Genomic DNA, 115,343 nt, shown 5'->3' on the forward strand with positions numbered 1-115,343 from the left:
CCGCAAATTGCAGCGGCTGAATATCGAGCATCCCGACAAATCGCTGTTCCATTGACAGGTTCAAGCATGGACGCCGCGACCCACGCACGCTATACAAGCACTGCGATCGCGCTGCACTGGGTCATTGCGCTACTGCTGCTGGGCCAGTTCGCCTTCGGCCTGCTGCTGGACGATATCCCGCGCGGCACGCCGGCGCGCGGCTATTACGTCAACCTGCACAAGAGCACCGGCATCCTGATCGGCCTGCTGATCCTGCTGCGCCTCGGCTGGCGTTGGACGCATACCCCACCACCCCTGCCGGACACAATGCCGCCCTGGCAGCGCCGGGCGGCCAGGCTCAGCCACGTGTTGCTGTACGGGTGCATGCTGGCCCTGCCGCTGTCGGGCTACCTGGCATCGAACTTCAGCAAGCACGGCATCAAGTTTTTCAACCTGGTGCGCTGGGCGCCCTGGGGACCGGACGACAAAACCCTGTATGCCGTGTTCAACGGCGCCCACCACCTTGCCGCGCTGCTGCTGGCGCTGCTCGTTGCCGTGCACGTGCTCGCGGTTGCGAAGCACATGCTGGTCGATCGCGACGGCTTGCTGCTGCGGATGTGGCCGCAGCGCGGCCCGCCGGTCGAGACGGCGCCTTCCACCCTTTCAATGGAGAATCGATGACAGTATTACCCTTGCGGCGCCTGGGCGCCATGGCCACCCTTGCCCTCTCCGCGGCGCTCCCGTCGAGCCTGCTTGCCGCCCCGATGGCCTATGTCCCGAACGAGGGATCGGGCACGATTTCGGTGATCGACACGGCCACCGACCAGGTGGTGGCCGAGCTGCCCGGGGGCAGCAAGCCACGCGGCCTGGCCGTCGGTAGCGACAGCCGCTGGCTATATGTCAGCGACCAGCCGAAAAACAGCCTGCAGCTGGTCGAACTCGGTGCCCGCAAGCTGGGCCCGGTGGTGGCGCTGGGCGAATCGCCCGAAGGCGTGTCGATTTCGCCGGATGGCCGCTGGGTGATCGCCGCGGTCGAAGGCAAGAACGAGATCGCGGTCACGGACACCCGCACGAATGCGCTGGCGTTTTCCATCCCGGTGCACGGCAAGAATCCGGAACACGCCGTGTTCAGCCCGAATGGACGCCTGGTCTTCGTCAGCGCCGAGGAGGGCGATGCCGTCGACATCCTCGATTTTACGACCCGCAAGCAGGTGGCCCAGGTCTCCGTGGGCGCGCGTCCGCGCGGCATCGGCTTCTTGCCGGACAGTAGCCGCGCCTACGTCGCCACCGAAAACGCGAACGAGGTATTCGTCATCGACACCACCAGTTTTGCGATTGTCGCGCGCATCAAGGCGGGCTTGCGCGCCAACGGGATCGCGGTGCACCCGAGCGGCAAATACGTGTATGTGTCGAACGGCGGCGACGCCAATGTGTCGGTGGTCGACACCGCCAGCAACCAGATCGTGGCGACGGTGCCGGTCGGCCAGCGCCCCTGGAACATGGCGATTACGCCGGACGGCAAGAAGCTGTATGTGGCGAATGGCCGCTCCAACAGCGTGAGCGTCATCGACACGGCCAGCCGCACCAAACTGCGCGACATCCCGGTCGGCAAACTGCCGTGGGGCGTGGTGGTCCGGTAGCGCGCTATCCTGAAAGCGCTGCGGGACTTCCCGCCGCCAGATTCTCGTGCGGCGCCTCGTTCAGGCAGGGGCGTCGCCGGGAAAGCTGCCGACATCGACACTGACCGTGCGGTGTCGCGTCGGCGGCGCCGGCATCGCCGCCGGGCCCTTTAATAAATCGATGACCAGGCCGGCGGGATTGCAGCCGATCGAGGCGTGCAGCCCGGCATAGGCTGCGGTCAGGCGCGGATTGACGTCGAGCACCACCGCGCCGCGCTCGCTCAGGATGATGTCCACGCCGACATAGCCCCACAAGGTGGGCAAGGCGGCCGCCACCTGCTGCGCCAGGCGCTCGAGCGCGCCGTCCGCATCCGTCAGGCCGTTCACGGTACTGCCGAGGAAGTGAAACCGGTTGTCGCGCACCGCCACCCGCTCCTGGTTGCGCGCCAGCAGCCGCGCCGTGCCGTCGCAGCAGATCAGGGAGAGGCTGCCCAGCTTGCCCGCGACAAAGGGCTGCAGGACATAACCCTGTGCCGCGCTGGTGCGGATCCAGGCCAGCGCCGCCGCGCGATCGCTGAACAGGCGGGTGTCGAGACAGCCCGCGCCATCCTCCGGCTTGACTACCCATGCGCCCTCGCCCTCCGGCAAAGAAGCGTGCGGGCGATAGGTAGGGACGGTCGCGACGCCGCCCTCGGCCAGCGCCCGTGCCACCTTCAGCTTGCTTCCCGCGACCCGCACCGCACCGGGCGCGCTCCCCAGCAGGATGCGCTTGCCGCGCAAGATGTCACGCGACAGGTGTTCCAGCAGGCCTTCCGATTCCGGCGCCAGCGGCCACACCGCGTCCGCCGCCTGCACACAGGCGGCAAAGCGCTCGCCGAAGCTGCGCGCCGCCGGCGGCTTGCCCGGTGCATCCAGCGTCGCCATCGTGCACACTTCGACACCCGGCACGGCGCCGAGGTCGGCCAGCAGGGCATCGAACAGCATCGCGCCCTGCTGCGTGAACGCATGCGGCAGGGGGCGTGCCGTTGGTCCGCCTTCCGTCACATAATCGAAAGCAAACACTTTCAAGGGCGCCATCCTGTGCCTCCGGCTGGTTCCATGTCAGGCAGCGTCCATCCGCCGAGCTCAGCGCTGGGAGGCGACCACCTTGACCAGGGTGAGCGTTTCGTCGATGACGGGCAATGCTGCACCGGGTGCCGGTTTGCCGGCCCGGGGCGCGCCCTGGGGTGCCGGAGAGGGCGGCGCCGCGCCGCGCGCTTCCATCGGCGCCCCGCTGCCAGGTAGCGCTGTGCCGGTTGCCGCTGCGCCCGGCGCTGTTCCCCCGGCGGCGGCCGTGCGCGCCACCACCGTACCCGGCGGCGGCCGGTTTCCCTCCGTATTCGTCAGCGAGGTACTGACCTGGTAAATGCCCCCCGGTACCCCGTCACTGAGGATGAACGTATACGTCTTGCGCACGTAGTGTTCGAAGCGCGCATGCAGCGGATCGTCCAGGTAGGGCTGGATGCGGACCGCCTTGCCGTCCAGCGTCTTGCCCTGGTAGGTGATGCGTTGCGGTGTCACCTGGGCGCTGTTGGCCAGCGCCATCCGGATGCGCTTGCGGAAATAGGTGACCGATCCGCCCGTCAGGCGCTTCATCTCGGCAATGTCATGCTCGAGAAAGCCGAGCAGGACCGGGTTGCCGTGTGCGTCATCCATCTCGGGCAGTACGTGCCTGCGTTCGCCGGTGAGGAAGCGCAGCGCGGCATGCACCTGTCCCGCCTTGCGCGAGACATCGAGCAGGACGCTGTCGGTGAACGCGGGCTCGACGTTGCTGAGCTTGCGGAATTCATAGACCAGGGTTGCCGGCGCCTTCATCTGCGCCAGGTGGTCGGTCTCGAAGAGCAGGATTTCGGCCGGCGAGACTTCCTGCTGTGCGAGGGCGTTGCCGATCGGGAGCGCAACGAGAATCGCGAAGCCCAGGCAGGCTGCGCGCACCCGGGGCGCCGCGCGCGCAGCCGGGCAATGTAGCGGGCGCGCGCTCATGGTGCTTTCGCCACAGGGGGAGCCGATGCCGCCTGCCCCTGCTGCTCGATCAGGGGCACGCCGTATTGTTCGAGAATCGCGTGGATCTTCGCTTCGTTGGCGACGATCAGCTGGTCGATACGCTGGCGAAAATCCTTGTCGCCCTGACGCACCGCCATCGCGATCTCGAAATCGAATTTCAGGCCCGGCTTCGACACCAGCGGAATGGCGACGATCGGCGCCGTACGGGCATTCCTGGCGAAATAGCCGGCAATCGGTCCCCAGGCAAAAGCCAGGTCGATCTTACCGCTGGCCAGGTCTTTCTCGACGATTTCGCCTGGATACTGCTCGGCGTCGCCGGTCTGGCTCTGGTACCAGTTCACTTGCTCCATCAGTTGGTTCTGCAGCAACCAGTCGGTGACGGGCGAGCCGGCAAAGGCACCGATGCGCAGTTTCCTGCGCTGTGCAGGATCGAGCGCCAATAAATCGTCGAGGCTGCGCACCCCGTCCAGTCCCTTGCCCCTGACATAGGCCATGGCATAGGCGGAGTGGTAGTAGGGCCGCGTGGTTGCGGCGAGATCAAACCCTTTCGCCACGCCCGTGACCAGGTCGCATTTGTAGCGATCGGAATTTTCTTCCTTGGCGCGCAGGGTATTGCGTATAAACCCCATCCGCTGCGGGAACCAGGTGTGCTCCAGCTTCCAGCCCAATTGCTGGGCAAACAGGGCTGCGATCTTGTTCTCGAAACCGTCCAGCGCACGGTTCGACAGCGGCAAATTGTTCGGGTCCTGGCAGACCCGCAAGACCTTGTCCTCGCCAGGTTGCGGCCCCGGCTGCGCGCCTGCCGGGCCGGGTAGCCAGGCCAGCACGCAGGCCGCGCCCGCCAGGAGCGGGAGCCATGTCGGCCGCCACCTCATTTGCCGATCTCCTGCAGGCGGCCCGGTTCGATGGCGCCGTCCGAGCGCCCCTTCAGGTAGGCGTACAGGTTGTCGATGTTTTCGCTCACCATCTTGCTGTTCTCGAAATTCGGCATGCCCTTCTCGATCCGTCCCTTGAGCACGGTCGCCTTGAATTCCTCCTTGCTCAGCACTTTTAAACTGTTCACCAGCGAGGGACCGACCATGCCTTCCTGGGCGGCGCCGTGGCAGCGCTCGCAGGCCATGGCGCGCCAGGTTTTCCAGCCGCTCAGGGTCTGCGCGTCGACCTTGTTCCCAGCGGCCACCTTGTACGGTGCGTTGTCCGCCGCCAGGGCCGGGGCCGACAGTAATCCGGGCAGCGCCGCCAGGGTCCAGCAAGCGGCGGCGATGACTGCTTTGTTCGTGAGTCTGTTCATATTCATTCCTGGATAGCGAGGGTCGCTTGCCGGCCTCCCCGGCCGGCAAGTGCCCTCAATTCAGTTCACTTCACTCTGCACGGCAGCGATGAGGATGATCGCTTCAGCGGTCCGGCAGTGCGAACACCGTCAGGACGCCACCGAGCTCGGTGTACTTGGCCAGGTCCTTGTAGCCGCCCACCGCGCCCAGGCCTTCGGTGCCCTTGGTCAGGCCAGCCGCGAGACCGATGCCGGCCCAGCCGCCGATCCCCGACAGCACGCCGATGTATTGCTTGCCCTTGTATTCCCAGGTGTGGACGTTGCCGATGATGCCCGATGGGGTCTTGAACTTCCACAGCTCCTTGCCGTTGAGGTCGACCGCCTTCAGGTAGCCTTCCAGGGTGCCGTAGAAAACCACGTCGCCGGCGGTCGAGAGCGCACCGCTCCAGACCGAGAATTTTTCCGGCTTGGACCAGACGATCTTGCCGGTGCCGGCATCCCAGGCGATGAAGTTACCCAGGCCGCCGTGGCTGTTCGGCGCGGCGTACATCGAGAGGGTCGAGCCGACATAGGGCTGGCCGGCCGTGTACTCGATCTGGAAGGGCTCGTAGTCCATGCACACGTGGTTCGTCGGCACGTAGAACAGGCCCGTCTTGCGATTGAAACTGGCCGGCTGCTGGTCCTTGCTGCCGAGGGCCGAGGGGCAGATGCCCTTCGAGTTCACGTCGGGACCGTTCTTGTCGGTGCTGTACTTGGCGACGACCTGCGGCCGGCCAGTCTTCATGTCGACGTGGGTCGCCCAGTTCACCTTCGGATCGTATTTTTCGGCCACCAGCAATTCGCCGCTCACACGGTCGAGGGTATAGCCGAAGCCGTTGCGGTCGAAGTGCACCAGGGCCTTGCGCGGCTGGCCTTTTACTTTGATATCGGCCAGGATCATTTCGTTGACGCCGTCATAGTCCCACTCGTCGTGCGGCGTCATCTGGTACACCCATTTCGCCATGCCGGTGTCGAGGTCGCGTGCGAAGATGGTCATCGACCATTTGTTGTCGCCCGGACGCTGGCGCGGATTCCAGGTGCTCGGGTTGCCGGTGCCGTAGTACACCAGGTTTGTCGCCGGGTCGTAGCTGTACCAGCCCCAGGTCGTACCGCCGCCCAGCTTCCATTGATCTCCCTGCCAGGTTTTTAGGGAGGAGTTGGGGCCGATCGGCGCCATCTTGCCGTCGGTCCAGGTCATGGTCCTGCCCGGATCGACCATCAGTTCGTTGTCGGGGCCGGTGCTGTAGGCCTTCCACAGGATCTTGCCGGTGTTGATGTCGTGCGCCGTGACGCGTCCGCGCACCCCGAACTCGCCACCGCTGATACCGGTCAGCACTTTGTCCTTGAACACGTGCGGCGTATTCGTCGTGGTCTCGCCGATCTTCGGATCGCCTACCTTGATCTTCCAGAGTTCGGCGCCGGTCTTGGCGTCGAGCGCGACGAGGGTGGTGTCGGCCTGCTGCAGGAAGATCTTGCCGTTGGCATAGGCCACGCCACGGTTGACGGTGTCGCAGCACATCACCGGGATCACGGTCGGGTCCTGCTTCGGTTCGTACTTCCAGCGGATGCTCTGGTCTTCCAGCGAGAGTGCGAACACCTTGTTCGGGAAGGGGCTGTGGATGTACATCGTATCGCCGACGACCAGCGGTCCGCCTTCGTGGCCGCGCAGCACGCCGGTGGAGAAGGTCCAGGCCACTTGCAGGTTTTTCGCGTTCTGGGCGGTGATCTGTTTGAGTTCGCTGTAGCGGTGGTTCGCCAGGTTACCCGACTGCATGGCCCAGTTTTTCGGGTCCTTGGTCAGCTGTTCGACATCGGAGTCGGCGGCGAAGGCCGGGGCGGCAGCCAGCGCCAGGCACGGCCACCAGCGGATGAGTCTTGAAGTAAATGACATGGTTAAGTCTCCTGTGGTTTTTATAAGCAGTGCGACCTGGTCAAGCGTCAGACAAACTTCCCAACTTCAGCAGGCGGGTGGGCCTGCCATCAACACAGCACTAACCGTGCCAATGCGGTGCCAGTGCCGGGCCGCACGGGGCCGGGTCGCGCCGCCCTCCTGCCTGCCCGCGGTGCGTGACACTGCTGTGCAAAATTCGAGACAGTCGCGCCACGACCTGTGCCGTCCACGGCGCAGCGGCAGGCTGAACACCCGGCTCAGCGTTCCGGCACATGGCAGGCCTTGTTGGCGCTGGCCTGCAGCGCTTTGTATTTGGTCGCCATTTCCTTCACCGGCGGCGGATCACGAAACAGCGCACCGCGTTCGCCCGCGAGGGTCTGGTTGCGCAGGGCGGTCGACATCGTCACGTAGTCGTCGTAGCTCATGTCTTTGGCGATGTGATCGATGGCGCAGGAGCATTTATAAAGGTACTCGTACTTGCCCTCGTGTTTTTGCATGCACTCGAGCACGTACTCGACGCGGCTGCTGGTCGGGAAATCATGGGCCTGGACAGCGAAGGGGGCGAGGCAGGCCGCCAGCAGCAGGTAAATTCGATTCATCTTGTCTCCATATGGGCTTGCCGGCACTGGCCCGGCATGTGGGCCGGCGCCGGCAGGGGCCGGTTGTGCGTCAGGCGTTCTTGAGCACGCCACGCGACTTCGCGACATGGGTCGAGATCGCATCCATCAGGGCCGGCGACAGGGCGTCGTAGGGCGGCAGGCCGATCTCGTTCAGCCGTGCCCGGATCGCGCCCATCTCCTGCGGCGGCGCGCCCGCTTCGATGATCGAGGAGACGAAGGCGGCAAACTCCGGCGGGGCCCAGCCGCGCTCTTTCGAGAGCTCGGTGTGCACGAAGTCGAGCCCATAGAAAGCGTGGCCCGTGTTCTCGATGCGGCCGTACATGTGGACGCCGCAGTCGCGGCAGGCGTGGCGCTGGATGGTGGCGCTGTCGTCGACGATTTGCAGCTTGTCTTCGTTGGCGGTCACCTTGACATTGTCGCGTCCCACCACTGCCACCTGTGAAAACAGTGCACCGGCCGGCTTCCAGCATTTGGTGCAGCCGCAGACGTGGTTGTGCGCCACTTGTCCCTTGATCTCGACGGTGACGGGATTCGTCGCGCACTGGCAGGTCAGGGTCCCGCCCGCAAAACCGGGCGCTGCCCGCTTGATACCATCGACCGCCGGATGAATGTTCACTTCGCTGCTCATGATCGCGTCTCCTGTTGGTTGGTTTGGACTACTCAGTACAACACCACCGAGCGGATCGACTGCCCGCTCTTCATCAGTTCGAAGCCCTCGTTGATGCGCTCGAGCGGCAAGGTGTGGGTGATCAGGTCGTCGATGTTGATCTTGCCGTCCATGTACCAGTCGACGATCTTCGGCACGTCGGTGCGGCCGCGCGCGCCGCCGAAGGCCGAGCCTTTCCACTGGCGTCCGGTCACCAGCTGGAACGGGCGCGTGCTGATTTCCTGGCCGGCGGCGGCGACGCCGATGATGAAGGACTGGCCCCAGCCTTTATGGGTACACTCGAGCGCCTGGCGCATCAGCTGGACGCTGCCGACGCATTCGAAGGAAAAATCGGCGCCGCCATCTGTCAGCTGCACGATGTGGTCGACGATGTTGCCGACCTCATTCGGGTTGACGAAATGCGTCATGCCGAATTTTTTGGCGATCTCGACCCGGCCCGGGTTGATGTCGATGCCGATGATCTTGTCGGCGCCGACCATCTTCGCGCCCTGGATCACGTTCAGGCCGATGCCGCCCAGGCCGAACACGACGACGTTCGTCCCCGCCTCGACCTTGGCCGAGAACACGACGGCGCCGACACCGGTGGTCACGCCGCAGCCGATATAGCAGGCTTTATCGAAGGGCGCATCCTCGCGGATTTTCGCCAGCGCGATTTCGGGGACGACGATGTAATTGGAAAAGGTCGAGGTGCCCATGTAGTGGAACAGGGGCTTGCCGTCCAGCGAGAAGCGGGAAGTCCCGTCGGGCATCAGGCCGCGCCCCTGGGTCGAGCGGATCGACTGGCACAGGTTCGTCTTGCGCGACAGGCAGAATTTGCATTGCCGGCATTCCGGCGTGTACAGGGGAATCACGTGATCGTCCGGCTTGACCGAGGTAACGCCGGGCCCCGTTTCCAGCACGATACCGGCGCCCTCATGGCCGAGGATGGCGGGAAAAATGCCTTCCGGGTCGGCGCCGGACAGGGTGTAGTAATCGGTATGGCATATGCCGGTCGCCTTGATCTCGACCAGTACCTCGCCGGCACGCGGCCCCTCCAGGTCGACCTCGGCGATGGACAGGGGCTCTCCGGCCTTCCACGCAATGGCAGCTCTCGTTTTCATGGCATCTTTCTTGTCGATGAGGTCCACCGTTCTGGCGGACGGGTTGGAAAACAGTGTGTCTGGGCTCCCCTGTCGCTCCAAAACTGCAACAGGGCCGCGCGCGCTGTTCAATCCGGGGACAGGTGTTCCGTCTTTGTCGCTTGGGTTCCGGTCGAGATGGCGCCTGGCGCTCCCTGGAAGCCAGAGGATGCAAGGGCCGTGCCACGCCGCCCTCGGACGGCAGGCGCAGGATGTGCAGCTGAGTTCTGTGAACGGGCGGCCGTGGAGGGCAGCGGCATGCAGCATCCGCCGCCATGGCCCGGCAGTGAGAGCGCCGATGTTTCAGCGCCGCCATCCGCCGTGGCCCCAGCCGTGCCGGCCGTGGCCGCCGTAATACCCGTGGCCGTGATGGTGATGATGGTGGTGGCGGTAGTAACCGAAGCCGAAGCCGAGCGTGACGGGTGGCCCGACATAGGCCGGATAGCTGTAGGCGGGGTAGGCGGGGTAGTAGGGATCGTAGGCGGCATATGGCGGCGCGTACACGCAGCCTCCGAGCCCTGTAGCCAGCAGCAGTGCGACGACGCTCCGCCGTGCTGCGCGTTTGTTTCGCAGGTCCATGTCAGGACCCTCCTCGACCGATGGACTGGTTTCATTCTAGCCAGGGGCGACAGGTTTTCAACGTCAACGCTGTAAGGGGGTGTAACGCGCAGCCCGGGCGGCTCTCACAGGCGCGAGGATTTTGATAGATTGAGGCTATTGAATTATTAAAATCAATTCATTTCCATGCGAGGATGAGAATCACTATCATTTGAGTTCGATTCTCGACGCCAGGAACAGTAATGATTACCGCAGCGAAAAGACTTAGCCAGGTCGCCACTCATATGGGAATCGCGTATGCGCTCGCTTACGCGGTGACCGGCTCGGCCGTCTTCAGTGGCCTCGCGCTACTGGCTGAGCCGGTGATCAATGTCCTGCTCTTGCCTGTTCATGAAGCGGCCTGGGCAAGGTGGCGCCGCAGTGGGGCCGCAGGTATGCCGTCTCAATTGGGCTTGGCGGCCGAGAAACTCAGCCAGACTGCCTTGCATGCGGGTGTGGCCTTCGGGACGATGTACGTCGTCACCGGGTCGGCTGCAATGGGCGGCGTCGCCATGTTGCTCGAGCCGGTGTGCAATGTGCTGGTGCTTCCGCTTCATGACCGCCTGTGGGATCGCCTGGAGCGTAGTGAAAACAGGAGGCTGGTCATGAGCAACGCCTGAGATTGCCCGAGCTTTCGTTAGACGAAAAAAAACCCGCTCAGATCACTGAGCGGGTTTTTTCTTTATAACTAGCCTGACGATAACCTACTTTCACACTGGTTGCAGCACTATCATCGGCGCAAAGTCGTTTCACGGTCCTGTTCGGGATGGGAAGGGGTGGGACCGACTTGCTATGGTCATCAGGCATGACTTGTACGAGACGCAGTTCTCATGAACTGCGACTCAGAATCTGGAGGAAGTAAAGTTGGGTAGTGTGTATCAACAAACAGCACACTGTATTCAATTGAACTATACCTGCTAAGGTTATAGGGACAAGCCGTACGGGCAATTAGTACTGGTTAGCTTAATGCATTACTGCACTTCCACACCCAGCCTATCAACGTCCTGGTCTCGAACGACCCTTCAAGGAGCTCAAGGCTCCGGGAAATCTCATCTCAAGGCAAGTTTCCCGCTTAGATGCTTTCAGCGGTTATCTCTTCCGAACTTAGCTACCCGGCAATGCCACTGGCGTGACAACCGGTACACCAGAGGTTCGTCCACTCCGGTCCTCTCGTACTAGGAGCAGCCCCCTTCAAATTTCCAACGCCCACGGCAGATAGGGACCAAACTGTCTCACGACGTTTTAAACCCAGCTCACGTACCACTTTAAATGGCGAACAGCCATACCCTTGGGACCGGCTACAGCCCCAGGATGTGATGAGCCGACATCGAGGTGCCAAACTCCCCCGTCGATATGAACTCTTGGGAGGAATCAGCCTGTTATCCCCAGAGTACCTTTTATCCGTTGAGCGATGGCCCTTCCATACAGAACCACCGGATCACTATGTCCTACTTTCGTACCTGCTCGACTTGTCGGTCTCGCAGTTAAGCACGCTTATGCCATTGCACTATTAGCACGATGTCCGACCGTACCTAGCGTACCTTCGAACTCCTCCGTTACACTTTAGGAGGAGACCGCCCCAGTCAAACTGCCTACCATGCACTGTCCCCGATCCGGATAACGGACCAAGGTTAGAACCTCAAACAAACCAGGGTGGTATTTCAAGGATGGCTCCACGAGAACTGGCGTCCCCGCTTCAAAGCCTCCCACCTATCCTACACAGATTGGTTCAAAGTCCAATGCAAAGCTACAGTAAAGGTTCATGGGGTCTTTCCGTCTAGCCGCGGGTAGATTGCATCATCACAAACATTTCAACTTCGCTGAGTCTCGGGAGGAGACAGTGTGGCCATCGTTACGCCATTCGTGCAGGTCGGAACTTACCCGACAAGGAATTTCGCTACCTTAGGACCGTTATAGTTACGGCCGCCGTTTACTGGGACTTCAATCAAGAGCTTGCACCCCATCATTTAATCTTCCAGCACCGGGCAGGCGTCACACCCTATACGTCCACTTTCGTGTTTGCAGAGTGCTGTGTTTTTATTAAACAGTCGCAGCCACCAGTTTATTGCAACCCTTTCGCCCTTCCACAGTAAAGTGGTCAAGCTACCGGGGCGTACCTTTTCCCGAAGTTACGGTACCAATTTGCCGAGTTCCTTCTCCCGAGTTCTCTCAAGCGCCTTAGAATACTCATCTCGCCCACCTGTGTCGGTTTGCGGTACGGTCTCGTATGACTGAAGCTTAGAGGCTTTTCTTGGAACCACTTCCGATTGCTTCGCAGCATAAAGCCGCTCGTCCCACCCCCTTGAATTCCGCGCCCGGATTTGCCTAAGCGCCTTCTATGAGGCAGAAACTGACTATTCCAACAGTCAGACAACCTTCCGCGATCCGTCCCCCCATCGCATCATACGACGGTGCAGGAATATTAACCTGCTTCCCATCAGCTACGCATCTCTGCCTCGCCTTAGGGGCCGACTCACCCTGCTCCGATGAACGTTGAACAGGAAACCTTGGGCTTACGGCGTGGAGGCTTTTCACCCCCATTATCGCTACTCATGTCAGCATTCGCACTTCTGATACCTCCAGCATCCTTTACAAGACACCTTCGCAGGCTTACAGAACGCTCTCCTACCATATCGATCAAAGTATAAATACTTCGAAAAATATCCGCAGCTTCGGTGACTGGCTTAGCCCCGTTACATCTTCCGCGCAGGACGACTCGATCAGTGAGCTATTACGCTTTCTTTAAATGATGGCTGCTTCTAAGCCAACATCCTGACTGTTTTAGCCTTCCCACTTCGTTTTCCACTTAGCCAATCTTTGGGACCTTAGCTGGCGGTCTGGGTTGTTTCCCTCTTGACGCCGGACGTTAGCACCCGACGTCTGTCTCCCAAGCTCGCACTCATCGGTATTCGGAGTTTGCAATGGTTTGGTAAGTCGCAATGACCCCCTAGCCATAACAGTGCTCTACCCCCGATGGTGATACTTGAGGCACTACCTAAATAGTTTTCGGAGAGAACCAGCTATTTCCAAGTTTGTTTAGCCTTTCACCCCTACCCACAGCTCATCCCCTAATTTTTCAACATTAGTGGGTTCGGACCTCCAGGGCGTGTTACCGCACCTTCATCCTGGCCATGGGTAGATCACTTGGTTTCGGGTCTACACCCAGCGACTGTCGCCCTGTTCGGACTCGATTTCTCTACGGCTCCCCTATCCGGTTAACCTCGCCACTGAATGTAAGTCGCTGACCCATTATACAAAAGGTACGCCGTCACGGAACAAGTCCGCTCCGACTGTTTGTATGCACACGGTTTCAGGATCTATTTCACTCCCCTCCCGGGGTTCTTTTCGCCTTTCCCTCACGGTACTGGTTCACTATCGGTCGATTACGAGTATTTAGCCTTGGAGGATGGTCCCCCCATGTTCAGACAGGATTTCTCGTGTCCCGCCCTACTTGTCGTACGCTTAGTACCACCGTCTGAATTTCGTGTAAGGGGCTATCACCCTCTATGGCCGGAGTTTCCAATCCGTTCCACTATCCAGTCGACTATCACGTACAGGCTCTTCCCATTTCGCTCGCCACTACTTTGGGAATCTCGGTTGATTTCTTTTCCTGCAGCTACTTAGATGTTTCAGTTCGCCGCGTTCGCTTTGCATGCCTATGTATTCAGCATGCAATGACCTGTAAAGGCCGGGTTTCCCCATTCGGAAATCTGCGGATCAAAGTGTGTTTGCTCACTCCCCGCAGCTTATCGCAAGCTACTACGTCCTTCATCGCCTGTAATCGCCAAGGCATCCACCATGTGCACTTATTCGCTTGTCCCTATAACGTTAGCCCCTGGTTACTCACCAGGGAGCGCTATAGTTCAAGGAGTACAGCTTGTTGCATGTTTGTTGATTCTTACTACTACCCTAAGTGTGCACTTTTACATGCACGCTTAAAAAAACTTTACTTCTTCCAGATTGTTAAAGAACAGAACAACAGTGATCTCGAAAAGATCAAACCTAAATCGCACCAGGACCTGGCTGACTTACATTTGAACTTTATGGTGGAGGATGACGGGATCGAACCGACGACCCCCTGCTTGCAAAGCAGGTGCTCTCCCAGCTGAGCTAATCCCCCTTATTGGGTTTGCCAATAACCTGGTAGGGCTGGTTGGACTCGAACCAACGACCCCCGCGTTATCAACACGGTGCTCTAACCAGCTGAGCTACAGCCCCGAAACTGTGTTCTTTGTTCAACAGTCGATAAGTGTGAGCGTTTGGTGACTGGGTTCAAGACCCGGTGCTACTCTAGAAAGGAGGTGATCCAGCCGCACCTTCCGATACGGCTACCTTGTTACGACTTCACCCCAGTCACGAATCCTACCGTGGTAAGCGCCCTCCTTGCGGTTAAGCTACCTACTTCTGGTAAAACCCGCTCCCATGGTGTGACGGGCGGTGTGTACAAGACCCGGGAACGTATTCACCGCGACATGCTGATCCGCGATTACTAGCGATTCCAACTTCACGCAGTCGAGTTGCAGACTGCGATCCGGACTACGATACACTTTCTGGGATTAGCTCCCCCTCGCGGGTTGGCGGCCCTCTGTATGTACCATTGTATGACGTGTGAAGCCCTACCCATAAGGGCCATGAGGACTTGACGTCATCCCCACCTTCCTCCGGTTTGTCACCGGCAGTCTCATTAGAGTGCTCAACTGAATGTAGCAACTAATGACAAGGGTTGCGCTCGTTGCGGGACTTAACCCAACATCTCACGACACGAGCTGACGACAGCCATGCAGCACCTGTGTTCAGGTTCCCTTTCGGGCACGCTCAGATCTCTCCAAGCTTCCTGACATGTCAAGGGTAGGTAAGGTTTTTCGCGTTGCATCGAATTAATCCACATCATCCACCGCTTGTGCGGGTCCCCGTCAATTCCTTTGAGTTTTAATCTTGCGACCGTACTCCCCAGGCGGTCTACTTCACGCGTTAGCTGCGTTACCAAGTTAATTAAAACCCGACAACTAGTAGACATCGTTTAGGGCGTGGACTACCAGGGTATCTAATCCTGTTTGCTCCCCACGCTTTCGTGCATGAGCGTCAATCTTGACCCAGGGGGCTGCCTTCGCCATCGGTGTTCCTCCACATCTCTACGCATTTCACTGCTACACGTGGAATTCTACCCCCCTCTGCCAGATTCAAGCCTTGCAGTCTCCATCGCAATTCCCAGGTTGAGCCCGGGGCTTTCACGACAGACTTACAAAACCGCCTGCGCACGCTTTACGCCCAGTAATTCCGATTAACGCTTGCACCCTACGTATTACCGCGGCTGCTGGCACGTAGTTAGCCGGTGCTTATTCTTCAGGTACCGTCATTAGCAAAGGATATTAGCCCCTACCGTTTCTTCCCTGACAAAAGAGCTTTACAACCCGAAGGCCTTCTTCACTCACGCGGCATTGCTGGATCAGGCTTGCGCCCATTGTCCAAAATTCCCCACTGCTGCCTCCCGTAGGAGTCTGGACCGTGTCTCAGTTCCAGTGTGGCTGGTCGTCCTCTCAGACCAGCTACTGATCGTGGCCTTGGTGAGCCTTTACCTCACCAACTAGCTAATCAGATATCGGCCGCTCCAGGAGCATGAGGTCTTGCGATCCCCCACTTTCATCCTTAGATCGTATGCGGTATTAGCGTAACTTTCGCTACGTTATCCCCCACTCTTGGGTACGTTCCGATATATTACTCACCCGTTCGCCACTCGCCACCAGGGTTGCCCCCGTGCTGCCGTTCGACTTGCATGTGTAAAGCATGCCGCCAGCGTTCAATCTGAGCCAGGATCAAACTCTTCAGTTCAATCTCTGTTTGTTGGCATTTCTGCCACCGCTATTGCTAGCGGGTCGCTCACTCAAAATACTGACCGTCATCTCATTGCTGAGACAACGTATTTCTTTTTTGTGAACATTTGATAATTTAAGTAATCAGCTGAACTAGTCAGCCGGCACCTTCATCAAACGCCCACACTTATCGACTGTTAATTGTTAAAGAACTTATTCGGTGTTGCCTTGCTGTGTTCTGCGAATCGTTTTGTTCGTCAGCAGCAGAGAGATGAGATTATGCAGTGTTTCGCGTTTTTCGTCAACCTCTTTTTTTACTGCACCGCGTTTTCCGCGGTTCCCGTTGCGAGTTCAACTACTTGATTTCGTTGTCGTTTTCGCGAGGAGGCGAACTATAACAAAGCCACAGGAGCTCTGCAAGAGGCTTCGCGAAAATAGTTCCTGCACGGCGCCTGACGATGAGGCCAGGCGCCGCCAGTTCAGGCCTGCCTGACCTTCAGTACATCGGGACCGAACTCGATCACTTCGATCACGCGCGAATCTCCCAGGCGGAAGCGATTCATCCCGAGTGCCGTGATGCCTGCGGCGGCATGCGTTTGCCGGTCGTCAGGACCCGGCATCCCTGTGACCACCTGGCCGGCTTGCTGGAAGTCGAGGGTTTCGCGTCCGCGGCGGCTGGGGGGAAACGGGAATGATCCGCCTGGACGGTAGACCTGCACATCGCCCTCGTCCTCCTCGAAGGAATGGGCCCAGGTACCAGTCAGTGAGCTTGTCTGTGAGGTCGTCATGATAAGGTCGCCCCCAGCTGCTGCGTAATGCCCTGTGCCGGAAGCGGCATGGTGACGGCCGGAGCGCGCGGCTCGTCCTTGCGGAACGCCGAGATGACGCCGCCCATGTTTTCGTAGCCGGTGAGCGATGGCCCCCATGCCGATCCGTTCCACCACTTGTGGTAGAGCGCGCTGTCGGTACCGGTGACAAACACGTCGAGGCGGTTCGGCCCCCAGGCGACGGCCCGTGGCTGGGAGGTGCAGACGCCGCCCATGCTTTCGTAGCCTGTCACCGATGGGCCCCACGACTGGCCATTCCACCACTTGTGGTAAAGGGCGCTGTCGGTGCCGATGACGAAGACGTCGAGACGGTCCGGTCCCCAGGCCACGACCTCGGGCTGGCCGATGCATACGCCGCCCAGGCGTTCGAAACCGTCGACCGACGGCCCCCACGACTGGCCGTTCCACCACTTGTGGTAGAGCGCGCCATCCGTGCCGGTGACGAACACATCGAGCCGGTTCGGTCCCCATGCGACGACGCGCGGCGCCGAGGTGCAGACGCCGCCGAGGCGCTCGTAACCAGTGACCGACGGCCCCCAGGACGTGCCGTTCCACCACTTGTGGTACAGCGCGCGGTCGGTGCCGATCACGAACACGTCGAGGCGGTCGGCTCCCCACGAAACGGCTTCGGGCTGGCCGACGCAGGTACCGCCGAGGCTTTCGTAACTGGTAAGCGACGGCCCCCAGGACGAGCCGTTCCACCATTTGTGAAACAACGCACGGTTCGTGCCGAGCACGAATACGTCGAGCCGGTTCGGGCCCCATGAAACGATACGCGGATCGTCCAGGCAGACGCCACCCATGTTCTCGTAACCGGTGACCGATGGCCCCCAGGCGGAGCCGTTCCACCACTTGTGGTAAAGGGCGCTGTCGGTGCCGGTAACGAATACATCGAGGCGGTTCGCTCCCCATGCGACGGCCTGCGGGACGCTGGTGCAGACGCCGCCCATGTGCTCGTACCCTGTGACGGAGGGGCCCCATGCACTGCCGTTCCACCACTTGTGATAGAGCGCCCGATCGGTTCCGAGGACAAATGTGTCGAGGCGGTTTGGGCCCCACGCAAGCACCGGCGACGAACTCGGGCGGATCGCGCCGGCGCTGCTGCCGATTGCACTGCGCACGCCGTCGAGGCAGGCCTGCATGCGTGCCACCTGGCCGGTGGAAAACATCACCATCGCCCTGTCGTCGACGTAATCCATGTAATTCATGAACATGTCGCCGTTCGGCCCGTTGCTGCACGACACATGCGGGAAGGTCGGCACGCCGGTGTTGCTGCCTGCCTGGTTCGGGGTGTCCGCAACATTGTCGGTGCCGCTGCAGCCGGTGCCGTCGTCGCCCCAGATGTGGTTGAGGTTCAGCCAATGGCCGATTTCGTGGGTCGCGGTGCGTCCGAGATTGAACGGCGCGGCTGCAGTGCCGGTGGTGCCGAAGGCCGAGTGCAGGATGACGACCCCGTCGGTAGCATCGGGGCCGCCGGGGAACTGCGCATAGCCGAGCAAGCCGCCACCGAGTTGGCAGACCCAGATATTGAGGTAGTTCGCGGCCGGCCAGGCATCCATGCCCCCGGTGGCGGCCGATTTCACCGCATCGTTGTCGGAAAACGAAGTGACCGAGGTCTGGCGCCGTTCGATGCCGTTCGTCGGCGCGCCCAAGGGATTGGTCGTGGCCAGGGAAAACTCAACGCGGACATCCGCCGCAAGCGGCAGGAAAGGCGCGGGCGTGGTACTCACGTCAGGGTTGGTGCGGCGGAAGTCGCGGTTCAGGACATCGATCTGGCTCGTGATCTGTGCGTCGGAAATATTTTGCGCGGCTGTGTTCCACACCACGTGCACGACCACGGGAATACGGGTGATGCCGGTGCGTTGCGCGCTCAGGCCGGAAAGCTCGAAGCGCGCGGTCTGGTCTTCGATCTCGTCGCGAACGCGCGCGTACTGGGGGTCGGTCGACAGGAGGCGCCGGTGCACGTCCATGGTGCCGCATTTGCGCACCTGCGGCGTGTCCGCGCTGCCGTTGCCTCCGCCTCCGCCCCCACCGCCGAAGGTGCCGCCGCCGCCGCTGCCTGGGCCGCCGCCGTCAGGACGCCCGCTGCTGCCGTCGCCCATTCCCCCGTCGGGCATGTCGTATTCACGACTTTGCAGGCGGGGCTCCATACCGCCTGAAGGCATGGAGCCGGTCGGGTCGCGCGCGCTCAGGCCTGGCATGCCGCGTTCGTCGGGAGCCGCGCCGATATCGCCAACGTTCGGCATCATGGTAGAAAAGGCGCTGCCCACTCCGTTCTGCGATCCAGCCTTGGAGTCGTCCGAATTGTCTCCGTCAGGCATCGATGTCGCACCCTTCGATGTTTTCGCTTTCATGTGATTCCCCTAGTCTCTTCCAGCGTACAAATGCACCCGCAAGGCGAGTGCGCCGTTTCCAATCGATATCAAATTGGAATCGCTTTTCAACTAGTAAGACAATTTGGGAGAGCGAAGTTCCGATCGCTGGGCTGGAATCGGAAGTTTGGCAGGAGGCAAGGGAAGACCAAGCCCTGTGTCCGCGCGGTCGCACGGCCAACTGCAGAGATCAAAACCGACAGACGAAAAAAAACCCGCTCAGATTACTGAGCGGGTTTTCTTTTTATAACTAGCCTGACGATAACCTACTTTCACACTGGTTGCAGCACTATCATCGGCGCAAAGTCGTTTCACGGTCCTGTTCGGGATGGGAAGGGGTGGGACCGACTTGCTATGGTCATCAGGCATGACTTGTACGAGGCGCAGTTCTCATGAACTGCGACCCGGAATCTGGAGGAAGTAAAGTTGGGTAGTGTGTATCAACAAACAGCACACTGTATTCAATTGAACTATACCTGCTAAGGTTATAGGGACAAGCCGTACGGGCAATTAGTACTGGTTAGCTTAATGCATTACTGCACTTCCACACCCAGCCTATCAACGTCCTGGTCTCGAACGACCCTTCAAGGAGCTCAAGGCTCCGGGAAATCTCATCTCAAGGCAAGTTTCCCGCTTAGATGCTTTCAGCGGTTATCTCTTCCGAACTTAGCTACCCGGCAATGCCACTGGCGTGACAACCGGTACACCAGAGGTTCGTCCACTCCGGTCCTCTCGTACTAGGAGCAGCCCCCTTCAAATTTCCAACGCCCACGGCAGATAGGGACCAAACTGTCTCACGACGTTTTAAACCCAGCTCACGTACCACTTTAAATGGCGAACAGCCATACCCTTGGGACCGGCTACAGCCCCAGGATGTGATGAGCCGACATCGAGGTGCCAAACTCCCCCGTCGATATGAACTCTTGGGAGGAATCAGCCTGTTATCCCCAGAGTACCTTTTATCCGTTGAGCGATGGCCCTTCCATACAGAACCACCGGATCACTATGTCCTACTTTCGTACCTGCTCGACTTGTCGGTCTCGCAGTTAAGCACGCTTATGCCATTGCACTATTAGCACGATGTCCGACCGTACCTAGCGTACCTTCGAACTCCTCCGTTACACTTTAGGAGGAGACCGCCCCAGTCAAACTGCCTACCATGCACTGTCCCCGATCCGGATAACGGACCAAGGTTAGAACCTCAAACAAACCAGGGTGGTATTTCAAGGATGGCTCCACGAGAACTGGCGTCCCCGCTTCAAAGCCTCCCACCTATCCTACACAGATTGGTTCAAAGTCCAATGCAAAGCTACAGTAAAGGTTCATGGGGTCTTTCCGTCTAGCCGCGGGTAGATTGCATCATCACAAACATTTCAACTTCGCTGAGTCTCGGGAGGAGACAGTGTGGCCATCGTTACGCCATTCGTGCAGGTCGGAACTTACCCGACAAGGAATTTCGCTACCTTAGGACCGTTATAGTTACGGCCGCCGTTTACTGGGACTTCAATCAAGAGCTTGCACCCCATCATTTAATCTTCCAGCACCGGGCAGGCGTCACACCCTATACGTCCACTTTCGTGTTTGCAGAGTGCTGTGTTTTTATTAAACAGTCGCAGCCACCAGTTTATTGCAACCCTTTCGCCCTTCCACAGTAAAGTGGTCAAGCTACCGGGGCGTACCTTTTCCCGAAGTTACGGTACCAATTTGCCGAGTTCCTTCTCCCGAGTTCTCTCAAGCGCCTTAGAATACTCATCTCGCCCACCTGTGTCGGTTTGCGGTACGGTCTCGTATGACTGAAGCTTAGAGGCTTTTCTTGGAACCACTTCCGATTGCTTCGCAGCATAAAGCCGCTCGTCCCACCCCCTTGAATTCCGCGCCCGGATTTGCCTAAGCGCCTTCTATGAGGCAGAAACTGACTATTCCAACAGTCAGACAACCTTCCGCGATCCGTCCCCCCATCGCATCATACGACGGTGCAGGAATATTAACCTGCTTCCCATCAGCTACGCATCTCTGCCTCGCCTTAGGGGCCGACTCACCCTGCTCCGATGAACGTTGAACAGGAAACCTTGGGCTTACGGCGTGGAGGCTTTTCACCCCCATTATCGCTACTCATGTCAGCATTCGCACTTCTGATACCTCCAGCATCCTTTACAAGACACCTTCGCAGGCTTACAGAACGCTCTCCTACCATATCGATCAAAGTATAAATACTTCGAAAAATATCCGCAGCTTCGGTGACTGGCTTAGCCCCGTTACATCTTCCGCGCAGGACGACTCGATCAGTGAGCTATTACGCTTTCTTTAAATGATGGCTGCTTCTAAGCCAACATCCTGACTGTTTTAGCCTTCCCACTTCGTTTTCCACTTAGCCAATCTTTGGGACCTTAGCTGGCGGTCTGGGTTGTTTCCCTCTTGACGCCGGACGTTAGCACCCGACGTCTGTCTCCCAAGCTCGCACTCATCGGTATTCGGAGTTTGCAATGGTTTGGTAAGTCGCAATGACCCCCTAGCCATAACAGTGCTCTACCCCCGATGGTGATACTTGAGGCACTACCTAAATAGTTTTCGGAGAGAACCAGCTATTTCCAAGTTTGTTTAGCCTTTCACCCCTACCCACAGCTCATCCCCTAATTTTTCAACATTAGTGGGTTCGGACCTCCAGGGCGTGTTACCGCACCTTCATCCTGGCCATGGGTAGATCACTTGGTTTCGGGTCTACACCCAGCGACTGTCGCCCTGTTCGGACTCGATTTCTCTACGGCTCCCCTATCCGGTTAACCTCGCCACTGAATGTAAGTCGCTGACCCATTATACAAAAGGTACGCCGTCACGGAACAAGTCCGCTCCGACTGTTTGTATGCACACGGTTTCAGGATCTATTTCACTCCCCTCCCGGGGTTCTTTTCGCCTTTCCCTCACGGTACTGGTTCACTATCGGTCGATTACGAGTATTTAGCCTTGGAGGATGGTCCCCCCATGTTCAGACAGGATTTCTCGTGTCCCGCCCTACTTGTCGTACGCTTAGTACCACCGGTCTGATTTCGTGTACGGGGCTATCACCCGCTATGGCGCCTATTTCCAGAAGCTTCCACTATCAGTCCGACTATCACGTACAGGCTCTTCCCATTTCGCTCGCCACTACTTTGGGAATCTCGGTTGATTTCTTTTCCTGCAGCTACTTAGATGTTTCAGTTCGCCGCGTTCGCTTTGCATGCCTATGTATTCAGCATGCAATGACCTGTAAAGGCCGGGTTTCCCCATTCGGAAATCTGCGGATCAAAGTGTGTTTGCTCACTCCCCGCAGCTTATCGCAAGCTACTACGTCCTTCATCGCCTGTAATCGCCAAGGCATCCACCATGTGCACTTATTCGCTTGTCCCTATAACGTTAGCCCCTGGTTACTCACCAGGGAGCGTTACAGTTCAAGGAGTACAGCTTGTTGCATGTTTGTTGATTCTTACTACTACCCTAAGTGTTCGCTACATCATTGCTGACGCATCGAACGCTTAAAAAAACTTTACTTCTTCCAGATTGTTAAAGAACAGAACAACAGTGATCTCGAAAAGATCAAACCTAAAACTTGGCGTCTTACGTTTGAGCTTTTGGTGGAGGATGACGGGATCGAACCGACGACCCCCTGCTTGCAAAGCAGGTGCTCTCCCAGCTGAGCTAATCCCCCTTATTGGGTTTGCCAATAACCTGGTAGGGCTGGTTGGACTCGAACCAACGACCCCCGCGTTATCAACACGGTGCTCTAACCAGCTGAGCTACAGCCCCGAAACTGTGTTCTTTGTTCAACAGTCGATAAGTGTGAGCGTTTGGTGACTGGGCTCTAAGACCCGGTGCTACTCTAGAAAGGAGGTGATCCAGCCGCACCTTCCGATACGGCTACCTTGTTACGACTTCACCCCAGTCACGAATCCTACCGTGGTAAGCGCCCTCCTTGCGGTTAAGCTACCTACTTCTGGTAAAACCCGCTCCCATGGTGTGACGGGCGGTGTGTACAAGACCCGGGAACGTATTCACCGCGACATGCTGATCCGCGATTACTAGCGATTCCAACTTCACGCAGTCGAGTTGCAGACTACGATCCGGACTACGATACACTTTCTGGGATTAGCTCCCCCTCGCGGGTTGGCGGCCCTCTGTATGTACCATTGTATGACGTGTGAAGCCCTACCCATAAGGGCCATGAGGACTTGACGTCATCCCCACCTTCCTCCGGTTTGTCACCGGCAGTCTCATTAGAGTGCTCAACTAAATGTAGCAACTAATGACAAGGGTTGCGCTCGTTGCGGGACTTAACCCAACATCTCACGACACGAGCTGACGACAGCCATGCAGCACCTGTGTTCAGGTTCCCTTTCGGGCACTCCTAGATCTCTCCAGGATTCCTGACATGTCAAGGGTAGGTAAGGTTTTTCGCGTTGCATCGAATTAATCCACATCATCCACCGCTTGTGCGGGTCCCCGTCAATTCCTTTGAGTTTTAATCTTGCGACCGTACTCCCCAGGCGGTCTACTTCACGCGTTAGCTGCGTTACCAAGTTAATTAAAACCCGACAACTAGTAGACATCGTTTAGGGCGTGGACTACCAGGGTATCTAATCCTGTTTGCTCCCCACGCTTTCGTGCATGAGCGTCAATCTTGACCCAGGGGGCTGCCTTCGCCATCGGTGTTCCTCCACATCTCTACGCATTTCACTGCTACACGTGGAATTCTACCCCCCTCTGCCAGATTCAAGCCTTGCAGTCTCCATCGCAATTCCCAGGTTGAGCCCGGGGCTTTCACGACAGACTTACAAAACCGCCTGCGCACGCTTTACGCCCAGTAATTCCGATTAACGCTTGCACCCTACGTATTACCGCGGCTGCTGGCACGTAGTTAGCCGGTGCTTATTCTTCAGGTACCGTCATTAGCAGAGGATATTAGCCCCTACCGTTTCTTCCCTGACAAAAGAGCTTTACAACCCGAAGGCCTTCTTCACTCACGCGGCATTGCTGGATCAGGCTTGCGCCCATTGTCCAAAATTCCCCACTGCTGCCTCCCGTAGGAGTCTGGACCGTGTCTCAGTTCCAGTGTGGCTGGTCGTCCTCTCAGACCAGCTACTGATCGTGGCCTTGGTGAGCCTTTACCTCACCAACTAGCTAATCAGATATCGGCCGCTCCAGGAGCATGAGGTCTTGCGATCCCCCACTTTCATCCTTAGATCGTATGCGGTATTAGCGTAACTTTCGCTACGTTATCCCCCACTCTTGGGTACGTTCCGATATATTACTCACCCGTTCGCCACTCGCCACCAGGGTTGCCCCCGTGCTGCCGTTCGACTTGCATGTGTAAAGCATGCCGCCAGCGTTCAATCTGAGCCAGGATCAAACTCTTCAGTTCAATCTCTGTTTGTTGGCATTTCTGCCACCGCTATTGCTAGCGGGTCGCTCACTCAAAATACTGACCGTCATCTCATTGCTGAGACAACGTATTTCTTTTTTGTGAACATTTGATAATTTAAGTAATCAAGAACCGAAGCTCTTGGCACCTTCATCAAACGCCCACACTTATCGACTGTTAATTGTTAAAGAACTTGTTCGGTGTTGCCTTGCTGTGTTCTGCGAATCGTTTTGTTCGTCAGCAGCAGAGGAAGAAGAGTATGAAGCAATTTCTGTTTCTCGTCAACTTCTTTTTTGCTACACCGCAGTACTTCGCGGCACCTGTTGTCAACACAACTACTTGATTTCGTTGTCGTTTTCAGCAGGAGGCGGATTATAGCGAACCCCGACCGCAGTCCGCAAGTGCTTTCTTGCGGCCGGGGGTTTTGCCAACACTACTCCGTCAGCGTCAGCGTCTGGTAGCCCGGATCGGCCTTGATCTTCTCTTCGCTGAACGGCAGCAGCGGCCATTCCTTGCGCGAGTACACACCGGTCTGGTCGACGTAATACGGCGACTTCGGATTGGTCGACTGGCCATAGGTCAGCATCGCCTGGGCAACTGGGCCCTGGTCGTCGAAGCTCACCGTCTGGATATAACTCTCGCCCCAGTACACGCCGTTATAGCCCGTCTCCGTCAGGGCGCCCCGCATGGTCAGTGAGTTGTACGAGCCGTCGATGTTGCCGATACCGCCGTGCAGGGGGATGCGGACGCCGTTGCGGGTCTCGGTCTGGTAATCGCCCAGCTTGCCGTCGAGGGGAATCCCGAGCGACTGCAGTTTCAGCGCGGCAGTTTTCAGGCAGGCGAGCATCGCCGGCACCGCCGCCGGCGCCACGCCGCTCGGCGTGTTCACCGGATCGGCCGGGTTGAAGGCCACCGCCCACTTGTTCGGGACCGTCACGGCGCTGTTCCAGAACTCGCGGAACAGCACGGCGCCGCGGCTGTCGACATTCACCCGGCGGTCCCAGCCGGCCAGTGCGGTGCACGCTTGCACCAGTACCGGATCGGTGTTGCCCGTACAGGCGGTGAGCAGTTCCGGCAGCACCAGCTCGGCCGCATAAAGGCGATTCCCGAAGGCCAGCGCCTGCAGGTCGACCAGTCCGATCTTTTTCGTCTGCGCCAATTCGTCGAACTGGCGGAAGCCGATGCGGGTGCGCAGGCTCTGCTCGACGCCGACGCGGCCATACAAGGGTGAGTAGCCGAACGGTGCCGGCCCGGTGAGCAGGGCCTTCGGATTGTTCAGCCAATAGCTGTCGTTCGAATTGCCGACGTAATCGGTGCGAATCGTCCACGGTCCGTTGACGGGAGAATAGATACCGGCCGGGGCGTTGGCGTCCGTACCCCAGGCGCAACTGCTGCGCGAACCGTCGAACAGCAGCGCCGCCTGCAGCAGCAAACACCCGTTGCCGAATTTTTGGGCACCCATGTGCGGCACGACGCTGGCGTCGGCGAACAGGACGCTGCCGTCGCGGTCAGCCGCCAGCGTATTCACCCAGGGCAGCCCGACCGTCTTGTCGAGCGAGCTCTTGATTGCCTGCACGTTGCTGGCCCGGCCAATCCCTAACCATTGCTCGAGCATGCGGGTATTGTTGCGGTTCGGGTCGGCCAGCACATAGGCGTTGCTGGCCGTCCAGGTCATGCCCGCCTCCGGTTTGACGATCACGGCGCCCTGCTGGCTGAACCAGAAGGTCTTGCTGCGCTTCGACAGGGTCCCGTCCGCCTGCAGCAGGTCGACCGACACCGTCTTCGCGCGCATTTTTACGGGCGCGCCGTCATATAGATAAGTGGTGCCGCTGGCGTCCGCCGGATCGAGCGCCAGGCGGAAGGTGGTGAAGTGAAGCGCAGTGGTGACCGTGTGGCTCCAGGCGATGTCGCGGTTAAAACCGATCACGATCGCCGGTATGCCGCCGATGATGACGCCCATTGCATCATAATCTCCGGGCACGGTGAGGTGGGCCTGGTAGAAACGGTCGGCCGTCGTCCACGGATAATGCGGGTTGCCGAGCAACAGGCCGCGGCCATTGGCGGACAGGTCCTTGCCGACGGCCAGGGCATTGCTGCCGAATCCCTGCCGGTTGAGTTTATCCAGGCGCGCCAGCAGGAAGGCCGGATCGAACTTGCGCGCTTTCGTGGAAGCGGCCAGGGTCACGCCTGGCGCACGTCCGGCGGCGACAAATTCCTTGGCAAACACCTGGCCAGTCGCGTGCAAGGCTTTTTCGGCCATGACGAGGTACATGTCGTCGACCGTGATAGGGCGCACCCACCTGGCGTTGTTGCAGGCCGCCGGATACTGGCCGGCGAAGCTTTTCACATAGCGGTTGTATCCCTCGACATAGCCTTCGACGAGCTCGCGCGGCTCGGCGGAGCCGGCGGCATAATTGGCGCGCAATTGCTCGATGTCGAGGTAGCCCTTGAAGAAGAAATCGCTGTCTTCGTTCTTGAGGTCCATGAAGCCGCTGGCGGCGCCGTATTCGTCGCCGGTCTCCGAGCGCCGCGGCGCGCGCGCTTCTCCGCCGAAGAACTGGGAACGCTCGCCGCGCACCGTCACCACCGAGTCGGCGAACATGCACAGGTTGTCCTGGGCATAGGCATAGGCCAGGCCATAGCCCAGGCTGCGGAAGTCCCTGGCTTTTACATGCGGCACCCCGTAGGTGGTACGGACGACATCGACATTGATGCGGGAGGCGGTAGCCACCGGCGGCGGCGTCGTCGACTGCGGGGTATCGGAATCGTTGCTGCTGCAGCCAGCCAGCGCCAGGGCGAGCACTGCGGCGACGCCGGCATCACGGAAAGAAGAGAGGGGCTGCGATTGCACTTGCTGACGTTTCATGTGGACGCTTTCTGCGGACATCTCCGCGTGGCGAAATGAAAGACAAATGGATGTCCCTGCTTGGCATAGGCCTGTTGACAGGGAGAACCAGTTTAGCGACAGCAATTGCTTTGTACCCTAGCGAAGTTGATGGGGTCAAAAATGCGACACAAAAGAAAAAGCCCACCGGCTTGCGCGGGTGGGCTTCTCTATATAACTAGCCTGACGATAACCTACTTTCACACTGGTTGCAGCACTATCATCGGCGCAAAGTCGTTTCACGGTCCTGTTCGGGATGGGAAGGGGTGGGACCGACTTGCTATGGTCATCAGGCATAACTTGCTGGGAGGCTGTTCCACAACTGGGCAACAGATCCCTGAATTCCGAGGCGTATTCTAACAGGCAACTTCAAGCAGCGCCAGCACGGATTGCGGCGCCAGCGCGTAAAATGGCCCCTTTGCCCGAAACGCTTGCCGCCATGACCATCCTGTTGTCGACCCTGAACGCCCGCTACGCCCACGCTTCGCTGGGCCTGCGCTACCTGCTGGCGAACATGGGCGCGCTCGGCCCGGACACGCGGATCCAGGAATTCGTCATCGGCGCCAAGACAACCGAAGTGGTCGAGCGCCTGCTGGCCCAGCACCCGCGCATCATCGGCTTTGGCGTCTATATCTGGAACGTCGAAGAGACGACGCGCGTCGTGGCGATGCTGAAACGCGTGGCGCCCGAGGTGACGATCGTGCTGGGCGGTCCGGAAGTGTCGTACGAGACGAACGAGCAGCAGATCGTGAAACTGGCCGACTATGTCGTCACCGGCTGGGGAGACGTCACCTTCCCCCAGTTGTGCGCCCAGATCCTGCACGGCCCGCAGCCCCTGATGAAAGTGCACGCGGGCGTGCAGCCGCCCATGGCGGAGATCGCCCTGCCCTACTCTCTATATAGTGACGAGGACATCGCGCACCGTACTTTATATGTGGAAGCCTCGCGCGGCTGCCCTTTCAAATGCGAGTTCTGCCTGTCGTCGCTGGATAAAACGGCCTGGCCTTTCCCTTTGGAGTCCTTCCTGGCGCAGATGGAGGATTTATATAGCCGCGGCGCCCGCCTCTTCAAATTCGTCGACCGCACGTTCAATTTGAACGTCAAGACCAGCATGAAGATCATGCAGTTCTTCCTCGACAAGATCGACGCCAGCCCGGACGACCCGGTCTACGCCCACTTCGAGCTGGTGCCCGACCACCTGCCGGAAGCGCTGAAGGAGATGATCGCGCGCTTCCCGGCGGGCGCCCTGCAATTCGAGATCGGCATCCAGAGCTTCAATCCCGAAGTGCAAGCCCTGGTCAGCCGGCGCCAGGACAATATCAAGGCGGCGGAGAATATCCGCTGGCTGTGCGCGCACTCGCAGGCCCACCTGCACGTCGACCTGATCGCCGGCCTGCCGGGCGAAGACATCGCCAGCTTCGCGCGCGGCTTCGATCAACTGGTGAGCCTGGGCGCGCACGAGATCCAGTTCGGCATTTTAAAAAGGCTGCGCGGGACGCCGATCATCCGGCATACGGAAGCTTTTAACATGGTGTATGACCCGTATCCGCCCTATACGGTGCTGGCCACCAGCCTGATCGATTTCCCGACCATGCAACGCCTGGTGCGCTTCGCGCGCTACTGGGACCTGGTCGCCAATTCCGGCCGCTTTGCACATACCGTGCGCGAATTGCTGGGCGTGCGTCCGTTCGAGAATTTCATGGCATTTTCGGACTGGATTTATACGAAAACCGACGCCACCCACCGCATCGCCCTCGACCGGCTGGCGAAACTGGTGGCCGAATGGCTGCAGGTGACCGGCATGGAACGGGAACGGGCGCTTGCGCTGGTGGCGAGCGATTACGCGGGCAGCATTGATGGCGCCGCCAAGAAAGACAAAGCAGCGAACGCGGCGGTAGCTGCCCCGGCGAGACAGGTACGCCACCTCGCTGCCTGAGCACGCTAGACCCCGCGCGAATGGCAGAGACAGCGAAATCCTTTTACACTGCAACAATGCAGATTGAAAATACGCCAACATTAACCATCGAACACTCCGCCGGCGGCGCGGCGCAATCTGTCATGGCAAGCGGCATCTGGCAGGTCCATGTCCTGAGCCAGAAGGGCCTGCTCAAGGGGATCAACCGGACCTTGACGAGCCTGAGGAAGAAGGCGGAGCTAGCCTGGGACCTGACCGGCGTGGACAGCATCGACCACATCGGCGCCCAGCTGTTCTGGAACGCCTGGGGCAAGAAACGCCCGCCGCGCCTGACGCTCGACCCGCGCCAGGAAGAACTGTTCGCCCGCCTCGAGAAGGCAAGCAGCCTCAACCTGCCGCGCGCCAAGGCCAGTCCGCTGAACTGGATCATCGTGCTCGGCGCCGGCCTGCTCAGCTTTTTCGAGCACCTGCATGGCTTCATCGAACTGATCGGCCGCCTGGTCCAGGACCTGGGCCGTTTTATTCGCCGTCCCGCCATGGGGCCCTGGCGCGAAATCTCGGCCAACATCTACCACTCCGGCTTCCAGGCGCTCGGCATCACCGCCCTGGTCGGGTTCCTGATCGGCGTGGTGCTGTCCTTCTTGTCGGCGCAGCAGTTGCGCCAGTTCGGCGGCGACATCTACCTGGTCGACATCCTCGGCATGAGCGTGATCCGTGAACTGGGGCCGCTGCTGGCGGCGATCCTGGTTGCGGGCCGCTCCGGTTCCTCGATCACGGCGCAACTGGGCGTCATGAAGGTGACCGAGGAGCTCGACGCCATGCTGGTGATGGGCATCTCGCACGGGTTCCGCCTGATCATGCCGAAAGTGGTGGCATTGGCGATCTCGATGCCGCTGCTCGTGGTCTGGACCGACGCCATGGCCCTGCTCGGCGGCGCGGCCTCGGCCAAGATCGAACTGGGCCTGTCCTTCCGCTACTTCCTGCACAAGCTGCCGGACGCGGTGCCGCTGGTGAACTACATGATCGGCCTGTTAAAAGGGATGACCTTCGGGATGCTGATCGCACTGGTGTCCTGCCACTTCGGCCTGCGCATCAAGCCGAACACCGATAGCCTCGGCCGCGGCACGACCACCTCGGTCGTCACCGCGATCACGGTGGTGATCCTGGCCGACGCGGTGTTTGCCATCATCTTCAGCGGCGTGGGGTTCTGATGGCGGAGAACAAGCCACGCCCGCCGCAACAGCTCAACCGCAAGCCCGAGGAAGACGTCGGGCCGCCGGTGGTCGAGATCCGCAACCTGTGGACCAAGTTCGGCAGGACGGTGGTGCACCAGGACCTGAGCCTGGAAATCTATTCGGGCGAGATCCTGTCGATCGTCGGCGGCTCGGGGACCGGCAAGACGGTGCTGCTGCGCCAGATGCTGGGGCTGGAACGGCCATCGCGCGGTTGCGTGCGCGTGTTCGGCGAAGACATCAGCGAGGCGGGACCGGAGCAGCTGCAGCGCATGCGCAACCACTGGGGCATGCTGTTCCAGCAGGGCGCGCTGTACTCGGCGCTGACCGTGTTCGACAACATCGCCCTGCCGATGCGCGAATTGCGCGCCCTGCCCGAGGACGTGATCCGCGACGCCGTGCTGCTGAAAATGGATATGGTGGGCCTGGGTGCGGAACATGCCAATAAAATGCCGGCCGATTTATCGGGCGGAATGACCAAGCGCGCGGCCCTGGCACGCGCGCTGGCGCTGGAACCGAGACTGCTGTTCCTGGACGAACCGACCGCGGGCCTCGATCCCGATGCGTCGGATGCATTCGTCACGCTGATCCTGGCGCTGCACCGGGAACTGAAACTGACCGTGGTGATGGTCACCCACGACCTCGATACGCTGTTTGCGCTCTCGTCGCGCATTGCGGTCCTGGCCGATAAGCACGTGCTGGCGGTAGGACCGTCGTGCGACGTGGTGCGGGTGGACCATCCGTTCATCAAACATTTCTTCCTCGGCGGACGCGGCCGGCGGGCACTCGAAGTGCTCGACGAGCGCAATGAGGCGGCCCAGGAAGGACCCAAGGAGTGACATGGAAAACCGATCGTATGCATTGATGACGGGCGTCTTCACGATCGCCCTGCTGGTGGCCACCGTGCTGGCGGGCCTCTGGCTGAACCGCGACAAGACCGAATTGTCGCCCTATGAAATCGTCACCACCCAGTCGATCCCGGGCCTGAACCCGCAGGCGACGGTGCGCTACCGCGGCCTGGAAGTCGGGCGCGTCGACGAGATCGTGTTCGATCCGAAGGTCACCGGCCAGATATTGATCCGCCTCTCCGTCGAGGAAGGCTCGCCGGTGACCACCACCACCTTCGCCTCGCTCGGCTACCAGGGCGTGACCGGCATCGCCTTCATCCAGCTCGACGACGACCGCACCGGTTCGCCGCTGCTGAAAACCGACCCGAAGCACGTGGGCCGGATTCCGCTGCGTCCGGGCCTGCTCGACCAGCTGGAGAAGCGTGGCCTGGCCATCCTCGACCGCACCGAGCAGATCACGGCGCGCCTGAATACCCTGATGAGCGACGAGAACCAGAAGACCATCATCGGCGCCTTCGACAACATCGGCAAGGCCGCCGCCGCCTATGGCGCGATTCCGGAAAAACTCGGTCCGACCATCGACCGCCTGCCGGCGCTGGCGCAAAAGCTCGACAAGAGTGTCGACGCTGTCGGCGCCTTCGCCACCAGCGCCAGGGCGACCGCCGACAACTACGACCGCCTGGCGACCGGCCTGCAGGCGCCGGACGGCCCGCTGAACCGCCTGAACGGCGCGATCGGCTCGCTGCAGGGCGTGACGGGCGACCTAGAAGCGGAAACCCTGCCCCATCTCACCCGCATGACCGACGAAGCGCGCACGGCGCTGCGTTCGGTGCGCCGCACCGCCGACTCGCTGTCGGACCGTCCGCAAGGCCTTCTGTTCGGTAATCCGAACGTCCAACCCGGCCCCGGCGAGCCGGGCTTCGTCGCCCCGACCAAATGAGGATCCCCTTGAACACGAACCTGCACCGCCTTCTCGGCGCCGCCGTCCTCGCCTGTGCTGTCGCCGGCTGCGCCTCCAACAAGAACAAGGCCGACAATACCCAGTTCGACTTCGGCCCGCTCGGTGCGCCGACCGCGCCCGCCGCCCAGGCCCCGCTGGCCGCCATCGTCGTGATGGACGCCACCGGCTCGCCGACCTTCGAGAACGAGCGCATGGTCTACCGCCTGAACTACAACGACCCGCTGCAGGCGCGCACCTATGCCAACAGCCGCTGGAGCGCCAATCCGCTGCTGCTGGTGACCCAGCGCATCAAGTCGCGCCTGGCCCAGGCTGGAGTCAAAGTGCTGTCGGCGACCGATTCGGCCACCGACGTGCCGATCCTGCGCCTCGAGGTCGACGAGTTTTCGCATGCCTTTGTCAGCACGGTCGCCAGCGAAGGCCGGCTGGTGCTGCGTGCTTCGCTGTTCAGCGGCCACGCGCTGCTGGACCAGAAAACCTTCCTGCGCGCCACGCCGGCGCCCAGTGCCGATGCCGCCGGCGGCGCGCAAGCCCTGACCGCCAGCACGGACGCCGCGGCCGCCGACATGATCGGCTGGCTCGCGCTCGACCACCGTAAACGATGACGGAACCGGAAGCGCACGGGGACCGCAACGGCGCTGCAGGGGACAACGAGGCGCCGCGCCGCGGCTCGCCCGTCGTGCGCGCGTCCCTGCTGGCCTATCTGCTGCTGATCGTCTACGCCAGCTGGTACCCGTTTACCGGCTGGCGCAGCAACGGCCTGCCGCTGCTGTCCTTCATGAACCTGGTCAAGCAGCGCTACTGGACCGGCTTCGACGTGATGGTGAACGTCGTCGGCTATGTCCCGCTCGGCATCCTGCTGGCGCTGGCCATGTATCCGCTGGTGCGCGGCGTGTGGGCGGCGCTGCTGGCGGCCATCCTCGGCTTTTTAGTATCCGGCACGATGGAGGCGGTACAGAATTTCCTGCCGAGCCGGGTGCCTTCGAACCTCGATTTGCTGACCAATGCGGCCGGCGCCTTTATCGGCGCCTGCATCGGCCCGCTGCTGGCGCGCGGCCTGCTCGACCAGGGACGGCTGTACCGCATCCGCAAGCGCTGGTTTGCGCCGCATGCCAGCCAGGGCCTGGTCCTGCTCGCCCTGTGGCCGCTGGCCCAGATCTATCCGCAAAGCTTTTTGTTCGGCCATGGCCAGGTATTGCCGATCATCTCAGGCTGGCTCTCGACCTGGTTCGAGGAAGACATCGACCTGATTGCCATGCTGCGCCCGGGACCGGCGATGAGCGTCGAACAATTCTGGCTGTCGGAGACGATCATTACCGCCTGCGGCATGACCGGCGCCGCCCTCACCCTGCTCTGCCTGCTGCGCCGGGGCGCGCCGCGCTATACCCTGATGCTGCTGATGCTGGCCGCGGCGCTGGTGATGAAAACCCTGGCCAGTTCGCTGCTGTTCCGGCCCGATAACGCTTTTGTGTGGGTCACGCCCGGCGCCGAGGGCGGCTTCCTGATCGGCCTGATCATGCTGGCGGGCCTGGCCTTCGCGCCCCAGCTGGCGCAGAGAAGGCTGGCGGTGGTGACCCTGGTACTGAGTTTAATCGTGGTGAACACGATTCCCGCGAACCCGTATTTCACGCTGACGCTGCAGGGCTGGGTGCAAGGGAAATTCCTTAACTTTAATGGGGCGGCGCAGTTTTTATCGCTGTTGTGGCCGTTTTTTGCCTTGTGGTTCCTGCTGCTGCCGTCCCATAAACTCAATCGCAATTAAGAACGCGTATCATGGCGGTTGATCAGGTCAAGGATAGCGAGAACGGCATGAGCGATAACAAACCCTATTACGAACACCATGTGTTCTTCTGCATGAACGTGCGCGAAGGCGAGAATTGCCGCCAGAGCTGCGGCAAGGCCGGCGCCGAAGTCGCGCAAAAACACGCCAAGAAGCGCATCAAGGCGCTCGGCCTGAACGAGCCGGGCAAGGTGCGCATCAACCAGGCCGGCTGCCTCGAGCGCTGCGAAGAAGGCCCGGTCGTCGTCATTTACCCGCAAGGCACCTGGTACACCTATGTCGACACCAGCGACATCGACGACATCATCGATACCCACATCCTCGGCGGTGAAATCGTCGAACGCCTGAAAATCTGAATCCCGAACAATCCGCACCATGAACAAGTTTTCGAAACGTTTTACGCTCGACGGCCCGGCCGGCAAGATGGAATGCATGCTGGACCTGCCGGAGGGAGACCCGCGCGGCATCGCCCTGGTGGCGCACCCGCATCCGCTGTACGGCGGCACGATGGAAAATAAAGTGACGCAAACGCTGGCGCGCACCTTCGTGACGCTCGGCTATGCGACGGCACGTTTTAATTTCCGCGGCGTCGGCCAGTCCGAGGGCGAGCATGACCGCGGCCACGGCGAAGTCGACGACATGGCCTTCATGCTGGACTACATGAAGGAACAATACCCGGGCCTGCCGGTGGCCTTGTCCGGGTTCTCCTTCGGGACCTTCGTCCAGGCCCAGCTGCACGCGCGCCTGGTCAACGAGGGACAACCGGATGCGATCGAGCGCATGGTGCTGGTCGGTACCGCCGCAGGCAAATGGCCGCTGCCGAGCGTGCCGGAAGATACGATCCTCATTCACGGCGAGCTGGACGACACCATCACCCTGCAGATGGTCTTCGACTGGGCGCGGCCACAGGAAATCCCGGTGATCGTGATCCCGGGGGCGGATCACTTCTTCCACAAGCGTCTCAACCCCATCAAAAATCTTGTCGTGCAGATGTGGCGGCGTGACAATTGAGCGCGTCAGTGGCCTATAATTAGGCACTTCATTGATCCATGCCGCTGGGCAATGCTCTTATGGCACCCCTGCGGCATCCGCACCACCCCTACTGACCTACTTTAGCTCCCATGAAAAAACTGATTGCGGCCGTTGCCGCCAGCCTGCTGATGATGTCGGCGGGCGCGCAAACCGTGCCAGCCCCGCAGATCGCGGCCAAGTCGTGGCTGCTGCTCGACGCCACCAGCGGCCAGGTCATCGCGGCCCAGGACCCGGGCCTGCGCATCGAACCGGCTTCGCTCACCAAGGTCATGACGGCCTATGTCGTCTTCGAGGCGATCCGCGACAAGAAGATCGCCCTGAACACGATGGTCAACGTCTCGCCGCGCGCCTGGAAAGTCGATTCGAGCAGCTCGAAGATGTTCATCGATCCGGCCACCCCGGTCAGCGTCAGCGACCTGCTGCACGGCCTGATGATCCAGTCGGGCAACGATGCAGCCGTCGCCCTGGCCGAAGCCGTCGCCGGCGACGAAGGCACCTTCGTCGTGCTGATGAACCGCGACGCCCAGCGCATGGGCATGAAGAACACCAAGTTCGCCAATCCGCACGGCTTGCCGAGCCCGGACAACTACTCGACCGCGCAGGACCTCGCCACGCTGGCCGCCAACGTGATCCGCGACTTCCCCGAGTTCTACAAGATCGACTCGATCAAACAGTTCACCTACAACAAGATCACCCAGCAGAACCGCAACCGCCTGCTGTGGCTGGACCCGACGGTGGACGGCATGAAGACCGGCCACACCGAATCCTCGGGCTACAGCATGATCGCTTCGGCCCACCGCCCGAACGGCAACAGCGGCGAGCGGCGCCTGATTTCGGTCGTCTCCGGCACCAGCTCGGATGGCGTGCGTACCCAGGAAAGCCAGAAGCTGCTGAACTGGGGCTTCCAGAACTTCGATACCGTCAAACTGTATTCGAAGGGCCAGGCCATCGCCACGCCGGAAGTGTGGAAGGGTGCGCAGTCGAACGTGAAGATCGGTTTTACGAACGACGTGCTGGTCACGGTACCGAAGGGCGTCGCCGGCAAACTGAAGCCTGTGCTCGAGCGCAAGGATCCGCTGGTCGCCCCGCTGCCTCGTAATGGCCGCGTCGGCACGCTGAAAATGATGGTCGACAACAAGCCGCTGCTGGTGCTGCCGGTGGTCGCGCTGGAAGAAGTACAGGAAGCGAGCATTTTCGGCCGCGCCTGGGATTCGCTGCGCTTGATGATCAAGTAAGCGGCTTTTACTCTGCACCAATGCCCGCCCGGTTCGCGCCCGGCGGGCATTGTTGTTTGTCGGCGGCGGCTATAATGGTCCGTTACTTTTCAAGCAAGAAAGCCGCGCCATGACCACTCCCCTCGCCTGTCCCCGCACCACCACCCGCAAGGATGGCCCCGAACTGTCGCGCGTCATCGCCGGCATGTGGCGCCTGGGGGAATGGGATATGTCCGTCCAGCAGAGGATTGCCTTCATCGAGGAGTGTATTGCGCTCGGCGTGACCAGCTTCGACCACGCCGACATTTACGGCAACTACGGCGTAGAAGGCCTGTTCGGCGCGGCCTTGCGCGCGCAACCCTCGCTGCGCGGCCGCATGGAAATCGTCAGCAAGTGCGGCATCAAGCTGGTCTCGCCGGCCCGTCCCGCGCACACGATCCAGCATTACGACACCAGCCTGGAGCACATCGTCGCTTCCTGCGAGGAATCGCTGCGCCAGCTGGGCACGGAGTATCTCGACCTGCTGCTGATTCACCGACCGGATCCGCTGATGCACTTCGACGAAGTCGCCGAAGCGTTTACGCGCCTGCAACGCGCGGGCAAGGTGCGCCACGTCGGCGTCTCCAATTTCACGCGCCACCAGTTCGAATCGCTGAACCGGCGCGTGCCGCTGGCAACGAACCAGGTGGAATTTTCGCCTTTGTTCACGGCGCCGATGTTCGACGAAACCTTCGACGGCCTGCAAGACCTCGGCATCGCTCCGATGATCTGGTCGCCGCTGGGCGGCGGGCGCCTGTTCAGCGCGACCGATGCGCAGACCGCCAACCTGCGCGCGGTGATCCAGGAAGTGGCGGATTGCCTTGGCCAGTCCTTCGCCAGCGTCGTCTTCGCCTGGATCATGGCGCTGCCGAGCCGGCCGCTGCCGCTGACCGGCAGCGGCAAGATCGCCTCGGTTGCGGCGGCCGTCGCCGCCACCGGCTTCACGCTCGAACGCAGCGACTGGTTCGCGATCCTGCGCGCGGCGCGCGGGCACGAGGTGGCTTAATCATGGCCGAGCCGCTCAAGATCGTCGAAGGCAGGGCGCTGACGGCGCAGCAAAAGAAGGATTTATTGAACCGGCTGGCGCGCATCGAGGGGCAGTTGCGCGGCGTGCAGAAACTGATCGCGCTGGCGGCGGAACCGGCCGATTGCGAGGCGGTGGCCCAGCAGATGGCGGCGGCGCGCAAGGCGCTCGACCGCTCCTTCGTTCAATTGCTCACGGCCAGCGTGGTGACCCACAGTGAAGCGGCCGATGACATCGACGACGCACGCGCCGTGGCAGCCCGGCTGGCCGCCCTGCTCGACAAGTTTGCTTGATCAGATTTCTTCGTCGCCGTAAATGACGGGCGGCGCCACGCCGCGCCAGCCGCTGCGCCACGCAATGTTCAGCAGCAGCGTTACGCAAATGTAGAGCAGGAAGAACAGCACGAAAAAGCGCGTCTGCAATATGACGAGGAGCAGAACGGCAACAAGGATCACGCCTATCATCGCTTTGCTCAGGCGTTGCTTGCTGCTAGGAAAGCGTACGGTCGAGACCATCAGCGTGCCGATCGCCACCATCAGCGCCATCACCGCGAAGGCCTGGGTATTGTTGACCACGGGATCGGGCCAGGCCACCACCACTGCGGCCACGCAGGCGGCGCCGGCCGTGATCGGCATGCCGACGAAATAACGCGGATCGGTGCGCCCGACCGAGATGTTGAAACGGGCCAGGCGTAGCGCGCCGCAGGCGACAAAGATGAAGCAAGCCAGGCCGCCCATGCGGACGATCGTCGGATGCGCGGCGCTCATCTGCGCGAAACCGTAGCAGTACAGCAGCAAGCCGGGCGCACAGCCGAAATTCATGACGTCGGCGATCGAATCGAGCTGGACGCCGAAGTCGGACTGGGTATTCGTCGCCCGCGCAACAAAACCGTCGAGCGCGTCGAACACGCCGGCCAGCACCAGCAGGATCGCCGCCAGGCGGAAGTCTCCCGGCGCGCCGACCTGGGCATTGTCGACCGAGATGACGATGCTGCCGAAGCCGCAGGCAATCGACAGCAGGGTGACGAAACTCGGCAAGGCGAACTTGGCGCGTGCGAGGCGTGCGGGGCGGGGTTGGTTCAATTCGGGTCCGGGCAAGAGGATGATGGCCCTATTCTACAGTGCGGACGTGCCCGGTCGCGCACGGAGCCAGCCGTCGTACATATTCGATTTGCCCTAGAATGTGCGTTTTGGCTTGAAATGGATGGGGAGCATACGGATGAGCGAATTCCTTCGTGGGAGGATGATACTGGCAGGCTGCATTACCGCCCTGGCCCTGTCCGCGTGCGGCGGAGGCGGCGGTAGCAGCGCCAGCACGGTCACGCCGACCCCGACGGCGACCACGCCGACTCCCGACCAGCTTACGCCGCCACCCGCCGTTCCCGACACGCCGACTCTGGGAGGCGCTGGTGCGCCGCTCGCCACCGGCAATATCGCCAACGATGGCCGCGAATGGATCAATTACCGCCGTAGCCAGCTCGGCATGTCGGCGCTCGTCCGGAACAGCTTCATCGACCGCGCAGCCCAGAATCACTCCGATTACCAGCGCATCAACAACACCATCACGCACGACGAGGTGGCGAGCAACCAGGGCTTCACCGGCATCGACGTCGGCGCCCGTTTGACGGCCGCCGGCTACGTGTTCAACACACGCGCCTCGCGCGCGTATGGCGAAGTCATCTCGGCCACGAGCAATGGCTCGGGGCAGTACATGGCTGAAGAACTGATCACGGCGGTCTACCACCGCTTTGTCATCTTCGAGCCGGTGTTCAAGGAAATCGGTACCGGCGCGGCCACCACGTCCCAGGGCTATAACTACTTTACCGCCAACTTCACCGCCAACGATGGTTATGGCGCCGGCCTGTCCGGCGGCCAGGTGGCGGTCTGGCCATTCAGCGGGCAGACTGCCGTACCGCGCAACTTCTTCAGCGATACCGAGTCCCCCGACCCGGTGCCCGACCGCAATGAGGTCGGCTATCCGATCAGCGTGCACGCGAACATCGACGTAACGGTCCGGGTCACGAGCTTCACGGTACGCCCGCGCGGCGGCGCCGACCTTGCCGTGCGGCTGCTGACGAGTGCGAACGATACCCATACCGGCGCCTCCTCGGCCGCCATCGTGCCGCTGGCGCCGCTGGCGGCAAGCACGACCTACGACGTCAGCTTCACCGGCACCGCCGGCAGCACGCCGGTCACCCGTACCTGGTCGTTCGCTACCCGCTGACAGGATGACACCGCACAAGCCTGGCTTGTCATCTTCCTCCGACGTCGCCCCCGACGTTTCCATCGCTTCGCCGGTCCTCGATATCGAGGCCGGCGTCGAGCGCCTGATGGGCAACCGCGCCATCTACCTGCGCGCCCTCGCCCGCTTTCGGAATGATTACCGCAAGGCGGCGCCTGCAATCCGGGCCGCGCTCGATGCCGGCGACCGCCCCGGGGCGCGGCGCCTGGTCCATACGCTCAAGGGTGCGGCCGGCATGATCGAAGCAGCAGCGCTGCACGCCGCGGCGCTGGCGCTCGAAAACGCCCTGCGCGATGGCGGCAGCGGCACCGATGCACTGCTGGGCAGGGTCGATGCCGCCCTGGCCGCCGTCCTGCGCGAACTCGATGCGATGGTGCTGCTGGGAGAGGCGCCGCCGCGCACGCCGGCGCCGCCGACGGGCGACAACCTGGCCCGCCTGCGCGCCATGCTCGACATCGGCGACGGCGCCGCGGTCGAACTGGTCGCGACGGCGCGCAGCGAACTGCGTGCGCATCTGGGAGAACGGGGAATTGAAGAGCTGAGCGCGGCGGTGGCGGATTTCGATTTCGAACGCGCGTTGACGGTGCTCGACCGTGCCAGGCAGACCGGCTGAGAGCGCCTGAGAAAATTTTCAGGCGCTCAAATGAGGGCGCGCCGCCCGCTTAGCGCGTGTATTCCGCTTCTTCGTCGAAAGCGTCGGTGCAGTCCTTGCCGCAGAAGCGGCGCACGCTGTCGACCGGTTTTTCGCAGTACCAGCACGAACCCTTCGGCGGCAGGCTCAGGCGCGATGGCCTGGCTTGTACCGCGGCGGCGGGCAGCGATTCGGAAACCGTACCCTCGTTCATCACACTGTCTTGTATTGTTTCCAAGGTCCACTCCCTACCGGCAGCACGGTCTAAGTCGTCAAGCAAGATTACTGTAGTGGAACATTCGGTGCATGAGCAATCGCAATGGGGTGTTCCGCTGCGGCAGCGCTGCCACAGCCGTTCCCCAGGACCAGTGTGCGCCCAACCCGGCGCTCCCGCAACGCTGTCATGCGTGCTCTCTGCGCGTTGCGGCAAGCCTGCAACAGATCGCCCAACGGACGCCGCGCAGCCGCAAAAGCGATGTCAACTGCGGAAATCTTAGCAGTATTGACAACGAATCCTGGCGGCCTTCCAATCGTGCGCGGCCGTTTAATTGCGAGATTTTGTAACAGGCAAGAATTGCCGCTCAGCGCGCCGTTGAAGCTTGTGCGGCCGGTTCGAGCGAGACGCGCAGGCCGGTCGAGGTGGTCGCAATGCGGGTGGGGATGTACTGGACGCCGGCATAGCGCAGCTCGTCCATGCGGAAACTGTAGACCGGAATGTCGAGAATCGCCCGCTCGAGCACGACGTTCGCCGCACGCGACAGCTGGCGCGTCACGGACTCGTCGAGCCCGCTGATGGCGAAGCGTTCCAGGCGCGGCTCGGCCAGGTAGACGCCGCTTCTCGCCTGGTCGACCACGAGGCGGCCGGAAAAGGCGAGCGTGCCGCCGAGGGGATTCCTGAGGAAGGATTGGGCGACGCTGGCGTCGACCGTGAGCGCGACGCGGTCGCCCGGCAGCACGGCCAGCTGCGGGCGAGACAAACGCAGGTCGAACAGTTCCAACAAGCGGTTGTCCATCGGGAAGCGGCGGTCGAGGCTGGCCTGCAGTTTGGGCAGCGGAATATCGACTTCGCGCGGGCCGAGGAGGCTGGCGCAGGACGCCAGGGCGGCGGCCGCGGCCAGGCTCGATGCGATGAGGAAGACGCGTCGCGTAGCGCGTCGCGCGCGCAGGGGGTGTTGTTCAGCCATGCCAGCTCCTTGGGTTCGGGCTCAAGGGTAGCACGGGCTAATCGGAGGGGTGGTTTCGTAGGGTGGGCTCTTGAGCCCACCCTACGAAACCTGTCATTTACCGATACAGAACCGGCTGAAAATCACCCCGAGCAGATCGTCCGGCGTGAACTCGCCGGTAATGCTCGACAGCTGATCCTGCGCCAACCTCAGCTCTTCGGCAAACAAATCCAGCGACTGGTCATCCTGCGCCGCATGCTGCGCCGCCACGTCCAGATGCTGGCGCGCCGCGCGCAGTGCGATCAGGTGGCGTTCGCGCGCCAGGTAGAGCGACTCGCCCGTCTGCTGCCAGCCCGCGATGCGCAGCAGTTCCGCGCGCAGCAGGTCGATGCCGAGTTTTTCATTGGCCGACAAATAGATATGCGTGGCATCGGCCGCACCCTCGACGGTCGCCCGGTGTCCCGACAAATCGATCTTGTTCCAGATCCGTACCACCGGCACCCCGGCCGGGAAAGCGGCGACGATGGTCTCGTCGGCTGCGCTTGGGCCGAGGTTCGCGTCCAGCAGGTGCAGGATCACGTCCGCCTTGCCGACCTCTCCCCAGGTGCGCTCGATGCCGATGCGCTCGACGACGTCGATGCCCTCGTCGATCGCGCGGATGCCGGCGGTGTCGATGATGTTCAAGGGAATACCCTCGATCTGGATCGTCTCGCTGACTTTATCGCGCGTGGTGCCGGCGATCGGCGTGACGATCGCCACTTCCGCACCGGCCAGCGCGTTCAGCAGCGAGGATTTACCGACGTTCGGCTGTCCGACCAGCACCACATTCAGCCCTTCGCGCAGCAATGCTCCCTGCGCCGCCTGGCGGAACACGTGCTCCAGGGACTCGACGATGCCGGCAAGCTGGCCGCGTGCGTTCGATTTTTCGAGGAAATCGATTTCCTCTTCCGGGAAGTCCAGCGTTGCCTCGACCAGCATGCGCAAGTTGATCGTCTGTTCGACCAGCCGGTGCACGACTTGCGAGAACGCGCCCGACAGCGACTGGGAGGCCGATTTCGCCGCCGCCTCGGTGGAAGCGTCGATCAGGTCGGCCACCGCTTCGGCCTGGGCCAGGTCGAGCTTGTCGTTGAGGTAGGCGCGGCGCGTGAATTCGCCCGGTTCGGCCAGGCGCAGGCCGTGTTCGCGGCCCGCTTCCAGCACCCGGGACAGCAGCATCTGCAGCACGACCGGGCCGCCATGGCCCTGCAGTTCGAGCACGTCTTCGCCGGTGTAGGAATGCGGCGCCTTGAAGTACAAGGCCAGGCCCTGGTCGATGACGCTGCCGTCGACGGATTTAAAAGGAATGTAGGTTGCGTGGCGCGGCGCCAGTTTCGTATCGGGGAACAGCGCTTCGATCAGCGGGCCGAGCGATTTACCGGAGGCGCGGACCACGCCGATGCCGCCGCGTCCGGGTGCGGTGGCGATCGCCGCGATGGGAGAGGTATCTAGCTTCATGCGCGAATTGTAGATGATTTAAGGCAGGAAGCTGCCTGAATGAATGTGTGGCTTCGGTTAATCGTTGGCAATTAAAAAAGCCCGTGGAGTCCACGGGCTTTTGTTCACAACACAAGCAACTTACTTGGTCGCCGTGCCGTACTTCTTGGTGATCACCCACTGCTGCGCGATCGACACCAGATTGTTCACCACCCAGTACAGGACCAGGCCCGACGGGAAGAAGATGAACATGACCGAGAACGCCAGCGGCATGAACATCATCATCTTTGCCTGCATCGGATCGGCCGGCTGGGGATTCAGTTTCGCCGTGATGAACATCGAGATCGCGTACAGGATCGGCAGGATGAAGAAGCGGTCAGGCTGGGTCAGGTCGGTGATCCAGCCGATCCACGGCGCGCCGCGCATCTCGACCGAGGCTTGCAGCACGTAATACAGGGCCAGGAACACCGGCATCTGCACCAGGATCGGCAGGCAGCCGCCCAGCGGGTTGATCTTCTCGGCCTTGTACAGTTCCATGGTCGCCTGCTGCATCTTGACCGGGTCGGCTTTGTAGCGCTCGCGGATCGCCTGCATCTTCGGCGTGACGACGCGCATCTTTGCCATGCTGCGGTAGCCGGCGGCCGACAGCGGGAAGAAGGCCAGCTTGATCAGGATCGTGAAGGCAATGATCGTCCAGCCCCAGTTGCCCAGCAGCTGGTGGATCTGGTCGATGATCCAGAACAGGGGTTTCGCGATGATCGCGAACATGCCGTAGTCCTTGACCAGTTCCAGGCCCGGGGTGATTTTTTCCAGCGTCTTCTCGTCCTGCGGACCCGAGTACAGGCGCGCGGTGTTCGAGACGGTCGCGCCCGGTGCCACCGTGCCCAGCGGCTGGACGGTACCGATTGCGTACAAGTTCGTCGCCAGCTTCTTGGTGAAGATGTCGCGCGGGGCATTCTCGGCCGGAATGAAGGCCGATACGAAGAAGTGCTGCGAAATCGCCACCCAGCCGCCGTTCGCCTTGGTCGCGTGCTCGGCTTTGCCCTTTTCGATGTTCTCGAAGCTCAGCTTCTTGTATTTCTCTTCAGGGGTCCACAGGGTCGGGCCGGTGAAGCTCGGGGTGAACCAGGAGCTGCCTTCCGGCTTGTTGCCGTCGTGCTGCAGCTGCAGGTAGAGCGAAGGCTGGACCGGCGCCGCGGTCAGGTTGGTGACGTCGTGACGGACATCGACCACGTACTCGCCGCGTTTGAAGGTCAGCGTCTTGGTCAATTTGACGCCGCCCTGCTCCGCATCGAGCACGACTTGCACGGCATTCCCGCCGTCGAGGGTGCGCAGGCCGGGACGCGCCACGAATGGCGTGTTGTGGTTAGGCAGGACGCCGGCCGGGGTCGAACCGATCAGGCCGGTCTGGCCCAGGTAGACGTTGTTGCCGGTGACGTTGAACAGCACCTGGTTCTTCGTCTTGTCGAAGTGGTCAGGGAATTTCAGCAGCTCGAGGCGGCGGATGACGCCACCCTGGGTGTCGATCTCGGCCTTGATGACGTCGGTGGTGACGGTGATGCGCTCGGCCGGTGCAGGAGCGGCCGGCTGGCCAGGCACTGCGCCCGGTGCCGCAGCACCAGGCACCGCGCCGGGCTGGGCGCCCGCGGCCGGAACACCGGCGGCCGGCGAACCGGTGGTGCCGGTGGCATTCGCAGCGGCAGGCGCTTGCGCGACCTTGGCCGGCGGCGTAGGCGAGAACATCGATTGCTTACCGTTCGACACCATCCAGTTATTCCACAGGACGACAAGCGAGACGGCGAAGACAATCCACAAAATGGTACGTTTATTGATTTCCATTGAGGTATTGATCAGGAGTGGTTGCAACCGCAAGCGGCTGGGTGGGAATCTTTGTGCCCGCGTGGGGGCACCGGATCGACGCCGCCCGCATTCCAGGGATGGCAGCGGCCCAGGCGGCGCGCGGCCAGCCAGCTGCCGCGCAGCGCACCATGGGTCTGGAGCGCCTCGATGGCATAACTGGAACAGGACGGATAAAAGCGGCAATTCTGCCCGAGCATCGGCGACAGCACGAGTCGATAGGCTCGCACGATCCAGATGAGCAGGGTCTTCATGGCGTCGGTGGCGCAGGCGCCGGCCCAACGGGGCGGCGTGGACGCTGTGAAGCCAGCAGGCGTGACAGTTCGGCGTGCAGCAAGCGTTTCAGCGCGCTGTTGGTCGCCGGGCCGGCCTTGGTGTTCACCGGACGGGCCAGGCGAACGATGCAATCGACAGCCTGGATCTCGTGCGTGCGGAACAGTTCGCGCGTGACGCGCTTGATGGTATTGCGGGTGACGGCGCGCGGCGCGAAGCGTTTGGCCGCGACGATGCCCAGCCGCGCATGGGGCAGCGGGCTGGGTCGCGTGTACAACACGAAATGCGCGGATTTTTGCGTGGGCCGCAAACGAAAAACGGATGAAAACTCATCCGTTTTTAAAATGCGCCGAGCGCGCGCGAAGTCGTGCGAACCTTCGCCTGTCATGGCCGACCGCAGTGGAGCAGGCGAGCTGGCTTAGACAGCCAGACGCTTGCGGCCCTTGGCGCGGCGTGCGTTCAGGACTTGGCGGCCACCACGGGTAGCCATACGTGCGCGGAAGCCGTGCGTGCGCTTGCGACGAACGACGGAAGGTTGGTAAGTACGTTTCATGGTGGTCTCGCTTAAAGCAAAATAGGATGCAAAATCGGGTCTGACGTCTTCTCGTCAGGAATCGGCGCCAATGACAGTTCGCAGTTGTTAAGCCAGCGTCACGCCACAGCTCGTCCCTGCACTTCATGGCCAAAATTGCTCGGCTGACAGACAGGCGGACGGGGAACCCTGAATTAGACTCGATTTCGCCCCCGACTGTCAAGGCGACTGTTGTTTCACTTTTTACTGACGGTATGGATAACTCGATCTTTATCCCCAGCCAACGCGCAAAAACTTGGCCCAACCTGTGGATAACTTGCGCGTAGACGGGTAAAATAGCGTGTTACGTATCAATAAGCCGCATACATGGAAAATTTTTGGCAGACCGCCTCCGCACAACTGGAGCTCGAGCTGACGCCGCAACAATACAGCGCGTGGATCAAACCGCTCGTCGCCCTCGATTACGAGGACGGCAAGCTGCGCATTGCAGCGCCCAATCGATTCAAGCTCGACTGGGTGAAGTCGCAGTTCGCCAACCGCATCACGGCACTGGCCTGCCAGTACTGGGAAGCCCCGGTCGAGGTGCAGTTCGTGCTCGACCCGCGCCTGAACGTGAAAAAGCCGGACGCCGTGCGCCCTGCCCCGGCCGCCCAGGCGGAACCGGGCCAACTGCGCCCGTCCGCACCCGCTGAGCCGCAGCAAAATTTAAATATCGCCAACTCGCCGAAGCGCGAGCAGAGCCGCATCAACCCGGACTTGACCTTCGACAGTTTTGTTACCGGTAAGGCCAACCAGCTGGCGCGCGCCGCCGCGATCCAGGTGGCGAACAACCCGGGCGTGTCCTACAACCCGCTGTTCTTCTACGGCGGCGTCGGCCTCGGTAAGACCCACCTGATCCACGCGATTGGCAACCAGGTCATGGCCGACCAGCCGGGCGCGCGCATCCGCTACATCCACGCCGAGCAGTACGTGCGCGACGTCGTCACCGCCTATCAACGCAAAGGTTTCGACGACTTCAAGCATTACTATCACTCGCTCGACATGCTGCTGATCGACGATATCCAGTTCTTCGGCGGGAAAAGCCGCACCCAGGAAGAGTTCTTCTATGCGTTCGAGGCGCTGATCGCGGCGAAAAAGCAGATCATCATCACCTCGGACACCTATCCGAAAGAGATCACGGGCATGGACGACCGCCTGATCTCGCGCTTCGATTCCGGCCTGACGGTCGCGATCGAGCCGCCGGAACTGGAAATGCGCGTCGCGATCCTGCTGAAAAAGGCGCAATCGGAAGGCGTCACGCTCTCCGACGACGTCGCCTTCTTCGTGGCGAAACACCTGCGCTCGAACGTGCGCGAGCTGGAAGGCGCGCTGCGAAAAATCCTGGCCTACTCGCGTTTCCACGGCAAGGACATCACGATCGACATCGTGAAGGAAGCCCTGAAGGATCTGCTGTCGGTGCAGAACCGCCAGATCTCGGTGGAAAACATCCAGAAGACGGTGGCCGACTTCTTCAACATCAAGGTCGCCGACATGTACTCGAAGCGGCGCCCGGCGAACATCGCCCGCCCGCGCCAGATCGCCATGTACCTGGCCAAGGAATTGACGCAGAAGAGTCTGCCGGAAATCGGCGAACTGTTCGGCGGCCGCGACCACACCACCGTGCTGCACGCGGTGCGCAAGATCGCCGGCGACCGCCAGAAAAATGCCGAGTGCAACCACGAATTGCACGTGCTGGAGCAGACCCTCAAGGGCTGATCCGATCACACATCGCCGGGGGTGGCATTTACCCTCGGCAATTGGCAGAATAGTGCAGTAGCAACACTTTCAGTATTAACCCTTTCTGAGGACAACTATGCAATTGGTCAAAACCACCCGAGACACGCTTCTCCGGCCACTGCAGATCGTGAGCGGTATTGTCGAGCGTCGGCACACCATGCCGATTCTGGCCAATATCCTCATCCGCAAGGACGGCGAAAGCGTCTCTTTCCTGTCGACCGACACCGAAGTGCAGATCACGACGCACGCGAACATCGGTTCCGGCGATGACATCACCGGCACCACGGTCGCTGCCCGTAAACTGCTGGACATCCTGCGCGCGCTGCCGGAATCGGGCGATGTCACGATGACGCTGGCAAATAAACGCCTGGCTGTGCAGAGCGGCAAGTCGCGCTTTGCGCTGCAGACCCTGGCCGCCGAGGAATTCCCGACCGTCTCGGTTGCGGACACCTACAACGCCACCGTCACCTTGCCGCAAAAGACGCTGAAGCACCTGTTCAACATGGTGCACTTCGCGATGGCCCAGCAGGACATCCGCTACTACCTGAACGGCCTGCTGCTGGTGCTGGACGGTAACAAGGTGATTGCAGTCGCCACCGACGGCCACCGCCTCGCGTTCTGTCAGGTCGAAGCCGAGCAGGAATTCACGCGCCAGGAAGTCATCATCCCGCGCAAGACCATCATCGAACTGCAGCGCTTGCTCGAAGAAAGCGACGAAACCGTCCAGCTCGACATCGCCGCGTCGCAGGTCAAACTGACCTTCGCCGACATCGAACTGGTCTCGAAGCTGGTCGAAGGTAAATTCCCTGACTACACCCGCGTGATCCCGAAGGGCTATAAAAACGACTTCACGATCAGCCGCGACGAACTGCTGCGCTCGCTGCAGCGCGCCGCGATCATGACCAGCGACAAGTTCAAGGGCGTGCGCTGCATCATCACCCCGGGCAGCATGAAGATCAGCTCGACCAATGCCGACCAGGAAGAAGCGGTCGAAGAACTCGAGATCGACTACGGCGGCGACCAGATCGACATCGGTTTCAACGTCACGTATTTGCTCGACGTGCTGAACAACCTGAAGTGCGACCAGGTGAACATCGCCCTGGGCGACTCGAATTCGTCGGCCCTGATCTCGATTCCCGACAATGGCGATTTTAAGTATGTCGTCATGCCGATGCGCATCTAAAAGATACGCGCATTAATTCGGCGATTCGGGCTGCTGCCTCTTGTTTAATCAAGGTCGCGGCCCGAACTGAGCAGTCTGAATACACAGTTTTTTGAGAAAGCAGTCCATGTCCGATAACACCAACGAAATGCCCCAGTCGCCGATGATGTCGGACGATTACGGCGCCGCCTCGATTCAAATTCTGGAAGGCCTGGAAGCGGTGCGCAAGCGCCCGGGCATGTACATTGGCGATACCTCGGACGGCACCGGCCTGCACCACCTCGTCTTCGAGGTGCTCGATAACTCGATCGACGAATCGCTGGCCGGCTACTGCACCGAAATCCACGTCACCATCCACGCCGACAATTCGATCTCGATCGCCGACAACGGCCGCGGCATCCCGACCGGCGTCAAGATGGACGACAAGCACGAGCCGAAGCGCTCGGCGACCGAAATCGCCCTGACCGAACTCCACGCCGGCGGCAAGTTCAACCAGAACTCCTATAAAGTGTCCGGCGGCCTGCACGGCGTCGGCGTGTCCTGCGTGAATGCGCTGTCGAAACTGCTGCGCGTGACGGTCCGCCAAAAAGGCAAAGTGCACCAGATGGAATTCGTGCGCGGCGTTCCGCAGAACCGCGAAATCGAGATCGTCGACGGCTTCGAAGTCTCCCCGATCAAGGTGATCGGCGAAACGGACAAGCGCGGCACCGAAGTGCACTTCTGGGCTGACGAAGAAATCTTCACGACGGTCGAATTCCATTACGAGATCCTGAGCAAGCGTATCCGCGAACTCTCGTTCCTGAACAACGGCGTCAACATCAGGCTGAGCGACCACCGCACCGGCAAGGAAGAAGTCTTCGCCTTCGAAGGCGGCACCCGCGGCTTCGTCGAGTACATCAACAAGGCGAAAACGGTCCTGCACCCGACCGTGTTCCAGGCCACCGGCGACCGCATGTCCGAGCATGGCACGAATATCTCGGTCGACGTCTCGATGCAGTGGAACGACGCCTACAACGAGCAGGTGCTCTGCTTCACCAACAACATCCCCCAGCGCGACGGCGGCACCCACCTGACCGGCCTGCGGGCGGCGATGACGCGCGTGATCAACAAATACATCGACGAGAACGATTTCGCGAAGAAGGCGAAAGTCGAGATCTCGGGCGACGACATGCGCGAAGGCCTCACCTGCGTGCTGTCCGTCAAAGTGCCGGAACCGAAATTCTCGTCGCAGACCAAAGATAAACTCGTGTCGTCGGAAGTGCGCGGCCCGGTCGAGGAAATCGTGGCGAAAACGCTCACCGACTTCCTGAACGAAAAGCCGAACGACGCCAAAATCATCTGCGGCAAGATCGTCGAAGCCGCCCGTGCCCGCGAAGCGGCTAGAAAAGCGCGCGACCTGACCCGCCGCAAGGGCGTCATGGACGGCCTGGGCCTGTCGTCGAAACTGGCCGACTGCCAGGAACGCGACCCGGCGCTGGCCGAGCTGTACATCGTCGAGGGTGACTCGGCAGGCGGCTCCGCCAAGCAGGGCCGCGACCGCAAGTTCCAGGCGATTTTGCCGCTGCGCGGCAAGGTGCTGAACGTGGAAAAGGCGCGCTTCGAGAAGATGCTGTCGTCGGAACAGATCACGACCCTGATCGCGACCCTCGGCACCTCGATCGGCCCGGACGAATTCAACGTGGATAAACTGCGCTACCACCGCATCATCATCATGACCGATGCGGACGTCGATGGCGCCCACATCCGGACCCTGCTGCTGACGCTGTTCTACCGCCAGATGCCGCAGCTGGTCGAACGCGGCCACATCTATATTGCCCAGCCGCCGCTGTACAAGGTGAAGTCCGGCCGCGACGAGCGCTATTTGAAAGACGACGTCGAGGAAGCGAGCTACATGATGATGGTGGCGCTGAACGGCGCCTCGCTGCTGCCGCGCGAAGGCGCCGAGCCGATCACGGGCGAAGCGCTGGCCGAGCTGGTCCGCCAGTACAACCTGGCCAACGCCATCATGATGCGCCTGACGCGCGTGATCGACCGTGCCGCGCTGACCGCCATCATGAGCGGCGTGACACTGGACATGATGACGCTGGAAGCCGCCGAGGCGTCCGCCAAGGTGATGGAAGCGGCGATCAACGATCCGGCCGTGCGCGTGGTCGTGCGTTCGGACGAGCTCAGCGAAAAGCACTCGCTGCGCATCGAGCGCATGCGCCACGGTAACGTCTACGTGACCTCGATCGACGCCGACTTCGTGCTCAGCAACGACTATGCCGTGCTGGCCAACGCCGCCGCGACCTTCCAGGGCCTGATGGGCGAAGGCGCCATCATGCGCCGCGGCGAAGGCGAGAAAATGAAGGAATTCGCCGTGCGCGAATTCCACGAAGCGATGATCTGGCTGCGCGAAGAAGCCGAACGTGGCGTGTCGAAGCAACGCTATAAAGGTCTGGGCGAGATGAATCCGGAACAGCTGTGGGAAACCACGATGGACCCGACCGTGCGCCGCTTGTTGAAGGTGCAGATCGAAGACGCGATTGCCGCGGACCAGATTTTTACTACGCTGATGGGCGACGAGGTCGAGCCGAGAAGGAACTTTATCGAGTCGAATGCGCTGCAGGCGGGGAATATCGACGTCTGATGTGATCCACGTGTTGTGAATGAACGGCCATGGCGACATGGCCGTTTTTTTTACGCCCAAAAATTGCATAAGCCCTGCGCATGCACTGGTCGAAAGTATTGCAGAAGGTCAATAAAGTAAGGAAGCGCATAGGCTACCGTTCAGTGTTCGCTTTTACATCACTGGCCGACACCGATGAATGCTCCCGACAAGCAGCAAGCGCCGGCAACGGCGGACGCACAGAGCCGCCCCTTGTTCCGCGCGCAAGCCATCGAGCACGCCGGCTCCAGGCAGTACGGCACGGTCATCCTCGCCCATCCCGTCAGTCACCGCGTCCTGACGGCAGTGTTCGTCGTGATCGCCCTGTGTATCGTCGCCTTCTTCTTCCTGTTCAGTACCACGAGAAAGGCCGAGGCGAGCGGCGTGTTGCTGCCGAGTGCGGGCGTGATTCGCGTTACGCCGGTCCAGGCCGGCATCGTCACCGACAAACGGATCAGGGAAGGACAGGCGGTCAAGGCCGGCCAGGTCATGTTCGTGCTGTCCGCCGAGCGCAGCAGCGCCGGCAGCGGATCGGCGGAGAAACGCGTCTCCATGCTGCTCGAAAGCCAGCTCGCCAGCCTGCGCACCGAACTGAAGCAGTCGGAAATACAGGGTAGCCAGCGCATTGCCGCCGCCAGGCAGCGGGCACGCGACCTGGCGCTGGAAGCCGAACGCGCCCTGGGCCAGATCGGCTTGCAGACCAAACGCGTCGCGCTCGCCGAGCAGTCCTTTACACGTTTTGCCGAGCTGGCGGCGACCAGCTATATCTCCGCCGCGCAATTGCAGGACAAGCAGGGCGAACTGCTCGACCAGCGCCAGCGGCTGGCCGATCTCGAACGCGTGCATGCCGCCAGCGAACGCGAACGGGACGCGGCGCAAGCGAACCTGGCCGACCTCGAACTGCAGGCGCAGCGTGAAACGAGTGCCCTGGGCCGGACCCTGTCCTCGCTCGAACAGAACCTGACGGAAAACGAAGCACGCAGGGAAATCCTCGTGCGCGCGCCCGTCGATGGCGTGGTGACGGCGATTGCGGCCGAACTCGGCCAGACGATTGCGCCCAGTACCACCCTGGCTTCGGTCCTGCCCCACGGTGCGCAACTGGAAGCCGAAATCTATGTTCCCTCGCGTTCGATCGGCTTCGTCAAGCCCGGCATGCTGGTGCTGCTGCGCTACCAGGCCTATCCCTACCAGAAATTCGGCCAGCACCGTGCGCGCGTGCGCGAAGTGGCCGATACCTCCATGCTGCCCCAGGAACTGGGACTGCCACAGACGCCCTCTTCGGAACCGCTCTACCGGATCCGCCTGACCCTGGACTCGCAAACGATCACCGCCTACGGCAAGCCATTGCCCTTGAAGTCAGGAATGGTCATCGATGCCAGCATCCATCTGGACCATCGCCGCCTGGTTGAATGGATTCTGGAACCACTGTTCAGCATTACCGGACGCGGCTGACAACCCGCTCCGGAACAACGCAACGGCAGGACCCTTTACGAGACAGCCATGAAACTCAAGAATTCCCCGCAGTATTCGTTTTGGCGCCGCAACCGGCTTCCTCTCATCCTGCAAACCGAAGCGGCCGAATGCGGCCTGGCCTGTCTCTGCATGGTGGCCAGTCATTTCGGCCACCGGCTCGATCTGGCCAGTCTGAGGGCGCGCTTTTCGGTGTCATTGAAGGGGACGACGCTCAAGGGTGTCATGAACATGGCGCAGGGCCTGGCGCTGCAGACCCGCCCCTTGAAACTCGATATCGACAAGCTGCCGCAGCTGAAAATGCCCTGTATCCTGCATTGGGACATGAATCATTTCGTCGTACTCAAAAGCGTATCGACCACCCACGCAATCGTTCATGATCCCGCGGTCGGCGTGCGCCGCCTGCCGCTGAGCGAGTTTTCCCGGCATTTCACCGGGGTCGCACTGGAATTGCAACCGACGACCGAATTCGTCAGGCAGGACGAGACGCAGAATTTTCCCTTGCTGTCATTGATGGGCCGGGTGACCGGTTTGCGCCGCGGCCTCATTCAATTATTGCTGCTCGGGCTGGCGCTGCAATTGTGCGCCCTGGTCGCGCCCTTCTATATGCAATGGGTGATCGACGAGGCCATCCTCGTTTCTGATCGCGACTTGTTGACGGTGCTCGGCATCGGCTTTTTACTGCTCGTGGTGCTGCAGACGGCAATCGGTGCGGTGCGCGGCTGGATCACGACCGCGCTTGCGACCGACCTGAATTTCCAGTGGTTCGGCAACGCCTTCGCCCACCTGATGAAGCTGCCGCTACCCTATTTCGAAAAACGCCATACCGGCGACATCGTCTCGCGCTTCACCTCGATCCACACCATCCAGCACAGCCTGACGACCCAGTTCGTCGAGGGAATCATCGACGGCGTACTCGTGCTTGGCACGCTGGCGATGATGTTCACCTATAGCCCGAAGCTTGCGGGGGTCGCCTGTATCGCCGTGCTCCTGTATGTCCTGTTGCGCCTGGTGATTTTCGGCGCGCTGCGCGACGCCACCGCCGAGCAGATCATCCACGCGGCCAAACAGCAAACCCACTTCCTGGAATCGGTGCGCGGCATCCAGAGCATTCGCCTGTTCGGCCGCAGTGAAGAGCGGCGCGCCAGCTGGATGAATGCATTGGTCGACCAGTTCAACGCCGACCTGCGCATCGCAAAGCTCGGCATTACCTACCAAAATGCGAATGCATTCCTGTTCAACAGCGAACGTGTGCTGGTGATCTGGCTCGCCGCAACCCTGGTGCTGGACAACACGCTGTCGGTCGGCATGCTGTTCGCTTTCATCAGTTACAAGGACCAGTTCAGCAGCCGCATGACCAGCCTGGTCGACAAGGTGTTCGAACTCAAGATGCTGCGCCTGCACGGCAACCGGCTTGCCGACATCGTCATGACCGAGCCCGAGGTAAGCAGCCAGGACTTTGAAATCGACACAAGCGCAATCACTCCCTCGATCGAGTTCCGGAACGTCTCCTTCCGCTACGGCGATGGCGAAGCGTTTATCCTCAAAAACCTGAATCTGGTGATTCCCGCGGGCGAATGCATTGCCGTGACCGGCCCCTCCGGCTGCGGCAAGACGACGCTCATGAAACTGTTACTGGGTCTGCTCGATCCGGTGGAAGGCGAGATTCTGATCAACGGCATCAAACTGCAGCAACTCGGCGCAGCCAATTTCCGCAACCTGATCGGCACCGTGATGCAGGACGACGGCCTGTTCGCCGGCTCGATTGCCGACAACATCAGTTTTTTCTCGCCCACGGCCGATCTCGAACGCGTGCAGGGATGCGCGCAACTGGCCGCCATTCATCCGGAAATCATGAGCATGCCCATGGCCTACAACACCCTCGTCGGCGACATCGGCAGCGGGCTGTCGGGCGGACAAAAGCAGCGTCTCCTGCTGGCGCGGGCGCTGTATAAACAGCCGAAGATCCTGGTACTGGATGAGGCGACCAGCCATCTGGATGTGTGGAACGAGCAAGCCGTCAATGCGGCGATCAAGACGCTCGCGCTGACCCGCGTGTTAGTTGCGCACCGGCCCGAAACGATCGCCATGGCGGAGCGGGTCGTGGTGCTGCAGCAGGGGGCGATCGTGCAGGATCATCGGCAGAGCGAGATTCAGAAGATACGGGCGTGATGTATGGAGCACGCGTGATCACATTCGAGCGCAAACCGATCGATAGATTATTGAAAAGATATTGAACAAACAGTAGACTCCAAGACACCGTGTCCTGGCCTACTGTATGTCTCTTATTCCCGAAGTTTAAACAGCAAGTGCCAGCTCATGGAGCGAAAAAGAGCTGAGGAGCGCAGTAGACGCTTACTTGGTGATGCTTCGTTCGGAACTGAAGGGCGAGCCTTACAACAAGGCCGAAGTCAATCGCCAGCTGCGTGACGGACCGCTTGCAGGTCGAACGAAGGCATCGGTCGAATTCCGCATGCAGAACATCTCGGCGGCACTGTACGAACTCAAGACGCCGTATATCGCCGGCTATCTCCCTGCACGCAATATCGGCACTGCCGTGAAGGAGAAAATGGTCGCGCTGCTCCAACTGCACGACATCGCATTTTTGACCGCTTACGTGCCGACGGCGGATGCGGCTGCATTGGCGGCGCAGGTCTCGACATTGCGCAACCAGGCATACTTGAAGATACCGACAGGCTCGAAGCATCCCCAGCTAGCACTCAAGACCAGCGCCAGCTATGTGCGCGATCCCGCCGTCAAGGCCTGGGTCCTCAAGGTCGCCGACGGAATGTGCGAAGGCTGCGATCAGGCCGCACCTTTTATTGGCAACGATGGATTACCGTACCTGGAAGTGCATCACGTGATGCCTCTGGCGAGCCACGGCTCGGATACCCCGACAAATGCCGTGGCTTTGTGCCCGAATTGCCATCGCCGCTGCCATTACGCGAATGACAGCGACGAGTTCAAACTCCACTTGTACGAAAAGATTCCGCGACTGCGGCTGGAGGTGCCTGAACCGCTCGACGCGGGAACTTATGCGTCGATCGATGTGGGACGGACCTAAGAAAGCTCAGCGTGCCACGACATCCTTGCGCGTCAAGCCGTCGAAGGCCCGCACCGGCCGGGCACCGCCAGCCATGCCGGCCATTCGTCCCAGCGGCGCTTCCACCCAACGGAAAAACGCCGCTCCGCCCGCGAGGCTCGCCGCCCAGGCGATAAGCGTGCCCACTGCCTGCCACGCCACATCCACCGGCACAAACCGTGTAAATGCCGCATTCACCACCAGGCACACCGGGAAGTGCACCAAAAAAATCGAATAGGAGTTCTTGCCAAGCCAGTTCGCCAGCGACCATCCAGTGCTCGAACGAACCCGTACCCGCCCCAGCAGCATCAACACGCACGCCACGCTGAGCGCCACCGCAATCCGGCTCCTGAAATCGAGCGTCAGCGCCGCCAGCGTCGGCACGACCATCATCAGGAACAGCACCACAACAGTACGCGGCTTGCGCGCCGGATCACCGGCCCACCAGGCCAGCATGCCCAAGCCATAGCTGCCGAAGAAATACGGTGCCCACACATCCCAGTCCGCATCGCGGTTGAAGTAGAACAGCGAGGACACGACGACCACCGTCATCATCACAGGCGCGAGCCACGGCCGATGCAGTCCGCCGGACAGGCGCCCGCACAGCCACAACAGCAAGGCAGCCCCCGCATACAGCTGGAAATCGATGGCCACGTACCAGGCACCGGCGGACAAGGATTCGTAACCGAGCACGCTGTGCAGCAGCAGCACGTGCGCGGCCAGTTGCGTCACGCTCGGCGCGCTGGAAATCGATTCGTGCGTCATCCAGGCGGAGGCAATGGCCGAGGCAAGGGCGGCAAGCAAAGTGGCGACGATAAACGGCGGCGCCAGCTTTACATAGCGCCGCCACATGGTGCCAAGCGGGTTGCGTTGCGTTCCCAAGCCTTGCGGCGACAGCGATTTGGCGGCGAGAAAGCCGCCAATGACGAGGAAAATCTGGACAGCGATGCGGGCGTCCCCGGCGAGCCAGTCGAACAAGTCGGGCATGAGCGGCCGCGCACGGTCGGCCATCGGCCCGTAGAAGGCGAGATGATGCAGCACGATCAGCTGCGCCGCGACTGCTTTTAAAAGATTGATCAGGCCAAATTGTGTTTGCTGCGCTCCAGCTGCTGCGGGCACTACGCGACTCTGTACTTCCATCCACATCCCATGCCAGACAACATTGCTCCCAACCTTACCGAAGCGAATGCTGCTGATCTTGCCGAAAGGGCGCCATCATAGCCGAGCATGCAGAATTGTTACCACGCGATACGTTAGCAATTGTTTCAGGATGGGAGGGTATTTACATGCGATCCAGCAGCTGCAAGGACGCCCGATCGCTCATCACCAGCACCAGTTTCAGTCTCGCCCGCGTCATCCCCACAAACAGTTTACGCAGCACGAGATCCGTCATGTCCTCGAAATCGATCTCCGTGAAAATCAGCGCCGGCGCAGACTGTCCCTTGAACCGGTACACCGACTCCGCCAGCAGTCCCCCTTCGCGAAACACCGGATTGCCGAACAGGTCGTACTCCCCCGTGAACGACCGCAGCGTATGCGCATCGCTCAGTTTATCGAGGTTCAGGATCGCCGATTTTTCTCGCCCGCGGAACGAGCAGATCGCGATGTCGTGGCGGCCGAAGCCGGCGGCCAGGCACGACGTCACCGCGCGCCGGGTCTGGGCCAGCATCGCCTCGGTGTTGCCCTCTGGGTAAGTGAGTTCCTCGATGTCGGCCCCTTTAAAAGGGCTGCCGGCTTCGACCGGCTCGCGTGCGGCGCCCATCGATTTGAGCATCTGCACGATCTGGCGCGGACTGCGGTAGTTGGTGTCGGAATGGAGTTTCACCCAGCCCGGCAGGGCCACCATCTGGCGGCCATATAAATTCTGGTCGGGGTCCTCGAGCCAGATCGCGCGGCCGTTCGGCTTGACCATGGCGAGCACGATGTCGCGCCAGGCGGTCGAGAAATCCTGGCCCTCGTCGACGATCAGCACGTCGTACTGCCAGGTCTCGGGTAATGCGACGTCGGCCAGGGCCTGCTCGATCTCGTTCCAGACCTCGGGCGAGGAATAATCCGGGGTGACGTCCTGAGCGCGCATGTAGGCGTCGCACAGCATGTGGAAGGTCGAGACGCGGCCGCCCGGCGGCACCAATCGCTCGATGTGGTCGGCCAGCGGGCGATTGAAGCAGACGTACAGGGGGCGCAGCCCGGCGTCGATCGCGGCCTGGTATTCGGCCAGCGCCAATTGGGTCTTGCCGCTGCCGGCCGTACCCACCACGCGCAGGCGGAAGGGTTCGAATTCGAGCCGGCGCGCCCAGGTGGCCAGCCCCCCGGACAGGCGCGTCACCATCTGCGTGGCCGAACCGATCATCGAGCTGGGGTCGGGGCGCAAACTGAGGGTGTCGCCGAGGAAGCGCGTGACCTTGTCGAATTCGTCGGTTTTATCGGTGATCGGCAGCGCTTCCCGGATGATCTTCGCCAGCTTGCCCTTGTTGGTGGCGTCGATGATGTGGCGCGGGTCGATGCCTGCCAGGTTCGGGTCGCGCACCGTGTAGTCGGGGCAGTACAGCAGGTAGTCGATCGACAGCTCTCCCTGATAGCGGCGCGTCAAGCCCTCGATCGTGTGCAGGATGTGGGCGCGGATTTTACGGGGCTTGCCCTGGAAGTTCTTCTGCAGTCCGTCCGCGGTCTCGTTCATGAAACCGGCAACCTGCTCGATCAGCAGCATGCGCCCGTTCGGGGCGACGACAATGAAATCGACGTCGCCGTACACCGAGTATCCCTGCTCGACATTCGTCCAGTGCACGCCGTGGTAGATGCTGTAGGGCGTGTCGGACAGGCGCTGCTCGAGCAGGGACAGGGTTTCGATCTCGCGTGCGGCATTTCCGGTGACGGACATCTCGCGCCAGCCGGCAGGATGGATTTGGGCCATGATCGACGCTTCGCAGATGATGAAGATGACAAGATTGTAAGGCTGTTCATGGGAAGCAAACACACTATTGAAAAGCGGGGCGCGCAGGCGTCACCCCTGAGCTAAAATCGAGCCCTTTCCCTTGCCCGGCGCGTACGATGAAGTCCACAGATGCAGGCTTGAATTTCGGCGGTTTGAAGCACGTCTTGTCCGATGCCGTCCGCGGCGCCCCGTACGACGTCATCCTGCAAAGCCTGCTCGACGAGGCGCGCCGCCTGATCAACGAAGACAGCTGGGCCGCGGTCTACCTGATGGACGAGCCGGCGAACCAGCTGTGCCTCGCGGCTGCGACAGGGCTACCGCCGCAGCTGACGGCGGCGCTGGCGACACTGCCGGTCGATCCTGCGGGCCCGCCCTGCGGCCGCGCCGCCCACGCGGGCCAGATCCTCATCGTCGAGGACCTGCGTGAGGAAGCCTCGATGCAGCCCTGGCTGCCCCTGGCCGAGGCCCATGGCATCCGCTCGTGCTGGTCCTTTCCCCTGCATTCCCCGGGTGGCAAGATCCTGGGCACGCTCGCCGTCTTTCATGCGAAGCAAAGTGCTCCGGACGCGCTGCTGGTCGGCGAAATCGGCTATTTCACCGACCTGCTCGCGCTGCTGACCGAACGTCACCTGCGCGAACAGGAAAACCGGACGCGCCACCAGGACGCCGAACGCGAGCTCGCTTCCATGGCCGACGCATCCGAACGCCGCCGGCGCCTGTACGAGACGGTGCTGTCGAATACGCCCGATCTCGTCTACGTGTTCGACCTCGAGCACCGGTTCACCTATGCGAACGCCGTGCTGCTGCAGATGTGGGGCAAGACCTTCGAGGAAGCGGTCGGCAAGACCTGCTGGGAACTGGGCTACGAGCCCTGGCACGCAGCCATGCACGACCGCGAGATCGAAGAGGTGAAGGCGACCAGGGCGCCGATCCGCGGCGAGGTGCCCTTCAACGGCACCTTCGGGCGGCGCATTTATGACTACATTTTCGTGCCCATCCTCGGGCCCGACGGCGAAGTCGAGGCGGTCGCCGGCACCACGCGCGACGTTACCGAGCGCAAGCGCTTCGAGGAAGACCTGCGCGACAGCGAACTGCGTTTTCGCACCATCACCAATGCGATGCCGCAGATGGTGTGGACCGCGCTCCCCGACGGCAGCATCGATTACCACAACGAGCGCTTCTACGACTTCGTCGGCTTGCCCGCCAGCGCGGCCGGAGGCACGAGCTGGGCCGAGGACCTGCTGCATCCCGACGACAGGGAGGCCGGCCACGCGCGCTGGGTGCACAGCATCGCCAGCGGCGCACCCTACGAGGCCACCTACCGCCTGCGCCACCACAGCGGCGAGTACCGCTGGATCCTGGCGCGCGCGCTGGCGCTGCGCAGCGAGAGCGGCGAGATCGTCAAATGGCTCGGCACCGACACCGACATCCACGCAGCCAAACTGACCGAAGAAGCGCTGCAGGCGGCCAACCACCGAAAGGACGAGTTCCTGGCGATGCTGGCGCACGAGCTGCGCAACCCGCTGGCGCCGATCAGCGCCGCAGCCCAGGTGCTGCGCCTGGTGCCGAACAACGCGGATAAAGTACGGCAGTACAGCGAAGTGATCTCGCGCCAGGTCAGCCACATGACGACCCTGGTCAACGATTTACTTGACGTCTCGCGCGTCACGCGCGGCATGGTGCAGCTGGAGAAGGCGCCGGTCGACGTGAAAGCCGTCGTTACCAGCGCCGCCGAACAGGCGCACCCGCTGGTCGAAGCCGGCAGGCATACGCTGGCGCTGCAGCTGGGATCGGCCCCGGCGAGCGTGCTGGGCGACCGCGCGCGCCTGATCCAGGTGACGGCCAACCTGCTGGCGAATACGGCCAAGTACACGCCGGCCGGCGGCCACATCACGCTGGCGCTGGAGGTGAATAATGGCGTGGTGCGCATCGCGGTGACCGACAACGGCAACGGCATCGAGCCGGCGCTGCTGCCGCACATCTTCGACCTGTTCGTGCAGGGCAAGCGCACGCCGGACCGGGCCCAGGGCGGTCTCGGCCTGGGGCTGGCGCTGGTCAAGAACATCGTCGCCATGCACGGCGGCCAGGTCGGCGTGCGCAGCGCCGGCCCCGGCCAGGGCAGCACGTTTACGGTGGAACTGCCGGCGGCCGGCCAGCTGCCGCGTCCCACGGCCGAGGCGGCGCCGGCCTTCACCGCATCGGACCGTGCGCTGCGCATCATGCTGGTCGACGACAACGTCGACGCCGCCGCGACCCTGTCGGTGCTGCTGGACGCGGCCGGGCACCGGGTGCAGACCATCAACGACCCGCGCGACGCGGTCGGGGCGGCGCTGGCTTCTCCGCCGGACGTGTTCATCCTCGACATCGGCATGCCGCTGATCGACGGCCACGAACTGGCGCGCCGGCTGCGTGCCGAGCCGGCGCTGGCGGGCGCGCTGTATGTGGCGCTGACCGGCTACGGCCAGTCGAGCGACCGCGAGTCTTCGCGCCAGGCCGGCTTCGACCGCCACTTCGTGAAACCGGTCGAGGCGGCGCGCCTGCTGGCGGCGCTCGAGGGGCAAGGCGCTTCCTGAAGGCCGGACGAACTGCCGGGTTGCCATTGGTGCTAGACTGCTGGCGCTGGTGAATGCTAAGCCGGCGTCCATCCACGACCATCCACGCACAGCACTGCCCCCGATGCGCGAATCAAGCCTGTTCAACAATCTCACCGCCAGTTCGGTCGTCACCGTCGCCTGCATCCTGGGCCTGCTGTATTTCGGGCGCGACGTGCTCGAGCCGCTGGCGCTGGCGACCGTATTGAGCCTGGTGCTGGCGCCGCTGATCCGGTCGATGCGCCGCGTCGGCCTGCCGCGCCTGCCGGCGACACTGGTCTCGGTGCTGCTGGCGGGGACCTGCGTGATCGGCATCGGCACCATCCTCGCCTTTCAGCTGGTGGCGGTCACGCGCGACCTGCCCGAATACCGGGCCGCGATCCGTTCCAAAATCGAACGCGTGCGCGAGCTGACGGAACGCCCGTTCGCGCGCCTGGAAGCCGAACTCAGTGCGGTGGCGCCGCAGTCTCCCGTGGCGCCGCCGCCGCCGGTCACGGTGCGGCGCGGAACGCTCACCACCAGCGCGAACCAGCCGCTGCCGGTCGAGATCCGCGCGCCGCGCGCCACCACCCGCGACACCCTGGCGCGCCTGTTTTCCCTGGCTTGGGGGCCGATCGGCGAAGCGGGCCTGGTGCTGGTGCTGCTGGTGTTTATCCTGCTCGAACACGAATCCCTGCGCGACCGCGTGATCCGCCTGGCCGGCCAGGCCGAGATCAGCCGCACGGTGCGCGCCCTGTCCGATGCGACGCGCGGCGTTTCGCGCTTTTTCCTGTCGCAGTTCGTCGTCAATCTCACCTTCGGCGCCCTGATCGGCGGCCTGCTGTGGGCCTTCGGCGTGCCGCATGCGGCGCTGTGGGGCGCCTTGTCAGGCCTGCTGCGCTTCGTGCCCTACCTCGGCATCATGGTGGCGGGCGTGCTGATCGCCGTGTTCGTCGCCGCCATCGACCCGGGCTGGACGATGGCGCTGTCCTGCCTGGCGATATTCGTCGCGCTCGAGCTGTTCGTGGCGAACGTGGTCGAGCCCAAGGTGTACGGGCACAGCTCGGGCCTGTCGCCGCTGGCCGTGATCGTCTCGGCCCTGTTCTGGGGCGCGATGTGGGGGCCGGTGGGGCTGCTGCTGTCCACGCCCCTCACGCTCTGCCTGGTCGTGGCCGGGCGCCATGTGCGCGCGCTGGAACCGGTAACGATCCTGCTGGGCGACGTGCCGGACGTGAACGTGGCCCAGCGTTTTTACCAGCGCGTGCTGGCCGGCGAGACCTACAACATCATCCTCGATGCGCGCAGCTATCTCGACCGCCACAGCTTCGCGCGCTATTGCGACCAGATCCTGCTGCCCGGGATCGCGCTGGCCGCCGCCGAACAGCGTGCCGGCCAGCTCGAGACCGCGCAGGCGGCGCATCTGCGCACCACCATCGCCGACGTCGCCGCGACGCTGACGCCGGTGTCGAAGGAAGTGCCGCGCAACCGCCGGCGCAAGGGCCGCGTCTCCCTGCTCGACGCCAACGTCGGCGCCCACCTGCGCAAGATGCGCGAGGAACGCCTCGGCCGCTGGCAGGGTTCGCTCGACGTGCCTTCGCACTCGATCGTGCTCTGCGCCGGCCTCGGCACCGAGCGCGACGACCTGCTGACGGAGCTGCTGGTACGCGCCCTGCGCGAACTCGACGTCGATGCGCGCAGCGTGGTCATCGGCGCCGACCAGGACAATCCGGGACCGGACAAGGCCGACCTGATCTCGACCGTGTTCCTGATCTACCCGGTCGAATCCATGCTGGAGCAGTGGCAGCGCGTGGCCGACGAACTGCGCGCCGGCCTGCCGAACGCCTTGTTGGTGACGATCCGCCTGCCTTTTGGCGAGACGGCTGCGAACCAGACGGTGGTGCAGGAGCACGTCGACATGGTGCTGCGTTCGTTCGAGGAAAGCCTGGCCTTCGTGGTGCCGGAGCGCGTGGGCCAGGCCTGAACGCCCGTCGATAACCCAGCCTGTGTATCATGTAGGCGCCATGCGCTACCGCCTCGCCATTTTCGATTTCGACGGCACCCTTGCCGATTCGTTTCCGTTCTTCCTCAGCGTTTTCAACCGGATCGCTGACGAGCACGGCTTTCGCCGCATCGACCATGCCCACGTCGAGCGCCTGCGCCACTATGGCACGCGCGAGATGATGCGCGAGGTCGGCATGCCGGCCTGGAAGCTGCCGCTGGCCGCCGCCAGCTTCAAGACCCTGATGCGCGAAAATGCGGGACAGGTGCGCCTGTTTCCGCAGGTCGATCATGTCCTGCGCGCGCTCGCGCGCGACAACGTCAAATTGACCATCGTCTCCTCGAACGCCGAGGACAACGTGCGGCAGGTGCTGGGGCCGGAACTGTCTCCCCTGATCAGCCAGTACGAATGCGGCATGTCGATTTTTGGGAAGACCGCACGCATCCGCAAGGTGTTAAAGCGCGCCGCCATGGCGCCCGACTCGGCCCTGTACATCGGCGACCAGACCACCGATGCCGACGCCGCGCGCCGCGCCGGCGTCGCCTTTGCAGCCGTGCACTGGGGCTACGCCCCGATCGAGGCGCTGCGCAAGGTCGCGCCCGAACACGAGTTCGACCTGCCCGCTTCGCTGGCGGCAATTCCCACGCTGTAACCGACACAAGCGCGGCGCCGACGCCGCTCATCGGCTGACAAGCCGCATGCCCCTTCCTGCAAGAATTTACTTCGCATGCTAAACTTTCATAATCAAATTAAATTCCGCATCCCATGGACGCCTTCGACCAGACCCTGATCCAGCTCACCGCCGCCATGACGCAGGCTTCGCGCGCCTACAAATCGATGGCGGACAAGGTGGCGTCGCAGTACAGCCTGTCGCAGGCGACCGCGCTCCCGGTGCTGATCCTGGGACGCCTGGGCCAGGACGGCGTACGCCCCGGCATGCTGGCCGACGCCCTCGGCCTGGAGCCGTCGTCCCTGGTGCGCGTGATCGACCTGCTGATCGACAGCGGCCTGGTCGAACGTCATGACGACCCGCAAGACCGCCGCGCGCGCATCCTGCAATTGACCGAAGACGGCAAGACCCGCGCCGCCCAGATGGAAGAAGCGCTGATCCCCTTCCGCCGCAGCGTCTTCGCCGGTGTCGACCCGGCGGACATCGACACCTGTCTGCGCGTGCTGACCAGCATTCAATGCCGCATCGGCAAAGCGGAATCGACCGGCGACAAGCAGGGATGAAGTTGCCCTCGAAAAACGAGGCCCTGTTCTCGCTTAAAAGTTTCGCGGCAGCGATGCTCGCGCTTTATCTCGCGATGCGCATCGGACTGCCGCGTCCGTTCTGGGCGCTGATGACGGCGTATATCGTCGCAGCGCCCTTCGCCGGCCCCACCCGCTCGAAGGCCGTGTTCCGCTTCGGCGGCACGCTGCTGGGCGCGCTGGCTACCGTGATCCTGGTGCCGCTGTTCGCCAATTCCCCGGAACTGCTGTCGCTGGTGCTGGCGCTGTGGGTCGGCGGCTGCCTGTACATTTCCCTGCTGGACCGCACGCCGCGTTCCTATGTGCTGATGCTGGCCGGCTATACCGCCGGATTGATCGCCTTCCCGGCCGTGAACGACCCCGGCACCATCTTCGACATCGCCCTGGCCCGGGTCGAGGAAATTTTGCTCGGCATTAGTTGCGCAACCGTCGTGCACTCGCTGTTCTTCCCGCAGGGCTTCGGCCCGGTGCTGCTGGCGCGCCTCGACCACGCCTTGCGCGACGCCCAGGCCTGGATCGCCGATGCGCTGGCCCCGGCCACGCAGGCCGCCAACATCTCGCTCGACCGCCGCAAGCTGGCCGGCGACATCACAGAACTGCGCATGATGGCCGTGCACCTGCCGTTCGACACTTCGCACCTGCGCTGGACCGCGAACGCGATCCACGCGCTGCAGGAACGCCTGGCCGCCATGGTGCCGCTGCTGTCCTCGATCGAAGACCGCTTGAAGGCCCTGCGCGGGCTGGGCGTCTCCGATGCACGCTGGCGCGCGGTGCTGGCCGAGATCACGGCCTGGACCGGCAGCCGGCGCGATGCTGCGCCGCCCGGCACGCCGGCCGCCCTGCGCACCGCGATCGACGCCCTGACGCCCGCCGCCGAGCGCCATGCCGACTGGGGCGACCTGCTGCAGATTAACCTGGCCGCCCGCCTGCGCGCGCTGGTCGACGTCTGCGTCGACGCCCACGCGCTGCGCCGCCATATCGGGGCCGGCACGGCCGGCATGCTGCCGGAAGCGGCTTTCGATCTGGCCAACGTGAAGCCGCAGGCGCTGCACCTGGACCACGGCATGGCCCTGGTGTCGGCGGCCGCCGCCGTCATCGCCACCTTGGCCGGCTGCGCCTTCTGGATCCTGACCGGCTGGCCCTCGGGCGCCGCGGTGCCGATGATGGCGGCGGTGATGTCCTGCTTCTTCGCGACCCAGGACGACCCGGTGCCATTCATTAAGGGCTTCCTGGTCTGGACCATTTATTCGGTGCCCCTGTCCGCCTTTTATCTGCTGGCGGTGCTGCCTGCAATTCACAGCTTCGAAATGCTGGTGCTGGCCTGCGCCCCCGCCTTCCTGGTGCTCGGCGTGCTGATCGCGCGCCCGGCGACCTTCGGCAAGGCGATGCCCTTCATGTTCGGCATCGCCGGCACGCTGGCCCTGCAGGACACGAACACGGCCGACGCCGCCTCGTTTATTAATTCGACGCTGGCCCAACTGGCCGGCCTGGCGCTGGCCGTGCTGGTGATCGGCGTGTTCCGCAGCGTCGGCGCCGGCTGGACCGCGCGCCGCCTGCTGCGTGCGGGCTGGGGAGAATTGGCAAAGATAGGAGACGGCCGCCAGGCGCCCTCGCTGGCGGAATTTTCCGCGCGCATGGTCGATCGCATCGCCCTGCTGACGCCGCGACTGGCGCTGGCCGGCCCCCAGCAGGATTTACAGGCGAGCGACGCCCTGGTCGACCTGCGCATCGGCCTGAACATGACGCAACTGCTGTCCGTACGCAGCGAGCTCGGCCGCAGCCAGGCGGCGCTGTGGGCCCTGTTCGAACATTTATCTCAACATTTCGCGGCACGCCCCGCCAGCGCCCCGGTGGAGGACGCGCGCCTGCTGGTGTCGATCGACAACGCCCTGCGCTCGGTCAGCGCGGCCCAGGCCTCGACTGCGCGCGGCGATGCGCTGGCCTCGCTGGCCGGCATCCGGCGCGACCTGTTCCCGTCGGCAGCACCCTACGAACCTTCACCCGCAGTACTCCCGCTTTTCGACAAGGAGATCCGATGATCGGCGAAGTCAGCCTCTACGGCATGTATTTCCCGCCGCTGCTATTGCTGGCCTTGCTTGCCTACGTGGTCTCGCGTTTGTGCAACAAGCTGCTGGCGCGCACCGGCTTTTATAAGCACGTGTGGCACCCGGCGCTGTTCGATTTTTCGCTGTTCGTGATCGTGCTCGGCAGCCTTGTTTTTATTGGATCCAACTGGTTTTAAATAAAAAGATGAAATTCTCTCCTCAAGCATTCACGCGGGTCGGCATCACCGTCCTCGCCGCCGCCGGCGCCATCTATGCGGGCTGGCAGTTGTGGCGCCACTATGAAATCGAACCCTGGACCCGCGACGGCCGCATCAAGGCCTATGTCGTGCAGGTCGCGCCCGACGTCACGGGACAGGTGACCAGGGTCTACGTCCACGACAACCAGCAGGTAAAAGCCGGCGACCTGCTGTTCGAAGTCGACCGCGCCCGCTTCGAGCTGGCCCTGCGCCAGGCGGAAGCCGCCGAGGACGCGGCCAAAGTCGCCGTCAGCCAAGCCGAGCGCGAGGCACGCCGCAACGTCCAGCTGGGAGATCTGGTGGCGCAGGAAGCACGCGAACAAGGCGTATCTCGCGTCGAACAGGCACGCGCGGCGCTGGCGCAAGCTGTCGTCAACCGTGATACGGCGCGCCTGAACCTGGACCGCACGCGCGTGGTGTCGGTGGTCAGCGGCTCGGTGACGAACCTGGACCTGCGCGCCGGCGCGTACGTGAGCGCCAGCCATCCGGTGATGGCGCTGGTCGACCGCGGCTCGTTCTACGTCGAGGGCTATTTCGAGGAAACGAAACTGGCGGCGATCCACCTGGGCGATCCGGTCGCCGTCTCGCTGATGGGCGCGAAGCAGCAACTGACCGGCCATGTCGAAAGTTTTGCCGAGGGTATCTCCGACCGCGACCGCACGACCGGCACCAACATGCTGCCGAACATTAATCCGACGTTTAACTGGGTACGCCTGGCCCAGCGCATTCCGGTGCGCGTGGCGCTCGATCCGGTGCCGAACAATGTGCGCCTGGTGGCGGGACAGACGGCGACGGTGCAGGTGTTGCCGGCGCCACCGAAAAAGGTGTCGTGATGCGCGCGCGCACTCTTACCTCGGCCGCGCTGCCGCTGTTGCTGGCGGCCTGCGGCACGGTAGTCGGCCCGAATTACAAGCTGCCTGAGCAGGCCGTCATCAAACGGCCCGATGCCGCTGCACCGTTCATCGGTGCCTCGGAAAAACCATTCAGCCAGCAGCCGCTGCCCGGGCAGTGGTGGCGCCTGTACCGTGACAGCACGCTCGACGCCCTGATCGACCAGGCGTTTACAGCCAACACCGACCTGCGCGTGGCGGCCGCCAACCTGGCGCGCGCCCAGGCCGTGGTGACGGAGGCCGAACAGCTCGGCCGGCCCGGCGTCGACGTCTCGGCTGCTCCCGCTTATGGTCGCGCCTCGGGCGCCGCCATGGGCGTACCGCACGCGCTGCCCGACCACGCCAGCTACGACGCCGGCCTGCGCGTGTCGTACCAGCTCGATTTATTTGGAAAAATCGCCCGCGCGGTGGAGGCGGCGAATGCCGATTCGGACAGCGCGCAGGCGGCCAGCGACCTGGCGCGCGTGACGGTGGCGGCGGAAACGACGCGCGCCTATGCCGAGGCCTGCTCAAACGGCCAGCAGATCGCGATCGCGCGCCAGTCGGTGGCCTTGCAGGACAGATTCGTCCGTTCCACCGCCCAGCGCGTGAAACTCGGACGCGGCACCGCACTCGACAACAGCCGCGCGCTCGGCCAGCTGGAACAATTGCGCGCCGCCGTACCGCCGCTCGAGGCCCAGCGCCGCGGCGCCCTGTACCGGCTGGCCGTGCTGACGGGAGAAACGCCCGCGCACTTCCCGCAGGCGGTGGCGGGGTGCGAGAAGGTGCCGCAGCTGGCTACTGCCATTCCGGTGGGCGATGGCGCCGCCCTGCTGCGCCGCCGTCCCGACATCCGCCAGGCCGAACGCCTGCTTGCGGCCAGCACGGCGCGCATCGGCGTGGCGACCGCCGAGCTGTATCCGCAGATCAGCCTGGGCCTGTCAGCCGGCAGTACGGGCGCCCTGTCCGGCTTCGGCGACGCCAATACCTGGCGCTACAGCCTGGGTCCGCTGATCTCGTGGTCGCTGCCGTCGACCGGCACGGCACGCATGCACATCGCCCAGGCCGAAGCGGGCACCGCTGCCTCGCTGGCGCGCTTCGACGGCGTCGTGCTGAACGCGCTGCGCGAAACGGAAACGGCGCTGAGCAACTATGCGCGCGAACTCGACCGTCACGCCGCGTTGAAAGCGGCGCGCAACCAGAGCGCGCTGGCATCCAGTCAGGCTTCTAAACTGTATCGGTTCGGCCGCACCGACTTTCTGACCACGCTCGACGCCGAGCGTACGCTGGCCTCGAACGAGGCGGCAGTGGCGGCGTCCAGCGCGAAGCTGGCGAGCGACCAGGTAACGCTGTTTCTGGCGCTGGGGGGTGGTTGGGAAGGAGCAGCCAAGTAACTCGACGTGGCGCACTTGCATGACGCGCTATTTGCTTGTTGCTGCTGCACCGCGTGGAGTCGGGACTCCACCCTACGAAACGAGCTGACCGTAGGGTGGAGTCCTGACTCCACGCGGTACACCTGTTGATCATCCGCGCACTCAGGCCAAGCACGCGGCCTCACGCTCTTACGCTCTACAACAATTTATCCAGCGTAATCGGCAAGCTGCGAATCCGCTTGCCGGTCGCATGGAACACGGCATTCGCCACCGCCGCGGCCACGCCGGTGATGCCGATCTCTCCGATCCCTTTCGCGCCGAGCGGGTTGACGTGGGGATCGTCTTCTTCCATCACCTCGACCTCGATGCGGCCGATGTCGGCATTCACCGGCACATGGTATTCGGCCAGGTTGCCGTTCACGGCACGCCCGTTGCGCGCATCAAACACCGTTTCCTCGAACAGGGCCATGCCGAGGCCGCCGACAATACCGCCCATCAGCTGGCTGTGGCCGGTCTTCGCGTTCATCAGCTTGCCGACGCCATACACGCCGACCACGCGCGGCACCCGCACTTCTCCCAGCAGTTCGTCGACATGCACTTCGACGAATACCGCACCGAAGGCATGCATCGAATAGTGCTTGCTGGCGTCCCCCGGATCGGCGCCGGCCTCCACCTCGACCGGACCGCCCGCCTGGCGCGCCACGATCGCCGCCATCGTTTCCCGCTTCGACGGATCGGCGCGCAGGAACAGCTCGCCATCGCGGGCGTCGACCTCGTCGGCCAGCGCGCCGAACAGGGGGGAACGCTCGTCCCCCAGCGCAATCCCGACCAGTTTCAGACGCAGGGCGTGGCCTGCCGCCTGCACCGCCGGCCCGACGCTGGCCACCGTCGTCGAGCCGCCGGACACCGGCGCTTCCGGCAGCTGCGAATTGCCCAGCTCGAAACTGACGCGCTCGACCGGCACGCCCAGCGCATCGGCGGCGATCTGCGTCATGACGGTATAGGTGCCGGTGCCGAGGTCTTGCGTACTGGAGCGGAACACGGCCTTGCCGTCGGGATGCAGCGTGGCCGAGGCCTTGCCCTTGGAGCGATTGGTCGGATAAGTCGCCGTCGCCATGCCCCATCCAACCAGCTTGTCGCCTGCGCGCATCGAGCGCGGTTGCGGATTGCGCCCGCTCCAGCCGAAGCGCTCGGCACCGATGTCATAGCACTGGCGCAGCGATTTGCTGGAGAAGGGCAAATCCTTGCCGGGATCGCGCTCCGTGTAATTTTGCAGGCGCAGTTGCAGCGGGTCGATGCCGAGTTCGTAGGCCAGCTCGTCCATGGAGGATTCCAGCGCGAATGAGCCGGAGGCCTCGCCCGGCGCGCGCATGAAGGTCGGCGTGCCGAGATGCATGCGCGCCAGGCGGTGCGTCGTTTCCTGGTTCGGACTCGCGTACATCATGCGCGTCATCAGGCCGCAGGGTTCGATCCAGTCCTCGATCATCGAGGTGTAGGCAATCGTGTCGTGGGCACTCGCGGTGAGGCGCCCGTCCGACATCGCGGCCAGGCGCATGCGCTGGTCGGTGACGGGGCGCTGGCCCACCGGCCCGAACATGTGTGTGCGGTCGAGCACGAGCTTGACGGGACGATCCACCATCTTCGCCGCCATCGCGGCCAGCACCACGTGCGACCAGACCGAGCCCTTGCAGCCGAAGCCCCCGCCCACATACGGACACAGCACGGTCACGTTGTCCGGCGCGATGCCGAGTGTACTTGCCACCGTGCGCTGCACGCCCTTCATGTACTGGGTCGAGTCGTACAGGGTCAGGTGATCGCCGTCCCAGGCGGCGATCGTCGCATGCGGCTCGATCGGGTTGTGGTGCTCGACCGGCGTCCGGTAGCTGAGGTCGATGCTGGTGCTGCCCGATAACATGCCTGCCTGCAGGTTGCCGCGCCGGGTGTCGGTGTCCTGCGTAAGCACTTTTTCCGGCGGGTGGACATGCTGTTTCGCTTCCTCGAAATCGAGCCGCGCCGGTGATGTTTCGTACTCGATGCGCAGACGGCTGGCTGCCTCGCGCGCCGCCTCGAAGGTCTCGGCCACCACGACGGCAACGGGCTGGTTGTTGTAGTGGACCTCGGCATCCTGCAGCAGCGAGAGCACCCGCCCGATCGGCGGAGCTAGTTTGCCGGCTTTCGTTTCGCGCGGCAGTTGCAAGACGTTCTCGTGGGTCATGACCAGCAGCACGCCGGGCACCTCGGTGTCGAGGGCGATGCGCTTGATGCGTCCGCTCGGGATGGTGCTGGTCACGAGATAAGCGTGGGCCAGGCCGGCGACAGGGTGCTCGGCGGAATAACGCGCGCTGCCGCTGACCTTGGCCCAGCCGTCGGTGCGGTTGATGGGTGCGCCGATGATCGTCATGCGAGTCCTCCCGCCGTGCGCAGCGCCCGCAGGACCGCGCGCTGCGCCAGCTCGACCTTGAATGCATTATGTTGAAACGGCCGGGCGCCGGCCACGGCGGCGGCGGCGGCGCGTGTCAGGCCGTCCTCGTCCAATGCCCGGCCGCGCAGCGCCGCTTCCGCCTCGACGGCGCGCCAGGGTTTATGGGCGACGCCGCCCAGCACAAGGCGCAGGTCGCACACGACGCCGTCCTGCAGGTCGAGGGCGGCCGCCACCGACACCAGGGCAAAGGCATAACTGGCGCGGTCGCGCACTTTCAGGTAGTGCGAACGCGCGGCGAAGGGAGCAGGCGGCAGGTCGACCGCCGTGATCAATTCGCCCGGTGCGATCACGGTGTCGAACTGCGGCTGGTCTTCCGGGAGCCGATGAAAATCGGCGACCGGCACGCTGCGTTCGCCGCCGGGGCCGGCCAGGCGCACGCTGGCGTCCAGCGCCACCAGCGCGACCGCCATGTCGGACGGATGGGTGGCGATGCAGGCCGGGCTGGCGCCGAGGATGGCGTGGATGCGGTTGAAACCGTCGATCGCCGCGCAGCCGCTGCCCGGTTCGCGCTTGTTGCACTGTTTAAAGGCCGGATCGGTGAAGTAATAGCAGCGCGTGCGCTGCAGCAGGTTGCCGCCGACGGTCGCCATGTTGCGCAACTGGGCGGAGGCGCCGTTCAGGATCGCTTCCGACAGCACGCGGTAGGGTCCGCGCACCAGCGGGTGATTTGCGGCTGCCGTGTTGCTGGCCATCGCGCCGATACGCACACCCCCGTCGGGCAATGGTTCAATCGCGTTCAGCGCGATCCGGCTGACGTCGACCAGGCGCGTCGGCCGCTCGACCCCGCTTTTATACAAATCCAGCAGGTTCGTCCCGCCGCCGATGAATTTGCTGCCGGACATACTGCCCAGTTCGATGGCATGGGCGACGTCGCGCGCCCGTTCGTAGGAAATCGAATGCACGCTGCCTCCTTAGTTACCGTTAACGTCGGCGGCGGCGGTCTGGATCGCCGCCACGATGTTCTGGTAGGCACCGCAACGGCACAGGTTGCCGCTCATGCGCTCGCGGATCTCGTCGACGTCCAGGCTGGCCGGCCGTTCGCCGCGCGTCACGCTGCTCGCTTGCCCTTCGGCGATTTCGCGCAGCAGGGCGACGGTCGAGCAGATCTGGCCGGGCGTGCAATAGCCGCATTGAAAGCCGTCGTGCTCCATGAAGGCGGCCTGCACCGGATGCGGCGCGCCGTCCTGGGCGAGGCCTTCCACGGTCGTGATCTCGCGGCCGTCGTGCATCACGGCCAGGGTCAGGCAGGAATTGATGCGCTGGCCGTCGACCAGCACGGTGCAGGCGCCGCATTGGCCGCGGTCGCAGCCCTTCTTGGTGCCGGTCAGGGCGAGCCGCTCGCGCAGGGCGTCGAGCAGGCTGACGCGCGGTTCGATCATCATCTGGTGTTCGGTGCCGTTGATGCGCAGCGTCAGCGGCTGGGCCGGCACGTATGGGGGCGCCACCTGCTGCGCCACGAGGTTCGGGTCGTCGTTCGGCATGTTCTCGCTCGTCTGGATAGGATCAGCCATCGGGATGTCGTGTTCATCATGGCCGAATTCAAAAAAACGGGGAGTCCGGGAGAGCGCTGCTGCGGCACAGTTGCACGGCGAGAAAGCCGCGTTCTATACTGCCCACGGCGCGGCAACTGTCGCGCCGCAACCTGGACTCCATGCATGCGTAAAACTCATTTGTTCCCTGCACTGCTCGCTCCCCTGCTGCTCGCCGGCTGTGTCGACGACTCGGCCACCTATTACATCGACGGCAACCAGCACGCGCTGACCGTGCGCGCGATGCAGGAATACTTCTGGAACAAGGACATCACGCTCGACCTGCTCGCCTCGCGCATGCCCGATTGCCAGCGCCGCATTTCGCTGGGCAAGCTACCGATGCCGGACGTGGAGATCGAACTGTTTGCATCCGGCGCGAACGTCTATACCCTGCGCGCGGGCGAGCAGGTCTGGCGCGTCGAAACCGAAGGATGCAGCGAACTGGAAGCGCCGGAACAGGTGACGGGGGAACCGCTCGGCCTGTTCCACCTCGACGAGAACAGGAAGCTGGTGTTCGAGAAGGCGGAGCCGGAAGCCCCGAAAAAGTGATTTACCAGGAGCGCCTGACAAAATTCTCAGGGCAAGGCGCAGCGGCGAAGACAGTACGCTAGTACGGCGAGACGCTGCAACGCCGCCATGAGGATTTTGTCAGGTGCTACGGGCGCAGCCAGCCGCGCGCTATCGGGGCAGCCAGTACCCTGCGATAGATCGTCTGCATCATCGCTACCAGCGCAGCCGCAAGGGCCTGTCCGGCGCGGGTGTCGGCAAGGAGGGCGGCGAAGGCCGACACCACGAAGGCGGCAATCATGTCCAGCGGCCAGTGCACACCGAGGAAGACGCGCGCCCAGGCCACGACCACGCCCAGCGCCAGCAGGGCCAGGCCGAAACGGCGCACTTCGCGCAGCTGGCTCAGCATCAATGCCAGGGCCACCGAGAACATGCTGGTCGCGTGGTCGCTCGGGAAGGAACTGTCCGGCGCATGGTGCAGGAAGCTGTGTCCGATTCCGGCCATGAAGGGCCGCGGATGGAACCACATCAGGCCGATGAGTTTGCTGATCGTCAGCGCAATTACCGCCGCCAGCAGGGCGCGCACGGCCGCTTCGCGCTGGCCCGGCGCGCCATTGGCCCACATCAGCACCAGGCCAACAGGCACGACCATGATCACCCATTCGGCGGCGAAGATCGCCCCGTGCAGGCGCCAGCCCGACAGGCCGGGTGCGGCATTGAACAGGGCAAACAGGGACTGGTTGAGATAGTCGAACATGGCGCTGGGATGAAAGAAAAACAATGTCCCCAGCTTAGCTCAGCCATTCGAGGCGCACGATTCAAAATCGCAACAGATTGTGACAAGACGCCCGCGCAGGGGACGCAGGTTTAATAAAGATCAGTTCTCTCGCTCGCTGCGACGGAACTTTTTAGCTAAACCGTGGCACAAACGCGTCGGCGATCCGGTGTGAACATCGATGTCAGCGCGGCCGCAGCAGGCGATGCAATTGCGCCAGTTCCGTCTCCCGACCCAGCTTGTCGAGCGTCTGTTCGAGCAGCGTGCGTTCGCCGTCGCGCAGCATGGTCCACTGCGTGAAATACTCGTGCACGGTGCGCCAGGGCGGGAAGTCGCGCGGCAAGCTACGCCAGGCGGCCCCTGTATGCAGGAAATACAGCACCGCGCAGTAGACGTCGTAGAGATCGTGCTTGCGCGGACGCGTCTTGCGGCGCGCCGCCTCGAGCATGTCGCGCACGAGATCAAACTGCTCACGCCCAATATCGCTGGGGAATGCGGGCCTGGCCATGTCGGTCTCCCCAAATTAGCTTTGAGGGGAAAGTTCCGGAACAGGTTCCCGACAGTCGCCCTTAGTCGCGGGCCAGGGCGAGGAATTCTGTCCGCAGTGCCAGGTTCGGCTGCAACTCTCCGAGCATGCAGGACGTGATCGTTTCCTCGCCCTGGGTACGGATGCCGCGGCTTTCCATGCACATGTGACGGCATTTCACGACGACGCCGACCGCCTTCGGTTCCAGCACTTCCATCAGCGCATTCGCGATCTGCATCGTCATGCGTTCCTGCACCTGCAGGCGTTTGCTGAAGATGTCGACCAGGCGGGTCAGCTTCGACAGGCCGACGATTTTTCCATTCGGCAGATACCCGACGGTCGCCTTGCCGAAGAAGGGGGCAAGATGGTGCTCGCAATGGCTGTAGACGGGAATGCCGCGTACCACGATCAGCTCGTTGTACTGCTCGGCGCCATCCTCGAAGGCCTTCAATACGGACACCGGATCCTGGTCGTAGCCCGAGGTCCAGTGCTTCCAGGCTTTGGCGACGCGCGCAGGCGTTTCATGGAGGCCCGGACGGTTCGGATCTTCACCGAGGCTGGTCAGCAAACGGCGCCAGTCGTGTTCGGTGAATGCTTCTTTGTCAGACATGGGAGAACCCTAAAAATACGATTGCCGCCAGTATATAGAAAATGGGCGGAGGCGGCCGGGGCCTGCCGGTTTATTGAGCAAACCAGACTCATCCGCTATTGGGATGCGCTAGCGTGAACCGATACTTCACCCATGGAGGCGGCCTATGTTCGGGAGTTCTGTACTGGAACTGGCAATCGGTTTGACGTTTTGTTACGGCACGGTGGCGCTGATCGTGGCCACCGTGCAGGAAGCGCTGGCGGCCGCGTTCCGGCTGCGCGCCAACACCCTGCTCGCGGGCATCAAGAGCATGCTCAACGACCCGCGCTTCACCATGCTGGCGCAGATGGTCTATGCGCACCCGCTGGTCAACCCGCACAGCGACGGCAAGGCGCTTGACGAGCGCACGATGGCGGCCCGGCCATCCTACATTGAACCGGGCTATTTCGCGATCGCGCTGATCGACAGCATCCAGCAGGTGCCCGGCAATTTCGCGCGCCTGGGTGCCGATATCGACGCCGTGTCCGACCCGCAAGTGCGGCGCGCCCTGCAGGGTCTGTATGCGCGCGCAGGCGGCGACCTCGAGCGTTTCCAGCTGCTGGTGGCGGGCTGGTTCGACAATGCGATGCAGCGCCTGTCGGGCAACTATAAACGGCGCCAGCTGCTGATCTCGTTCCTGATCTCGCTGCTGCTGGCGATCCTGTTCAACATCGACAGCATCGCCCTGTTCCGCACCCTCTGGCAGCAGCCGCAGCTGGCTGCCCACATCACCGCGGCCCCGGCCGCGCTCGACGCCGAAACCCTGCGCCAGCTGTGGGCGCTGCCAATCGGCTGGCAGAGTTTCCCGCCCCTGCTGGACGCCGCATTCGCCCTGCAGGCGGCAGGCTGGCTAGTGACGGCCTCGACCACGCTGTTCGGCGCGCCGTTCTGGTTCGACCTGCTGCAGCGCGCGGCGCAATTGCGCAGCACGGGGACGCGTCCGGACGACAGCGTGCGGGTGCAGGTGGCGACCAGCGCCAGGGCGCCGGCGGCGGTCGAGGTGCGCACCACGCCAGCCCTGCTGAACGAGGTCTAGCAGCCCGGCGGCCGGTGCGCGTCCACCAGCACACTTGAAACCGAGATGTGCGGCACGCGCTCCGGCCATTCATCATTCGGGCCGAACCAGCGCGCCTCGGCGATTTCCGTCGGATCGACCCGGATCTCGCCGCCCGCGTAATCGGCGGTAAAAGCAATCATCAGCGAGTGCGGGAAGGGCCAGGACTGGCTGGCAAAATAGCGTAAATTCGTCACCTGCAGCCCGACTTCCTCGTACACCTCGCGGTGCACCGCTTCCTCGATCGACTCTCCCGCTTCCAGGAAACCGGCCAGCGGCGTAAACCGTTTGGCGGGCGAGGCCACGTGCATCGCCATCAGCACGCTGTCTCCCTTGCGGATCAACACCATCATCGCCGGCGAAATGCGCGGATAGGCAAGATGCCCGCAATTGCCGCATTTAAAACTGCGTTCGTGCGCCACGCGCGTCATCGGATGGGCGCAGGCGCCGCAGAAGCGGTGGGTGCGTGCCCATTCTGCGATCTGCGCCGCGCGCCCGGCCAGGCCCAGCATCGCCTCGTCGAAATCGGCGAACAGCGAGCGCAGGCTGCGCCACGCATATCCCTCCGGTACCTCTTCCCGTTCGATCCACCCTGCCTGGCAATAGCGCTCGCCCAACAATCCAACCGGCTGGATGTGGGCGGGATCGACGCCGAGCCGCTCGAGCAGCGCTGCATCGGGCAAGGCGAGGTCGTGCTCGCGCAGCAGGAGGCGTCCGCCGTGGAACAGGAAAGTCAGTGGGTCCGGATGGCTCTGCGGCGCCATCAGCGGGGTGAAGGTCGGGGGCGTGTGCAGCATCGTCGGTCGCGGGTCGGGTCGCAATAAAGTAGTGGACCATCATACTCCGACCGGCGCCGCCGCGTCCGCCGCATGCATCCCGACGTCCGACCTACTGCTGACCTTGCCATATTTCCTGAGACCGCAATATGGCCTTCAAGTTTCCGTTTTCTGCTGCTGGTCCGACCTGCATCAGCCGCGTACGGAAGCCCGAACTAAGCACTGCTCATCCTGCTCAAAGATGGACGAATCGGCCCCCGCCGCTGCGCCAAGGACAGGAGAAGACGATGAACGATGCACCCGTCGTGCTCGGCATTAACCGCACCCAGGATGCCAGCATCTGCCTGATGCACGGTTCGCAGCTGGTCTGGGCGATCCAGAAGGAAAGGCTGACCCGTTACAAGCACCACTGGGGCAAGCCGGGCGATGTGCTGCACCATTACCGGCCCGCCTTGCCGGGGCTCGAGCGACCGATCGAGGTGCTGGTCGAATGCTTTTCGTCGGATGCCGAGATCGATTCCCTGCCCGCCTACGAAGAAGAGCTGGCGTCCGCACTGACCCTCGCGCCCGGCTGCCGGCGCCTGCGCATCTCGCACCATCTCGCCCACCTGTACAGCGTGTTCCACCCGTCGCCGTTTCGCGAAGCGGCGGTGATGGTGGTCGACGGCCAGGGCAGTCCGGCGAGCGAATTCACCGAACACTGGAGCGGCGCGGCCGGGGTGCCCGGCGACTGGCGCGAAGTCTCCTCGTTTTATGCGGCGGACCGCGAACGCATCGCCTGCATCGGCAAGCAGCTGTGGAACCGCGACGACAGCCGCCTCGTCGGCCTCGGCATGTTTTATTTTTTACTGACCCAGGCGCTGTTTCCCGGCGAAGGCAACGAGGGCAAAGTGATGGGGCTGGCGCCGCATGGCGATGCGCTTTCACTCAAACTGCCGCCGCTGGAAGTCGACGGCTACCGGGTCACGATTCCCGCGCCCTGGCGCACGCTGCTGGCCGAACGCGCGCGTTTTCGCTACGGCGCGCCGGGCGTCAAATTTTCCGATTGCGCCAACCTGGCCGCGGCCGGCCAGCGCGCCTTCGAGGACGCCCTGCTGGCGCTGGCGCGCTGGCTGCACGCGCAAACGGGCCTGACTAAGCTGTGCTTTGCCGGCGGCACCGCCCTGAACTGCTCGGCCAACGAACGCCTGCTGCGCGAAACGCCTTTTGGAAATGTGTTCATCCCGCCGGCCCCGAGCGACGCCGGCACGGCGCTCGGCTGCGCCGTGTACGGGCTGACCGAACTGGCGGGCCTGCCCTGCGACTATCGCTGGCGCGACGACTACCTCGGCCCGCCGCCGCGGCAGGAAGAGATCGAGGCCGCGCTGGCCGACGTGCCCGACCTGCTGGTCGAACGCCTGCCCGGCCGCGACGCCCTGTGCGCGCGCATGCTCGACCTGCTGTGCGCGCAGAAGGTCGTGGCCCTGTTCCAGGGACGCAGCGAATTCGGCCCGCGCGCGCTCGGACACCGCAGCATCCTGGGCGACCCGCGCCGCGGTTCCATTCGCGACTGGATCAACGCCCGCGTGAAACAGCGCGAATGGTTCCGGCCGCTCGCACCGGTCGTGCTGGAAGAGCATGCGGACGCGTATTTCGACCTGGCCGGCCCGTCTCCCTTCATGCAGTTCGCCGCACCGGTGCGCCCCGAGCGTGCCAGCACGGTGCCGGCCATCACGCACGTGGACGGCACCGCGCGCCTGCAAACGGTTCCTTCGGAGGGCGCCCCGCTGCTGCGCACCCTGCTGTCCGGGTTTTACGCGCGCACCGGGGTGCCGGTCCTGCTCAACACCTCCTTCAACGGCAAGGACGAGCCGATCGTCGAAACACCGGGCCAGGCGCTGGCCTCGTTCCGGCGCATGCCGCTGCACGCGCTGGCGATGCCGCCCTACCTGGTGCGCAAGCGCATCGAACCGGAGCTGCCCGAATGATCCGCGCCTATCCCGCCCGCGCCAGCGTCCTGCCCGGCGAGCGCCTCGTGCTGCACGTGGCGACCGACAGCCGGCGCTTTCGCGTGCACTTCTATCGCTGGGGCGACGGCTTCGAAGCGCTGCACAGCTCGTCCTGGCAAGCCGGAGAAAGAGCGCATGAGAGAAGCGCCGGCGACGACTGGGGCTGGCCGGCCTACGAATTCCCGGTGCCGGCCCACTGGCCCTCGGCGGTCTACATCGCCCACCTCGAGGAAGCCGACCGTCAGCTGCCGCTCTCTCTTGCCCTCGAATCGGCGGCGGCGCTGTTCGTCGTGCGCGGCCGGCGCCAGGGCGGCATGCTGTATAAACTGCCGCTGGCCACCTACCACGCCTACAACTTCAGCGGCAACGGCTGTTACTACGCCAATCCGCCGCGCTCGCTCGACCCGCCCGGCGCCCGCGTGTCCCTGCGACGGCCCGGCGGCGGCATCGGCGGACCGACCTGGGGCGCGCCCGACCACTACGACGCCAGCTCGCAGCGCCAGACCTTCGCCCACTGGGACGCGCGCTTCATCCGCTGGCTCACGCGCCGCGGCTATACCCCGGAGTTCTGCACCGACCTCGACCTCCATGCGGACCCGCAACTGGCGCTGCGCTACCGGCTGCTGGTTGCGGCCGGGCACGACGAATACTGGACCGAGGCCACGCGCGACGCGGTCGAGGATTTTATTGCCGCCGGCGGCAACGTGGCCTGGTTCGCCGCCAACCTGTGCTGGTGGCGCGTGCACCTGGTCGACGGCGACCGGGCCCTGGTCTGCCACCAGGGCGGGCCGCGCGGCGCCTACGACCACTGGTGGCCCGCCAGCGGCGCCGGCCGGCCCGAGGACTGGCTCGGCGGCGTCAGCTATCGCCACGGCGGCGGGTGGTGGGACGGCGCACGCGAGACGACCGGCTTCATCGTCCAGCGGCCGGAACACTGGGTCTTCGCAGGCACCGGCCTGGCGCGCGCGAAGCCTTTGGCGCCGATACCTGGCCGCCCCTGGCCGGCTACGAATGCGACGGCGCACCGCTCGACAGCTTCGATCGCGCCAGCGGCAAGGCCACGCTCTCGGCCTGGGCCGACGACGGCGGCACGCCCGCCGGCTACCAGTTGCTGGCCGCCTGCCCGCTCGACCGCCGCTGGCAGGAATTGCCGCCGCGCGAACGCCATGCGGCTGGCGAAGGCATCCATGCGGCGACGCTCGGCCTGTACCAGCGCGGCGGCACCGTGTTCTCGGCCGGCACCACCGACTGGGCGCAAGTGCTGGCCGACGGGCGCGATGGCAAGGTCGAGCGCATCACCCGCAACGTCCTCGACCGCCTGCTGCTGCATTGACCTTGTACGGCCGGCGCCGCCCTCGCTCATCTCTATCCTGTTTTTCACCAACGGAGGAAACAGTGTCCCGGCGTCCGCTCCTTCACCAACTCGAGATCGCATCCGTCGTCGTGTTTCGCGCGCTGCACCTGGGCGACATGCTGTGCGCCGTGCCGGCCCTGCGCGCATTGCGCGCCGCGCTGCCGAAGGCCCACATCACCCTCGTCGGCCTGCCCTGGGCGCGCCAGTTCGCGCGCCGCTTCCACCACTACATCGACGACTTCGTGCCCTTCCCCGGCCATCCGCTGCTGCCCGAGCAGGAGGTAAGCCACGAAGAGCTGACTGCCTTCTATGCGGGCCTGGGCGCACGCCGCTTCTCGCTGGCGCTGCAATTGCACGGCAACGGCGCCGTCACCAACGACATCGTGGCCGGCTTCAGTGCCGGGGCGATGGCCGGCTACTGCGCGGGCGAGGGCGTCGCGACCGAGCATACGGTCCTGTTCCCGTATCCGGGAGTCGGGGCCGAGCCGGACCGCCTGCTGAGCCTGCTCGAGCGCCTCGGCGCCTGCGCGGCCGGAGACTACCTCGAATTCCCGGTTGCGCAGGAAGACCGGCAGGAGCTCGAGGCCAGCGGCATTGCCGCCGGCCTCGTCCCCGGCAATTACATCTGCGTGCACCCGGGCGCGCGCAAGCGCGACAAATGCTGGCCGCCGCAACGGTTCGCGGAAGTGGCCGATCGCCTCGCGGCCGAGTTCGGCGTCGGCGTCGTGCTGACCGGATCGGGCGAGGAGGCCGACCTGGCCGCCGAAGTCGCCCGTCACATGCAGGCGCGCGCCATCAACGCCGCCGCACCGATTTCGATCGGCGCCATGGCGGCCCTGATGAAAAATGCCCGCCTGCTGGTCTGCAACGACACGGGTGTGTCGCACATCGCCGCCGGCCTGCGCCTGAAAAGCGTGGTCATCTTCAGCAAGGCCGACATCGCACGCTGGGCGCCGCTCGACCGCGACCGCCACCGCTGCATCTGGGACCCGGACGCGCAGCGCTCGGCGGCCGTCCTGCAGCACGCCCGCGCCCTGCTCGCGGGGACCGACGCGAACCGGCAACGGCGCGCGGGAATGTGGCCTTACTGGTAGAGCCTGCGTAGGGGACCTTGCGCCCAATGGGCCCGATGACGGGTGCGCCGGGCGGCTCCACCGGATGTTCGATCATTGCTCATGCCGGCGCCGCCCACGCCCCGCTAGCGCGCCGCCACCGAACCCAGCACCTCCTGCGCCATCCTTATCACCTGTTCGACCGGCACGTCGGCCACGAAACTGGCCGCATGACTGCAGCGCTGACGCAGGTTCGGCAGGCCGCAGACGGGACAGTCCTGGCGCAGCGACAGGGCGGCGCGCAGTAGTGAAGGGCGCAGCGGCGCGCCGTCGATCAGGTTCGTCAGCCAGAAGATGCCGACGCAGGGCGTCCCGATCGCCAGCGCCAGGTGCAGTGGGCCGGTGTCGTTCGAGACGACGCAGGCCGCGCGCTCGATCAGCCCGCACAAGCCACCCAGGTCGAGCTTGCCGGACAGGTCGATCGCAGGCGCCTGCATCGCCCGCACCACGCGCCGTACCAGCGGCGCTTCGGCCTCGCTGCCATTCACCGCGATGCGCGCACCCGTGGCGGCGAGCGCATCGCCGACCGCGGCGAACGAGGCTGCCGGCCAGCAGCGGCGCGGATCGCTGGCGCCGGGCTGCAGCAGCACCAATGGCCCTCCGGATGAGGCAGCGGCGCTGCCGGGCGCCGCAGGCCCTGCCCCGTTCGCCGCCGGCGTCCTTACCCGCGACAATACGGCCGCGGCGGCCTGCCGATCCGCTGCCGTGGGCGTCAGTTCCTGCTCCAGCGACACTTGCCCCGCCCCGGCCAGGGCCGCGACTTCGAGCAGCGCCAGGCGCCGGTTCGCGGGTTCCATATACGGCAGCCACCTGTCCAGCGGCGGCGCCCCGTCGGCGCGTCCCCCCACCGTCAGGCGCGCGCCGAAGGCGGCAAGCAGCGGATTCGAATACCTGCCGCCACCGTACATCTGGCAGGCGATATCGAAGCCTTCAGCGCGCATCTCCTCGACAAAGGATCGCCGCGCCGGTCCGTCATCGGCGTCCGGCGCCAGGCCGACGCCGGCCAGCGGCGGCACGACCACGACCCGGTCGACCGGCCCCGGCCGTTCACGCAGGAACTCGGCATGCCAGGGCAGCCCGAGCAGCACCAGCTCGGCATCCGGATAGGCACGTTGGAGGGCGTGCAGGGCGGGCAGCGCGAACACGAAATCGCCGACTGCATTCGGCCGCAGGACCGCGATCTTGCGGACGTTCGCCAAGCGCCCTGCACCGGTCTGCGCCGTCATCACGCCACCCTCGCACGCAAGGCTGCGCCTGGCACCTTCATGCAGTCCCCGGTGCGCCGGATGCCGGCATGTCGCGCCCTTCGTCCCTGAACAACACATACGGCGCATCGACCTCGCGCGCCGTCACCGTCGTCGACAGCTCCATGTGGTAGGCGCCGGAGGGAAGCAGGCCGCAGCCGCCGTAGCGCTCCATCACGCGCAGCTGGGCCAGCACATCTTCCCCGCAGTGCTCGCGCGGTAGATCTCTCCAGAAATCGAAGCCGCCGCAGGCGCGCAGTTTATGCGTGTCGAACAGCACGCAGCCGCCGATCCAGGCCACCCGGTACAGCCGGTCGGTGCGCCCTGCCTCGCGCGACTGCAGGTGAAACAGGTTGGCCGCGCTGTGCAGGTGATGCCGGGCCCACGCGGCGCTGCCGGGCCGCACCGTCTCCGGCTGCACGGGGCCGTCCCAGAATGCGATCTGCTCCTGCGCCGGACGCTCCTGTCCCAAATAGCTCAGCCCGTGCACGGCGCTGCCGACGAAGCCGCAGCCCTGCGCGACGAGCGCCGCGTGCAGGCGCGCGACCAGGCCGGGCTCGAGGATGACGTCGTCGTCGAGAAACAGGCAATACGGCGCGACCGCCCGGGCCAGCAGGAAGGCGCGCTGCTCGGCCATGCCGCGCCGCGGCAGATGGCGTTCGACGGCGACCTCGACGCCGCGCGCCAGCAGGTAGCGCAGGACCGCCAGCACTTCCGGCGCTTCCAGGGGAAGCAGGCGTTCGGACTGGTCGGAGACAAGGATGCGCAGCGGCGGCCCCGCCCGCGCCGCCAGCGCCGTCAGCGCGACGGCCAGCGCAGCCGGCCGCTCGCAGGTCGGAATCAGGACGTCGACGACAGGGGTCATGGCGCGCCCGGCCCCGGCGCGCCGGCGCTGCGCGCCTGGCCGTACAGATACGGATTCAGGGCCGGGTCGTTGTACATCTTGAATTGGCGGTACACCTTGAAGTAGGCGTGTCCCTCGCGCGCCTCGAACAGCAGGCGGTCGAGGCAGCCGGAGAGGTCGGCACGCTGGCCGATGAGGCGCTGCAGGCGCGCCGTGCAGGCTGCGACGTGGGCGCCATCCGCATCGCTGCGCTCGGTCTGGGCGCGCATGTGATGGATCTTCAGCGCGAGGATCGAGAGCCGGTCGATCATGGTGCCTGCGGTCTCGCTCGACAGGCGCGCGTCGGGCGCCGGCGTGATCTCGGCCAGGCTGGCGAGAATCGCCTCGTCGATGGCCTCGACCGCGTCGTTGCGCTGCTGGTTGTAGCTGTCGATGCGGCGCTTGCCGTCAGCGATGTCGGCGGCCGGCACATCCTGGCGCCGGGCTTTGTCTTCTTCGCGCCACAGCAAACAATTAAATCGGTGGTTCGCGGCGATCGCAATCCAGGCGCCGGGACCGCTGCCGGGATGGTCGCTCTGCCCCTGGGCGAGGCGCAAAACCGCATCGTGATACTGGGTGATCGTGCCCCCATCGAGTCCATGTGCCATCGCCGCCTCCGCTGGGTGATCTCATCCGTAAACTGGTCCTTGAGCTCAGGTTTGGAGGTGATAAGGGGCTTGAAAGTTCGGTGGGGTTCGGGTGTACACTTTATGAAAGCGCAAAACAAACAGCAGTCCCCTCCACCACCAGGTTTCACCCATATCATGCGCAGCTTTGAGACCCCGAGCACGCCCCATCCGCGTCCGCAGATGGTGCGCCAGCAGTGGGCCAGCCTCGACGGCTGGTGGGAGTTCGCCTTCGACGACGCCAACGCCGGCTTGTCCGAGCGCTGGTTCGACGGCCGCGAACTGCCCCAGCGGATCCTGGTCCCTTTCCCCTACCAATCCACGACGTCCGGCATCGGCAGCCGCGAGATCCACGAAGTCATGTGGTACACCCGCAGCGTCGAGATCCCCGAGGGCTGGGGCAGCGGCGCGCTGCTGCTCCACTTCGGCGCCGTCGACTACCGGGCCGACGTCTGGGTCAACGGCCGCGTGGCGGGCCGCAACCGCGGCGGCCACGTGCCGTTCAACTTCGACATCGCGCCCTACCTGCGGCCCGGCAGCAACCGGATCACGGTGCGCGTCGAGGACCGCCAGGACCCATACCAGCCGCGCGGCAAGCAATCCGCGTCCGGCACGCCGGTGCGCATCTATTACTACTGCACCAGCGGGATCTGGCAGAACGTCTGGCTCGAACCGGTACCGGCCCTGCGCATCGACCACCTGCGCATCACCGAGGCGCGGCCGGACGGCGCGCTGGCGCTGAACGTGCACCTGCACGCCCCGTCGGCCGACTGGCAAGCCGAACTCGAGGTGTTATCAGGCCTCGACTCGGAGCAGGTCTGCGCCCGGGCCAGCATCGCCAGCAGCAGCGCCTGCATCGAGCTGCGCGTCCAGGTTCCCGATCCGCGGCCATGGTCGCCGAACGACCCGCACCTGTATAAACTGCGGGTGCGGCTGCTGCGGCGGGGCGAATTCGTCGACAGCGTCGAGTCGTATGTCGGCCTGCGCTCGATCGAACTGAAAGATGGCTGGTTCCACCTGAACGGCCAGCGCATTTTCCTGCTGATGGCGCTCGACCAGGGCTATTGGCCCGACACGCTGCTGGCCGCGCCGAACGACGACGCCTTGCGCGAAGACGTCCTGTGGGCCAAGCGCTTCGGCTTCAACGGCGTGCGCAAGCACCAGAAGATCGAGCACGAGCGCTGGCTGTACTGGTGCGACCGGCTCGGCCTGATGGTCTGGGAAGAAATGCCGAATGCGCGCTCGTGGTCGGAGGAGTCGGAAGAGCGGCTCGAGATCGAGTGGCTGCGCGCCGTGATGCGCGACGCGAACCACCCGTCGATCGTGGCCTGGGTGCCGGTGGTCGAAAGCTTCGGATTCCCGGAACTCGTGCGCCATCCGCACCAGCACGATTTCCTGGAGCGGATGGTGGCGCGCACGCGGCTGGTCGACGCCACGCGGCCCGTGATCGACAACGACGGCTGGCAGCACACCGACATGACCGACGTCTGCACGATCCACGACTATTCGCACCCGGTCGAGGCGCTGCTGGAACGCTATGCCAGCACGCGACTGTCCGGCCTGCCGCCGGACACCGGCTGGCACAAAGGTAAAGCCCTGTTCCTGCAGGGCGCGCAATACCGCGGCCAGCCGATCGTGTTCTCCGAAGTCGGCGGCTACCTGCTGGCGCCCGAGCAGACCGAACGGCGGCGCGACCGCCTGTACGACCACTACGGCAACGTACGCAACGAGGACGAGCTCGCGCAGCGCTACCGCACGCTCATGGAAGGCCTTGCTTCCCTGCCCTTCCTCGCCGGCTTGTGCTACACCCAATTGACCGACGTCGAGCACGAGCAAAACGGCTTGTTGACGGCCGACCGCGTGCCGCGCCTACCGCCGGAACAGGTCGCCGACCTGCATCGCACGCTCTGGCCGAACGCCTGAAGACCTGACAGGGCCGCCGCTGCCGGCCGGGTCCGTGGACCCGGCCGGCCCCGTTTTCGACAATTTCATCAAATTCTCTTCTCAAAACATTGCAAATCGTCCAGAATAAGCTGCCAATCCTCAGAAATGGAGCTTATGGACAAGATCTCGTCACTGGTCGGCCGCTACTCGTTTCGTGCCCGCGTGTTTTTCAACGGGGTCTTCTGCGATTCGAATGCGTTTGCCGAAGACAAATTGGCCGGACAGCTGCACCTGGTACGCAGCGGTCCGGTGACCTTCCGCCAGCAGGACGCCGCGGCGCTGCACGTGAACGAACCGGCGATGGTGTTTTATCCGCACGGCACGGCCCACGTGCTGGAGATTCCGGAAGGCGCCAGCGCCACCTTGCTGTGCGCCCATATCAGCTTTGAAGACGGCGGCGCCAATCCGCTGGCGCGCGCCCTGCCCGCCTGCCTGTATTTGCCCCTGGCCGGCATGCCGGCGCTCGGCCACACGCTCGAATTATTGTTTTCCGAAGCAGCGGCGAAGGGGCAAGGGAGCGACGTCATCCTCGACCGCCTGTGCGACGTGCTGATGATCCAGGTGCTGCGCCACGAATTCGAAACCGGGACCTTGTCGATCGGCTTGCTGGCGGGCCTGGCCGACCGCCAGCTGGCGCCGGCGCTGGGCGCGATCCACGCGCGTCCGAACGAACCCTGGCAGCTGGAATCGCTGGCGCGCGAAGCCTGCATGTCGCGCGCGCGGTTCACGGAACACTTCCGGAATGTGGTCGGCATGCCGCCGGGGGAATACCTGACGCGCTGGCGCATCGGGATGGCGCAAGACCTGCTGCGCAAGGGGATGCCCGTCAAAGTAGTCAGCAGCCAGGCTGGCTACACGAGTGCGCCCGCTTTTACGCGGGCGTTCACGGCATTGGTGGGGGTGTCGCCACGACAGTGGCTGAAAGAAGCTGCGCCGGCCTGAAACCGGCGCGCGGGGAATTACTTCAGCAAACGCGTACGGCTGGCAACGAAGGCAATGACCAGCGACAGGCCACCGACATAAGCAATCGCCATCTGCATGCCGACGTGCTGGGCGATGGCGCCGATGACCGGCGGGCCCATCAGGGTGCCGCTGTAGGCCATGCTGGCGACGCCGGCCAGGGCGACAGGACCCTGGGCGCCGGCGGCGCTGAACACGAAGGGGAACAGCAGCGACAGGCCGAGGCCGGCGATTGCGAAACCGCCCAGGGCTAAATAGGCGTTCGGCGACAGCACGGCGAAGAACAGGCCGGCAGCGGACAACATCGCGCCGCTGGTGATCAGGCGCTGGGCGCCATATTTCGTCTTCAGCTTGTCGCCCACCAGGCGCGAGATCAGCATCATCGCCGAGAAGCAGGTCAGGGCCAGCGGCGCCATGCCGTCGCCGACATTGAAATGCTCCTTCAGGAACACGCCGCTCCAGTCGGCGATACTGCCTTCCGACATCGAGCCGAGGAAGCCCAGCAGGCCCAGCAAAGCCATCGGACCGCGCGGCAGCGCAAATTTTTTCTTTTCAACCTGTTCGGCCGCATCTTCGATGTCGAGCATCTGACAGGCGCCGACCAGTGCCATGGCCAGGGGAATGGCGACCATGATGAAATGGCTAGCCGGAGCGATGTGCAGGCCGGCCATCAGGCTGCCGAGGGTGGCGCCGGCCAGGCCGCCGCCGCAGGCCAGACCGTGCAGCATCGACATTTGCGATTGTCCGGTCTGCTTTTCGCGCTTGGCGGCAGCGGCATTCATGGCGACGTCATAGGTCGACGCGGTGATGCCCAGCATCAGCACGGCCATCATCAGGCGCGGCACGGTCGGCGCCAGGCCGATCGAGACCAGCACGGCCAGCAAAGCCAGGCCGGCGATCAGCAGCGATTTACGGGCGCCGAAGCGGCCCATCAGGAAAGACGACACCGGGAAGGACAGCAAGGCGCCGACGCCGCCGCACAGCAGCACCATCGACAGGGCCGAGTGCGACACGTGCACCCGTTCGGCCAGGGCCGGGATGCGGCCGGCCCAGGAACCCATGATCACGCCGAACAGGGCGAAAATGATGGGCAGAGCATATTGTTGGGCTTGAGCGAAAACCGGGCTGCGCGACGAGGAGATCGGGGCAGTAACGGCAGGAGCAGTGGTGTGCATTGTTTCCGAATAAAAGTGAACTATCCCTGTGCTGTCAGCGTGCTATCCGAGAGGCTCCACTCGTCGGGAAAGCGTTGGTGCGGTGGCGTCTTGTTGACTGCTCTGCCGTTCGTAACTGACTGCTAACAGGGGTATAAAAAGCAAACGCCAACCGGTTATTGGTTGGCGTCAAGAAGTTATGGGTAGCAATTTTACGCAATCGGGCGGCGGTTTTTGTTTTCCACGCGGAAAAAATTTATGCCCGTTGCGTCATGTTCACAGTCAATATTTCAAGTCGTTAGCAGGGCTGCATGAGCTGTTTACGGTCTGGCATGAAAAGGCGTTACGGAGTGTAAAAACCCTTGGCGCAAGCACGCAGGAAGCCGCAATTCCGGCCTCTCCATACCGGAGAAATTGCGCCATCTCACCACCGACCAGGCAGGCCCGGGGTAGCGTTAAAGCTTCCGATAGGAAACTTTTGAGGAGATTCCGATGTCCCCTGCGTATTGGCCCTTCCTGCTGGCGGCGTTCATTGGCAGCACCGTCCAGGCGGCACCCTATCCGAATGTCTACGGTGCCCCGCCTGAAGTACTGCGCGGCAGCGACTGGTATCGCCAATGCCTGCGCGTGAAGAACCAGCAGCCGGCGCGCCCGGTCGTGGCCGGCAAGGGCGAGAACGGACGCTGCGATGCCGCCGGCCTGTATTACGAGACCGTCAACCTGCCGGATGCCGGCAAGGCTGACTGGGAGCGGGTGCACGCCTGCGCGGCGCGCACGGAGGCGCATGGCGTGCTGATGATGCTGTATGCGAACGGCGCCGGGATGACGCCGCAATTCGATCTGGCCTTGAAACACGCATGCAGCATCCAGAGCCCGGTCGGCGAGATGAAGAGCCGCGTCCAGCACCTGCGCCGGCGTGCCAGCGGCGACGACCGGGAAGCGATCGACGTCTGCGACGACGCCGCTGCCGACCTGCGGGGCCAGTGCGCGGCCATGCGCGAGCGCCAGCGCGACAAGTCACGCAGCGCGCAGCTCGCGGCATTGACCCGTGGCTGGAATGCGAAAGAGCAACTCGGCCTGGAGATGGCAAGCAAAGCCGTCCATTATTTTGCGCAGCACCGGGTCGACTACGAGACCGATGCCGGCAGCAGCGCCACCCGCTCTCTGCAGCTCGACGTCCAGGCGGCTGAACTCGACCAGTTCGCCTTCGATGTGATGGACGCCGAAGGCGGCAAGGCGCCGCGCTTTTCGGAAGGCGAATTCGCCAGCCTCGACGAGAAGATGAACGCGGTCTACCGCCAGTTCATGCTGAACCGCCCGGCCAGCACCTCGTATCTGGGCACGATCCGCAAGACCGGCGTCGAGAAGACCCAGCGCGCCTGGCTCGCATACCGCGATGCGATGGAACTGTTCGGTTCGATCCGCCATCCGCAGGTGCCCGGCTCCGCCTGGCGTGCCCAGCTCACCGCGCGCCGTTTAAAACAGTTGACGGAGCTCGACAACGCCGCGGCGGGGCGCTGATCGTCCTGTCCTGCATCCGGGCAGCGCGCCGGCACGCGCGCGCAACGCGGAGTAGGATGGCAGTTCTGCAATCCTGAGGACTGATCACATGAGTACGCTTTTCGATATCCCGCTGCACCGCCTCGACGGCCAGGACGCCACGCTCGCCGACTACCGGAATAAAGTCATGTTGATCGTCAACGTCGCCTCGCAATGTGGCCTGACGCCGCAATATGCCGGCCTGGAAAAACTGTTTGAGCAATACGAAGAGAAGGGCCTCGTGATACTGGGCTTTCCCTGCAACGATTTCGGCGCCCAGGAGCCGGGCACCGAGGAGCAAATCGCCGATTTCTGCCAGCGCAACTACGGCGTGCGCTTCCCGATGTTCGAAAAAGTCGAGGTCAACCGCGAAGCACGGCACCCGCTGTACCGCGAACTCATCGCAGCCCAGCCGCAGGCGCGCCAGGCCGAAGGCAGCACCTTCGGCGAAAAGCTGGCCCAGCACGGCCTGAGCCCGAAGAACCCGTCGGATGTGATGTGGAATTTCGAGAAATTCCTCGTCGGCCGCGACGGCCAGGTCATTGCCCGCTTCGCACCGGACGTGAAACCGGACGATCCGGCGCTGGTGGCGGCGATCGAGGCGGCGCTGGGCTGATCGGCACGGGCGATGTGGCGCGGGGGTTAGATAGGGCACGGTGGACAGGGGTGAAGCCCACTAACCTGAGTCCATGGTCAAGCAAGTATCACCTCGCAAGCTGTATGCGATGAAACGCATGTCGATTGCACTGGCACGCGCGTCAAGCGCCCGCCCGTTTGGCCCGGCAACGGACCAGGCGCTGCGCTGGGCCGCGGCCTGGGGCATGGTGTGCGGCATCCGCACGCCGAACACCCCGCTGCGCCTGCGGCGCGGCACGCTGATCGGCTCGGCAGGCGGACCACGCCTGAATTGAGCCGGCGCACGGCATGGCGCGCTGCCGGGATTTTTCGCGCGTCGCCGAAGTCTGACCAATCCCACTTGCAGGAGCAGCGTCATGGCATACGTCGATGGTTTTGTGATTCCCGTCCCCAAAGATAAGCTTGAGGCCTACCTGGACATGTCCAGGCAATGCGCCGCCATCTGGCGCGAGTTCGGCGCCACCGAGTTCCGCGAATGCGTCGCCGACGACGTCAAGCCGGGCAAGCTCACCTCTTTCCCGCAGAGCGTGAACCTGGAAGAAGGCGAAGTGGTCATCTTTTCATGGATCGTCTACCCCTCGCGCGCCAAGCGCGACGAGGTCAACGACAAGGTCATGCAGGATCCGCGCATGGCCGAGTTCATGAAGCCGGAGAACATGCCCTTCGATGGCAAGCGCATGATTTACGGTGGGTTCGAGATGATGGTGGATATGTAGGCCTGGCGCCAGGCGTAAAAAACCCGCAACAGGTTGCGGGTTCTTGGAATACCGTCGCTGACGATCAGAACGGTTCAAGCGGATCTGCCCGATCTGCCCGCCAGTGGCGGCCGGGATCAGGCGCTTCTTGAGTGAGCATTCACTTGCGTTGTAGATCGGAAAAGGTCAAGATCAGGCACAATCGGTGATCCTGAATGGGAGGACGGCGGCATGCCGTGGTCGAGTTCATCGAGGCCCCTCGCTTGCACAGTAGTCGGAGCAACACAGCATGTGTGCGTCAAGAGCATATCAAAGCAGGTGGGCGACCGTCAGGAGAAGTGCGAGGCGTGGGAGCGCCTGGGCGAGCGAATCGACACGCTGCTGAACAATGCAAACGTGATTCAGTTCTCGGCGAAAGGGGCATGAATTTGCGTTACTATTTGGACGAAGGATGTTACGACCGCCGATCAGCGAGCTCGAAAAGCTCTTGTGTTTGAACTGTCGACCCGCGTAGCTCAATGGTCGCTCCGAGCCGGAAAAGCTTACTGTGACGACTTCGGGACCATTAAGTTAGGTTACCGGTTTGGAACAAAACTCCTCTATACTGGGAACTTTCGGGAAAAGTTACCCAAGGTCGGCATGCTAGATATTTCTGTCATTCTTAACGTTCATAACGAGGCGCGGTTCATCGCTCGCACCATGAGGTCTCTGAGCGAAGCGGCCGAGTTCGCACATTTCGAAGGGATCAGGACAGAACTTATTGTCGTCCTGGACTGTGCGGACGAGCGAACGCGACAGGCGGTACAGCGTACGAGAGCCACCGGTTTCAATAAGGTGCAAGTTGTCGAGTGCGAGAATCGCTCACTCGGTTTAAGCCGAAATACAGGCTGCGACCTTGCGCATGGCGAGTATCTGTGCCCGCAAGACGCTGACGACCTGGTCTCGTTTAACTACTTTGCAGACATACTCGCGCTCGCGAAGCGTCGGGGGCGCGAAACGATCCTGTTTCCTGAATGGCTAATCGGTTTCGGCGCTAGCAGATGGATGAGTCGCCATGAGAACGCCGCTCGCGGCCAATTCCTCATGGTAGATCAACACGCCTTTAATTCGCGTGCTTTTTTTCATCGGTCGGTGTACGAGAAACAGAGATATGAGCATCCCGACCATACTCGCGGACACGCGTACGAAGACTACCTTTTTAATTCGACCGCGATCGCGAATGGATTCGAATTGGACTACTGTCCCGGCATTGTCCTTTACTACCGCCAGCGTCCGAACAGCATCATGGCCAGCGCCAGGCGGTCTGGCCGCCTGGAGGTCCCTCATAACCCGCTCTTTTCGCCCAAGAAATACATGGCAAGATTTGAAAAAGAGTACGGACAGGTGCGAAGTGGTGCATGGCCGGAACCAGCCCAGTACGACATTGCTGCGGCTTACCGCGCGAATAACGCACTTGCCGTCCTGGCGGTTGCGGCGAACAGGATCGACCCAATAATCGACACGGCTTTGCTTGCAGGCGGTACGGGCTGGGCGCCTACCTGGGCCTCATGTGAGGCCGCCGCAGTTTATTACGAGATGTGTGCAGAAGTTGGAGACCGGACATTTACGGATGTATTCGTTCTGCCTTATCTTCGTCCCGGAGGCGCTGAGCGGTATATCCTGGACGTGATGCGCGGCCTACTGAATACTGGAATTGGAAGAAATGCGCTCGTAATCACTGGAGAGTACGCCGAGGCGCACACATGGCGCCATAAGCTTCCTGCTTATGTCACCTGCGTAGATGTTTATTCTTTGGGCGCGCGACTGAACGATGAACAACGTGAGCGTCTTACGGCACGTTTAATTATGTCTGTCGCTCCCGACGCCCGCATACACGTGAAGACAAGTTTCTTCGGGCACAGGCTGATTAAGTATCATCATCCGCATTTTAGACAAAATAAAATCATTTACTACCGTTTTTGTGATGACATGCATTTCGAGGCGGGAACGTTGGCGACTAGTGGCTTCGGCACGGAATTTATCTGTGACCATCTAGACGAGTTCACCAAGCTCGTATCTGACAATGCGGCGACCGTTGCGGACGACGTCAACCGCTTTGACCTCCATCGCGAAAAGTGGGTATGCCTGCCGGCTCTTATCGAGCCGGGCGAGAGAAAGGCACGACCGAGCGGAAGCCCCAATAAGCGGGTGCTTTGGGCGTCGCGGATTGGGCAACAGAAACGCGTGTCGCTGCTCCCGCATCTGGCGTTGGAACTATCGAAGAAAATGCCGGACGTGACCCTCGATGTGTACGGAACATTCGATCATGGGTTTCAGATTGACATGTCGAAATTCAACTATCGGGGCGCTTTCAGCGATATCACCGACATCGCGCTCGATCAATATGATGCGTTTATCTATACGACATGGTATGACGGTCTGCCGAACATCATTCTTGAGGCGATGGCTGCCGGACTGCCCGTGATCGCGCCTGGAATCGGAGGCATCGCGGACGCGATCACGGACGGAGATACGGGCATCTTGTTGGACTTGCCGCTCGACGATGCGCAGGCTGCGTCGCAGTACGTACAGGCGCTCGGGCTGCTCTACGAAGATCCGACTAAATTGGCCTGCTTGTCGGCCAACGCACTGAACTACATTTCGGGGCGCCATGGACGCGCCGGCTATCTTGCAGGAATTAAAAGGATTTTCGGGGATACGAATTATGAAAAGGCTGCTTGACGAAGAGGCTGTCGTGCATATGGATTACACGGCTCGAAAGGTGGCTGAGTTGCGCGCACAGTTGTTGCATTACGCTCGCAAGCTTGACGCAGCTGAGCGCGACAACGATTCGCTGCGACATCAGTTGATCGAATACCAACACGAGGCGCACGCTTGGAGAGAGTTCAGCCGGTCGCGCTCGTACCGGCTGATACGCAGCTACAGAGCTCTATATCGAGTACCTTTATTGCGGCACGGCCTGCGGACTGTGCGTTGGATCGTGCGGCGCTTGCGTCACCCCCGCTGACTTTTTTGCAAGAGCCGGACGGAAGATATGCCCCGCAGTGACGATCCACTGCGAGCCGACGGAACAGAGCGTTCGATCGAGACGCTACGAGGCTGGCGCATTCGCGTTTAGACAGTGTTTTTGAGACCGTCAAGGTAGTTCGCCCACGCTTGCATGCGTGCTCGCCGCTTATCGAGCCATTGCGTGCGATTGTAGGCGCGTCCGAGGGAATCGCGGACTCGTATGCTAGCTGCATCTCGACGACTTCGCCTTAATAGCCTGATTTCTCCACCGCGAGCGTACGCGCGGTTGCGCGCCCGCCGGGGATTCCCAAGCTTGCAACCGGTGCGATCGTGCCGTTTCAGCAAGTCGATTCCTGCATTGCTTAGGTCCCGATGCAACAACGCCAACGCCAGGCACACAGCATGAACCGTGTTGGCGGCTCGGCTGCGGTACGGTGCATCGCTAAGTATAGGGCAGCCTCATGGACTGGTAAGCCTCCAGGTCTGTTTAAAACAGAATGACGCTTCCCATTCCAAAACTTGACACGCTTTGCGACGAATCTCGTCATTTACCCACTGTTTTGGCTAAGAGGGTGTAGACAAAATCAATGCTGGTAAGCGAGTCTATTGAGCAGCATACGCGCCTCTGCCAGCCACACCCAAGCGGCTGACACAGCAAGCATTCGGTCGTGATCTATTACCGTGCGGCGCCAGCGTTCAGTCCACGCGTGGGTCAGTTCAAACCCGGTTAGGCGCCCTATGTAGTAGTTGCGCCACAGCTCCACTAAATAAGTGTGGATAAAGAAAAAGCGCGTGTGCCTTCGGCACACGCGCTTCTATCGACAAAAATACGACAAGGCAGGGTTTAGAACGGAATGTCGTCGTCCATGTCCGAGAAGTTTGGTGCCGGACGCTGCGGCTGTGGACGGGCTGCCGGGGCCGGTGGCGCCTGGCGTGGTGCCTGCTGGCGCTGCGGTGGCGCATCGTAGCCGCCGCCGTCGTCCATGCCCATGCCGCCGCTATCGCCACCCATGCCGGCACGGCCGCCCAGCATCTGCATGTTTTCAGCGACGATGTCGGTCGCGTAGCGCTCGATGCCGTCCTTGTCCGTGTACTTGCGGGTCTGCAGGCGGCCTTCGACGTAGACCGAGGAACCCTTCTTCAGATACTGGCCGACGATCTCGGCCAGGCGGCCGAAGAACGAAATGCGGTGCCATTCGGTCAGCTCTTTCTGCTCGCCGGTGTTGCGGTCCTTCGACTTGAACGAGGTGGCGACCGCGATGTTCGCGATGGCGTCGCCGCTCGGCATGTAGCGGATTTCCGGATCGCGGCCGAGGTTGCCGACGATGATGACCTTGTTGACTGATGCCATGGTGGTACTCCTTCAGGATTTTGTAAGCCCTGGCTCTGCACGTGTCTAAGCGCCAGGGAACTGAGTGATACAGCACGATATTATGGGGCCGAAGTGCCCGCATATAAAGAAGATTTTGTTGGCTTGAGTCAGCATCCGACGCGGCGCAAAAAGTGCCGATCCTTGTCCCGGTACCCCCGCAAATTTATTTTCGGATTCTGAACTATTTGCCATTGAAGCCGGGCGCAAACGGCTCACATACACCGGGAGCGGTATTGTCGATTTCAGTTCGCTTGTGAGAACGGCATATCAAGCTGACAGCGCTGGTACACCAGAGTACTGGATGAATGTACAGCCGCAACAAAAACGCGTTAAACTAGCAGATTCCCCCTCGATTGGCCCGCCCATCGCGACAGTTCGTGCGCGGCCCCGCAAAACTTATTGAAAGCCTGCCAAATTTAATGGAAGAAATTCGTATTCGTGGTGCCCGTACGCACAACCTCAAAAACATCAATCTCGACCTGCCGCGCAACAAGCTGATCGTCATCACCGGCCTGTCGGGCTCGGGTAAATCCTCGCTTGCCTTCGATACCCTGTATGCCGAGGGACAACGCCGCTATGTCGAGTCGCTGTCGGCCTATGCGCGCCAGTTCCTGCAACTGATGGAAAAGCCGGACGTCGACCTGATCGAGGGTCTGTCCCCCGCGATTTCCATCGAGCAGAAGGCAACCTCGCACAATCCGCGCTCGACCGTCGGCACCGTGACCGAAATCCACGACTACCTGCGCCTGCTGTACGCGCGCGTCGGCACGCCCTACTGCCCGGACCACCCGCACGAGCCGCTGGCGGCGCAGACTGTCTCGCAGATGGTCGATTCGGTGCTGGCCATGCCCGAGGGCACCAAGCTGATGATCCTGGCGCCGGTCGTGGCCGGCCGCAAAGGTGAACATTCCGATCTCTTCGCCGGCATGCAGGCGCAAGGTTTTATTCGTTTCCGCATCCAGAGCGGGGTCAATCCGGCCCGGATCTACGAGATCGACGAGCTGCCGAAACTCAAAAAGACGGAAAAGCATTCGATCGACGTCGTGATCGACCGCGTGAAAGTGAATCCGGAGATCAAGCAGCGCGTGGCCGAGAGTTTCGAGACCGCGCTGCGCCTGGCCGATGGTCGCGCCGTCGCCTACGAGATGGACACGGAAAAAGAGACCGTGTTCTCGAGCAAGTTCGCCTGTAATGTCTGCGGCTATTCGCTGCAGGAACTCGAGCCGCGCCTGTTCTCGTTCAACAACCCGATGGGCGCCTGCTCGCAGTGCGATGGCCTCGGCCACATCGAGTTCTTCGATCCGAAGCGGATCGTCGCCTTCCCGAACCTGTCGCTCGCCTCCGGCGCCGTCAAAGGCTGGGACCGCCGCAACCAGTTCTATTTCACGATGCTGTCGAACCTGGCGTCCCACTACGAATTCGACCTCGACAAACCCTTCGAGCAGTTGCCGAAGAGCGCGCAGGACGCCGTGCTGTTCGGTTCCGGCAAGACGTCGATCCCGTTCACCTATGTGAACGAACGCGGCCGCACCGTGATTCGCGAGCACACCTTCGAGGGCGTGGTGAACAACCTGCAGCGCCGTTATCGCGAGACCGATTCGATGGCGGTCAAGGAAGAGCTGGCCAAATTCATCAACGAGAAGAAATGTCCGTCCTGCGACGGTGCGCGCCTGCGCACCGAAGCGCGTTTCGTGAAAATCGGCCAGGGTGCCCAGCAGCGTGCCATTTATGAGGTGTCCGATAAACCGCTGCGCGACACGCTGGAGTTTTTCGAGACCCTGGAGCTGACGGGCGCCAAGAAGGACATCGCCGAGCGCGTCATCAAGGAAATCACGGCACGCCTGAAATTCCTGAACAACGTCGGCCTCGACTACCTGTCGCTGGACCGCAGCGCCGATACCCTGTCGGGCGGCGAGGCGCAGCGGATTCGTCTCGCTTCGCAGATCGGCTCCGGCCTGACCGGCGTGATGTACGTGCTCGACGAGCCGTCGATCGGCCTGCACCAGCGCGATAACGACCGCCTGATCGCGACCCTGAAGCACCTGCGCGACATCGGCAACAGCGTGCTGGTCGTCGAGCACGACGAAGACGCGATCCGTACCGCCGACTACATCGTCGACATGGGTCCGGGCGCCGGCGTGCACGGCGGCCAGATCATCGCCGAGGGCACCTTAGAGCAGATCATGGCGAACGAACACTCGGTCACCGCCCAGTACCTCGACGGCCGCCGCAAGATCGTGGTGCCGAAGAAGCGAACGCAGGCCAACCCCGAGCGCCAGCTGGTGATCACGAACGCCACCGGCAACAATCTGAAGGGCGAAACGCTGACGCTGCCGGTCGGCCTGATGACCTGCATTACCGGTGTCTCGGGTTCGGGTAAGTCGACCCTGATCAACGACACGCTGTATCCGGCCCTGTCGCGCCACCTGTACGGCTCGCAGACGGAACCGGCGCCGCACGACGCGATTTTCGGCCTCGAGCATTTCGACAAGGTCATTTCCGTCGACCAAGCGCCGATCGGCCGCACCCCGCGCTCGAACCCGGCGACCTACACCGGCCTGTTCACGCCGATCCGCGATTTGTTCGCGACGGTGCCGACGGCCAAGGAACGCGGCTATTCGGCCGGGCGCTTCTCGTTCAACGTGAAAGGCGGCCGCTGCGAAGCCTGCCAGGGCGATGGCGTGATCAAGGTCGAGATGCACTTCCTGCCGGACGTGTATGTGCCCTGCGACGTCTGCCATGGCAAGCGCTACAACCGCGAAACGCTCGAGGTGCATTACAAGGGCAAAAACATCACCGAAGTGCTGGAGATGACGGTCGAAGATGCGCACGAGTTCTTCAAGCCGGTGCCGGTGATCGCCCGCAAGCTGCAGACCCTGCTCGATGTCGGCCTCGGCTACATCAAGCTGGGGCAGAGCGCGACCACCCTGTCGGGCGGCGAGGCGCAGCGTGTGAAATTGTCGCTGGAACTGTCGAAGCGCGATACCGGGCGGACGCTGTACATCCTGGACGAGCCGACCACCGGTCTGCACTTTGCCGACATCGACCTGCTGCTGAAGGTGATCCATCGCCTGCGCGACCAGGGCAACACGCTCGCCATCATCGAGCACAACCTGGACGTCATCAAGACGGCGGACTGGATCGTCGACCTCGGTCCCGAGGGCGGCGCCGGCGGCGGCAAGATTGTCGCGACCGGTTCGCCGGAAGCGGTGGCGAAAAATCCAAACAGCGTGACGGGCAAGTACCTGGGACCGCTGCTGAAGCAGTAAGCGGGGTCGAAGTAAAAAAAGCAGAGCCGCGGCTCTGCTTTTTTTTCGTGCCAGACGGCGCACCGCCTACGCCTGCGCTGCCTGTGCGCGCAAGGCGGCCATCGCCTGGCGCATGAAGGCCCGCATCGGCGCATCGACCCAGCCGCCATTCGTCAGCGCTGGCTCGTTCTCGAGCGCCTGGCGCAGCTTCATCTGCGTGGCCGGGTTGTCGCCCGCATACGAACGGAACAGGTCGAACCAGTGCTGGGCAAGCGGCCGCACCTCGGGCGCGTCCGGTGCGTGGCCCGCGTCCATCGCGCTGCGCACCTGTGCCACCAGTCCCGGCCACTCGGCGCTGCGCTTGCCGATGTTGGCGCGCAAATACGCGTATTCGTCGTCGTCGAGGTAACGGCGGTAGATCGCGCATTTTGCCTCGTAGGCCGCGGCGATCACGAAGCCCATCAGCGCCGGCGTGATGCCGGTCTGGTCCTGCACCGAAGGCTCGCGTTCGTGCATCGCATTCAGTTTGGCGAACAACACCGGGTTGTTGCCGGTGTCGCGCACGATCTTCGTCATCCATTCCTGCGCCAATGCCTGCGCTTGCGGATCGGTCGGCGCGGCGCCGGCATCCAACAGCGCCTGCACGGCGGCCACCAAGGCCGCCCATTCCTGCGAGCGCGCCGCCGAATCCGTGTACAGCGGCAGTTGCTTCAATTCGTCCTGCGAAAAATACTTGTCGTACATGCTCATGTGCTCCAGTGTGGTCAGCCAGTCGGCCAGGTCCGGCTCCTGCCCAGCGATCAACTGCTGCCGCAGGCGAGACAGGCGGATGCGCAGGGCATCGGCTTCGTCGATCTGCTGGGTCAGCATGGCGATCTGCTGCGTCACGACGTCGACGAGCGGCAGGTCCGGCCTGGTGAGATAGGTTCCGATGTCGGCCAGCGACAACCCGAAACGGCGCAAGGCGAGGATGCGGTGCAGCCTGGCGATGTCCGCGCCGTTGTACAGCCGGTAGCCGGCATCGGAACGCGCCGAAGGCGTCAGCAGGCCGATCGCGTCGTAATGGTGCAGCGTGCGTACCGTCAGCGCGGTGCGTTTCGCCAACTCTCCAATTTTCAGCAGCATCGGTCTTCCTTTCTTCAACGTGGACCCAGCTTGCGGCCTGACGCTACGTGAGGGTCAAGCACTCCGTAAAACAGTGAATATTAATACCTCGCTGGGTTGCCGAAGGCTGTCATGGCGACGTGATCGAAGCGGCGCGCCCCTGGTGTTCCGAACGCGTGTTCATGAACTCCCTCTACTCGGCCGTGTACAGCGGCTGGTGCATGCGCACCGGCCGCACATCTAACCGGATCCGGTAGATCGACCACGCATCCTCGCGGTTGGTGGCGTATTCGCGCGTATCGGGCATGCGTGTAAAAGTGAATTCGAAGCCGCGTTCCGGCGCACGGCTGGCCGGTCCTTCGAAGGCCAGGCCGACGGCGCGCTGCAGGTCGCTGTCGACCAGTTTGACCAGCAGGTCGAGAACCGCCGTATTGCCCAGGATGTCGGTATAAAACAGGGCGTCGCGGTGCTCCGCCCCCGTCTTCTCGACCGGCTCCTTGCCTGGCCCGGGAATAAACCCGCGCTGCGCGAGGCTGAAGCGGTCGCCGTTGTCCAGGTAGCTGATGCGCGCATTCGACAGGTTGAAATGCGCCCTCGCCTTGTCCGTGACCGCCTCGCCCAGGTCGAGCACGATCGCGCCGGTGCGGCCGATCACGCTCACCTCGCGCGTGGGCGCCACCACCATGGCGGTGTCCTCGTCGATCCCGAGTCCCAGCGTATAGCCCTTCTTCAGCATCGCCGGCAGCATGCGCGCGAAGCGTCCGCGCGCCAGCAGGTGCTGGTCGACGAAGACATCGTCGCCAATGAACCCCAGGCCGGGCGCGATATCCTTGCCGTCCACCAGGCCGTGCTTGAGCAGCGGCAGCACGTCCGGTGGCGGATCGTAGAACATGGTGCTGCTCATGACGGCGGCGCCGGCGCTGGTGCCGGCGATGACGCCGCCGCGCCGGTACAGCGTCCACAGCGCATCGAGCACCGCGCTGTTGCTGCCGTCGGGGCGGCGCAGCGCGCCGGTAATGCGGGCCTGGTCGCCGCCGGTGAAGAACACGCCGCCGGCCGTGCGTACGGCTTGCGCCAGCGCCGGGTCGTCGGCCACCTTGCGCACATCGCTGCCCGCCAGGCGCGGTGCCAGCGGCACGACGAAGGCCTGTGCGCCATGGCGGTTCAGGTTATTCGCCGCCATGCTGCCCTCCCGTTCGGGATTCTCCGCGGCCGTCGGCAGCACCGCGATGCGCGCCCCCTTGCCGCCGGCCAGCGCCACGATCTTTTCCCACACGGCGGCATTCTCGGCGCGCAGGCCGCCGCCGATGATCACCAGCGACCCTTTCGGAGGATCGCCGGCCGCGGCCGCGGCCGGCGCCAGGGTCACAGCCAGCGCCAGCGCGCCGATTACCTCCTTCAGCATGGCTTACCTGAACGAATAGTTGACGCTGACGAAGCCGCTGCGGCCGCGCGGATCGGTGTAGCTGGGGTCGTACCCGGCCAGGAAGAAATACGCCTGGTTCGAGAACGGCGGATCCTTGTCGAGCAGGTTGAGCAGGCCGGCACGCAATTTGAGTTGCTTGCTGATGGTCCAGCTGCCGGTCAGGTCCCACAGCGAATACGACTTCACCTTGTTGGGCGCCAGCAGCGCATCCGTAAACGGGTCGTAGGTCGTGTTCTGGTCGGTGTAGCTGGAGGAGTACTGATTGGCCAGGGTCAGGCTGACCGGGCCCTTGTCCCATTCGAAGTTGATGCGATGGCGCCATTTCTGGATCGCCTGGTCGTTCAGGAACACGCCCAGGTTGCTGCGGTAGGGTTCAGCCGGTCCGAACTGGCGGTCGTAGCGCAGGATCCGGGTGCCCGACAGGTTGACGCCGAAGCGCCCCCAATCCCCGCGCTCGCTGCGCCAGTCCGCCCCCACGTCGATGCCCGAGGTCTTCAGGCGCCCCTGGTTTTCCTTCATCAAGAGGATGTTCGAAATGAAACCGTCCTCGTCGCGCTCGATGTACTTGCCGTTGTAGGCGGCCGGATTCTCGATGATGACCTGCTCGCCCAGTGTGCTGATGACATCGCGCTTCTCGATGTTCCAGTAGTCGACCGAGAAGCTGGTGCGCTTGTTCAGCTCGACCACGGTACCGAGCGTGAACTGGCGCGACTTCTCCGGTTTCAGGTCGGGATTCGAGCGGCGCTCGACGTTCCACTGGTCGGTGCACAGGTCGATGCTGCCTTCCTGGGCCACGCACTGGGGGTCGGTCAGGATGCCGGCCGAGGTGCCGAAGATGGTCGGGCGCTTCAGGTCCGACAGCGAGGGCGCGCGGAAACCGGTACCGGCCGAGGCGCGCAGCAGCAGGGCCGCGTTCGGCTGCCAGCGCAGGCCGAGCTTCGGGTTGGTCGTGCTGCCGACTTCGCTGTAGCGGTCGTAGCGCAGCGCGAACTGCATCTCCAATTCCTTGGTGAATGGGGCATTCAGTTCGGTGAAGACCGATGCCACCCTGCGGGTGTTGTCCGCCGTCTCGACTTCGAGCAGCTCGCCGGCCGGCACGGTACTGTCGCGGTCGCCCGCAATGTTGTTCGAGACGAGCAGGCTTGAGGGCGTGAAGACCTGGTGCTCGCGCCGGAATTCGCCGCCGACGGCCAGCGCCAGGTCGCCACCGCCGAGCGTCGCCAGCGCGCGCGACATCTTGCCGTCGATCGAGGTGGAGATGCCCTTCGCCTTGCGCGCCTCGTCGCTGATCTTGATGCTGTTGATCAGGTCGAGGCCGGCCTGGGATGAGGGTGCGAACGGATTGATGGTGCCGTTGCGTACGCCCGCTTCGAACTGGTCGTACAGCACATAGCCGTTTACGTACTTGTCGACCGCCCGGTTCTCGGCGCGCGCCAGGGCCAGGTCATAGTCCCAGCCGGCGAGAAGGCCGCTGGCGCCCAGCACCAGGCGCTGGCCCGTGCTGCTCACCTCGTTGCTGCGGTTGCCCGCTTCCTGCATCCGGTAGCGGATGCCGCTGAAGGTTGCCGGCAGGTCCGGACCCGAGAGCGCGTTGCGGTAGGCCGCGGGGAGGATGCTCACCGGCAGGTTGCGGATGCGCACCGGATTGGGCGACAGCACATAGGTCGATTTCGCGTCGGTCTGCACCAGTTCGGCGAACAGCTGGTTGTTGTCGTCCAGCTGGTAAGTGGCGCGGCCGATGAAGCCGATCTTGCGCGAATCCGGGTAGATCTCCGTGTCTTCCATGTAGTCGTAGCTGCAGCCGGCCACGCCGCCCGGGCCTTGTGCGGCGTAGACGGTGGCGGGCGGATTGCAAGCGGGCGCACTCGGGTTGACCCGGCTCGACCTGCTGCCGGCCGGCAGCAATCCGGCGCTGACCAGGGCGGCCCGTTGCGCAGCCGAGATGTCCACGTTCGCGGGGAAGGTATTGCTCGACATCTGGGCCGGCAAGGTGGTCGCCAGCGCGCGCTCGGCGATGAAGCTGCGCTGGCGCGAGCCCAGGCGGTCGAGCTGCTGGACGTCGAGGACGCCGAACACGTTGAAGCGGTCGGTCGCGAGATCGCCGGCGCCGGCGCTGAGGCTCGCGGTGCGCTTGCCGGCGCCGCCGTGCTGGGTACCGGCAACCGAGGCCGCCAGGTCGATCCCGGTATAGTCCTTGCGTGTAATGAAATTGATCACGCCGCCGATGGCGTCGGTGCCGTAGATCGCCGAGGCGCCGTCCTTCAGCACCTCGACGCGCTGGATCGCGCCGGCCGGAATGTTGTTCAGGTCGACGCCGGCGTTGTCGCCCGGAGAGGCGAAATTGGCCAGGCGGCGGCCGTTCAGCAGCACCAGCGTGGACGACACGCCCAGGCCGCGCATGTTGGCCCCGTTCAGGCCGCGCTGGCCCGAGGTGCTGTCCGAGATGCTCGGCCCGTCCGTCAGCGGTGCCGTATTCGCGCTGATGTTGCGCACCAGTTCGGCGGCGGTGGTGACGCCCATCTTGTCGATGGCCTCGCGCGAAATCACTTCCACCGGCAGCGCCGCCTCGTCGTCGAGGCGTTTGATCGACGAGCCGGTGATCAGGACGCGCTGGATCTTCGGCGCATCCATGTTCGACTGGTCTTGCGAAGTTGGCTGCGCACTTGCCTGGTGCCCCATCAGGCTCAGTGCGGCAAGGACGCTCGCGGCCAGGATGCTCGGCCGCAAGGTATTCGACATCTGCTTACTCATGCAATGCTCCCTTTGATGATGGCTCAGGACTGCTGGACGGAGGTGTCACATCGGCGTATGGGATTGCTTTTGTTTCCTTGATGGCATGCAAATGTTTTACTATTTCCAAATGTAATGCACGTCCTGTCGCAAGCTCAACATGTATTTGAAAACAGGCTGTCGTTTATTCGCCTCGCGTAAAAACGTAGGCCGGCGCCCAACAGATGGGGCGAACGGGAGGCGCATAAAAAAAGGGCAGAGCCACACGGCCCTGCCCTTTTTTACGCGCAGCCGCTATCGAAGCGGCCGCCCTCCTCAGAAAACGTGGTCAACCAAGCTGCTGCTCCAGCTTCTGCTTGGTCGCCACCAGCTCTTGCGGCAGGTGGTAAGACAGTTTCTCGAACAGCTCGGTGTGCAGTTTCAGCTCTTCGCGCCAGGCATCCTTGTCGATCGAGGTGATCTGGGTGAACTGTTGCTGGCTGAAATCGGTGCCGTCCCAGTTCAGGTCGCCATAGTTCGGCGAGGTGCCGAACAGGTGCTTGGTGCCGCCCGTCTGGCCTTCGCTGCGCTCGAGGATCCACTTCAGCACGCGCATGTTCTCGCCGTAGCCCGGCCACACGAAATTGCCCGACTCGTCGGTACGGAACCAGTTGACGCAGAAGATCTTCGGCAGCGCGGCGGCGTTCTTCGCTTCCACTTTTTTACCCAGATCCAGCCAGTGCTGGAAGTAGTCGCTCATGTTGTAGCCGATAAACGGCAGCATCGCGAACGGATCGCGGCGCACGACGCCCATCTGGCCCGCAGCGGCGGCGGTCGTTTCCGAACCCATGGTCGCGGCCATGTAGACGCCTTCGACCCAGTTGTTCGCTTCGGTCACCAGCGGCACGGTCGTCGAGCGGCGGCCACCAAAGATAAACGCCGAGATCGGCACGCCGGCCGGATCGTCCCAGGCCGGATCGATGACCGGGTTCTGGGTGGCGGCGACGGTGAAGCGCGCGTTCGGGTGGGCGGCCTTGGTGCCGGAGGCCGGGGTCCAGTCTTTACCTTGCCAGTCGATCAGGTGCGCAGGGGCCTCTTTCGTCATGCCTTCCCACCAGACGTCGCCGTCGTCGGTCAGCGCGACGTTGGTGAAGATGACGTTTTCGCGCAGCGAGGCCATGCAGTTCGAGTTGGTCTTGTCGTTGGTGCCCGGGGCCACGCCGAAATATCCCGCTTCCGGGTTGATGGCGTAGAGCTGGCCGTCCGCGCCCGGCTTGATCCAGGCGATGTCGTCGCCGATGGTGGTGACTTTCCAGCCGTTGAACGAGGTCGGCGGGATCAGCATGGCGAAGTTGGTCTTGCCGCAGGCCGAAGGGAAAGCGGCGGCCACGTATTTCTTCTTGCCTTCAGGCGATTCGACGCCCAGGATCAGCATGTGTTCGGCCAGCCAGCCGGTGCCGCCTTGTTGCGCTTCCTGGTAGCCCATGTTCGAGGCAATGCGCAGCGCGAAGCATTTTTTACCCAGCAGCGCGTTGCCGCCGTAACCGGAACCGAAGGACCAGATCTCGCGGGTGTCCGGATAGTGGACGATGTATTTGGTGCTGTTGCACGGCCACGGCACATCCTTCTGGCCATTCGCCAGCGGCATGCCGACGGTATGCACGCATGGGACGAATTCGCCGTCCGCGCCCAGCACGTCGTACACGGCCTTGCCCATGCGCGTCATGATGCGCATGTTGACGGCGACATAAGGCGAATCGGACAGCTCGACGCCGATGTGGGCGATCGGCGAGCCCAGCGGGCCCATCGAGAACGGCACCACGTACATCGTGCGGCCGGCCATGCAGCCGTCGAACAGGCCGTTCAGGGTCGTGCGCATCTCGGCCGGGTCGGTCCAGTTGTTGGTCGGGCCCGCTTCTTCCTTCGTTTTCGAGCAGATGAAGGTGCGGTCTTCGACGCGCGCCACGTCCGACGGATCGGAATGGGCCAGGTAGGAATTCGGGCGCAGTGCAGGGTTCAGGCGCTTCATCGTGCCTGCTTCGACCATCTGTGCGCACAGGCGGTCGTACTCTTCTTCGGAGCCGTCGCACCAGTAGATGGCGTCAGGCTTCGTCAGGGCGGCGATGTCTGCCACCCAATTGATGAGCTTCTGTTGTTTGACGTGGGATGGAACGTTCAGGGCGGCGACGCCGCTCATCACGGGCTGGTTCATGGTACCTCCAACAATTAAGAATTCTGTGTGGTCCCGGCACGGCAGGATCGTCGTCTACGCACGGGACTGCACGGTGGAATCCCTGGCTCTTGTGGAGCGGCGCTACGGCGGTCGTGTCGGCGGCCTCGGCGAACGAAGCCCGTGGAACAGGTGAAGCGTGGTCTGATATACACTTTGGTGGTGTCAAACCCTTAATATTCGGCCGATTGTACACCCCTCAAACGGCGATTCAAGCGCTCCAGATCGAAAAATGTAGGAAATATAGTTGACTAATATAGTAGGCTACTTCGATTCTGCGGGAACCCGTTATTCTTTTACGCGCCCATCCATAACTTCGCTCAACTCCGATGAAAATTGCCATTCTCGACGATTACCAGAATGCCACCCCCAGCCTCGACTGTTACAAAATATTGGATGGTCATGAGGTCAAGGTGTTCAACAATTCCGCGCGCGGCCTGGGCCAGCTCGCGATCCGGCTGGCGCCCTACGAGGCGCTGGTACTGATCCGTGAGCGGACGAGCCTGCCCGCTGCCCTGCTCAACAAGTTGCCAAACTTAAAACTCATTTCGCAGACGGGCAAGCTGGCCGGCCACGTCGATGTGGCGGCCGCGACGGCACGCGGGATCGCCATCGCCGAGGGTGTCGGCTCCCCCGTGGCGCCGGCCGAGCTGACCTGGGCGCTGATCATGGCGGCCAGTCGCAAGATCGTGCCGTATGCGACAAATTTGAAAGACGGGATCTGGCAGACGGCGTCGACGCATCCCGAGCTCAACGGCCTGGGGCGGGTGCTGCGTGGGCGGACGCTGGCGATCTGGAGTTACGGCAAGATCGGCAAGCTGGTGGCAGGATATGGCAAGGCCTTCGGGATGCGCATCCTGGTGTGGGGCAGCGACACCAGCCGCCAGGCGGCGGTGGCCGACGGGTTCGAGGCGGCCGCCACGCGCGAGGCGTTTTTCGAGCAGGCCGACGTATTGAGTTTGCACCTGCGCCTGGCCGAGGCCACGCGCGGCATCGTCAAGGCGACAGATCTGGCGCGCATGAAACCGGACGCTTTATTGGTCAACACGAGCCGGGCCGAACTGGTCGAAGCGGGCGCACTGGAGGCGGCGCTGCAGGCGGGCCGGCCGGGCATGGCGGCGCTGGACGTGTTCACGGAGGAGCCCTTGCCGCCGGATGCAGCGCTGCTGCGCATGCCGACGGTACTGGCGACGCCGCACCTGGGCTATGTCGAGCGGGATAGTTACGAGCTGTATTTCAGGGCGGCGTTCGAGAATGTCGCGCATTTCGCGGCGGGCAAGCCGACGAATATCCTGAATCCCGAAGCGTTAAACGTCGGGACGTAGTCAGCGCAGTTCGGGCTCGCCCGTCAGGTTGATGCGGCGCGCCGGCATCACGTGGGAACGCGTCCAGAGTCCGGCCCAGCCAGGCGGCCAGCCGATTTCCGGACCGGTATAAGCCGGCAAGCCGGCGCGCACCGCGACCACCGGCACCGGCGGCGCGTCGATCAGCCCGCCACCCGGTGGCCGCTCGACGTTCAGGCTGTACATGTAACCCGGCAGCAGCGCCTCGCAGGTAGCGGCGAACCAGGCCGTGTGGTCTTCGTCGCGCCCCAAGGCCTGGGCCAGGCCCTGCGGATCGAATTTCGCCAGGGCGTGGATCAGCTCCTCGGTCGTGGCGCCGGGCGTGTCGCCCCACCCCATCACCGGATTATTGTTGTACTCGGCGCCCGATCCGTACCAGCCTTCTCTCCAGGAGCGCTGCATCCAGTTGCGCTGCCCCGTAAACAGATGCCAGCGCCAGTGCAGGCCGGACGGCTTCGGCCACGAGTACAAATACAGTTTCTGGTAGCCGGCACTGTGCAGCTCGCGCACGACCGCCATCAGGCGCGCATGCGGCATGCGGTCCGGCGGCGCGCGCCGGAAAAGGATGGGCTCGCCATCGGCGTGCTGGACTTCGTCGCTCGAGAGATTCAGGTCGAGCGTGCGCGCTTCGTTGCCGAAACGGGCGGAAATCCAGCCGGTCAGCAGGTTGACGTGGGTGATCACGCCATACCCGCGATGACGGTGGAAAATAACGGTTCCTGGAGCAACGGCTTTCATACGATGGTGTGGGGCTTGCCCTTAAAAAAGATCAGTCTACTCATCCGATCCAGCCGATTCTAGCGCAGTCACATCTGGATACACACCATTTTGGCGCTATGATGACCCACCTTTTTTTACTGCGTTTATAAACCGATATGACTTTGCGACTCATCGCCACCGGCGGCACCTTCGACAAACATTACAATGAGCTGAACGGCGTGCTCGGCTTTTCCGAAAGCCACATGCCGGAGGTAATCAAACGTGCGCGCCTGACCATTCCGGTCGCGCTCGAAGTGCTGCCGCTGCTCGATTCGCTCGACATGCAGGATGCCGATCGCCAGCGCGTGCTCGCCGCCTGCCAGGCTGCCGGCGAAAAGGCGATCGTCATCGTGCATGGCACCGATACGATGCCGCAAACGGCCGCTGTGCTCGGCGCTGCGAACCTCGGCAAGACGATCGTGCTCACCGGCGCCATGATCCCCTACGAGATCGCCAATTCCGACGCCCTGTTCAATCTCGGCTTTGCCTGCGGTGTGGCGCAGACGCTGGCGCCCGGCGTGTATGTCGCCATGAACGGGCAAGTGTTCGCCTGGAATAACGTGACCAAGAACCGCGCCGCCGGCGTGTTCGAACCGCTGTAAACAGCAGCAATACTCAAAAGCATCAAATAAAAATTCCACAGGGCAGCAGAGCGCTGCCCTGTCGGTAAAGTTTTTATACTTTTCTCTCCCTGAAACCGAGAGGAGAGTTTCCATGTCAGACCGTCCCATCCTGACTACGCGCCAGGGCCACCCCGTGCGCGATAACCAGTCGCTGCGCTCCGTCGGCGAGCGCGGTCCGGCCACGCTCGAGAACTACCAGTTCATCGAGAAGATCACCCATTTTGATCGCGAGCGCATTCCCGAGCGCGTGGTCCATGCGCGCGGCACCGGTGCCCACGGCTTCTTCGAAGCCTATGGCACCATCGGCGGCGAACCGGCCAGCAAATACACACGTGCGCGGGTACTGAACGAGACCGGGGTGCAAACGCCCGTGTTCGTCCGTTTCTCGACCGTTATCGGCGGCAAGGACTCACCGGAAACCGCACGCGATCCGCGTGGCTTTGCCGTCAAACTGAAAACCGTCGAGGGCAACTGGGACCTGGTCGGCAACAATTTAAAGGTGTTCTTCATTCGCGATGCCATTAAATTCCCGGACATGATCCACGCCTTTAAACCCGATCCGGTCACCAACCAGCAGGAGCCGTGGCGCTTCTATGATTTCGTCGCCAATTCTCCCGAAGCGCTGCACATGGTGACCTGGGTAAAAAGTCCGTGGGGCATCCCGGCGAACTACCGCGAGATGGAAGGCTCGGGCGTCAACACCTATAAACTCATCAACGACCAGGGCGTGGCCCATCTGGTGAAATTCCACTGGCAGCCGCGCCAGGGCGTGCGCAACCTGACCGCCGCCCAGGCGGCCGAGATCCAGGCGCACGACACCAGCCACGCCACGCGCGACCTGTATAACGCAATCGAGCGCGGCGATTATCCGGAATGGGAATTCTGCGTGCAGATCATGGCCGACGGCGAGCATCCCGAACTCGACTTCGACCCGCTGGACGACACCAAACGCTGGCCGGAAGACCAGTTTCCGCTGCTGCCGGTGGGCCGCATGGTGCTTGACCGCAATCCAGACAACGTGTTCGCCGAAACCGAGCAATCGGCCTTCGGCACCGGCGTGCTGGTCGACGGCGTCGATTTTTCGGACGACAAGATGCTGCAGGGCCGCACCCTCTCTTATTCCGACACCCAGCGCTACCGCGTCGGCCCGAATTACCTGCAACTGCCGATCAATGCGCCGCAGGAACGTGCCCGCCCCCGCACCAACCAGCGCGACGGCCAGATGACGTATGTGGTCGACGACAGCGGAGAAAACAAACACATCAACTACGAGCCGAGCCTGCTGGGCGGCACGCAGGAGGCGCCGCAGCCGCAGCGCGATTATCACCAGTATGTCGAAGGCCACCTCGGCCGCTACCAGACGACGAATACGCGCAGCGACTACAAACAGGCGGGCGACCGCTACCGCAGTTTCGCCGACTGGGAGCGCGAGGAACTCGTCAACAATGTCGGCGGCGACCTGAAACAATGCCCTGAAGTCGTACAGCTGCGCATGGTATGGCACCTGTGGCATTGCGACGAGGATTACGGGCGCCGCGTGGCGCAGATCGCCGGCATCGACCTCGAGAAGGCGAAGGCGCTGCCGCCGCTGCCAGGCAAGCCGATGCCGCACGAGAACCGCCAGGGCGCGACCTACACCGACGGCAGGAGCGAGGAGCCGGCAACCAGTGAGGAGGTGGCCAGCGCGAAATAAGTACCAAGCAAAACGGACCCGCGCGGGTCCGTTTTTACGTGAAGTTGTAGGGTGGGCACGCCGTGCCCACGCGGACTGATGATCATTATTGGCCGCGATCCTTGTCAACATGGCGCACGCTTCCCGGTGGGCACGGGGTGCCCACCCTACAAGCGCTCAGGCCTTGGCTTCGCCGCCCAAGGCTTCCACCACGTCGGCCAGCATCTTCGCCAGCTCGCCGGTCATCAGCATCATGTCGTTATCGAAACGCTCGTCGTCGCTGTTGGTGACGGCGCCGCCTTCGTTGATGACGTCCAGCGGTTTGATGCCCTTGATCGCCAGCGATTCGGTCAGCACGAAGCTGACGCGGCTGTTCCAGGTCATGGCCAGGCGCGTGCACTGTTTACCTGCGGCGATGTGGCGGCGGATGTCGTCCGGATCGAGCGAGTGTTTCACGTAACGGACAGCCGCGCGGCTCTCTCCGGTGGCACGCAGTTCCGTGTCCTGGTCGATCGTGAAGTTATATGGCGCCTCGTCGGCTTCCAGCCAGCCGGTCATCACGGCCACCGGCGAACGCTGCACGCGCAGCGACTCGAGCGGCATGCGGTCGACGCCTTTCAGCAGCAGCTTGACCACGTCATCGGCCTTGGCCGGGCTGGCGGCATCGACAACCAGCCAGCCGTTGACCGGGTCGATCCAGGTCCAGGTATTGCTGCGGATCGTGAATGCGCGCGGCAGCAGTTCGTCGGCCACGCGTTCCTTCAGTTCTTTCATCGCCTTCTTGCCTGGCGGGAAGCCCTGCTGCTCTTCCAGCTCGGCCGCTTTCGCCTTGGCGACCTGGTTGATCACCGAGCTCGGCAGCAGCTTCTTTTCGGTGCCGAGCATCATCAGCATCTGCTTGTTGACGACGTGAACCAGGCCGCCGTTCGGACGCGGCGCATCCCAGCCCTGGCGCAGCAGTTCATTGCTGTTCGCCGGCGTGAAGGCCAGTGGCGCGAGCGCCTCCTCCATCTGTTCAGGCGTGAAGGCCCATGGTGCGGGCAGGCGGTAAATCTGAAGATTCTTGAACCACATAGTTGCTTTCTGTTGTCTCAGTATTTCAGGGGAACGACATTCTACACGCTGATGTCGCCACATTTTCACGTGGCAACAACAACGTTTTAATGTGTTGCGTGTTCGTCAAACAGGCTCAGCTGCTCGACATGTTCGCTGTCGCCCAGGCGCACGCCCACGCCCAGCAGGCGTACGGGGCGGCTGGCACGCAGCCAGCCGGTCTCCATCAGGCGCGCGAAGGTGGGCAGGTGCGGTGCATAGGCGACGCACTCGACGGTGGTCTGCTGGAAATCGGAAAATTTGATTTTAATGAACAGCTTATTGATGAATTTTTCGGCACCGGCACGTTTTATCCGGCCCAGCAGGTGTTCATATAACTCGGGCAGCAGCGCCAGGCAGGCCGGCAGGTCGGGGACGTCGTTGGTATACGTTTCCTCGGTGCTGACCGATTTGCGTTCGCGCTCCGGGCTGACTTCGCGGTTGTCGATGCCCCGGCACAGGTCATGCAGGCGCGCACCAAAACTGCCGAAGTGGTGTTGCAGCTCCTGCATTGTCCAGCCGCGCAAATCAAGGCAGGTCTGCGCACCCAGTTTATTCAGCTTGGCGGCCGTCACTTTACCGACACCGTGCAGTTTTTTCACCGGCAGCGCCGAGACGAAGGCATCCACTTCTTCCGGCCGCACCAGGAACAGGCCGTCCGGCTTGTTCCAGTCGCTGGCGATTTTCGCGACGAATTTGTTCGGCGCCACGCCGGCCGAGGCGGTGATGCCGACGGTCTCGAAAATCCGTTTGCGGATTTCCTGCGCGATCAGGGTGGCGCTGCCCTTGCAGTGCGGGGAATTCGAAACGTCCAGGTAGGCTTCGTCGAGCGAGAGCGGTTCGACCAGGTCCGTGTAGTCGCTGTAGATCTCCATGATCTGGCGCGAGGCGATCCGGTATTTCTCCATCGCCGGCGGAATGACCAATAATTCCGGGCACAGTTTCATGGCCTGGGCGGTCGCCATCGCCGAATGGATGCCGAAGCGGCGCGCCTCGTAATTGCAGGTCGCGACGACGCCGCGCTGGTCGGGCCGGCCACCCACGGCGAGCGGACGCCCGCGCAGGGACGGATCGTCGCGCATCTCGACCGAGGCATAAAAACAGTCGCAATCGCAATGGATGATTTTACGTGCGGGGACGTTCACTCTGGCGGCGGCCGGGGCCGACTACTGTAATTCCGTACAGTATCTCGTCAATTGGATTTTGTTGCAAGGGGCGCAGGGAGGGCGCTTCAGGCAAAAAAAGACGCGCGGCAAGCCGCGCGTCTTTGGGCTTTGTTACGCAAGCAGGGAAATTACCAGGTCGCCTTCAGCGTGTACTTGCCGTTGGTCGAACCGGTGCCGCCGCTGTAGTACTTCACGCGCACATAGACTGGCGCGGTGGTGCTGCCGTTATTCACCACCGAAGCGGTATCGGTCGCGCCGGCGCCGTTTTCGCTGGCGGTCAGCTGCGTACCTGCACTGTTGTAGCTGTACACGTCGTAGTCGGCGGTCGACAGGCCCGGGGTCATCGTGGCGGTCAGCGTCTTACCGGGCGGCAGCTGGATGACGAAGTAGTCGCTGTCGGTCGAGGCGCTCATGGTGCCGTTGACGGTGGTGCCGCTGGTCGAGATCGCGTTCGCGGTCGAGATCGTGTTGTTCGACTCGGTTTCCGAGATCGTCGGCGCGGTCGCGCCGCTGGCGGCGGCGACGGCGGCTGCCGCGTCGACGATACCGGTGCCGCACTGCGAGCAGGTGCCCGGGAAAGCGCGTGCGGTGCTCTTGAGCTTGGCTTCAATGTCGTCCGGCGTCAGCGCAGGGTTCTTCGACAGCATCAGTGCAGCCACGCCGGCAACGTGCGGGGTCGCCATCGAGGTACCCTGGTAGCCGACGTAGTTGTCGGAACCCGGGGTCGTGGTGCCGCTGTTGAGCGTCGACAGGATGCTGTTGGCACCGTCGCCGCCTGGTGCCGCCACGTCGACCACGGTACCGTAGTTCGAATACGATGCCTTCGCGCCCGTCTTGCCGGTTGCCGCCACGGCGATGACGCCGGTGCAGTTGGCCGGATTCGAGTTGCTGGCGTTCTGGTTTTCGTTGCCGGCCGCGACGACGACGACGGTGCCGCGCGAACGGGCACTGTTGATCGCGTTCTGGGTCGTGGTATCGCAAGCGCCGCCGCCGCCGAGCGACATGTTGATGACCTTGGCCACGTTGGCGTTGGCCGGCACGCCGGTCACGGTACCACCCGAGGCCCAGATGATCGCGTCGGCGATGTCCGAGGTGTAGCCGCCGCACTTGCCGAGCACGCGCACGGGCACGATCTTGGCGTTGTAGGCGACGCCGGCGATGCCCAGGCTGTTATTGGTCTTGGCGGCGATGGTGCCGGACACGTGGGTGCCGTGCCAGCTCGAGTTCTGTGCGGTATTGCCGGCGTAGCACTCGTTGGCGGCGATCCAGTCGCCCGGGTCGGACGGGTCGGCGTCGCGGCCGTTGCCGTCGTTGGCCACCGCGGTGTCGGAAATGAAGTCGTAGCCGCCGACGAACTGGCCGGAAAGGTCGGCGTGTGGACGGTAGCCGGTGTCGATCACGGCAACGTTCACGCCGGTACCGGTCGAGAGGTCCCAGGCGCCGGGCAGGCGCAGGCCGCCGGTCGCGTCGGTGTAATCCCACTGCTGCGCGTAATACGGGTCGTTGGCCGTGGCCATCTTGGTCATGATGCGGTCGGGCTCAGCGTATTCGATCGAGCTGTCGCGTGCCATCAGTTCCTTCGCCAGCGCCGACGCTTCCTGCAGCGACACCTTGCGGTCGATCTTCAGCACCTGGGCGCCGGTGGCGATATGGTGCAGGGCCTGGAGGCGCATGCCGAACTGCTGGCCGGCGCGGTCGGCAATCGCCTGGCGTGCCGCCGTCATGGCCGTCGGCACGGTGGCCTTGGCGCTGCCGACGTTGGCATCCTTGTATTTGACGATCAGGCGGTCGGTGTGGAGGATATATTGCGTGGTGCCCGCGGCCTGGGCTTCAGGCGCGCTGCCTGCGGCGATGGCGGAGCCGAAGCCCAGCGAGGCGGTGGCGATGGAGACAGCTACAGCGACTTTCAACAAACTCGGGTAAATCGATTGCGTCGACTTCATGTTGAGCCCTTCGATGTGTAGTTTTCCGTCAAGGCGTGATTGCCTTGGTTTATGTTCACCGGCTGGTCGCCGATGTGCCCTCGAGTGGCGGCTCGGAAAATGTACTGCGGAGTAATCATGCGTGTGGGGAATTTCGAATCGTGTGCAGCGCTTTCGCAACACTTTCGCATGTTGATTTAACAAAAACATCGTTTATTTGAAGGTTTTGTATGTACGCCAAATAACATACGGCAGGCTTTCATTATCATCGTCGCAACAATCATTACTTGGTATATAAGGCAAGACATCTGCTTATGAAACAGGCATAAAAAAGGCCGCGCAGAGCGCGGCCATTTACGGACACCACAGGTTTTTTAACCGTCAGCTGCGTTTTGTCAGCTTCTTGTAATTAAAAGTTACCCTTGAATTGAACGCCCCAGGTACGCGGCTCATTGGTGAAGCCCGTCAGGTTGTTGAAGTCGA

At 62.9% G+C, this 115,343-nt stretch carries 89 protein-coding genes, 4 tRNA genes, 7 rRNA genes and 3 pseudogenes (2 of these 103 running past the window's edge); 48 read left to right on the forward strand and 55 right to left on the reverse strand.

Going from position 1 to position 115,343, the window contains the following annotated elements:
- The 3 genes in view from LPB04_RS04535 to LPB04_RS04545 are tightly spaced (at most 11 nt apart) and all read left to right on the forward strand, a layout consistent with a single transcriptional unit that may run on beyond the window.
- Nucleotides 1-55 carry the 3' end of a sigma-54-dependent Fis family transcriptional regulator gene (locus LPB04_RS04535; protein WP_193687568.1) on the forward strand. Its footprint begins 1,967 nt before the window's first position, so 55 of the gene's 2,022 nt are visible here — the last part of the coding sequence; its start codon lies off the left edge, out of view; its stop codon occupies nucleotides 53-55.
- An 11-nt stretch (nucleotides 56-66) separates the two neighbouring features.
- Nucleotides 67-660 (forward strand): cytochrome b, encoded by a 594-nt coding sequence (locus LPB04_RS04540; RefSeq protein ID WP_193687569.1) that lies wholly within the window; start codon nucleotides 67-69, stop codon nucleotides 658-660.
- Complete coding sequence (locus LPB04_RS04545) at nucleotides 657-1,619, forward strand: beta-propeller fold lactonase family protein (protein WP_193687570.1); 963 nt, start codon at nucleotides 657-659, stop codon at nucleotides 1,617-1,619. Before LPB04_RS04540 ends, LPB04_RS04545 begins: the two co-directional genes overlap by 4 nt.
- 60 nt (nucleotides 1,620-1,679) lie before the next feature.
- On the opposite strand, the gene LPB04_RS04550 is transcribed toward LPB04_RS04545, so the two are convergent.
- The 9 genes from LPB04_RS04550 to LPB04_RS04590 all read right to left on the reverse strand — a co-directional run bounded on the left by LPB04_RS04550 (nucleotide 1,680) and on the right by LPB04_RS04590 (nucleotide 9,750).
- Nucleotides 1,680-2,660: an ATP-grasp domain-containing protein gene (locus tag LPB04_RS04550; RefSeq protein ID WP_227496730.1), complete on the reverse strand. Its 981-nt coding sequence runs from the start codon at nucleotides 2,658-2,660 to the stop codon at nucleotides 1,680-1,682.
- A gap of 63 nt (nucleotides 2,661-2,723) precedes the next feature.
- Nucleotides 2,724-3,620 (reverse strand): hypothetical protein, encoded by an 897-nt coding sequence (locus tag LPB04_RS04555; protein WP_193687572.1) that lies wholly within the window; start codon nucleotides 3,618-3,620, stop codon nucleotides 2,724-2,726.
- Nucleotides 3,617-4,516, reverse strand: a complete 900-nt coding sequence (locus LPB04_RS04560) for a quinoprotein dehydrogenase-associated putative ABC transporter substrate-binding protein (RefSeq protein ID WP_193687573.1) — start codon at nucleotides 4,514-4,516, stop codon at nucleotides 3,617-3,619. Before LPB04_RS04560 ends, LPB04_RS04555 begins: the two co-directional genes overlap by 4 nt.
- A complete protein-coding gene (locus tag LPB04_RS04565; protein ID WP_193687574.1) occupies nucleotides 4,513-4,932 on the reverse strand; it encodes a c-type cytochrome in 420 nt (139 codons plus the stop codon). Before LPB04_RS04565 ends, LPB04_RS04560 begins: the two co-directional genes overlap by 4 nt.
- Before the next feature lie 103 nt (nucleotides 4,933-5,035).
- Nucleotides 5,036-6,841, reverse strand: coding sequence for a methanol/ethanol family PQQ-dependent dehydrogenase (locus LPB04_RS04570; RefSeq protein WP_193687575.1), 1,806 nt, complete (start codon nucleotides 6,839-6,841; stop codon nucleotides 5,036-5,038).
- 257 nt (nucleotides 6,842-7,098) lie between these two features.
- Nucleotides 7,099-7,440, reverse strand: a complete 342-nt coding sequence (locus LPB04_RS04575) for a hypothetical protein (protein WP_193687576.1) — start codon at nucleotides 7,438-7,440, stop codon at nucleotides 7,099-7,101.
- A gap of 70 nt (nucleotides 7,441-7,510) precedes the next feature.
- Nucleotides 7,511-8,089, reverse strand: a complete 579-nt coding sequence (gene gfa, locus LPB04_RS04580) for an S-(hydroxymethyl)glutathione synthase (protein WP_193687577.1) — start codon at nucleotides 8,087-8,089, stop codon at nucleotides 7,511-7,513.
- Between the two features lie 32 nt (nucleotides 8,090-8,121).
- Nucleotides 8,122-9,228, reverse strand: a complete 1,107-nt coding sequence (locus tag LPB04_RS04585; RefSeq protein WP_193687578.1) for an S-(hydroxymethyl)glutathione dehydrogenase/class III alcohol dehydrogenase — start codon at nucleotides 9,226-9,228, stop codon at nucleotides 8,122-8,124.
- A gap of 321 nt (nucleotides 9,229-9,549) precedes the next feature.
- The gene (locus LPB04_RS04590; protein WP_227496613.1) at nucleotides 9,550-9,750 is read right to left on the reverse strand and encodes a hypothetical protein; all 201 of its coding nucleotides are present in this window, start codon (nucleotides 9,748-9,750) and stop codon (nucleotides 9,550-9,552) included.
- Nucleotides 9,751-10,046: 296 nt separating this feature from the next.
- On the opposite strand from LPB04_RS04590, the gene LPB04_RS04595 reads away from it, so the two are divergent.
- Nucleotides 10,047-10,463 (forward strand): DUF2061 domain-containing protein, encoded by a 417-nt coding sequence (locus LPB04_RS04595; RefSeq protein WP_193687580.1) that lies wholly within the window; start codon nucleotides 10,047-10,049, stop codon nucleotides 10,461-10,463.
- 71 nt (nucleotides 10,464-10,534) lie between these two features.
- On the opposite strand, the gene rrf (LPB04_RS04600) is transcribed toward LPB04_RS04595, so the two are convergent.
- The 14 genes from rrf (LPB04_RS04600) to rrf (LPB04_RS04665) all read right to left on the reverse strand — a co-directional run bounded on the left by rrf (LPB04_RS04600) (nucleotide 10,535) and on the right by rrf (LPB04_RS04665) (nucleotide 27,422).
- A 5S ribosomal RNA gene (gene rrf, locus LPB04_RS04600) occupies nucleotides 10,535-10,647 on the reverse strand.
- A gap of 123 nt (nucleotides 10,648-10,770) precedes the next feature.
- Nucleotides 10,771-13,663, reverse strand: a 23S ribosomal RNA gene (locus LPB04_RS04605).
- A gap of 224 nt (nucleotides 13,664-13,887) precedes the next feature.
- Nucleotides 13,888-13,963 (reverse strand) — tRNA-Ala (locus LPB04_RS04610).
- Between the two features lie 21 nt (nucleotides 13,964-13,984).
- Nucleotides 13,985-14,061, reverse strand: a tRNA-Ile gene (locus LPB04_RS04615).
- 76 nt (nucleotides 14,062-14,137) lie between these two features.
- Nucleotides 14,138-15,672, reverse strand: a 16S ribosomal RNA gene (locus LPB04_RS04620).
- The 16S, 23S and 5S rRNA genes sit together here with 2 tRNA genes alongside, the layout of an rRNA operon.
- 460 nt (nucleotides 15,673-16,132) lie before the next feature.
- Entirely contained in the window at nucleotides 16,133-16,441 is a 309-nt protein-coding gene (locus tag LPB04_RS04625) for a hypothetical protein (protein ID WP_193687581.1), read from the reverse strand.
- Nucleotides 16,438-18,834 carry a M43 family zinc metalloprotease gene (locus tag LPB04_RS04630; RefSeq protein ID WP_227496614.1) on the reverse strand — a complete coding sequence of 799 codons (2,397 nt, stop codon included), beginning with the start codon at nucleotides 18,832-18,834 and terminating at the stop codon, nucleotides 16,438-16,440. The genes LPB04_RS04625 and LPB04_RS04630 overlap by 4 nt, the downstream gene beginning before the upstream one ends.
- A 271-nt stretch (nucleotides 18,835-19,105) precedes the next feature.
- Nucleotides 19,106-19,218: ribosomal RNA gene (gene rrf / locus LPB04_RS04635) — 5S ribosomal RNA — on the reverse strand.
- A gap of 123 nt (nucleotides 19,219-19,341) precedes the next feature.
- Nucleotides 19,342-22,234 (reverse strand): 23S ribosomal RNA (locus LPB04_RS04640).
- 224 nt (nucleotides 22,235-22,458) lie between these two features.
- Nucleotides 22,459-22,534, reverse strand: a tRNA-Ala gene (locus tag LPB04_RS04645).
- Between the two features lie 21 nt (nucleotides 22,535-22,555).
- Nucleotides 22,556-22,632, reverse strand: a tRNA-Ile gene (locus LPB04_RS04650).
- A gap of 77 nt (nucleotides 22,633-22,709) precedes the next feature.
- Nucleotides 22,710-24,244 (reverse strand): 16S ribosomal RNA (locus LPB04_RS04655).
- 433 nt (nucleotides 24,245-24,677) lie between these two features.
- A complete protein-coding gene (locus LPB04_RS04660; protein ID WP_227496615.1) occupies nucleotides 24,678-27,110 on the reverse strand; it encodes a penicillin acylase family protein in 2,433 nt (810 codons plus the stop codon).
- Nucleotides 27,111-27,309: 199 nt separating this feature from the next.
- Nucleotides 27,310-27,422 (reverse strand): 5S ribosomal RNA (gene rrf / locus LPB04_RS04665).
- Nucleotides 27,423-27,567: 145 nt separating this feature from the next.
- On the opposite strand from rrf (LPB04_RS04665), the gene LPB04_RS04670 reads away from it, so the two are divergent.
- The 11 genes from LPB04_RS04670 to LPB04_RS04720 all read left to right on the forward strand — a co-directional run bounded on the left by LPB04_RS04670 (nucleotide 27,568) and on the right by LPB04_RS04720 (nucleotide 37,463).
- Complete coding sequence (locus LPB04_RS04670; RefSeq protein WP_193687582.1) at nucleotides 27,568-29,064, forward strand: B12-binding domain-containing radical SAM protein; 1,497 nt, start codon at nucleotides 27,568-27,570, stop codon at nucleotides 29,062-29,064.
- Between the two features lie 56 nt (nucleotides 29,065-29,120).
- Nucleotides 29,121-30,254, forward strand: a complete 1,134-nt coding sequence (locus tag LPB04_RS04675) for an MlaE family ABC transporter permease (protein WP_193687583.1) — start codon at nucleotides 29,121-29,123, stop codon at nucleotides 30,252-30,254.
- Nucleotides 30,254-31,114: an ABC transporter ATP-binding protein gene (locus LPB04_RS04680; RefSeq protein ID WP_193687584.1), complete on the forward strand. Its 861-nt coding sequence runs from the start codon at nucleotides 30,254-30,256 to the stop codon at nucleotides 31,112-31,114. The genes LPB04_RS04675 and LPB04_RS04680 overlap by 1 nt, the downstream gene beginning before the upstream one ends.
- Nucleotide 31,115: 1 nt before the next feature.
- Nucleotides 31,116-32,063 carry an MlaD family protein gene (locus tag LPB04_RS04685; RefSeq protein WP_193687585.1) on the forward strand — a complete coding sequence of 316 codons (948 nt, stop codon included), beginning with the start codon at nucleotides 31,116-31,118 and terminating at the stop codon, nucleotides 32,061-32,063.
- Nucleotides 32,064-32,071: 8 nt separating this feature from the next.
- On the forward strand, nucleotides 32,072-32,686 hold the full coding sequence (locus LPB04_RS04690) for an ABC-type transport auxiliary lipoprotein family protein (protein ID WP_227496616.1): 615 nt from the start codon (nucleotides 32,072-32,074) through the stop codon (nucleotides 32,684-32,686).
- Nucleotides 32,683-33,843 carry a VanZ family protein gene (locus LPB04_RS04695; RefSeq protein WP_193687587.1) on the forward strand — a complete coding sequence of 387 codons (1,161 nt, stop codon included), beginning with the start codon at nucleotides 32,683-32,685 and terminating at the stop codon, nucleotides 33,841-33,843. Before LPB04_RS04690 ends, LPB04_RS04695 begins: the two co-directional genes overlap by 4 nt.
- A 47-nt stretch (nucleotides 33,844-33,890) precedes the next feature.
- On the forward strand, nucleotides 33,891-34,217 hold the full coding sequence (locus LPB04_RS04700; protein ID WP_193687588.1) for a (2Fe-2S) ferredoxin domain-containing protein: 327 nt from the start codon (nucleotides 33,891-33,893) through the stop codon (nucleotides 34,215-34,217).
- A 19-nt stretch (nucleotides 34,218-34,236) separates the two neighbouring features.
- The gene (locus LPB04_RS04705) at nucleotides 34,237-34,872 is read left to right on the forward strand and encodes an alpha/beta hydrolase (protein ID WP_193687589.1); all 636 of its coding nucleotides are present in this window, start codon (nucleotides 34,237-34,239) and stop codon (nucleotides 34,870-34,872) included.
- A gap of 110 nt (nucleotides 34,873-34,982) precedes the next feature.
- Entirely contained in the window at nucleotides 34,983-36,128 is a 1,146-nt protein-coding gene (locus LPB04_RS04710; protein WP_193687590.1) for a D-alanyl-D-alanine carboxypeptidase family protein, read from the forward strand.
- 109 nt (nucleotides 36,129-36,237) lie between these two features.
- Complete coding sequence (locus LPB04_RS04715) at nucleotides 36,238-37,152, forward strand: aldo/keto reductase (protein ID WP_193687591.1); 915 nt, start codon at nucleotides 36,238-36,240, stop codon at nucleotides 37,150-37,152.
- A 2-nt stretch (nucleotides 37,153-37,154) separates the two neighbouring features.
- The gene (locus LPB04_RS04720) at nucleotides 37,155-37,463 is read left to right on the forward strand and encodes a metal-sensitive transcriptional regulator (protein ID WP_193687592.1); all 309 of its coding nucleotides are present in this window, start codon (nucleotides 37,155-37,157) and stop codon (nucleotides 37,461-37,463) included.
- Here the strand turns inward: LPB04_RS04720 and pssA are convergent, their stop codons facing one another.
- Complete coding sequence (gene pssA / locus LPB04_RS04725; RefSeq protein WP_193687593.1) at nucleotides 37,464-38,252, reverse strand: CDP-diacylglycerol--serine O-phosphatidyltransferase; 789 nt, start codon at nucleotides 38,250-38,252, stop codon at nucleotides 37,464-37,466.
- Between the two features lie 136 nt (nucleotides 38,253-38,388).
- Here pssA and LPB04_RS04730 point away from each other — a divergent pair, with 136 nt between their 5' ends.
- Nucleotides 38,389-39,393 (forward strand): CAP domain-containing protein, encoded by a 1,005-nt coding sequence (locus LPB04_RS04730; protein WP_193687594.1) that lies wholly within the window; start codon nucleotides 38,389-38,391, stop codon nucleotides 39,391-39,393.
- Between the two features lie 25 nt (nucleotides 39,394-39,418).
- A complete protein-coding gene (locus LPB04_RS04735) occupies nucleotides 39,419-40,024 on the forward strand; it encodes an Hpt domain-containing protein (RefSeq protein WP_193687595.1) in 606 nt (201 codons plus the stop codon).
- 49 nt (nucleotides 40,025-40,073) lie between these two features.
- Here the strand turns inward: LPB04_RS04735 and LPB04_RS04740 are convergent, their stop codons facing one another.
- The 7 genes from LPB04_RS04740 to rpmH all read right to left on the reverse strand — a co-directional run bounded on the left by LPB04_RS04740 (nucleotide 40,074) and on the right by rpmH (nucleotide 45,361).
- Nucleotides 40,074-40,256 (reverse strand): hypothetical protein, encoded by a 183-nt coding sequence (locus LPB04_RS04740; protein WP_193687596.1) that lies wholly within the window; start codon nucleotides 40,254-40,256, stop codon nucleotides 40,074-40,076.
- Nucleotides 40,257-40,623: 367 nt separating this feature from the next.
- Entirely contained in the window at nucleotides 40,624-41,226 is a 603-nt protein-coding gene (locus tag LPB04_RS04745; protein WP_193687597.1) for a DUF1439 domain-containing protein, read from the reverse strand.
- Between the two features lie 93 nt (nucleotides 41,227-41,319).
- Nucleotides 41,320-42,699 carry a tRNA uridine-5-carboxymethylaminomethyl(34) synthesis GTPase MnmE gene (mnmE, locus tag LPB04_RS04750; protein ID WP_193687598.1) on the reverse strand — a complete coding sequence of 460 codons (1,380 nt, stop codon included), beginning with the start codon at nucleotides 42,697-42,699 and terminating at the stop codon, nucleotides 41,320-41,322.
- A 120-nt stretch (nucleotides 42,700-42,819) separates the two neighbouring features.
- On the reverse strand, nucleotides 42,820-44,517 hold the full coding sequence (yidC, locus tag LPB04_RS04755; protein ID WP_193687599.1) for a membrane protein insertase YidC: 1,698 nt from the start codon (nucleotides 44,515-44,517) through the stop codon (nucleotides 42,820-42,822).
- A gap of 11 nt (nucleotides 44,518-44,528) precedes the next feature.
- Nucleotides 44,529-44,789 carry a membrane protein insertion efficiency factor YidD gene (yidD, locus tag LPB04_RS04760; protein ID WP_193687600.1) on the reverse strand — a complete coding sequence of 87 codons (261 nt, stop codon included), beginning with the start codon at nucleotides 44,787-44,789 and terminating at the stop codon, nucleotides 44,529-44,531.
- A complete protein-coding gene (rnpA, locus tag LPB04_RS04765; RefSeq protein ID WP_193687601.1) occupies nucleotides 44,786-45,196 on the reverse strand; it encodes a ribonuclease P protein component in 411 nt (136 codons plus the stop codon). Before rnpA ends, yidD begins: the two co-directional genes overlap by 4 nt.
- A 30-nt stretch (nucleotides 45,197-45,226) precedes the next feature.
- Nucleotides 45,227-45,361 (reverse strand): 50S ribosomal protein L34, encoded by a 135-nt coding sequence (rpmH, locus tag LPB04_RS04770; RefSeq protein ID WP_040378179.1) that lies wholly within the window; start codon nucleotides 45,359-45,361, stop codon nucleotides 45,227-45,229.
- A gap of 345 nt (nucleotides 45,362-45,706) precedes the next feature.
- Here rpmH and dnaA point away from each other — a divergent pair, with 345 nt between their 5' ends.
- From dnaA to LPB04_RS24335, 6 genes are all read left to right on the forward strand, one after another.
- A complete protein-coding gene (gene dnaA / locus LPB04_RS04775) occupies nucleotides 45,707-47,095 on the forward strand; it encodes a chromosomal replication initiator protein DnaA (protein WP_193687602.1) in 1,389 nt (462 codons plus the stop codon).
- 97 nt (nucleotides 47,096-47,192) lie between these two features.
- Nucleotides 47,193-48,299, forward strand: a complete 1,107-nt coding sequence (gene dnaN / locus LPB04_RS04780; protein ID WP_193687603.1) for a DNA polymerase III subunit beta — start codon at nucleotides 47,193-47,195, stop codon at nucleotides 48,297-48,299.
- Between the two features lie 106 nt (nucleotides 48,300-48,405).
- The gene (gene gyrB / locus LPB04_RS04785; RefSeq protein ID WP_193687604.1) at nucleotides 48,406-50,907 is read left to right on the forward strand and encodes a DNA topoisomerase (ATP-hydrolyzing) subunit B; all 2,502 of its coding nucleotides are present in this window, start codon (nucleotides 48,406-48,408) and stop codon (nucleotides 50,905-50,907) included.
- 174 nt (nucleotides 50,908-51,081) lie between these two features.
- Nucleotides 51,082-52,377, forward strand: a complete 1,296-nt coding sequence (locus LPB04_RS04790; RefSeq protein ID WP_193687605.1) for an HlyD family secretion protein — start codon at nucleotides 51,082-51,084, stop codon at nucleotides 52,375-52,377.
- 48 nt (nucleotides 52,378-52,425) lie between these two features.
- Complete coding sequence (locus tag LPB04_RS04795) at nucleotides 52,426-54,567, forward strand: peptidase domain-containing ABC transporter (protein WP_193687606.1); 2,142 nt, start codon at nucleotides 52,426-52,428, stop codon at nucleotides 54,565-54,567.
- Nucleotides 54,568-54,760: 193 nt separating this feature from the next.
- Entirely contained in the window at nucleotides 54,761-55,459 is a 699-nt protein-coding gene (locus tag LPB04_RS24335; RefSeq protein ID WP_193688852.1) for an HNH endonuclease, read from the forward strand.
- Between the two features lie 6 nt (nucleotides 55,460-55,465).
- Here LPB04_RS24335 and LPB04_RS04805 read toward each other — a convergent pair whose 3' ends face one another.
- Nucleotides 55,466-56,617: an acyltransferase family protein gene (locus tag LPB04_RS04805; RefSeq protein WP_193687607.1), complete on the reverse strand. Its 1,152-nt coding sequence runs from the start codon at nucleotides 56,615-56,617 to the stop codon at nucleotides 55,466-55,468.
- Nucleotides 56,618-56,759: 142 nt separating this feature from the next.
- The gene (locus LPB04_RS04810; RefSeq protein ID WP_193687608.1) at nucleotides 56,760-58,388 is read right to left on the reverse strand and encodes an ATP-binding domain-containing protein; all 1,629 of its coding nucleotides are present in this window, start codon (nucleotides 58,386-58,388) and stop codon (nucleotides 56,760-56,762) included.
- A 137-nt stretch (nucleotides 58,389-58,525) separates the two neighbouring features.
- On the opposite strand from LPB04_RS04810, the gene LPB04_RS04815 reads away from it, so the two are divergent.
- The 8 genes from LPB04_RS04815 (at nucleotide 58,526) to LPB04_RS04850 (ending at nucleotide 68,794) form a co-directional block, all read left to right on the forward strand.
- Entirely contained in the window at nucleotides 58,526-60,982 is a 2,457-nt protein-coding gene (locus tag LPB04_RS04815; protein ID WP_193687609.1) for a hybrid sensor histidine kinase/response regulator, read from the forward strand.
- A 103-nt stretch (nucleotides 60,983-61,085) separates the two neighbouring features.
- On the forward strand, nucleotides 61,086-62,960 hold the full coding sequence (locus LPB04_RS04820; protein ID WP_193687610.1) for an AI-2E family transporter: 1,875 nt from the start codon (nucleotides 61,086-61,088) through the stop codon (nucleotides 62,958-62,960).
- Between the two features lie 40 nt (nucleotides 62,961-63,000).
- Nucleotides 63,001-63,630 (forward strand): HAD hydrolase-like protein, encoded by a 630-nt coding sequence (locus tag LPB04_RS04825; protein WP_193687611.1) that lies wholly within the window; start codon nucleotides 63,001-63,003, stop codon nucleotides 63,628-63,630.
- A 113-nt stretch (nucleotides 63,631-63,743) separates the two neighbouring features.
- Complete coding sequence (locus LPB04_RS04830; protein ID WP_193687612.1) at nucleotides 63,744-64,211, forward strand: MarR family winged helix-turn-helix transcriptional regulator; 468 nt, start codon at nucleotides 63,744-63,746, stop codon at nucleotides 64,209-64,211.
- On the forward strand, nucleotides 64,208-66,268 hold the full coding sequence (locus LPB04_RS04835; protein WP_193687613.1) for an FUSC family protein: 2,061 nt from the start codon (nucleotides 64,208-64,210) through the stop codon (nucleotides 66,266-66,268). The genes LPB04_RS04830 and LPB04_RS04835 overlap by 4 nt, the downstream gene beginning before the upstream one ends.
- A complete protein-coding gene (locus tag LPB04_RS04840; protein ID WP_193687614.1) occupies nucleotides 66,265-66,471 on the forward strand; it encodes a DUF1656 domain-containing protein in 207 nt (68 codons plus the stop codon). The genes LPB04_RS04835 and LPB04_RS04840 overlap by 4 nt, the downstream gene beginning before the upstream one ends.
- A gap of 8 nt (nucleotides 66,472-66,479) precedes the next feature.
- On the forward strand, nucleotides 66,480-67,364 hold the full coding sequence (locus tag LPB04_RS04845; protein WP_193687615.1) for an efflux RND transporter periplasmic adaptor subunit: 885 nt from the start codon (nucleotides 66,480-66,482) through the stop codon (nucleotides 67,362-67,364).
- A complete protein-coding gene (locus tag LPB04_RS04850) occupies nucleotides 67,364-68,794 on the forward strand; it encodes an efflux transporter outer membrane subunit (RefSeq protein ID WP_193687616.1) in 1,431 nt (476 codons plus the stop codon). The genes LPB04_RS04845 and LPB04_RS04850 overlap by 1 nt, the downstream gene beginning before the upstream one ends.
- A 175-nt stretch (nucleotides 68,795-68,969) precedes the next feature.
- Here LPB04_RS04850 and LPB04_RS04855 read toward each other — a convergent pair whose 3' ends face one another.
- From LPB04_RS04855 to LPB04_RS04865, 3 genes are read right to left on the reverse strand one after another with little or no spacing between them, the layout of a single operon-like run.
- The gene (locus LPB04_RS04855; protein ID WP_193687617.1) at nucleotides 68,970-71,174 is read right to left on the reverse strand and encodes a xanthine dehydrogenase family protein molybdopterin-binding subunit; all 2,205 of its coding nucleotides are present in this window, start codon (nucleotides 71,172-71,174) and stop codon (nucleotides 68,970-68,972) included.
- Complete coding sequence (locus LPB04_RS04860; RefSeq protein WP_193687618.1) at nucleotides 71,171-72,157, reverse strand: FAD binding domain-containing protein; 987 nt, start codon at nucleotides 72,155-72,157, stop codon at nucleotides 71,171-71,173. The genes LPB04_RS04855 and LPB04_RS04860 overlap by 4 nt, the downstream gene beginning before the upstream one ends.
- A 9-nt stretch (nucleotides 72,158-72,166) precedes the next feature.
- Complete coding sequence (locus LPB04_RS04865) at nucleotides 72,167-72,766, reverse strand: (2Fe-2S)-binding protein (RefSeq protein ID WP_193687619.1); 600 nt, start codon at nucleotides 72,764-72,766, stop codon at nucleotides 72,167-72,169.
- A 144-nt stretch (nucleotides 72,767-72,910) separates the two neighbouring features.
- Here LPB04_RS04865 and LPB04_RS04870 point away from each other — a divergent pair, with 144 nt between their 5' ends.
- Nucleotides 72,911-73,333 carry a hypothetical protein gene (locus tag LPB04_RS04870; protein ID WP_227496617.1) on the forward strand — a complete coding sequence of 141 codons (423 nt, stop codon included), beginning with the start codon at nucleotides 72,911-72,913 and terminating at the stop codon, nucleotides 73,331-73,333.
- A 106-nt stretch (nucleotides 73,334-73,439) separates the two neighbouring features.
- Here LPB04_RS04870 and LPB04_RS04875 read toward each other — a convergent pair whose 3' ends face one another.
- From LPB04_RS04875 to folE, 3 genes and pseudogenes are all read right to left on the reverse strand, one after another.
- Complete coding sequence (locus LPB04_RS04875; protein WP_193687620.1) at nucleotides 73,440-74,048, reverse strand: phosphatase PAP2 family protein; 609 nt, start codon at nucleotides 74,046-74,048, stop codon at nucleotides 73,440-73,442.
- 250 nt (nucleotides 74,049-74,298) lie between these two features.
- Nucleotides 74,299-74,574: pseudogene (locus LPB04_RS04880) on the reverse strand (transposase); the annotation flags it as partial.
- A gap of 61 nt (nucleotides 74,575-74,635) precedes the next feature.
- The gene (gene folE, locus LPB04_RS04885) at nucleotides 74,636-75,202 is read right to left on the reverse strand and encodes a GTP cyclohydrolase I FolE (RefSeq protein ID WP_193687622.1); all 567 of its coding nucleotides are present in this window, start codon (nucleotides 75,200-75,202) and stop codon (nucleotides 74,636-74,638) included.
- A gap of 145 nt (nucleotides 75,203-75,347) precedes the next feature.
- Between folE and LPB04_RS04890 the strand changes: the two genes are divergently transcribed.
- The gene (locus LPB04_RS04890; protein WP_227496618.1) at nucleotides 75,348-76,256 is read left to right on the forward strand and encodes a hypothetical protein; all 909 of its coding nucleotides are present in this window, start codon (nucleotides 75,348-75,350) and stop codon (nucleotides 76,254-76,256) included.
- Here the strand turns inward: LPB04_RS04890 and nudC are convergent.
- Nucleotides 76,253-77,071 carry an NAD(+) diphosphatase gene (gene nudC / locus LPB04_RS04895; protein ID WP_193687623.1) on the reverse strand — a complete coding sequence of 273 codons (819 nt, stop codon included), beginning with the start codon at nucleotides 77,069-77,071 and terminating at the stop codon, nucleotides 76,253-76,255. The two genes, LPB04_RS04890 and nudC, sit on opposite strands and share 4 nt — an antisense overlap.
- Before the next feature lie 266 nt (nucleotides 77,072-77,337).
- Here nudC and LPB04_RS04900 point away from each other — a divergent pair, with 266 nt between their 5' ends.
- The 4 genes and pseudogenes from LPB04_RS04900 to LPB04_RS04910 all read left to right on the forward strand — a co-directional run bounded on the left by LPB04_RS04900 (nucleotide 77,338) and on the right by LPB04_RS04910 (nucleotide 81,486).
- Nucleotides 77,338-79,017 (forward strand): carbamoyltransferase family protein, encoded by a 1,680-nt coding sequence (locus LPB04_RS04900; protein WP_193687624.1) that lies wholly within the window; start codon nucleotides 77,338-77,340, stop codon nucleotides 79,015-79,017.
- Nucleotides 79,014-79,946: pseudogene (locus LPB04_RS24340) on the forward strand (N,N-dimethylformamidase beta subunit family domain-containing protein); the annotation flags it as partial. The gene LPB04_RS04900 and the pseudogene LPB04_RS24340, both read left to right, overlap by 4 nt.
- Entirely contained in the window at nucleotides 79,922-80,371 is a 450-nt protein-coding gene (locus LPB04_RS23965; protein ID WP_227496619.1) for a N,N-dimethylformamidase beta subunit family domain-containing protein, read from the forward strand. The pseudogene LPB04_RS24340 and the gene LPB04_RS23965, both read left to right, overlap by 25 nt.
- 62 nt (nucleotides 80,372-80,433) lie before the next feature.
- Complete coding sequence (locus LPB04_RS04910; RefSeq protein WP_227496620.1) at nucleotides 80,434-81,486, forward strand: glycosyltransferase family 9 protein; 1,053 nt, start codon at nucleotides 80,434-80,436, stop codon at nucleotides 81,484-81,486.
- Nucleotides 81,487-81,590: 104 nt separating this feature from the next.
- Here the strand turns inward: LPB04_RS04910 and LPB04_RS04915 are convergent, their stop codons facing one another.
- From LPB04_RS04915 to LPB04_RS23975, 3 genes are read right to left on the reverse strand one after another with little or no spacing between them, the layout of a single operon-like run.
- Complete coding sequence (locus tag LPB04_RS04915) at nucleotides 81,591-82,730, reverse strand: glycosyltransferase family 9 protein (RefSeq protein WP_193687625.1); 1,140 nt, start codon at nucleotides 82,728-82,730, stop codon at nucleotides 81,591-81,593.
- A gap of 37 nt (nucleotides 82,731-82,767) precedes the next feature.
- On the reverse strand, nucleotides 82,768-83,613 hold the full coding sequence (locus tag LPB04_RS23970; RefSeq protein WP_227496621.1) for a glycosyltransferase family 2 protein: 846 nt from the start codon (nucleotides 83,611-83,613) through the stop codon (nucleotides 82,768-82,770).
- Nucleotides 83,610-84,239 carry a DUF4254 domain-containing protein gene (locus LPB04_RS23975; protein ID WP_227496622.1) on the reverse strand — a complete coding sequence of 210 codons (630 nt, stop codon included), beginning with the start codon at nucleotides 84,237-84,239 and terminating at the stop codon, nucleotides 83,610-83,612. Before LPB04_RS23975 ends, LPB04_RS23970 begins: the two co-directional genes overlap by 4 nt.
- 156 nt (nucleotides 84,240-84,395) lie before the next feature.
- On the opposite strand from LPB04_RS23975, the gene LPB04_RS04925 reads away from it, so the two are divergent.
- Nucleotides 84,396-86,180 (forward strand): glycoside hydrolase family 2 protein, encoded by a 1,785-nt coding sequence (locus LPB04_RS04925; protein ID WP_193687626.1) that lies wholly within the window; start codon nucleotides 84,396-84,398, stop codon nucleotides 86,178-86,180.
- 135 nt (nucleotides 86,181-86,315) lie between these two features.
- Complete coding sequence (locus LPB04_RS04930; RefSeq protein ID WP_193687627.1) at nucleotides 86,316-87,143, forward strand: AraC family transcriptional regulator; 828 nt, start codon at nucleotides 86,316-86,318, stop codon at nucleotides 87,141-87,143.
- Between the two features lie 17 nt (nucleotides 87,144-87,160).
- Here LPB04_RS04930 and LPB04_RS04935 read toward each other — a convergent pair whose 3' ends face one another.
- Nucleotides 87,161-88,336: an MFS transporter gene (locus LPB04_RS04935; RefSeq protein ID WP_193687628.1), complete on the reverse strand. Its 1,176-nt coding sequence runs from the start codon at nucleotides 88,334-88,336 to the stop codon at nucleotides 87,161-87,163.
- A gap of 471 nt (nucleotides 88,337-88,807) precedes the next feature.
- Between LPB04_RS04935 and LPB04_RS04940 the strand changes: the two genes are divergently transcribed.
- The 5 genes from LPB04_RS04940 (at nucleotide 88,808) to LPB04_RS04960 (ending at nucleotide 93,906) form a co-directional block, all read left to right on the forward strand.
- The gene (locus LPB04_RS04940; protein WP_193687629.1) at nucleotides 88,808-89,836 is read left to right on the forward strand and encodes a lysozyme inhibitor LprI family protein; all 1,029 of its coding nucleotides are present in this window, start codon (nucleotides 88,808-88,810) and stop codon (nucleotides 89,834-89,836) included.
- An 88-nt stretch (nucleotides 89,837-89,924) separates the two neighbouring features.
- Nucleotides 89,925-90,470 carry a glutathione peroxidase gene (locus tag LPB04_RS04945; protein WP_193687630.1) on the forward strand — a complete coding sequence of 182 codons (546 nt, stop codon included), beginning with the start codon at nucleotides 89,925-89,927 and terminating at the stop codon, nucleotides 90,468-90,470.
- 118 nt (nucleotides 90,471-90,588) lie between these two features.
- Nucleotides 90,589-90,765: a hypothetical protein gene (locus LPB04_RS04950; RefSeq protein ID WP_193687631.1), complete on the forward strand. Its 177-nt coding sequence runs from the start codon at nucleotides 90,589-90,591 to the stop codon at nucleotides 90,763-90,765.
- An 81-nt stretch (nucleotides 90,766-90,846) separates the two neighbouring features.
- A complete protein-coding gene (locus LPB04_RS04955) occupies nucleotides 90,847-91,206 on the forward strand; it encodes a DUF1428 domain-containing protein (RefSeq protein WP_193687632.1) in 360 nt (119 codons plus the stop codon).
- Between the two features lie 468 nt (nucleotides 91,207-91,674).
- A complete protein-coding gene (locus tag LPB04_RS04960) occupies nucleotides 91,675-93,906 on the forward strand; it encodes a glycosyltransferase (protein WP_193687633.1) in 2,232 nt (743 codons plus the stop codon).
- An 872-nt stretch (nucleotides 93,907-94,778) separates the two neighbouring features.
- On the opposite strand, the pseudogene LPB04_RS23980 reads toward LPB04_RS04960, so the two are convergent.
- Both LPB04_RS23980 and ssb read right to left on the reverse strand, forming a co-directional pair.
- Nucleotides 94,779-94,913, reverse strand: a pseudogene (locus LPB04_RS23980) (IS5/IS1182 family transposase); the annotation flags it as partial.
- Nucleotides 94,914-95,038: 125 nt separating this feature from the next.
- Complete coding sequence (gene ssb / locus LPB04_RS04965) at nucleotides 95,039-95,545, reverse strand: single-stranded DNA-binding protein (RefSeq protein WP_193687634.1); 507 nt, start codon at nucleotides 95,543-95,545, stop codon at nucleotides 95,039-95,041.
- 440 nt (nucleotides 95,546-95,985) lie between these two features.
- Here ssb and uvrA point away from each other — a divergent pair, with 440 nt between their 5' ends.
- Entirely contained in the window at nucleotides 95,986-98,835 is a 2,850-nt protein-coding gene (gene uvrA, locus LPB04_RS04970) for an excinuclease ABC subunit UvrA (protein ID WP_193687635.1), read from the forward strand.
- A gap of 66 nt (nucleotides 98,836-98,901) precedes the next feature.
- On the opposite strand, the gene LPB04_RS04975 is transcribed toward uvrA, so the two are convergent.
- The 4 genes from LPB04_RS04975 to LPB04_RS04990 form a co-directional block, all read right to left on the reverse strand.
- Nucleotides 98,902-99,939, reverse strand: coding sequence for a MerR family transcriptional regulator (locus tag LPB04_RS04975; protein WP_193687636.1), 1,038 nt, complete (start codon nucleotides 99,937-99,939; stop codon nucleotides 98,902-98,904).
- A 172-nt stretch (nucleotides 99,940-100,111) separates the two neighbouring features.
- Nucleotides 100,112-101,323 (reverse strand): cyanophycinase, encoded by a 1,212-nt coding sequence (locus LPB04_RS04980; RefSeq protein ID WP_193687637.1) that lies wholly within the window; start codon nucleotides 101,321-101,323, stop codon nucleotides 100,112-100,114.
- Between the two features lie 3 nt (nucleotides 101,324-101,326).
- Complete coding sequence (locus LPB04_RS04985; RefSeq protein WP_193687638.1) at nucleotides 101,327-104,095, reverse strand: TonB-dependent receptor; 2,769 nt, start codon at nucleotides 104,093-104,095, stop codon at nucleotides 101,327-101,329.
- A gap of 307 nt (nucleotides 104,096-104,402) precedes the next feature.
- Nucleotides 104,403-106,265: a phosphoenolpyruvate carboxykinase (GTP) gene (locus LPB04_RS04990; RefSeq protein WP_193687639.1), complete on the reverse strand. Its 1,863-nt coding sequence runs from the start codon at nucleotides 106,263-106,265 to the stop codon at nucleotides 104,403-104,405.
- Between the two features lie 347 nt (nucleotides 106,266-106,612).
- On the opposite strand from LPB04_RS04990, the gene LPB04_RS04995 reads away from it, so the two are divergent.
- Nucleotides 106,613-107,608: a D-2-hydroxyacid dehydrogenase family protein gene (locus LPB04_RS04995; protein ID WP_193687640.1), complete on the forward strand. Its 996-nt coding sequence runs from the start codon at nucleotides 106,613-106,615 to the stop codon at nucleotides 107,606-107,608.
- Here LPB04_RS04995 and LPB04_RS05000 read toward each other — a convergent pair whose 3' ends face one another.
- A complete protein-coding gene (locus tag LPB04_RS05000) occupies nucleotides 107,609-108,364 on the reverse strand; it encodes an L-asparaginase (protein WP_193687641.1) in 756 nt (251 codons plus the stop codon).
- 137 nt (nucleotides 108,365-108,501) lie between these two features.
- Here LPB04_RS05000 and LPB04_RS05005 point away from each other — a divergent pair, with 137 nt between their 5' ends.
- Both LPB04_RS05005 and LPB04_RS05010 read left to right on the forward strand, forming a co-directional pair.
- Nucleotides 108,502-108,987 (forward strand): asparaginase domain-containing protein, encoded by a 486-nt coding sequence (locus tag LPB04_RS05005; RefSeq protein ID WP_193687642.1) that lies wholly within the window; start codon nucleotides 108,502-108,504, stop codon nucleotides 108,985-108,987.
- Between the two features lie 112 nt (nucleotides 108,988-109,099).
- Entirely contained in the window at nucleotides 109,100-110,701 is a 1,602-nt protein-coding gene (locus tag LPB04_RS05010; RefSeq protein WP_193687643.1) for a catalase, read from the forward strand.
- A 156-nt stretch (nucleotides 110,702-110,857) separates the two neighbouring features.
- Here the strand turns inward: LPB04_RS05010 and LPB04_RS05015 are convergent, their stop codons facing one another.
- From LPB04_RS05015 to LPB04_RS05030, 4 genes are all read right to left on the reverse strand, one after another.
- Complete coding sequence (locus LPB04_RS05015) at nucleotides 110,858-111,754, reverse strand: recombination-associated protein RdgC (RefSeq protein ID WP_193687644.1); 897 nt, start codon at nucleotides 111,752-111,754, stop codon at nucleotides 110,858-110,860.
- Between the two features lie 86 nt (nucleotides 111,755-111,840).
- The gene (dinB, locus tag LPB04_RS05020; protein ID WP_193687645.1) at nucleotides 111,841-112,917 is read right to left on the reverse strand and encodes a DNA polymerase IV; all 1,077 of its coding nucleotides are present in this window, start codon (nucleotides 112,915-112,917) and stop codon (nucleotides 111,841-111,843) included.
- A gap of 149 nt (nucleotides 112,918-113,066) precedes the next feature.
- The gene (locus LPB04_RS05025) at nucleotides 113,067-114,881 is read right to left on the reverse strand and encodes a S8 family peptidase (RefSeq protein WP_193687646.1); all 1,815 of its coding nucleotides are present in this window, start codon (nucleotides 114,879-114,881) and stop codon (nucleotides 113,067-113,069) included.
- 388 nt (nucleotides 114,882-115,269) lie between these two features.
- A protein-coding gene (locus LPB04_RS05030) for a TonB-dependent receptor (RefSeq protein ID WP_193687647.1) crosses the window boundary here: on the reverse strand, nucleotides 115,270-115,343 show its final stretch. It continues 2,155 nt past the right edge of the window; the window shows 74 of its 2,229 coding nt (coding positions 2,156-2,229); the start codon falls outside the window, past its right edge — the gene reads right to left on this strand; it ends in the stop codon at nucleotides 115,270-115,272.

Source organism: Massilia litorea (genome assembly GCF_015101885.1).
GTDB lineage: Bacteria > Pseudomonadota > Gammaproteobacteria > Burkholderiales > Burkholderiaceae_D > Telluria > Telluria litorea.

Bases quoted from the DNA above. Each gene is read 5' to 3' on its own strand.
- nudC (WP_193687623.1), bottom strand. From the start codon at position 77,071: ATGCTGCACACGCCCCCGACCTTCACCCCGCTGATGGCGCCGCAGAGC.
- rnpA (WP_193687601.1), bottom strand. From the start codon at position 45,196: ATGACAGGCGAAGGTTCGCACGACTTCGCGCGCGCTCGGCGCATTTTA.
- LPB04_RS04830 (WP_193687612.1), top strand. From the start codon at position 63,744: ATGGACGCCTTCGACCAGACCCTGATCCAGCTCACCGCCGCCATGACG.
- LPB04_RS04670 (WP_193687582.1), top strand. From the start codon at position 27,568: ATGACCATCCTGTTGTCGACCCTGAACGCCCGCTACGCCCACGCTTCG.
- LPB04_RS04695 (WP_193687587.1), top strand. From the start codon at position 32,683: ATGACGGAACCGGAAGCGCACGGGGACCGCAACGGCGCTGCAGGGGAC.
- LPB04_RS04700 (WP_193687588.1), top strand. From the start codon at position 33,891: ATGAGCGATAACAAACCCTATTACGAACACCATGTGTTCTTCTGCATG.
- LPB04_RS04955 (WP_193687632.1), top strand. From the start codon at position 90,847: ATGGCATACGTCGATGGTTTTGTGATTCCCGTCCCCAAAGATAAGCTT.
- dnaA (WP_193687602.1), top strand. From the start codon at position 45,707: ATGGAAAATTTTTGGCAGACCGCCTCCGCACAACTGGAGCTCGAGCTG.
- LPB04_RS04560 (WP_193687573.1), bottom strand. From the start codon at position 4,516: ATGAGGTGGCGGCCGACATGGCTCCCGCTCCTGGCGGGCGCGGCCTGC.
- ssb (WP_193687634.1), bottom strand. From the start codon at position 95,545: ATGGCATCAGTCAACAAGGTCATCATCGTCGGCAACCTCGGCCGCGAT.
- LPB04_RS04795 (WP_193687606.1), top strand. From the start codon at position 52,426: ATGAAACTCAAGAATTCCCCGCAGTATTCGTTTTGGCGCCGCAACCGG.
- LPB04_RS04745 (WP_193687597.1), bottom strand. From the start codon at position 41,226: ATGGCTGAACAACACCCCCTGCGCGCGCGACGCGCTACGCGACGCGTC.
- LPB04_RS04820 (WP_193687610.1), top strand. From the start codon at position 61,086: ATGCGCGAATCAAGCCTGTTCAACAATCTCACCGCCAGTTCGGTCGTC.
- LPB04_RS05000 (WP_193687641.1), bottom strand. From the start codon at position 108,364: ATGAAAGCCGTTGCTCCAGGAACCGTTATTTTCCACCGTCATCGCGGG.
- LPB04_RS04685 (WP_193687585.1), top strand. From the start codon at position 31,116: ATGGAAAACCGATCGTATGCATTGATGACGGGCGTCTTCACGATCGCC.
- folE (WP_193687622.1), bottom strand. From the start codon at position 75,202: ATGTCTGACAAAGAAGCATTCACCGAACACGACTGGCGCCGTTTGCTG.
- LPB04_RS04990 (WP_193687639.1), bottom strand. From the start codon at position 106,265: ATGAACCAGCCCGTGATGAGCGGCGTCGCCGCCCTGAACGTTCCATCC.
- LPB04_RS04555 (WP_193687572.1), bottom strand. From the start codon at position 3,620: ATGAGCGCGCGCCCGCTACATTGCCCGGCTGCGCGCGCGGCGCCCCGG.
- LPB04_RS04995 (WP_193687640.1), top strand. From the start codon at position 106,613: ATGAAAATTGCCATTCTCGACGATTACCAGAATGCCACCCCCAGCCTC.
- LPB04_RS04565 (WP_193687574.1), bottom strand. From the start codon at position 4,932: ATGAACAGACTCACGAACAAAGCAGTCATCGCCGCCGCTTGCTGGACC.
- LPB04_RS05010 (WP_193687643.1), top strand. From the start codon at position 109,100: ATGTCAGACCGTCCCATCCTGACTACGCGCCAGGGCCACCCCGTGCGC.
- LPB04_RS04980 (WP_193687637.1), bottom strand. From the start codon at position 101,323: ATGCTGAAGGAGGTAATCGGCGCGCTGGCGCTGGCTGTGACCCTGGCG.
- LPB04_RS04940 (WP_193687629.1), top strand. From the start codon at position 88,808: ATGTCCCCTGCGTATTGGCCCTTCCTGCTGGCGGCGTTCATTGGCAGC.
- LPB04_RS04865 (WP_193687619.1), bottom strand. From the start codon at position 72,766: ATGGCTGATCCTATCCAGACGAGCGAGAACATGCCGAACGACGACCCG.
- LPB04_RS04855 (WP_193687617.1), bottom strand. From the start codon at position 71,174: ATGACGATCATCGGCGCACCCATCAACCGCACCGACGGCTGGGCCAAG.
- LPB04_RS04805 (WP_193687607.1), bottom strand. From the start codon at position 56,617: ATGGAAGTACAGAGTCGCGTAGTGCCCGCAGCAGCTGGAGCGCAGCAA.
- LPB04_RS05025 (WP_193687646.1), bottom strand. From the start codon at position 114,881: ATGAAGTCGACGCAATCGATTTACCCGAGTTTGTTGAAAGTCGCTGTA.
- LPB04_RS04875 (WP_193687620.1), bottom strand. From the start codon at position 74,048: ATGTTCGACTATCTCAACCAGTCCCTGTTTGCCCTGTTCAATGCCGCA.
- LPB04_RS04790 (WP_193687605.1), top strand. From the start codon at position 51,082: ATGAATGCTCCCGACAAGCAGCAAGCGCCGGCAACGGCGGACGCACAG.
- LPB04_RS04720 (WP_193687592.1), top strand. From the start codon at position 37,155: ATGGCCGAGCCGCTCAAGATCGTCGAAGGCAGGGCGCTGACGGCGCAG.
- LPB04_RS04825 (WP_193687611.1), top strand. From the start codon at position 63,001: ATGCGCTACCGCCTCGCCATTTTCGATTTCGACGGCACCCTTGCCGAT.
- LPB04_RS04985 (WP_193687638.1), bottom strand. From the start codon at position 104,095: ATGAGTAAGCAGATGTCGAATACCTTGCGGCCGAGCATCCTGGCCGCG.
- LPB04_RS04845 (WP_193687615.1), top strand. From the start codon at position 66,480: ATGAAATTCTCTCCTCAAGCATTCACGCGGGTCGGCATCACCGTCCTC.
- dnaN (WP_193687603.1), top strand. From the start codon at position 47,193: ATGCAATTGGTCAAAACCACCCGAGACACGCTTCTCCGGCCACTGCAG.
- LPB04_RS04870 (WP_227496617.1), top strand. From the start codon at position 72,911: ATGCGTAAAACTCATTTGTTCCCTGCACTGCTCGCTCCCCTGCTGCTC.
- gfa (WP_193687577.1), bottom strand. From the start codon at position 8,089: ATGAGCAGCGAAGTGAACATTCATCCGGCGGTCGATGGTATCAAGCGG.
- LPB04_RS04950 (WP_193687631.1), top strand. From the start codon at position 90,589: ATGTCGATTGCACTGGCACGCGCGTCAAGCGCCCGCCCGTTTGGCCCG.
- LPB04_RS04545 (WP_193687570.1), top strand. From the start codon at position 657: ATGACAGTATTACCCTTGCGGCGCCTGGGCGCCATGGCCACCCTTGCC.
- LPB04_RS04585 (WP_193687578.1), bottom strand. From the start codon at position 9,228: ATGAAAACGAGAGCTGCCATTGCGTGGAAGGCCGGAGAGCCCCTGTCC.
- LPB04_RS04570 (WP_193687575.1), bottom strand. From the start codon at position 6,841: ATGTCATTTACTTCAAGACTCATCCGCTGGTGGCCGTGCCTGGCGCTG.
- LPB04_RS04925 (WP_193687626.1), top strand. From the start codon at position 84,396: ATGCGCAGCTTTGAGACCCCGAGCACGCCCCATCCGCGTCCGCAGATG.
- LPB04_RS24335 (WP_193688852.1), top strand. From the start codon at position 54,761: ATGCTTCGTTCGGAACTGAAGGGCGAGCCTTACAACAAGGCCGAAGTC.
- LPB04_RS04945 (WP_193687630.1), top strand. From the start codon at position 89,925: ATGAGTACGCTTTTCGATATCCCGCTGCACCGCCTCGACGGCCAGGAC.
- LPB04_RS04705 (WP_193687589.1), top strand. From the start codon at position 34,237: ATGAACAAGTTTTCGAAACGTTTTACGCTCGACGGCCCGGCCGGCAAG.
- LPB04_RS04900 (WP_193687624.1), top strand. From the start codon at position 77,338: ATGAACGATGCACCCGTCGTGCTCGGCATTAACCGCACCCAGGATGCC.
- gyrB (WP_193687604.1), top strand. From the start codon at position 48,406: ATGTCCGATAACACCAACGAAATGCCCCAGTCGCCGATGATGTCGGAC.
- LPB04_RS04680 (WP_193687584.1), top strand. From the start codon at position 30,254: ATGGCGGAGAACAAGCCACGCCCGCCGCAACAGCTCAACCGCAAGCCC.
- yidD (WP_193687600.1), bottom strand. From the start codon at position 44,789: ATGAAGACCCTGCTCATCTGGATCGTGCGAGCCTATCGACTCGTGCTG.
- LPB04_RS23975 (WP_227496622.1), bottom strand. From the start codon at position 84,239: ATGGCACATGGACTCGATGGGGGCACGATCACCCAGTATCACGATGCG.
- LPB04_RS04660 (WP_227496615.1), bottom strand. From the start codon at position 27,110: ATGAAACGTCAGCAAGTGCAATCGCAGCCCCTCTCTTCTTTCCGTGAT.
- LPB04_RS04840 (WP_193687614.1), top strand. From the start codon at position 66,265: ATGATCGGCGAAGTCAGCCTCTACGGCATGTATTTCCCGCCGCTGCTA.
- LPB04_RS04815 (WP_193687609.1), top strand. From the start codon at position 58,526: ATGAAGTCCACAGATGCAGGCTTGAATTTCGGCGGTTTGAAGCACGTC.
- LPB04_RS04710 (WP_193687590.1), top strand. From the start codon at position 34,983: ATGAAAAAACTGATTGCGGCCGTTGCCGCCAGCCTGCTGATGATGTCG.
- LPB04_RS04835 (WP_193687613.1), top strand. From the start codon at position 64,208: ATGAAGTTGCCCTCGAAAAACGAGGCCCTGTTCTCGCTTAAAAGTTTC.
- LPB04_RS04625 (WP_193687581.1), bottom strand. From the start codon at position 16,441: ATGACGACCTCACAGACAAGCTCACTGACTGGTACCTGGGCCCATTCC.
- LPB04_RS23970 (WP_227496621.1), bottom strand. From the start codon at position 83,613: ATGACCCCTGTCGTCGACGTCCTGATTCCGACCTGCGAGCGGCCGGCT.
- LPB04_RS04975 (WP_193687636.1), bottom strand. From the start codon at position 99,939: ATGCTGCTGAAAATTGGAGAGTTGGCGAAACGCACCGCGCTGACGGTA.
- LPB04_RS04540 (WP_193687569.1), top strand. From the start codon at position 67: ATGGACGCCGCGACCCACGCACGCTATACAAGCACTGCGATCGCGCTG.
- LPB04_RS04930 (WP_193687627.1), top strand. From the start codon at position 86,316: ATGGACAAGATCTCGTCACTGGTCGGCCGCTACTCGTTTCGTGCCCGC.
- LPB04_RS04730 (WP_193687594.1), top strand. From the start codon at position 38,389: ATGAGCGAATTCCTTCGTGGGAGGATGATACTGGCAGGCTGCATTACC.
- yidC (WP_193687599.1), bottom strand. From the start codon at position 44,517: ATGGAAATCAATAAACGTACCATTTTGTGGATTGTCTTCGCCGTCTCG.
- rpmH (WP_040378179.1), bottom strand. From the start codon at position 45,361: ATGAAACGTACTTACCAACCTTCCGTCGTTCGTCGCAAGCGCACGCAC.
- LPB04_RS04810 (WP_193687608.1), bottom strand. From the start codon at position 58,388: ATGGCCCAAATCCATCCTGCCGGCTGGCGCGAGATGTCCGTCACCGGA.
- LPB04_RS05005 (WP_193687642.1), top strand. From the start codon at position 108,502: ATGACTTTGCGACTCATCGCCACCGGCGGCACCTTCGACAAACATTAC.
- mnmE (WP_193687598.1), bottom strand. From the start codon at position 42,699: ATGAAGCTAGATACCTCTCCCATCGCGGCGATCGCCACCGCACCCGGA.
- LPB04_RS04850 (WP_193687616.1), top strand. From the start codon at position 67,364: ATGCGCGCGCGCACTCTTACCTCGGCCGCGCTGCCGCTGTTGCTGGCG.
- LPB04_RS04630 (WP_227496614.1), bottom strand. From the start codon at position 18,834: ATGAAAGCGAAAACATCGAAGGGTGCGACATCGATGCCTGACGGAGAC.
- LPB04_RS04935 (WP_193687628.1), bottom strand. From the start codon at position 88,336: ATGCACACCACTGCTCCTGCCGTTACTGCCCCGATCTCCTCGTCGCGC.
- LPB04_RS04915 (WP_193687625.1), bottom strand. From the start codon at position 82,730: ATGACGGCGCAGACCGGTGCAGGGCGCTTGGCGAACGTCCGCAAGATC.
- LPB04_RS04575 (WP_193687576.1), bottom strand. From the start codon at position 7,440: ATGAATCGAATTTACCTGCTGCTGGCGGCCTGCCTCGCCCCCTTCGCT.
- LPB04_RS05015 (WP_193687644.1), bottom strand. From the start codon at position 111,754: ATGTGGTTCAAGAATCTTCAGATTTACCGCCTGCCCGCACCATGGGCC.
- LPB04_RS04740 (WP_193687596.1), bottom strand. From the start codon at position 40,256: ATGAACGAGGGTACGGTTTCCGAATCGCTGCCCGCCGCCGCGGTACAA.
- uvrA (WP_193687635.1), top strand. From the start codon at position 95,986: ATGGAAGAAATTCGTATTCGTGGTGCCCGTACGCACAACCTCAAAAAC.
- LPB04_RS04595 (WP_193687580.1), top strand. From the start codon at position 10,047: ATGATTACCGCAGCGAAAAGACTTAGCCAGGTCGCCACTCATATGGGA.
- LPB04_RS04675 (WP_193687583.1), top strand. From the start codon at position 29,121: ATGCAGATTGAAAATACGCCAACATTAACCATCGAACACTCCGCCGGC.
- LPB04_RS04890 (WP_227496618.1), top strand. From the start codon at position 75,348: ATGTTCGGGAGTTCTGTACTGGAACTGGCAATCGGTTTGACGTTTTGT.
- LPB04_RS04715 (WP_193687591.1), top strand. From the start codon at position 36,238: ATGACCACTCCCCTCGCCTGTCCCCGCACCACCACCCGCAAGGATGGC.